Annotated in this window: 92 protein-coding genes, 5 tRNA genes and 1 pseudogene (1 of these 98 only partly in view); 35 read left to right on the plus strand and 63 right to left on the minus strand. The window is 42.9% G+C overall.

Annotated features, from left to right (window positions below; genetic code table 11):
• The 10 genes from infB to rlmE all read right to left on the minus strand — a co-directional run.
• Positions 1–1770 carry the 5' portion of a translation initiation factor IF-2 gene (gene infB, locus AC5JQI_RS17420; protein WP_493913085.1) on the minus strand. 1002 nt of this gene lie to the left of the window's left edge, so only the first 1770 of its 2772 coding nucleotides appear in the window; it begins with the start codon at positions 1768–1770; the stop codon falls past the left edge of the window.
• A gap of 25 nt (positions 1771–1795) precedes the next feature.
• Positions 1796–3304, minus strand: coding sequence for a transcription termination factor NusA (gene nusA / locus AC5JQI_RS17425; RefSeq protein ID WP_237387246.1), 1509 nt, complete (start codon positions 3302–3304; stop codon positions 1796–1798).
• Between the two features lie 21 nt (positions 3305–3325).
• Positions 3326–3778, minus strand: coding sequence for a ribosome maturation factor RimP (gene rimP, locus AC5JQI_RS17430; protein WP_493913086.1), 453 nt, complete (start codon positions 3776–3778; stop codon positions 3326–3328).
• Between the two features lie 224 nt (positions 3779–4002).
• A tRNA-Met gene (locus tag AC5JQI_RS17435) sits at positions 4003–4079 on the minus strand.
• A gap of 58 nt (positions 4080–4137) precedes the next feature.
• Positions 4138–4227, minus strand: a tRNA-Leu gene (locus AC5JQI_RS17440).
• A gap of 87 nt (positions 4228–4314) precedes the next feature.
• Positions 4315–4653, minus strand: a complete 339-nt coding sequence (secG, locus tag AC5JQI_RS17445; RefSeq protein ID WP_493913087.1) for a preprotein translocase subunit SecG — start codon at positions 4651–4653, stop codon at positions 4315–4317.
• A gap of 177 nt (positions 4654–4830) precedes the next feature.
• A complete protein-coding gene (gene glmM, locus AC5JQI_RS17450; RefSeq protein WP_493913088.1) occupies positions 4831–6168 on the minus strand; it encodes a phosphoglucosamine mutase in 1338 nt (445 codons plus the stop codon).
• A 58-nt stretch (positions 6169–6226) separates the two neighbouring features.
• A complete protein-coding gene (gene folP / locus AC5JQI_RS17455; RefSeq protein WP_493914726.1) occupies positions 6227–7060 on the minus strand; it encodes a dihydropteroate synthase in 834 nt (277 codons plus the stop codon).
• A 117-nt stretch (positions 7061–7177) separates the two neighbouring features.
• Positions 7178–9091, minus strand: a complete 1914-nt coding sequence (gene ftsH, locus AC5JQI_RS17460) for an ATP-dependent zinc metalloprotease FtsH (protein WP_493913089.1) — start codon at positions 9089–9091, stop codon at positions 7178–7180.
• Between the two features lie 48 nt (positions 9092–9139).
• On the minus strand, positions 9140–9769 hold the full coding sequence (gene rlmE / locus AC5JQI_RS17465; protein ID WP_323853645.1) for a 23S rRNA (uridine(2552)-2'-O)-methyltransferase RlmE: 630 nt from the start codon (positions 9767–9769) through the stop codon (positions 9140–9142).
• A gap of 133 nt (positions 9770–9902) precedes the next feature.
• Here rlmE and yhbY point away from each other — a divergent pair, with 133 nt between their 5' ends.
• Complete coding sequence (yhbY, locus tag AC5JQI_RS17470) at positions 9903–10196, plus strand: ribosome assembly RNA-binding protein YhbY (protein WP_493913090.1); 294 nt, start codon at positions 9903–9905, stop codon at positions 10194–10196.
• Between the two features lie 113 nt (positions 10197–10309).
• Here yhbY and greA read toward each other — a convergent pair whose 3' ends face one another.
• Complete coding sequence (greA, locus tag AC5JQI_RS17475) at positions 10310–10786, minus strand: transcription elongation factor GreA (RefSeq protein WP_237387253.1); 477 nt, start codon at positions 10784–10786, stop codon at positions 10310–10312.
• 274 nt (positions 10787–11060) lie between these two features.
• Here greA and dacB point away from each other — a divergent pair, with 274 nt between their 5' ends.
• Positions 11061–12509 (plus strand): serine-type D-Ala-D-Ala carboxypeptidase, encoded by a 1449-nt coding sequence (gene dacB, locus AC5JQI_RS17480; protein ID WP_493913091.1) that lies wholly within the window; start codon positions 11061–11063, stop codon positions 12507–12509.
• A 75-nt stretch (positions 12510–12584) separates the two neighbouring features.
• On the opposite strand, the gene cgtA is transcribed toward dacB, so the two are convergent.
• From cgtA to rplU, 3 genes are all read right to left on the minus strand, one after another.
• Entirely contained in the window at positions 12585–13760 is a 1176-nt protein-coding gene (cgtA, locus tag AC5JQI_RS17485) for an Obg family GTPase CgtA (protein ID WP_493913092.1), read from the minus strand.
• A gap of 131 nt (positions 13761–13891) precedes the next feature.
• On the minus strand, positions 13892–14149 hold the full coding sequence (gene rpmA / locus AC5JQI_RS17490; RefSeq protein WP_010845218.1) for a 50S ribosomal protein L27: 258 nt from the start codon (positions 14147–14149) through the stop codon (positions 13892–13894).
• A gap of 20 nt (positions 14150–14169) precedes the next feature.
• Positions 14170–14478 (minus strand): 50S ribosomal protein L21, encoded by a 309-nt coding sequence (gene rplU, locus AC5JQI_RS17495; protein WP_047766254.1) that lies wholly within the window; start codon positions 14476–14478, stop codon positions 14170–14172.
• A 249-nt stretch (positions 14479–14727) separates the two neighbouring features.
• On the opposite strand from rplU, the gene ispB reads away from it, so the two are divergent.
• Complete coding sequence (gene ispB / locus AC5JQI_RS17500) at positions 14728–15699, plus strand: octaprenyl diphosphate synthase (protein ID WP_493913093.1); 972 nt, start codon at positions 14728–14730, stop codon at positions 15697–15699.
• Between the two features lie 27 nt (positions 15700–15726).
• Here the strand turns inward: ispB and AC5JQI_RS17505 are convergent, their stop codons facing one another.
• Positions 15727–16113 carry a DNA-binding protein gene (locus AC5JQI_RS17505; protein ID WP_237388218.1) on the minus strand — a complete coding sequence of 129 codons (387 nt, stop codon included), beginning with the start codon at positions 16111–16113 and terminating at the stop codon, positions 15727–15729.
• A gap of 76 nt (positions 16114–16189) precedes the next feature.
• Positions 16190–16537: a DNA-binding protein gene (locus AC5JQI_RS17510; protein ID WP_493913094.1), complete on the minus strand. Its 348-nt coding sequence runs from the start codon at positions 16535–16537 to the stop codon at positions 16190–16192.
• Positions 16538–16724: 187 nt separating this feature from the next.
• On the opposite strand from AC5JQI_RS17510, the gene AC5JQI_RS17515 reads away from it, so the two are divergent.
• On the plus strand, positions 16725–16991 hold the full coding sequence (locus tag AC5JQI_RS17515) for a helix-turn-helix domain-containing protein (protein ID WP_237388220.1): 267 nt from the start codon (positions 16725–16727) through the stop codon (positions 16989–16991).
• A gap of 112 nt (positions 16992–17103) precedes the next feature.
• Here AC5JQI_RS17515 and mdh read toward each other — a convergent pair whose 3' ends face one another.
• The gene (gene mdh / locus AC5JQI_RS17520; RefSeq protein WP_493913095.1) at positions 17104–18042 is read right to left on the minus strand and encodes a malate dehydrogenase; all 939 of its coding nucleotides are present in this window, start codon (positions 18040–18042) and stop codon (positions 17104–17106) included.
• A 512-nt stretch (positions 18043–18554) separates the two neighbouring features.
• Between mdh and argR the strand changes: the two genes are divergently transcribed.
• Positions 18555–19025: a transcriptional regulator ArgR gene (gene argR / locus AC5JQI_RS17525; RefSeq protein ID WP_237388222.1), complete on the plus strand. Its 471-nt coding sequence runs from the start codon at positions 18555–18557 to the stop codon at positions 19023–19025.
• A gap of 121 nt (positions 19026–19146) precedes the next feature.
• Here the strand turns inward: argR and mpl are convergent, their stop codons facing one another.
• Entirely contained in the window at positions 19147–20517 is a 1371-nt protein-coding gene (gene mpl / locus AC5JQI_RS17530; protein WP_493913096.1) for a UDP-N-acetylmuramate:L-alanyl-gamma-D-glutamyl-meso-diaminopimelate ligase, read from the minus strand.
• Positions 20518–20689: 172 nt separating this feature from the next.
• Here mpl and fbp point away from each other — a divergent pair, with 172 nt between their 5' ends.
• From fbp to ppa, 4 genes are all read left to right on the plus strand, one after another.
• Entirely contained in the window at positions 20690–21694 is a 1005-nt protein-coding gene (fbp, locus tag AC5JQI_RS17535) for a class 1 fructose-bisphosphatase (protein ID WP_237388224.1), read from the plus strand.
• Between the two features lie 425 nt (positions 21695–22119).
• On the plus strand, positions 22120–25581 hold the full coding sequence (locus AC5JQI_RS17540; RefSeq protein ID WP_493913097.1) for an inverse autotransporter beta domain-containing protein: 3462 nt from the start codon (positions 22120–22122) through the stop codon (positions 25579–25581).
• Positions 25582–26161: 580 nt separating this feature from the next.
• The gene (locus tag AC5JQI_RS17545) at positions 26162–29533 is read left to right on the plus strand and encodes an inverse autotransporter beta domain-containing protein (RefSeq protein WP_493913098.1); all 3372 of its coding nucleotides are present in this window, start codon (positions 26162–26164) and stop codon (positions 29531–29533) included.
• Between the two features lie 241 nt (positions 29534–29774).
• Entirely contained in the window at positions 29775–30305 is a 531-nt protein-coding gene (gene ppa / locus AC5JQI_RS17550; RefSeq protein WP_493913099.1) for an inorganic diphosphatase, read from the plus strand.
• Between the two features lie 107 nt (positions 30306–30412).
• Here ppa and AC5JQI_RS17555 read toward each other — a convergent pair whose 3' ends face one another.
• Genes AC5JQI_RS17555 through tamA form a run of 3 tightly spaced genes read right to left on the minus strand, consistent with a single transcriptional unit; the run spans position 30413 to position 36278 of the window.
• Positions 30413–30760 (minus strand): gamma-glutamylcyclotransferase family protein, encoded by a 348-nt coding sequence (locus tag AC5JQI_RS17555; RefSeq protein ID WP_237385560.1) that lies wholly within the window; start codon positions 30758–30760, stop codon positions 30413–30415.
• A gap of 2 nt (positions 30761–30762) precedes the next feature.
• The gene (tamB, locus tag AC5JQI_RS17560) at positions 30763–34539 is read right to left on the minus strand and encodes an autotransporter assembly complex protein TamB (protein WP_493913100.1); all 3777 of its coding nucleotides are present in this window, start codon (positions 34537–34539) and stop codon (positions 30763–30765) included.
• Complete coding sequence (gene tamA / locus AC5JQI_RS17565) at positions 34536–36278, minus strand: autotransporter assembly complex protein TamA (RefSeq protein ID WP_493913101.1); 1743 nt, start codon at positions 36276–36278, stop codon at positions 34536–34538. The genes tamB and tamA overlap by 4 nt, the downstream gene beginning before the upstream one ends.
• Before the next feature lie 140 nt (positions 36279–36418).
• Between tamA and msrA the strand changes: the two genes are divergently transcribed.
• Positions 36419–37066 (plus strand): peptide-methionine (S)-S-oxide reductase MsrA, encoded by a 648-nt coding sequence (gene msrA / locus AC5JQI_RS17570; protein ID WP_493913102.1) that lies wholly within the window; start codon positions 36419–36421, stop codon positions 37064–37066.
• Between the two features lie 115 nt (positions 37067–37181).
• Entirely contained in the window at positions 37182–38513 is a 1332-nt protein-coding gene (paeA, locus tag AC5JQI_RS17575) for a polyamine export protein PaeA (RefSeq protein ID WP_237385564.1), read from the plus strand.
• A gap of 115 nt (positions 38514–38628) precedes the next feature.
• Here paeA and AC5JQI_RS17580 read toward each other — a convergent pair whose 3' ends face one another.
• Positions 38629–38835 carry a DUF1107 domain-containing protein gene (locus tag AC5JQI_RS17580; protein ID WP_086111906.1) on the minus strand — a complete coding sequence of 69 codons (207 nt, stop codon included), beginning with the start codon at positions 38833–38835 and terminating at the stop codon, positions 38629–38631.
• A gap of 324 nt (positions 38836–39159) precedes the next feature.
• On the opposite strand from AC5JQI_RS17580, the gene AC5JQI_RS17585 reads away from it, so the two are divergent.
• Positions 39160–39717: a YtfJ family protein gene (locus AC5JQI_RS17585; protein ID WP_493913103.1), complete on the plus strand. Its 558-nt coding sequence runs from the start codon at positions 39160–39162 to the stop codon at positions 39715–39717.
• Positions 39718–39810: 93 nt separating this feature from the next.
• On the opposite strand, the gene cysQ is transcribed toward AC5JQI_RS17585, so the two are convergent.
• Both cysQ and bamJ read right to left on the minus strand, forming a co-directional pair.
• Positions 39811–40554, minus strand: coding sequence for a 3'(2'),5'-bisphosphate nucleotidase CysQ (gene cysQ / locus AC5JQI_RS17590; protein WP_493914727.1), 744 nt, complete (start codon positions 40552–40554; stop codon positions 39811–39813).
• A gap of 264 nt (positions 40555–40818) precedes the next feature.
• Complete coding sequence (gene bamJ, locus AC5JQI_RS17595; RefSeq protein WP_092551994.1) at positions 40819–41439, minus strand: BamJ family beta-barrel-assembly machinery protein; 621 nt, start codon at positions 41437–41439, stop codon at positions 40819–40821.
• Between the two features lie 661 nt (positions 41440–42100).
• On the opposite strand from bamJ, the gene hemA reads away from it, so the two are divergent.
• From hemA to AC5JQI_RS17610, 3 genes are all read left to right on the plus strand, one after another.
• The gene (gene hemA, locus AC5JQI_RS17600) at positions 42101–43348 is read left to right on the plus strand and encodes a 5-aminolevulinate synthase (protein WP_493913104.1); all 1248 of its coding nucleotides are present in this window, start codon (positions 42101–42103) and stop codon (positions 43346–43348) included.
• 383 nt (positions 43349–43731) lie between these two features.
• On the plus strand, positions 43732–44223 hold the full coding sequence (locus tag AC5JQI_RS17605; protein ID WP_493913105.1) for a GNAT family N-acetyltransferase: 492 nt from the start codon (positions 43732–43734) through the stop codon (positions 44221–44223).
• Positions 44224–44232: 9 nt separating this feature from the next.
• Positions 44233–45303, plus strand: coding sequence for a Gfo/Idh/MocA family oxidoreductase (locus tag AC5JQI_RS17610; protein ID WP_493913106.1), 1071 nt, complete (start codon positions 44233–44235; stop codon positions 45301–45303).
• A 16-nt stretch (positions 45304–45319) separates the two neighbouring features.
• Here AC5JQI_RS17610 and AC5JQI_RS17615 read toward each other — a convergent pair whose 3' ends face one another.
• Complete coding sequence (locus AC5JQI_RS17615; RefSeq protein ID WP_493913107.1) at positions 45320–46177, minus strand: LysR family transcriptional regulator; 858 nt, start codon at positions 46175–46177, stop codon at positions 45320–45322.
• Between the two features lie 686 nt (positions 46178–46863).
• Here AC5JQI_RS17615 and AC5JQI_RS17620 point away from each other — a divergent pair.
• Positions 46864–48021 carry an MFS transporter gene (locus AC5JQI_RS17620; RefSeq protein ID WP_493913108.1) on the plus strand — a complete coding sequence of 386 codons (1158 nt, stop codon included), beginning with the start codon at positions 46864–46866 and terminating at the stop codon, positions 48019–48021.
• Positions 48022–48115: 94 nt separating this feature from the next.
• On the opposite strand, the gene rplI is transcribed toward AC5JQI_RS17620, so the two are convergent.
• From rplI to tsaE, 16 genes are all read right to left on the minus strand, one after another.
• Positions 48116–48568, minus strand: coding sequence for a 50S ribosomal protein L9 (gene rplI, locus AC5JQI_RS17625; RefSeq protein ID WP_237385567.1), 453 nt, complete (start codon positions 48566–48568; stop codon positions 48116–48118).
• Between the two features lie 38 nt (positions 48569–48606).
• Positions 48607–48834 carry a 30S ribosomal protein S18 gene (rpsR, locus tag AC5JQI_RS17630; RefSeq protein WP_000135199.1) on the minus strand — a complete coding sequence of 76 codons (228 nt, stop codon included), beginning with the start codon at positions 48832–48834 and terminating at the stop codon, positions 48607–48609.
• Positions 48835–48838: 4 nt separating this feature from the next.
• Entirely contained in the window at positions 48839–49156 is a 318-nt protein-coding gene (gene priB, locus AC5JQI_RS17635; RefSeq protein ID WP_493913109.1) for a primosomal replication protein N, read from the minus strand.
• Positions 49157–49161: 5 nt separating this feature from the next.
• Positions 49162–49560, minus strand: a complete 399-nt coding sequence (rpsF, locus tag AC5JQI_RS17640; protein ID WP_237385568.1) for a 30S ribosomal protein S6 — start codon at positions 49558–49560, stop codon at positions 49162–49164.
• 188 nt (positions 49561–49748) lie between these two features.
• Complete coding sequence (gene rlmB, locus AC5JQI_RS17645) at positions 49749–50486, minus strand: 23S rRNA (guanosine(2251)-2'-O)-methyltransferase RlmB (RefSeq protein WP_237385569.1); 738 nt, start codon at positions 50484–50486, stop codon at positions 49749–49751.
• Positions 50487–50544: 58 nt separating this feature from the next.
• Positions 50545–52989, minus strand: coding sequence for a ribonuclease R (gene rnr / locus AC5JQI_RS17650; protein ID WP_493913110.1), 2445 nt, complete (start codon positions 52987–52989; stop codon positions 50545–50547).
• Positions 52990–53020: 31 nt separating this feature from the next.
• Positions 53021–53452, minus strand: coding sequence for a nitric oxide-sensing transcriptional repressor NsrR (nsrR, locus tag AC5JQI_RS17655; RefSeq protein ID WP_323854964.1), 432 nt, complete (start codon positions 53450–53452; stop codon positions 53021–53023).
• Between the two features lie 204 nt (positions 53453–53656).
• On the minus strand, positions 53657–54955 hold the full coding sequence (locus AC5JQI_RS17660; RefSeq protein WP_493913111.1) for an adenylosuccinate synthase: 1299 nt from the start codon (positions 54953–54955) through the stop codon (positions 53657–53659).
• Positions 54956–55201: 246 nt separating this feature from the next.
• Positions 55202–56203 carry a protease modulator HflC gene (gene hflC / locus AC5JQI_RS17665; protein ID WP_493913112.1) on the minus strand — a complete coding sequence of 334 codons (1002 nt, stop codon included), beginning with the start codon at positions 56201–56203 and terminating at the stop codon, positions 55202–55204.
• Between the two features lie 2 nt (positions 56204–56205).
• Positions 56206–57453, minus strand: coding sequence for an FtsH protease activity modulator HflK (gene hflK, locus AC5JQI_RS17670; protein ID WP_493913113.1), 1248 nt, complete (start codon positions 57451–57453; stop codon positions 56206–56208).
• Positions 57454–57775: 322 nt separating this feature from the next.
• The gene (hflX, locus tag AC5JQI_RS17675; protein ID WP_323854960.1) at positions 57776–59056 is read right to left on the minus strand and encodes a ribosome rescue GTPase HflX; all 1281 of its coding nucleotides are present in this window, start codon (positions 59054–59056) and stop codon (positions 57776–57778) included.
• A 97-nt stretch (positions 59057–59153) separates the two neighbouring features.
• A complete protein-coding gene (gene hfq, locus AC5JQI_RS17680) occupies positions 59154–59456 on the minus strand; it encodes an RNA chaperone Hfq (protein ID WP_237385577.1) in 303 nt (100 codons plus the stop codon).
• A 107-nt stretch (positions 59457–59563) separates the two neighbouring features.
• The gene (gene miaA, locus AC5JQI_RS17685) at positions 59564–60505 is read right to left on the minus strand and encodes a tRNA (adenosine(37)-N6)-dimethylallyltransferase MiaA (protein ID WP_493913114.1); all 942 of its coding nucleotides are present in this window, start codon (positions 60503–60505) and stop codon (positions 59564–59566) included.
• A complete protein-coding gene (gene mutL, locus AC5JQI_RS17690; protein WP_493913115.1) occupies positions 60498–62495 on the minus strand; it encodes a DNA mismatch repair endonuclease MutL in 1998 nt (665 codons plus the stop codon). The genes miaA and mutL overlap by 8 nt, the downstream gene beginning before the upstream one ends.
• 50 nt (positions 62496–62545) lie before the next feature.
• On the minus strand, positions 62546–63889 hold the full coding sequence (gene amiB / locus AC5JQI_RS17695; RefSeq protein WP_493913116.1) for an N-acetylmuramoyl-L-alanine amidase AmiB: 1344 nt from the start codon (positions 63887–63889) through the stop codon (positions 62546–62548).
• 14 nt (positions 63890–63903) lie between these two features.
• The gene (gene tsaE, locus AC5JQI_RS17700) at positions 63904–64368 is read right to left on the minus strand and encodes a tRNA (adenosine(37)-N6)-threonylcarbamoyltransferase complex ATPase subunit type 1 TsaE (RefSeq protein ID WP_493913117.1); all 465 of its coding nucleotides are present in this window, start codon (positions 64366–64368) and stop codon (positions 63904–63906) included.
• Between the two features lie 200 nt (positions 64369–64568).
• Between tsaE and queG the strand changes: the two genes are divergently transcribed.
• Positions 64569–65726 carry a tRNA epoxyqueuosine(34) reductase QueG gene (gene queG / locus AC5JQI_RS17705; RefSeq protein ID WP_493913118.1) on the plus strand — a complete coding sequence of 386 codons (1158 nt, stop codon included), beginning with the start codon at positions 64569–64571 and terminating at the stop codon, positions 65724–65726.
• Positions 65727–66297: 571 nt separating this feature from the next.
• On the opposite strand, the gene AC5JQI_RS17710 is transcribed toward queG, so the two are convergent.
• The 6 genes from AC5JQI_RS17710 to AC5JQI_RS17735 form a co-directional block, all read right to left on the minus strand.
• Complete coding sequence (locus tag AC5JQI_RS17710) at positions 66298–67731, minus strand: 4-hydroxyphenylacetate 3-hydroxylase family protein (RefSeq protein ID WP_493913119.1); 1434 nt, start codon at positions 67729–67731, stop codon at positions 66298–66300.
• A gap of 488 nt (positions 67732–68219) precedes the next feature.
• Positions 68220–69653 carry a 4-hydroxyphenylacetate 3-hydroxylase family protein gene (locus AC5JQI_RS17715; RefSeq protein WP_493913120.1) on the minus strand — a complete coding sequence of 478 codons (1434 nt, stop codon included), beginning with the start codon at positions 69651–69653 and terminating at the stop codon, positions 68220–68222.
• Positions 69654–69685: 32 nt separating this feature from the next.
• On the minus strand, positions 69686–70915 hold the full coding sequence (locus tag AC5JQI_RS17720) for an acyl-CoA dehydrogenase family protein (RefSeq protein WP_493913121.1): 1230 nt from the start codon (positions 70913–70915) through the stop codon (positions 69686–69688).
• Between the two features lie 13 nt (positions 70916–70928).
• Entirely contained in the window at positions 70929–72329 is a 1401-nt protein-coding gene (locus AC5JQI_RS17725; RefSeq protein WP_493913122.1) for a tryptophanase, read from the minus strand.
• Positions 72330–72368: 39 nt separating this feature from the next.
• Entirely contained in the window at positions 72369–73073 is a 705-nt protein-coding gene (locus AC5JQI_RS17730; RefSeq protein WP_493913123.1) for a DUF6875 domain-containing protein, read from the minus strand.
• Positions 73074–73138: 65 nt separating this feature from the next.
• The gene (locus AC5JQI_RS17735) at positions 73139–74650 is read right to left on the minus strand and encodes an MFS transporter (protein WP_493913124.1); all 1512 of its coding nucleotides are present in this window, start codon (positions 74648–74650) and stop codon (positions 73139–73141) included.
• Positions 74651–74774: 124 nt separating this feature from the next.
• Here AC5JQI_RS17735 and AC5JQI_RS17740 point away from each other — a divergent pair, with 124 nt between their 5' ends.
• On the plus strand, positions 74775–75677 hold the full coding sequence (locus tag AC5JQI_RS17740) for a LysR family transcriptional regulator (protein ID WP_493913125.1): 903 nt from the start codon (positions 74775–74777) through the stop codon (positions 75675–75677).
• Between the two features lie 75 nt (positions 75678–75752).
• Here AC5JQI_RS17740 and AC5JQI_RS17745 read toward each other — a convergent pair.
• Positions 75753–75828: transfer RNA gene (locus AC5JQI_RS17745), tRNA-Gly, on the minus strand.
• A gap of 385 nt (positions 75829–76213) precedes the next feature.
• Here AC5JQI_RS17745 and AC5JQI_RS17750 point away from each other — a divergent pair.
• Positions 76214–79582 carry an indolepyruvate ferredoxin oxidoreductase family protein gene (locus tag AC5JQI_RS17750; RefSeq protein WP_493913126.1) on the plus strand — a complete coding sequence of 1123 codons (3369 nt, stop codon included), beginning with the start codon at positions 76214–76216 and terminating at the stop codon, positions 79580–79582.
• Between the two features lie 97 nt (positions 79583–79679).
• On the opposite strand, the gene AC5JQI_RS17755 is transcribed toward AC5JQI_RS17750, so the two are convergent.
• A tRNA-Gly gene (locus tag AC5JQI_RS17755) sits at positions 79680–79755 on the minus strand.
• Positions 79756–80144: 389 nt separating this feature from the next.
• Between AC5JQI_RS17755 and AC5JQI_RS17760 the strand changes: the two genes are divergently transcribed.
• The 3 genes from AC5JQI_RS17760 (at position 80145) to AC5JQI_RS17770 (ending at position 83730) form a co-directional block, all read left to right on the plus strand.
• On the plus strand, positions 80145–81584 hold the full coding sequence (locus tag AC5JQI_RS17760; protein ID WP_493913127.1) for an MFS transporter: 1440 nt from the start codon (positions 80145–80147) through the stop codon (positions 81582–81584).
• Complete coding sequence (locus AC5JQI_RS17765; protein ID WP_493913128.1) at positions 81577–81825, plus strand: hypothetical protein; 249 nt, start codon at positions 81577–81579, stop codon at positions 81823–81825. The genes AC5JQI_RS17760 and AC5JQI_RS17765 overlap by 8 nt, the downstream gene beginning before the upstream one ends.
• Positions 81826–82296: 471 nt before the next feature.
• Entirely contained in the window at positions 82297–83730 is a 1434-nt protein-coding gene (locus tag AC5JQI_RS17770) for an NAD(P)/FAD-dependent oxidoreductase (RefSeq protein WP_493913129.1), read from the plus strand.
• Positions 83731–83911: 181 nt separating this feature from the next.
• Here AC5JQI_RS17770 and AC5JQI_RS17775 read toward each other — a convergent pair.
• Both AC5JQI_RS17775 and orn read right to left on the minus strand, forming a co-directional pair.
• Positions 83912–83987, minus strand: a tRNA-Gly gene (locus AC5JQI_RS17775).
• Positions 83988–84183: 196 nt separating this feature from the next.
• A complete protein-coding gene (orn, locus tag AC5JQI_RS17780; RefSeq protein ID WP_493913130.1) occupies positions 84184–84729 on the minus strand; it encodes an oligoribonuclease in 546 nt (181 codons plus the stop codon).
• Positions 84730–84839: 110 nt separating this feature from the next.
• Between orn and rsgA the strand changes: the two genes are divergently transcribed.
• The 4 genes from rsgA (at position 84840) to AC5JQI_RS17800 (ending at position 90944) form a co-directional block, all read left to right on the plus strand.
• Positions 84840–85898: a small ribosomal subunit biogenesis GTPase RsgA gene (gene rsgA, locus AC5JQI_RS17785; protein WP_493913131.1), complete on the plus strand. Its 1059-nt coding sequence runs from the start codon at positions 84840–84842 to the stop codon at positions 85896–85898.
• Positions 85899–85992: 94 nt separating this feature from the next.
• Entirely contained in the window at positions 85993–86892 is a 900-nt protein-coding gene (gene asd, locus AC5JQI_RS17790; RefSeq protein ID WP_493913132.1) for an archaetidylserine decarboxylase, read from the plus strand.
• A gap of 46 nt (positions 86893–86938) precedes the next feature.
• Entirely contained in the window at positions 86939–90283 is a 3345-nt protein-coding gene (gene mscM / locus AC5JQI_RS17795; protein ID WP_493913133.1) for a miniconductance mechanosensitive channel MscM, read from the plus strand.
• Between the two features lie 28 nt (positions 90284–90311).
• Complete coding sequence (locus tag AC5JQI_RS17800) at positions 90312–90944, plus strand: MFS transporter (protein WP_493913134.1); 633 nt, start codon at positions 90312–90314, stop codon at positions 90942–90944.
• A gap of 206 nt (positions 90945–91150) precedes the next feature.
• On the opposite strand, the pseudogene AC5JQI_RS17805 reads toward AC5JQI_RS17800, so the two are convergent.
• Positions 91151–91582: pseudogene (locus AC5JQI_RS17805) on the minus strand (carboxymuconolactone decarboxylase family protein).
• A 725-nt stretch (positions 91583–92307) separates the two neighbouring features.
• Here AC5JQI_RS17805 and AC5JQI_RS17810 point away from each other — a divergent pair.
• Positions 92308–92694 carry an acyl-CoA thioesterase gene (locus AC5JQI_RS17810; RefSeq protein WP_493913135.1) on the plus strand — a complete coding sequence of 129 codons (387 nt, stop codon included), beginning with the start codon at positions 92308–92310 and terminating at the stop codon, positions 92692–92694.
• 357 nt (positions 92695–93051) lie between these two features.
• Here AC5JQI_RS17810 and yigL read toward each other — a convergent pair whose 3' ends face one another.
• From yigL to recQ, 3 genes are all read right to left on the minus strand, one after another.
• Positions 93052–93852 (minus strand): sugar/pyridoxal phosphate phosphatase YigL, encoded by an 801-nt coding sequence (gene yigL / locus AC5JQI_RS17815; RefSeq protein ID WP_493913136.1) that lies wholly within the window; start codon positions 93850–93852, stop codon positions 93052–93054.
• A 21-nt stretch (positions 93853–93873) separates the two neighbouring features.
• Positions 93874–94872, minus strand: coding sequence for a lysophospholipase L2 (gene pldB / locus AC5JQI_RS17820; RefSeq protein ID WP_493913137.1), 999 nt, complete (start codon positions 94870–94872; stop codon positions 93874–93876).
• A 148-nt stretch (positions 94873–95020) separates the two neighbouring features.
• Positions 95021–96847, minus strand: a complete 1827-nt coding sequence (gene recQ / locus AC5JQI_RS17825) for an ATP-dependent DNA helicase RecQ (RefSeq protein WP_493913138.1) — start codon at positions 96845–96847, stop codon at positions 95021–95023.
• A 352-nt stretch (positions 96848–97199) separates the two neighbouring features.
• Here recQ and AC5JQI_RS17830 point away from each other — a divergent pair, with 352 nt between their 5' ends.
• The 3 genes from AC5JQI_RS17830 to rarD all read left to right on the plus strand — a co-directional run bounded on the left by AC5JQI_RS17830 (position 97200) and on the right by rarD (position 100217).
• Positions 97200–97685 (plus strand): thioesterase family protein, encoded by a 486-nt coding sequence (locus AC5JQI_RS17830; RefSeq protein ID WP_493913139.1) that lies wholly within the window; start codon positions 97200–97202, stop codon positions 97683–97685.
• A 281-nt stretch (positions 97686–97966) separates the two neighbouring features.
• Positions 97967–98731 (plus strand): hypothetical protein, encoded by a 765-nt coding sequence (locus AC5JQI_RS17835; RefSeq protein WP_493913140.1) that lies wholly within the window; start codon positions 97967–97969, stop codon positions 98729–98731.
• Positions 98732–99326: 595 nt separating this feature from the next.
• Entirely contained in the window at positions 99327–100217 is an 891-nt protein-coding gene (gene rarD, locus AC5JQI_RS17840) for an EamA family transporter RarD (RefSeq protein WP_493913141.1), read from the plus strand.
• Between the two features lie 68 nt (positions 100218–100285).
• Here rarD and corA read toward each other — a convergent pair whose 3' ends face one another.
• The 7 genes from corA to lptM form a co-directional block, all read right to left on the minus strand.
• Complete coding sequence (corA, locus tag AC5JQI_RS17845) at positions 100286–101236, minus strand: magnesium/cobalt transporter CorA (protein ID WP_237385600.1); 951 nt, start codon at positions 101234–101236, stop codon at positions 100286–100288.
• 88 nt (positions 101237–101324) lie between these two features.
• Complete coding sequence (gene uvrD, locus AC5JQI_RS17850; protein ID WP_493913142.1) at positions 101325–103490, minus strand: DNA helicase II; 2166 nt, start codon at positions 103488–103490, stop codon at positions 101325–101327.
• 57 nt (positions 103491–103547) lie between these two features.
• Positions 103548–104264: a 5-amino-6-(5-phospho-D-ribitylamino)uracil phosphatase YigB gene (yigB, locus tag AC5JQI_RS17855; protein ID WP_493913143.1), complete on the minus strand. Its 717-nt coding sequence runs from the start codon at positions 104262–104264 to the stop codon at positions 103548–103550.
• Positions 104264–105178 (minus strand): tyrosine recombinase XerC, encoded by a 915-nt coding sequence (gene xerC, locus AC5JQI_RS17860; protein ID WP_493913144.1) that lies wholly within the window; start codon positions 105176–105178, stop codon positions 104264–104266. The genes yigB and xerC overlap by 1 nt, the downstream gene beginning before the upstream one ends.
• Positions 105175–105879, minus strand: coding sequence for a DUF484 domain-containing protein (locus AC5JQI_RS17865; protein ID WP_493913145.1), 705 nt, complete (start codon positions 105877–105879; stop codon positions 105175–105177). Before AC5JQI_RS17865 ends, xerC begins: the two co-directional genes overlap by 4 nt.
• A gap of 48 nt (positions 105880–105927) precedes the next feature.
• Entirely contained in the window at positions 105928–106752 is an 825-nt protein-coding gene (gene dapF, locus AC5JQI_RS17870) for a diaminopimelate epimerase (protein ID WP_493913146.1), read from the minus strand.
• 37 nt (positions 106753–106789) lie between these two features.
• Complete coding sequence (gene lptM, locus AC5JQI_RS17875) at positions 106790–106969, minus strand: LPS translocon maturation chaperone LptM (protein ID WP_493914728.1); 180 nt, start codon at positions 106967–106969, stop codon at positions 106790–106792.
• A gap of 78 nt (positions 106970–107047) precedes the next feature.
• Here lptM and cyaY point away from each other — a divergent pair, with 78 nt between their 5' ends.
• Positions 107048–107368, plus strand: a complete 321-nt coding sequence (gene cyaY, locus AC5JQI_RS17880) for an iron donor protein CyaY (RefSeq protein ID WP_237385607.1) — start codon at positions 107048–107050, stop codon at positions 107366–107368.
• A gap of 177 nt (positions 107369–107545) precedes the next feature.
• Here the strand turns inward: cyaY and AC5JQI_RS17885 are convergent, their stop codons facing one another.
• Positions 107546–110146 carry a class I adenylate cyclase gene (locus AC5JQI_RS17885; protein ID WP_493913147.1) on the minus strand — a complete coding sequence of 867 codons (2601 nt, stop codon included), beginning with the start codon at positions 110144–110146 and terminating at the stop codon, positions 107546–107548.
• A gap of 628 nt (positions 110147–110774) precedes the next feature.
• Here AC5JQI_RS17885 and hemC point away from each other — a divergent pair.
• From hemC to hemY, 4 genes are read left to right on the plus strand one after another with little or no spacing between them, the layout of a single operon-like run.
• On the plus strand, positions 110775–111716 hold the full coding sequence (gene hemC / locus AC5JQI_RS17890) for a hydroxymethylbilane synthase (protein ID WP_493913148.1): 942 nt from the start codon (positions 110775–110777) through the stop codon (positions 111714–111716).
• On the plus strand, positions 111713–112453 hold the full coding sequence (gene hemD / locus AC5JQI_RS17895) for a uroporphyrinogen-III synthase (RefSeq protein WP_493913149.1): 741 nt from the start codon (positions 111713–111715) through the stop codon (positions 112451–112453). The genes hemC and hemD overlap by 4 nt, the downstream gene beginning before the upstream one ends.
• Positions 112454–112473: 20 nt before the next feature.
• A complete protein-coding gene (gene hemX / locus AC5JQI_RS17900; protein ID WP_493913150.1) occupies positions 112474–113676 on the plus strand; it encodes a uroporphyrinogen-III C-methyltransferase in 1203 nt (400 codons plus the stop codon).
• Between the two features lie 2 nt (positions 113677–113678).
• On the plus strand, positions 113679–114884 hold the full coding sequence (hemY, locus tag AC5JQI_RS17905) for a protoheme IX biogenesis protein HemY (RefSeq protein WP_493913151.1): 1206 nt from the start codon (positions 113679–113681) through the stop codon (positions 114882–114884).
• Positions 114885–115343: the final 459 nt, after the last annotated feature.

Here is a 115343-nt window from a genome sequence, read left to right on the forward strand (position 1 = left end):
CAGTTCAAGAACCTCAGCCTGAAGCAGAATTGCTTCCAGCAGCTCATCAATGCCAATACCTGCCTTAGCAGAAACGTTGATGAACTGAGTTTCACCGCCCCATTCTTCAGAAATGATGCCGTACTGTGAAAGTTCATTCTTAACGCGATCAGGATCTGCCTCTGGCTTATCAATTTTGTTCACTGCAACAACAACAGGAACGCTGGCTGCTTTAGCATGCTGGATAGCTTCTATAGTCTGAGGCATCACGCCGTCATCCGCAGCCACCACCAGAACTACGATATCCGTTGCTTTCGCACCACGAGCACGCATAGAAGTAAAAGCAGCATGGCCTGGAGTGTCCAGGAAGGTGATCATGCCTTTTTCAGTTTTCACATGATACGCACCGATGTGCTGGGTAATGCCACCCGCTTCTCCGGAAGCCACTTTAGTGGAACGGATATAGTCCAGCAGGGAGGTTTTACCGTGGTCAACGTGACCCATGATGGTGACAACTGGCGCACGGGATTCTGCCTGTGTCTCGCCAGTATCACGATCACTCATCAGCGCTTCTTCCAGCTCGTTTTCACGGCGCAAGATAACCTTATGCCCCATTTCTTCGGCAACTACTTGCGCAGTCTCCTGATCAATGACTTGGTTGATGGTCACCATGGCACCCATCTTCATCATCGTTTTAATGACTTGGGAACCTTTAACCGCCATTTTGTTAGCCAGTTCAGCGACAGTGATTGTCTCACCAATCACTACATCACGGTTAACGGCTGCAACAGGTTTGGTGAAGCTTTGCTGTAAGGTACTCGGCTTACGCTGTTTGCCCTTATTACGGCCTACTGCGCGGGCTTCTTCGCGATCAGCTTTCGATTCAGAATGCTTATTATTTTTCTTCTGGCGGGCAGCTTTGCCACCACGAGTGCGGGAACGGCGATCGCCTTCAACTTTGGCGTCATTTTCATCTTCCGCGTCACGGGCGTAACGGGAAGTTGTTACATGGTAGTCGCTGCTGTCACTAGCTTCAGAGTCATTAGACCATTTGTCTTTATTTTCTTCTGCCATTCGACGTGCTTCTTCTGCAACACGTTTAGCTTCCTCTTCAACCTTACGGCGCACTTCTTCTTCAGCTTTGCGTTTTAAATCCGCTGCTTCAGCTTCACGACGCGCTTTTTCATTTTGCGCGGCAGATTCAGTCTGAACTGATTTTTGTTTATTTTCGGTATGTTGCTTAGTCACTTTTTCATTTTCCGCCGCCTCACGTTGAGGCAATTCAGCCTCTTCACGCTTGGCTTTTTCTTCTGCTTCACGTTGAGCGCTCTCTTTTGCTTCACGCTTCGCCTTTTCTTCTGCTTCACGTTTAGCTTGCTCTTCTGCGAATTCTTTCGCTTCAGCTTCAAGCCGCGCCTTCTCTTCTACCTCGCGCCGAGCTTGCTCTTCCGCTTCACGCTTCGCCTGTTCTTCCGCTGTAGCTTGTTCAACTGCATCGCGGTTTACATATGTGCGTTTTTTGCGGACTTCAATCGCTACCGATTTACTTTTGCCACCGGTGCCAGGAACGTTCAGTGTACTACGCGTTTTACGCTGTAGTGTTAATTTACCTGGCTGGCCGCCAGAACCACCTTGTTCGCGGTTCAAATGGGCCAGCAAAGATTCTTTTTCTTTCTGGGAAACAGAGTCAGTTGCGGTTTTCTGAATGCCAGCGTCAGAAAATTGCTGGATTAGACGCTCTACCGATGTCTGGATCTCTTCTGCCAGTAGTTTTACGGTTACCTCTGTCATTCTGTTCCTTCCTGCTACAGTTTATTTATGCATCATCGCCAAACCAACAGATATTACGGGCTGCCATAATGAGTTCTCCTGCTTTCTCATCATTCAGTCCTTCGATATCAAATAAGTCGTCGATACCCTGCTCGGCAAGATCTTCCAGAGTACAGATGCCACGGACAGCCAGGTTAAACGCCAAAGTACGATCCATGCCAGACAGATTCAATAAATCTTCGGCAGGTTGCTGATCACCAAGACTCTCTTTCTGAGCCAGTTCCAGCGTTGTCAAGGCCGCTTTTGCACGTTCACGAAGAACTTCAACGGTTTCTTCATCAAGACCTTCTACTGCCAGAAGTTCATTGATTGGTACGTAAGCCAATTCTTCCAGTGTAGAGAAACCTTCCTCGACCAATACGGTGGCGAAATCTTCATCAATGTCGAGATGCTTAGTAAATGTATCAATAGAAGCATGAGCTTCTGCCTGATGCTTCGCTTGTAGCTCTTCCGCAGTCATGACATTCAGTTCCCACTTGTCATCACCACGATGCTTTTTCAACAACTGAGCTGCCAGACGAACGTTTTGACCATTACGGCCGATCGCCTGAGCCAAATTGCTGTTTTCGACGGCAACATCCATTGTACAGTTGTCTTCATCAACAACAATAGATGCAACATCTGCCGGAGCCATTGCATTAATGACGAACTGTGCAGGGTTATCGTCCCACAACACAATGTCAATTCTTTCACCGCCCAGCTCGCTGGAAACGGCTTGTACCCTTGCACCACGCATACCTACGCAGGCACCAACTGGGTCAATGCGCTTGTCGTTGGTTTTTACTGCAATCTTCGCACGGGAACCCGGATCACGGGCAGCAGCTTTGATCTCAATGATCTCTTCACCAATTTCAGGTACTTCGATGCGGAACAGTTCAACCAACATCTCTGGACGAGAACGAGTGATGAAAAGCTGTGCACCGCGTGCTTCTGGACGAACATCATACAGAACACCGCGCACGCGGTCACCCGGACGGAAATTTTCCCGTGGTAACATGTCTTCACGTAAAATAACCGCTTCAGCATTATTACCCAAATCTAGGGTAATGTTTTCGCGATTCACTTTTTTGACCTGAGCAGTCACGATTTCACCTTGCTGCTCACGGAATTGATCAACTACCATCGCACGTTCAGCTTCACGTACTTTCTGTACGATAACCTGTTTTGCCGTCTGAGTTGTGATACGGTCAAAAGTTACTGATTCAATTTGATCTTCAATATAACCACCCAAATCAATTTCTGGGTCTTCATATTTTGCAGCGTCCAGCGTAATTTCACGAGTCGGCAGAGTGACTTCTTCAACAACTAACCAACGGCGGAAGGTATCAAAATCGCCAGATTTACGATCGATACAAACGCGAACATCAATTTCCTGCTCATACTTTTTCTTGGTGGCTGTCGCCAGTGCAATCTCTAATGCTTCGAAGATTTTTTCACGAGGGAGAGATTTTTCATTAGAAACCGCTTCCACAACAGCCAGAATTTCTTTATTCATCCTAGTTGCCTCATCCGAACTTTAAAAGTGGGGTACCAGGTTCGCTTTCTGGATGTTGCTCAGTGCGAACACGTCGTCTTTTCCATCCACCGTAACCGTTATCATTTCACCATCAACAGCCTTAATGATACCTTGCCATCTGCGGCGGTTCTGCATTGCCATGCGTAAAACCAAATTGACTTCTTCCCCTAAGAAACGCTGATAATGCTCAGCCTTAAATAGCGGACGCTCAAGCCCCGGTGAAGATATTTCCAGGTTATAAAGCACAGAGATCGGATCTTCAACATCAAGCACTGCACTGACCTGGTGGCTAACATCAGCACAATTATCAACAGTGATACCCTCTTCACTATCGATATAGACCCGCAGCGTTGATACTCGTGCGCGAATAAACTCCAGGCCCACTAATTCAAAACCCAAAGCTTCAACTGGTGCTAAAATCATCTCTGTTAATTTTTGCTCTAATGTGGACAAGCCCACCCCCAAGACATAAAAAAAGGGCTATATTAGCCCAGTAGTTCTGCTGTCAAATAACAAAAAACCCCGATACTCGGGGCTTTATGCAACTGGACCCTATTTACTGCCAACGGTCTCAACCAACTTCTTTTCATATCTTTCAAAGCAACCTTGCAAATTAGGATCGATATCTTAACGGCTGCTGAATGACTACTCTGGAAAAGATATATATTGTTAAGAAGTGGTTGCGGGAGCCGGATTTGAACCGACGACCTTCGGGTTATGAGCCCGACGAGCTACCATGCTGCTCCATCCCGCGTTCGAAAACGTGGCAAATCTTACGCTGATAATACTAAAAACGCAAGTTTCTAGATTAATGGTGCCGAGGACGGGACTTGAACCCGTACGCCCGTTGTTTAGGCACTACCACCTCAAGGTAGCGTGTATACCAATTTCACCACCTCGGCACTGATTTTTTATAGAACTGTTATTTTAATGGTTCTTTATACTAACTATTTAAATCAACAATCCTACTTCAATTCTGTTACTGAAATTTACTGAGGGATCTCACTATTTGACTTTACTGGCGCTGCCGGAATATCCGCTTGTTTCTCAACTTTCGTTGGTTCAGCCAAGTTATTCCATTTGCTGCTGGAGCCAGTTTTGTTGCTGGTCATGTTACCAAGAATCAAGCTGATAACAATAAACGACGTCGCCAGAATAGCTGTCATACGGGTCATAAAGTTACCAGAACCCGATGAACCAAACAGTGTATTAGATGCACCCGCACCGAAAGAAGCACCCATATCAGCACCTTTCCCCTGCTGTAGCAGAACCAGAGCAATTAGCCCGAGACCAACCAGCAAGAATATACCTAAAAGAGCTTCATACATATGTTGTACCCGTTTCCTCGTGGGATTTACCACAATTTCGTCGCGACCTTACAGTGCATCACCCGCTCAGAATTAGAAAAATTAACTTATTGAGCGGGTGTGAATACTAACCAAAGCCTTTCAGACAAGCAAGATTAATTTCAAATACTGATACTGATCGAAGAAAAAACCAACAAATTACCCCATTTTTTTCACGGCATCAGCAATACGATGCGCCAATGTTGTGACCTGTTCTTCATCTTCACCTTCTACCATTACCCGGATCAGTGGCTCTGTGCCCGATTTACGCAGCAGAACACGACCGCGACCATTCAATTCAATTTCTACTGATTTAACGGCTTCAAGTACAGACTCTGATTGCAGAGGATCGGTATTACCTGCAAAACGAACATTAACCAAAATTTGAGGTAACAGCTTCATTCCACTGCACAGATCATGCAGGCTCATATTGTTGCGCACCATTGCACTCAGGACTTGCAATCCAGCAACAATACCATCACCGGTCGTGGTTTTATCCAATAAAATCACATGTCCTGAATTTTCTGCCCCTAAGCGCCAGCCTTTTTCCTGCAACTTCTCCAATACATAGCGATCACCGACTTTTGCACGTTCAAACGGAATACCAAGCTGCTTCAGTGCCAGTTCAAGACCCATATTACTCATCAACGTACCCACAGCTCCACCACGCAACTGTCCGTGTCTTAGTGCTTCACGCGCAATGATATAAAGGATTTGATCACCATCAACTTTGTGACCCAGATGATCAACCATAATGATACGGTCGCCGTCACCATCAAATGCCAGACCAACATTTGCCTGTTCTTCCAGTACGCACTTCTGCAATAGACGAACGTCTGTTGCACCACACTCTTCGTTGATATTAATACCATTCGGCTCACAACCAATGGTAATAACTTCTGCGCCCAGCTCTCTGAGAACATTCGGAGCGATATGGTAAGTAGCGCCATTGGCACAATCCAGTACAATTTTTAATCCATTTAAGCTTTGTTCACTGGGGAATGTACCTTTGCAAAATTCAATGTAGCGGCCCGCCGCATCAACAATTCGATTTGCTCGACCTAATTCGGCAGATTCCACACAGGTCAGTGGCTTCTCCATTTCTGCTTCAATGGCTTCTTCAACATCATCAGGCAATTTAGTGCCATCAATGGAGAAGAATTTAATGCCATTATCGTAGTAAGGATTGTGAGAGGCTGAGATGACAATGCCAGCCTCTGCGCGGAAAGTACGTGTCAGATAGGCCACAGCAGGCGTCGGCATTGGGCCAGTAAAGGAAGCGGATAATCCTGCGGCAGCCAATCCGGCTTCGAGTGCAGATTCCAGCATATAACCAGAGATTCGGGTATCTTTACCAATGATAATTTTTCGAGAACCATGACGAGCCAGTACTTTTCCCGCAGCCCAACCCAATTTCAATACAAAGTCAGGAGTAATTGGGGTATTACCTACTCTGCCACGGATACCATCAGTACCAAAATATTTACGGTTACTCATAAATTTCTTTTCCTTTGCTGAACATATTCTTTGCTTACAGCGTGTTTCTTTTCGGATATCAGTTGATTGTAGATAGCGTTGTCTGAACAATTTTCATTGCCTGAACGGTTTCTTTTACATCATGCACACGGATAATCTGGGCACCCTTCATGGCCGCTATCACAGCACAAGCAACACTTCCTGTTACACGTTCTTCCGGAGATACATGAAGTAATTGGCCAATCATGGACTTACGTGACATACCCGCCAAAATCGGCAAGCCTAAATGATGGAGTTCCTGCAAGTGAGCCAATAACTGATAATTATGCGATAAGTTCTTACCAAAACCGAAACCAGGATCAAGGATCAGGTTATTTTTTGCGATACCTGCCGCAACACAAAGCTCAATTTGCCGTCTCAGGAATGATTTCACTTCTGATACGACATCTTCATAATGAGGCTCTGTTTGCATTGTACGAGGTTGTCCCTGCATGTGCATCAAACACACAGGCAACCCAGTTTGTACTGCTGCATCAAGTGCCCCTGGCTCCTGCAAGGCCCGAATGTCGTTGATAATATGGACTCCGGCCCTTGCTGATTCTCGCATTACTACAGCTTTTGAGGTATCCACAGAGATCCAAACATCAAAACGCTCAGTTAAAGCCTCAATCACGGGAATAACGCGATCCAACTCTTCCTGTTCACTTACCTCATCCGCGCCAGGACGTGTCGACTCTCCTCCCACATCAATAATAGTTGCACCTTCCTCGATCATCTTCGCGGCATGTTCCAATGCCATATCAAAAGTATCATGTGTTCCACCATCAGAGAAAGAATCGGGAGTAACATTCAGAATTCCCATTACTTGTGGGCAGGAAAGGTCGAGGACACAGCCTCTGGCTGTCAGTTTCATCACTAGGGAGCCTTAATGTCAAAACCCCAGGTGAACCTGGGGTTTAAGAAGTACAATCGACCAAATCCAAGGGCAATAATTCGTCATTACCTTTGGCTTGATAAACTCTTAACCACGTTATGCGGTAGGATTATCATCTGCAGGTTTCGCTGTTTGTTGTGGAGATGATGGAGTATGGCGGTTATTGCTACCATTTTTATCACCTTCCCAACCTGCTGGTGGACGTACATTTGTTCGATTCATCAGGTCATCAATCTGAAGTGCATCGATAGTTTCATATTTCATCAACGCATCTTTCATAGAATGAAGAATATCCAGATTATCCATCAGAATCTGACGTGCGCGTATATAATTACGATCAACGATAGCTTTCACTTCCTGATCAATTAAACGCGCGGTGTCTTCAGACATATGTTTCGCTTTAGCAACGGAACGACCGAGGAAAACTTCACCTTCTTCTTCCGCATACAGCAATGGACCCAGTTTTTCTGAGAAGCCCCACTGTGTCACCATGTTGCGTGCAATAGATGTTGCCACCTTAATATCATTGGACGCACCTGTAGAAACACTATCTACACCATAGATAATTTCTTCAGCTAAGCGTCCACCGTACAAAGTTGAAACCTGGCTTTCCAATTTCTGACGACTTGCACTGATCTGATCACCTTCAGGCAAGAAGAAAGTTACACCCAACGCACGACCGCGAGGAATAATAGTAACTTTATGAACAGGATCGTGTTCTGGCACCAGACGACCAATAATGGCATGCCCAGCTTCATGATACGCGGTGGCTTCTTTCTGTTCCTCCGTCATAACCATTGAACGACGTTCCGCACCCATCATGATCTTATCTTTGGCTTTTTCAAACTCAACCATAGAGACAACACGCTTGTTACCACGAGCTGCAAACAAAGCCGCTTCATTCACAAGGTTTGCCAAATCGGCACCAGAGAAACCAGGTGTACCACGGGCGATGATAGATGCATCAATGTCCGTATCCAGCGGAATACGGCGCATATGGACTTTCAGTATTTGCTCACGACCACGAACGTCAGGCAAACCAACCACAACTTGACGGTCAAAACGGCCAGGACGTAGCAATGCAGGGTCCAAAACATCAGGCCGGTTAGTTGCTGCGATAACGATAATACCTTCGTTACCTTCAAAGCCATCCATTTCAACCAGCATCTGGTTCAGTGTTTGTTCACGTTCATCGTGCCCACCACCCAGACCGGCACCACGCTGGCGACCTACCGCATCTATTTCGTCAATAAAGATGATACAAGGAGCTGCTTTTTTCGCCTGCTCAAACATGTCACGAACACGGGAAGCACCCACACCAACAAACATTTCAACGAAGTCAGAACCAGAAATAGTGAAGAAAGGCACTTTCGCTTCACCAGCGATGGCTTTCGCCAGCAGCGTTTTACCTGTACCTGGAGGACCAACCATCAAAATACCTTTCGGGATCTTACCGCCCAGTTTTTGGAAACGTCCTGGCTCACGCAGATACTCCACCAATTCACCGACTTCTTCTTTTGCTTCGTCACAACCAGCAACATCAGCAAAAGTGGTTTTGATCTGATCTTCTGTCAACATACGGGCTTTGCTTTTGCCAAAAGACATCGCCCCTTTACCGCCACCACCTTGCATTTGGCGCATAAAGAAGATCCAGACACCAATCAGCAGTAGCATTGGGAACCATGAAATAAAGAGGGTCGCCAACAGGCCTTGTTGTTCTGGTGGTTCACCAACAATTTTTACCTGTTTATTGAGTAGCGTATCCAGCAGCTTCTCATCCTGAATTGGCATATAAGTGCTGTATTTTCCACCGTTGTCTTTCTTAGTGAAATCAATGTCACGACCCGAAATACGTACTTCGCTTACTTGATTCTGTGATATCTCATTGATGAAGTTAGAGTAATCCACCCTACGACCGCTAGAATCGCTGGGACCAAAACTCTGGAACAATAACATCAAGACAACTGCGATGACTAACCAGAGAATCAGGTTTTTCGCCATGTCACTCAAGGGATTAACCTCATATTACAACTGTGTTAACAAATAGTAGTCAGGGTACTATACTTTCCGCCCTGTCGCTACAATGTATACTTCACGTGATCGTGCCCGCGAAGCTTCTGGCTTACGAATTTTTATCTTCGTAAAAAGGGAGCGTATTTCCCTCAGGTATTCATCAAAGCCCTCTCCCTGAAACACTTTGACAATAAAACTACCCCCAGGGGCCAGCACATCACGACACATATCCAATGCTAACTCAATCAGATACATGGATCGGGGAATATCGACCGCGGGGGTTCCACTCATATTGGGAGCCATATCCGACATGACGACCTGGACTTTATTATCACCAACTCTCTCAAGCAATGTTTTCAATACAAGTTCATCACGAAAATCTCCTTGAAGGAAATCGACCCCAACTATCGGATCCATCGGTAAAAGATCGCAAGCAATAACCCGCCCGCTATTACCAATCTGACTAACTACATATTGAGACCACCCTCCCGGGGCAGCGCCTAAATCAACAACGGTCATGCCCGGTTTAAAGATTTTGTCGCTTTGCTGTATCTCATCAAGTTTAAACCAAGCGCGAGAGCGAAGCCCCTTTTTCTGCGCCTGAAGAACATATTTATCACTAAAATGTTCCTGTAACCAGCGACTTGAGCTTGCTGAACGTTTTTTATTGGCCATTGTTCTTTCCAACTATACTAATAGAGAGCCTTATTTTTTGCGCTCTCTTATCAAACCACACCACACTTTTATGGTGATAGATATCAGATGGCGGTAGAATATGTCGTTTTCAATCCCAACTAAGCAAAAAACAATGACTCTTAACAAGAAACAAGTTCAATACCTGAAAAGCCTTGCTCATTCATTAAAGCCTGTCGTTATGATTGGCAACAACGGACTGACTGAAGGCGTATTGGCTGAAATCGAACAAACTCTTTCGCATCACGAGCTTATCAAAGTCAAAGTTGCAGGCGAAGACCGTGAAATCAAAACTTTGATCGCTGAAGCGATTGTTCGTGAAACTGGTGCATATAATGTGCAAATCATTGGAAAAATATTAATTCTCTACCGCCCATCAAAAGAGCGCAAGATTAGTCTACCTAAATAATCACGGCATATTTATATAAAAGTGCCATATGTATCTACCATGAGAGAAAAAAGGCCAGATCTGGCCTTTTTTCTCTATCAGCATCTTATATCTTAGCCAATCCATGGTATTTATCAGAGATAATCCACGTTCAAAACTTCGTATTCAACTTGGCCGCCTGGCGTAGTGATCACAACAACATCATCCACTTCTTTACCAATCAGGCCACGGGCAATCGGTGAATTCACAGAAAGAAGATTTTCTTTGATATTCGCCTCATCATCACCCACTATACGATAGGTTTGCTCTTCATCAGAGTCCACATTTAATACCGTTACCGTTGCCCCAAAAATCACACGACCGTTATTGGTTATCTTCGTAACATCAATCACTTGTGCATTAGAAAGTTTGGCCTCAATTTCCTGAATACGGCCTTCACAGAAGCCCTGCTGCTCACGAGCGGCATGATATTCTGCATTCTCTTTCAAATCACCGTGCTCACGCGCATCAGCGATTGCGGCAATAATTTGAGGGCGACGTACATTTTTCAAATATTCTAATTCTTCGCGCAATTTATCCGCGCCACGTACCGTCATCGGAATTTGTTTCATTTATCAAACCTCTAAATCAATCCTAAGCCCAAACAACATCTTCCTGATTTTTGCAAATAACAGCACAATGAGCACACCCTATCAGGCGGGCCTCCAGAAAATAAAAGGAATGTAAAACCAGCATAATCTGGAATTCACATACATATTTTACCTGCTAATCTATCATTCTAACGTAGAGTTGATGATGGATCATCGTTTACTTTTCTCTGAATTGCACCTTAGTATTATTAATATAAACCTTGTTGAAACAAACCTACCTTCATATGCGAGATCTATGGCTCTTTTAAAAATTACCAGCAGAATAGCTTGTATACTCAGTCTAAGCCTGAGTATTTTCAGTGCAAATGCCTCTGCAATTGAGGAAGGCACCCAATATTTGCCTGCGGGAACTCATTTTTCATTTATTGCCCAAAAAGTCGGCTCAAAAAACCCTTTAATTGATTATCACGGACAACAACTGGCATTACCTGCCAGTACACAGAAAATTGTAACGGCATTAGCCGCCTTACTACAGCTTGGTAAGGATTACCGTTTTGTAACAACACTGGAAAGTGATGCTGATATCTCAGATGGCATATTAAAAGGTAATCTGACAGCGCGTTTTGTCGGTAACCCGATGCTAACGCGTTCACAATTGCGTAGTATGATTGAAGCATTAAAACAGTCTGGCATAAAACAGATCGATGGCGATCTCATCATAGATATTTCTATTTTCGCCAGCCACGATAAAGCTCCAGGATGGGTATGGAATGACATGACTCAATGTTTCAGTTCCCCTCCGGCCGCTGCAATCATAGATAAAAACTGCTTTTCGGTTTCACTTTACAGCTCAGGGCAATCCGGCGAACTGGCATCTGTTCAGGTTCCCTCTTTTTACCCTGTCAGTGTACTGAGTGAAGTAAAAACATTACCCAAAGGCTCACCAGAAGCAAAATACTGTGAACTTGATGTCACGGCAGGTGAATTGAATCGATATATCTTAACGGGTTGCCTGACTAAGCGTGATGAGCCGCTACCACTGGCTTTTGCCATCCAAAATGGAGCTAGTTATGCGGGCAATCTACTGAAAAATGAGTTGAATATTGCAGGCATTGAATTAAAAGGTTATATGCGGCGCCAATCGACCCCTCAGCACCCAGAAAAAATCCTCGCCCTGAATCAATCAGCACCGCTGCATGATATGCTAAAAATTATGTTGAAAAAGTCAGATAACATGATTGCAGATACAATCTTTCGTACTCTGGGCCATCGGTATTTTAATGTTCCCGGAACATGGCATGCAGGTTCTGATGCGGTTCGTCAGATTTTGAAACAAAAAACAGGCATTAATTTAGGTAATACCGTCATGGCAGATGGTTCCGGCCTTTCGCGCCACAATTTGATCTCACCCGCAACCATGATGGAAATATTACAGTTTATTGCCCTGCACGATAATGAATTAGACTTTATCTCAATGCTACCTAAAGCGGGATATGATGGTACTCTGGCTTATCGTCCCGGACTGCATGAAGCAGGTGTTGATGGTAAGGTATTTGCCAAAACGGGATCATTACAAGGGGTTTATAATCTGGCAGGTTTTTTAACTGCTGCCAGCGGACAGCAAATCGCTTTCATCCAATTTATCTCTTCGTATTCAGTTTCTCCTGAAGATCAACGAACCCGCCGTGTTCCCCTGGCGCGTTTCGAAAATTACTTATATAAATCGCTATATAAGAATCATTAATTAAAAACGATTTAACGAAAAAAGAGGCGCTAAAAAATAGCGCCCCTTTATTATGTTGGATTTCTTATATACCGACTAGTGTTTATAAATAAACTCAATGCCTTCATCGTCTTCTTCATCCCAGTCATCATCATCCAAATCATCATCAGACGAGGATGATTTCTGCAACTGTTCCTGATGATAGTCATCCCACATGAACTCAACTTTTTCAGGTTTGACTTCTTCCGTCGCTTCCATACTACGGGGCTGCATATTCATGAACTCCATAATGTCCCAGCAAAGCTCTTTCACACCCTGACGGTTCACTGCTGAAATCATGTAATAGTCGCCTTCCCAACCAAGCTCATCAGCAATAGTTTTGGCTAGCTGTTTAGCTTCTTCTGGATCGGTCAGATCAACTTTATTGAATACCAACCAACGCGGTTTTTCTGCCAGTTTTTCACTGTATTTGTGTAGCTCTTTGATGATAATTCGGGCATTTTCAACCGGATCAGATTCATCGATCGGGCAGAGATCAATCAAATGCAACAATACACGACAGCGCTCCAGGTGCTTCAGGAAGCGAATGCCTAAACCAGCACCGTCTGATGCTCCTTCAATCAAACCAGGGATATCTGCGACCACAAAGCTTTGCTCATTATCCATGCGCACAACACCAAGGCTTGGCACCAATGTTGTAAATGGATAATCGGCTACTTTAGGTTTTGCTGCTGAAACGGCCCGGATAAAGGTGGATTTCCCCGCATTTGGCATTCCCAGCATACCTACATCTGCCAGCAACATCAGCTCCAGCATCAGCTCTCGGCTTTCTCCCGGTGTCCCCATTGTTCTTTGGCGAGGAGCACGATTCACAGAAGATTTAAATCGGGTGTTACCAAGGCCGTGGAACCCCCCTTTTGCAACCATAAAACGTTGTTCATGGCGCAACATATCTCCGAGAACTTCACCTGTGGCAACGTCACGTACACGCGTTCCGACCGGAACCTTGATGGTAATATCCTGACCGCGTTTACCAGTGCAATCGCGGCTTTGTCCATTTTGACCACGCTCAGCGCGGAAGGATTTTTCAAAACGGTAGTCAATCAGCGTATTGAGGTTTTCATCAGCCAGTAGATAGACATCTCCGCCGTCACCCCCATCTCCGCCGTCCGGCCCACCTTTTGGAATATATTTCTCACGACGGAAGCTGACGCAACCATTGCCACCATCTCCCGCTACAACCAGTATTCTGGCCTCATCTACAAATTTCATAATCTTTCTCCGTAGGATAGCCACTGTAAAGCTGGATGGCAGCTAGTACCCAGAGATGGCGTAATCCAGAATAATAAAAAGCCCCGCAACACACATTGCAGGGCTTCCGATTCGATTAAAATTCAAAAAACTTATTCAGCTTCGATGCTGATGAATTTACGGTTTTTTGGACCTTTAACTTCGAATTTAATTTTTCCGTCAGCTAATGCGAACAGGGTGTGATCACGGCCACAACCTACGTTGTTGCCTGCGTGGAATTTAGTACCACGTTGACGAACGATGATGCTGCCTGCCAAAACAGACTCACCACCAAAACGTTTTACACCCAGACGTTTGCTTTCAGAATCGCGACCGTTACGAGTCGAACCGCCAGCCTTTTTGTGTGCCATTTATCTGCTCTCCTAAAATCTTAAGCGATGCCAGTGATTTTAACATCAGTGAACCACTGACGGTGGCCCTGCTGCTTACGGCTGTGTTTACGACGGCGAAACTTAACGATTTTAACTTTCTCGCCACGGCCATGTGCAACAACTTCAGCTTTAATTTTAACGCCTTCAACTACTGGAGCGCCGATTTTGATGTCTTCACCATTAGCGACCATCAGCACCTGGTCAAACTCAACAGTTTCACCTGTTGCGATGTCCAGCTTTTCCAAGCGAATAGTCTGACCTTCGCTTACTCGGTGTTGTTTACCACCACTTTGGAAAACCGCGTACATATAAACTCCGCTTTCCGCGCACCCTCTAAAATTCTTTCCGAGCGCGCTATAAAATATTCACAATAGGGCGCGAATTCTACGCAAAAACCGCTTGGAAGACAAGTGCAGAATTAGAACAGAGGATAAAAAAACGGACTTTTTCGATTGCCATTTATTTGAGCTGTTTTACAAGTGCGGCCGATACATCGTAATATCTGTTAATACGCTAATTAATGAGCACAGCTCTGAATCAGAGTCCAAAGCCAAAACATGAATTTAGAATCGATAATAAAACTTACTACAGATGATATGGCAGCGGTCAATGACACCATTCTTGACCAATTAAATTCTGATGTTGCGCTGATCAACCAACTTGGTTACTACATTATCAGCGGCGGAGGCAAACGTATTCGCCCAATGATTGCAGTACTGACTGGTAAAGCGCTTCATTGCGAAGGTGAAAAACACATCAAAGTTGCGGCCCTGATTGAGTTTATTCATACCGCGACATTGCTGCATGATGATGTCGTTGATGAATCTGATATGCGACGCGGCAAGGCAACGGCCAACGCCATTTATGGCAACGCAGCCAGTGTCCTCGTAGGAGATTTTATCTATACGCGCTCATTTCAGATGATGACCGACCTTGATTCCATGCGTGTATTGAAATTGATGTCTAATGCTACCAATGTCATTGCTGAAGGCGAGGTGATGCAGTTAATGAACTGTAATAATCCTGATATCTCAGAAGATGACTATATGCGCGTTATTTATAGTAAAACCGCCCGTCTGTTTGAAGTTTCTGCGCATTCCGCCGCCATTCTGGCTAACGCAACGCCTGAGCAAGAAATGGCGCTACGTGATTATGGCCGCTATCTTGGCACCGCATTCCAATTAATCGATGACCTGCTGGATTACGATTCAGATAACAGCACGCTCGGTAAGAATACGGGAGACGACCTGAATGAAGGCAAACCAACATTGCCCCTCCTGCACGCCATGAATCATGGAACACCAGAGCAATCTGTAATGATACGTAATGCTATTAAACAAGGAAATGGCCGCCATTTGCTGGATACTGTACTCGCAACCATGAAACAGTGTGGTTCACTCAAATATACCCGCCAACGGGCTGAGGAAGAAGCAGATAAGGCTATTTCAGTATTACAAGTACTCAATGATTCTCCGTATAAGGCGGCCCTTGTGGGATTAGCCCATGTCGCCGTACAGCGACTTTCTTGAGCCGATTCAATCAGTATCCCTGATTGTTCAATCTGGGATACTGTCTTTATCTTTACTATCAATCTCTTGAATGCCGACAAATTGAACAAGGCCAGCCAACCCTTTTCTCAAAATAAACTTAACTATCCGTTCTCTTTCAGACTTGGTCAGCTGATAATAAGCTTCCACCCAAATCATAAACGGATCCTGTCGCTTGTTCCGATAATACTCGACCGAGTTTTCACTGACAGTCAGTATATTTAAAACTTCTTCGGGCAAACTGTTGACATTATATTCGAGAGCTTTTCCCTGCACTCCACGCTTACGGCGTTGTTCCCAGCCCTCGCGTCTTGCCATCAGATTCACTCCCTGAGGAGACGATGGCAGCCCTGCGAGGCCGATGAGTTCCTTTGCAGAATACCATTCTTTTTTCATCTCTTTTTCCTCGCGTTGTACCAGGGCAGTGAAGATAAAGCCAAATTTTAAACATTTGGCTTTTTCAAAAGCAGCCTCAGGTAGCTATAATTTTTTCCAAAAAACTTCTTATGCCGTCTCGTAATATCACGTCGGTAATTACCTCCTTTTCTTCTTCAGTGAGTAAATTAAATGCGCTTACCCAAATGGATAAAGGATCTTGTTTCTGAACCTGATATTCTGGTGATGTTTCATTAAGTTCGAGAGCAGACAATGTTGATTCAGGAAAACAAGAATAGTGATATTCAATTGCCCTGCCTTGAACACCTGTTCGTTTTTGCCTCAACCATTCTTCACGTTTTGCTCTGGCATTAACTCCTTGTGGTGATCTAGGTAACTCGCCTACACCGGTCAACTCCATTGCCGTATACCACTCTTTTTTCATAATGTTTCTCTATTTTTGTAACCAAGTTCAAAAAAGAAGTTATTAAGAAAAAATTAGAAATATTTTTAGAAAAAATAATGTTATTTTATTTTCTTAATAACAGATTCGTGTTCGTTATTAATTTCACACTAACGCTTTAGTTATACCACTAATGTGGCTTCAAATTTAATAGGAAAGGATTAAAAAAATGATTTCTATGAAATCGGATTGGCATCCTGCTGATATTATTGCCGCTTTACGTAAACGTGGAACGACTCTGGCAGCCGTTTCTCGTGAAGCGGGGCTAAGCTCATCAACTTTGGCGAATACACTTTCTCGCCCATGGCCCAAGGGAGAATGGATAATAGCGAATTACTTAGAATTGCATCCGTCTGAAATATGGCCAAGCCGTTATTTTGATCGCAATACAGGAGAACTATTAGAAAGAAAAATTCGAGATAAAAAGAATAATTAACTATTAATTTAATTATTCATAGAAAAACCGCTAGTTATTTTTAAACTAGCGGTTTTAGTTAACTAATATATTTAAATTAATTTGTATATTAATAAATTACAAATTAAATAAATTAATCATTAATAAATTTTTCGCCTAATTCAATATCTGTATTCAAAACATCCAGCATGTTATCTAGTGATTTTTGTTCAAAATCGCTCAGTTTGCCAATATCTAAATGTTCTTCAATACCATTTTTACCCAAGCGAACTGGTTGAGCGAAGAAACGCGCATATTTGCCATCACCCTCAACATAACTGCATTCGATAACATTGCTTTCGCCTTGCAGGGCACGGATCATAGACAACCCCATGCGTGCAGCAGCCTGCCCCATAGACAGAGTTGCAGATCCGCCACCTGCTTTTGCTTCAACCACTTCAGTTCCCGCATTCTGGATACGTTTGGTCAATGCTTCAATTTCTTCGTCAGTGAAACTAACATCAGGAATTTGAGACAGCAGAGGCAAAATAGTCACACCTGAGTGCCCACCGATAACTGGAACTTCCAGCTCTTCTGGTTTTTTGCCTTTCAATTCAGCAATAAAAGTGTTGGAACGGATAATATCCAGAGTTGTTACACCGAACAGACGGTTTTTATCGTAAACACCTTCTTTTTTCAGAACCTCAGCCGCAATCGCCACAGTAGTGTTGACAGGGTTAGTAATAATTCCGATTAATGCCTTTGGACAAGTTTTAGCAATCTGATGTACCAGATTACGAATGATCCCCGCGTTGATATTAAATAGGTCGGAACGATCCATACCAGGCTTACGGGCGACACCCGCAGAAATCAATACCACATCTGCACCTGCCAGTGCAGGGGTTGCATCTTCACCAGCAAAACCAGTGACTTTAACTTCCGTTGGGATATGACTCAGATCGGCTGCCACACCCGGGGTCACCGGAGCAATGTCATACAAGGAAAGTTCTGAACCTGAAGGAAGTTGGGTCTTGAGTAGAAGGGCAAGTGCCTGACCAATACCACCGGCTGCACCGAGAACTGCAACTTTCATCCTGATACTCCTTAAATAAGTGCTGTAAAAAAACTTAAACTTGTCTGGTTAAGAGAGTGCTTTCATTTTTCCCATCATTACAACAATGATAAGGAAGACTCTCCTCCACTCATCGCTACGTATTAAAACAATCTGTTAACAGCTAAATTATCCACCCAATGACCTGCGGATGGAACATAATAGTTGTTTTATTCTAGACAAAAGGCTTATCTGTTAATGAGATAACGGGCACTTTTTTGATAATTATTCTAATTATCCTATTAATTAATAGGCCGATCACCTTACACTCTCCTTCCGCATCAAACAACACCATTTAATTAACAATATATTTACTATGCCTACTCTATGAAAATAAGCAAAAATAAAATGTTCAATACCCTGATTATAAATAAGGTAATATGGGAAAGAATATACAATTATGCTCTGTATCTTGGTTTTCCCTTCTATTTCTTGAATAAAAATTCACTCTTTTGCATAATGTCACCTTATAACGGATTTAACGATGGTGAAATATGCGTGTTCCTTCGAAACAGGACGATTTGGTAAAAGCTTTCAAAGCATTATTGAAAGAAGAAAAATTCAGCTCTCAAGGTGAAATTGTTTCAGCGCTTCAGGAAGAGGGGTTCGAAAATATCAACCAATCTAAAGTTTCCCGGATGCTGACAAAATTTGGTGCTGTGCGAACCCGTAATGCAAAAATGGAAATGGTCTACTGTCTGCCAGCAGAATTGGGCGTACCCACAGCCACCAGTCCGCTAAAGAATCTGGTATTAGATGTCGATTATAATCACAGTGTTGTGGTCATACGCACAAGCCCGGGTGCAGCACAACTAATTGCACGCCTGTTGGATTCATTGGGTAAAGCTGAAGGAATTCTTGGCAGCATTGCAGGTGATGACACTATTTTTACCACGCCAGCCCAAAACCTTACGACAAAGCAGCTCTATGAGGCGATCCTCAATCTATTTGAGCAGGAACTTTAATCTATATCTGCCGTATACCAAGAAAGCTAATTAATGTATGCGGCAGGCACACACTGAATATATTTAGATGAAGAGAGGATCGCCCAATCAGTGCGCCCCCCTTACTCCGAAGATCTTTCAATTAAACTGTATCGGCTTTCTTAGCCAACTCAGCCAGTAATTTCTCGTGGATACCATCAAATCCGCCGTTGCTCATAATAAGGATATGATCCTCCGGTTGTGCCGTTTCGACAATCATCCGAACCAAAGTATCAATATCCGCACTCCAGCGAGCGGGCTGAATACACTGTTCCGCAATTTCAATAACCTGCCACGGCATATTGGCTGGCTGATAGAGGAAAACTTCATCAGCACGCCCCATTGAAGGTGCAATGTCATTTTTGCTCATTCCCATTTTCATGGTATTAGAACGCGGCTCCAGCACGGCCAGAATACGCGTCATTCCACCAACTTTACTTCGCAACGCTTCCAGAGTCGCTAAAATAGCTGTTGGGTGATGAGCAAAATCGTCATAAACCGAGATACCATTGACTTTACCACGCAATTCAAGACGACGACGGGCATTGATAAAGCGATCCAATGCCTGACAGGCATCCGCAGGTTGAACCCCGATATGATGAGCTGCGGCAATTGCACTCAAACCATTATGCATATTGTGTTCACCGACTAATGACCAGCCCACTTCACCTACCAGTTCACCATGATGGAATACTTGGTAGTTGCTACTATCCTGACTGACTTTTTTCGCCTGCCAGCTTCCGGTTTCTCCGAGATGTTCCAGCTCACTCCAGCACCCCATAGAAAGGACATTTTTTAAATTCATGTCATTATCGGGAACAATGACTTTACCTGAGCTTGGCACAACTCTGACAAGGTGATGGAATTGTTTTTGAATGGCGGCCAGATTTTCGAAAATATCTGCGTGATCAAACTCAAGGTTGTTCATGATCAGTGTACGTGGGCTGTAATGAACAAATTTAGAACGCTTATCAAAAAAAGCACTGTCATATTCATCCGCTTCAATCACAAAAAACGGGCTTTCACCGATTTGTGCTGAAACAGTAAAATTTCCCGGAACACCACCAATCAAGAATCCCGGTTTATAATCACAGGCTTCCAGAATCCATGTAAGCATACCCGCCGTTGTTGTTTTCCCGTGAGTGCCGGCCACTGCTAATACCCAACGCTCCGGCAATACGTGATCATGCAGCCACTGTGGGCCAGAGGTGTAAGGAATTCCACGCTCCAACACTGCTTCCACACAGGGATTGCCGCGGGTCATGGCATTGCCGATAACTACCATATCTGGTGCAGGATCGAGTTGTACAGGATCGTACCCTTGAATCAACTCGATGCCTTGTTTCTCCAGCAGGGTACTCATTGGTGGATACACATTGGCATCAGCGCCAGTAACTTCATGACCCAGTGAACGAGCGAGGATCGCTAACCCTCCCATGAAAGTACCGCAAATGCCAAGAATATGAATACGCATTTATTTCTATCCGATATCATGAACTGTATCACTATTCTAACCATCAAATCAGATATTAGAAATGCAATAACCTATGAATCATTTGATTCTTTAGCTAAACTGCCCGCGCATGAGTGCAACACGAAAGTGAAGCACGCTTCCTAAAACCACAATCAAATTCAAGGCCTTTGTCATGAAAACATTAGGCGAATTCATCGTCGAAAAACAGCAAGATTTTCCTCATGCTACGGGTGAACTAACCGCACTGCTGTCTGCCATCAAATTAGGGGCCAAAATTATTCATCGAGACATCAACAAAGCTGGCTTGGTTGATATTTTAGGTACAAGTGGCGTATCCAATGTCCAAGGTGAAGTTCAGATGAAACTGGACCTGTACGCCAATGAAAAACTCAAAGCAGCGCTGAAAGCACGCGGTGAAGTTGCTGGTATTGCTTCCGAGGAAGAAGATGAGATCGTTATTTTCGATGGCGATCGTGCAGAAAATGCAAAATATGTTGTTTTGATGGATCCACTGGATGGTTCTTCGAATATTGATGTAAACGTTTCCGTTGGGACTATTTTCTCTATTTACCGCCGAATTACCCCAATCGGGCAACCTGTAACCGAAGAAGATTTTCTGCAACCGGGGGAGCGTCAGGTTGCAGCCGGTTATGTGGTTTATGGTTCATCCACTATGCTGGTGTACACCACAGGCTGCGGTGTTCACACTTTCACTTACGATCCTTCTCTTGGCGTTTTCTGCCTGACTCATGAAAAAGTCCAATTCCCAGAAAAAGGCAATATGTACTCTATCAACGAAGGGAACTACATCAAATTCCCGTTGGGTGTGAAAAAGTACATCAAATATTGTCAGGAACAGGATGAAGAGACTCAACGCCCTTACACTACCCGCTACATCGGTTCTCTGGTTGCTGATTTCCATCGCAATTTGCTGAAAGGGGGTATCTATATATATCCAAGCACAGCAAGCCATCCAACAGGTAAACTACGTCTACTATACGAATGCAACCCAATTGCATTCTTGGCTGAACAGGCAGGTGGAAAAGCCAGTGATGGCACAAACCGCATTCTGGATATCGTACCCAGCGAACTGCACCAGCGTGTCCCTTTCTTTGTAGGTACAAGATCAATGGTGGAAAAAGCAGAAAGTTTCATGGCTGAGTTTCCAGACGAATAAGCGATTTTATTAAGCGACAAATTAAAAGAGGCGATATTTTGCCTCTTTAATTTTCCCTTGAATATTAATGCCCATTTTAACTTCCTCGTTATTTTCTGCATTTATGCCACAACACCTCATAGTCAACATCTCATTCTAAGTAGAGAGCATACTTAGTACTTTTACGGGCTTCACCGTAATATCGTAAATACTATTTTCTGCTGAAAATAACCATCATCAATTTTAATCAACCGAACACTCTGGGTTATCAGCTGATAACAATTATTCATTACGCATAACAATAAAAACTTTCCTAATGTATGTAGGTATGGGGAATATGATTCTCTTTATATTCATGGATATTTCCCTATATCCAGTAACTTTAAACATCAAAGGTATCACTCTGAAGCGCTGGCAACAGCCCATATTGTATGAGGTATTCATATATGGACTCGTATTTTAATCATAAAGTTTTCCGGCTATCTGTTCTCACATATGTTCTCTTTTTACCTTTTACGCCGATGAATGCTTTTTCGGTGAGTGAAGAAATTGACGGAAATAAAACAGAAAGAACATGGTTACAACAAGCGGGGAATGAAAATAGCACCAAGAATGTGCACGATGATAACGCCGGGGTCATTGCCCAAAATGTGATGCGGGTCAGCAACCTGCTCTCATCCTCCCCTACCCAGTTGGCTGAACAGGCTAAATCCTACGCTCTGGGGAAAGTTAATAATACAATAGCCACAGAAACCCAAAAATGGCTGGCCCAGTTCGGCACCGCCAGAATTAATTTTGCTTTCGACAGAAAGGGAAAACTCGATAACGGGGCCTTAGACCTGCTGCTGCCCCTCTACGACAATAAAGCAGACTGGCTGTTTTTCTCCCAATTGGGCTATCGCAATAAAGACAGCCGTCACACGGTCAACCTCGGGTTTGGCGGCCGTTATTTTACCCCCGGCTGGATGTATGGCCTGAACACATTCTTTGACCATGATGTCACCGGGAATAATAAACGGTTGGGGCTGGGCGGAGAAGCCTGGACGGATTACGTCAAGCTGTCGGCCAATACCTATTGGCGCTTAAGCAAATGGCATGATGCACTCCACGACAAGGACTACGAAGAACGCCCGGCCAACGGCTTTGATCTCAACAGTGAGTTTTTCTTGCCCGCCTATCCGAATCTGGGCGGTAAATTAAGTTATGAGCAGTACTTCGGTGATAACGTCGCCCTGTTCAATCGGGATTCCACTCAGAAAAATCCCAGCCTGGCCAGACTGGGGCTGAATTATACTCCCATTCCGCTGGTGACCATGGGCGTCGATTATAAGTTCGGGGGAAGCGGACACAGCGAAACCCTTTTTCAGGCTAACCTGAACTACCGTTTCGGCACCCCTTTCAGCGTCCAGATGGCCCCTGACAGCGTGGCATCCATGCGCACACTGGCCGGCAGCCGTTATGATCTGGTGGAAAGAAATAACAATATCGTACTGGATTATCGGCAAAAATCAGACCTGACCGTGAACCTGCCAAATACCCTAAGCGGGTACGGTGCTCAGAACGTTCCGCTCACCGCGATGATCACTTCCTCAAAGCCCGTGAAAAATATTCGCTGGTCATTCAGCCAACAGTTCAAGGCCAATGGCGGGGCCATTGCTGATGAAACCGTGAAGGAAACCTCAATCTTACTGCCCGTCTACCAGTATGCCAAAGACGGATCCGCCGGACTCAACAACTATGATCTGGCTGTCACTGTAGCAGGAGAGCACGGTAAACCGAAAACCGCGCACATGAAAGTGATTGTTGAACCTTTTGTCATCAAAGAGAAAAGCATCAAGGCTCGTGGAAAAGGCGCTGCTGTAGCGGATGGTGGCCCGGCTTATGATCTGTTGGCAACAGTCACTTACGGCGATAAAAATAATAAACCTCTCAAGAAGGATACGATGATCCCAGATGTAAAATGGACCATTGATCCACCAAATAATGATGCCAGATTACTTTGGAATGACAGCCAACCGCTCAATGAGCAAGGTCAATTAACTGCCACTCTGGGGAGTACAACACCACTTGATCCAAAGACAAAAGTCTATCTGTCTATCGCCGGTATGCCGAAAGAGTTGATAAACGATACCGACTCCCTCCTCAATTTTGTCAATATGTACGATGAATATCAGATTACTGATACTCAGGTTAAACCAGATGGCACGCTTACCACTAATGACGTTAATAATGTGTATATCTTTACGGCCAAAATATTAGATAAAAACGGGAACCCTTTGCAGGATCAGAAAATCAACGCCAAATGGCAGGCGATTTCCCTGCAAGATAATAGCAATAAAGAGGTGGAAATAAAGTCGATTGATAATTACAAGACAAATTCCGAAGGCGTGCTTACGGCAACCCTGCGCAGTAACATCCCTCAGAAGATCAGGGTTACACTTTCCCTTGAGAAGGGAGCTAAAGCATCATTTAATGAGGTCGAGTTTGTCAAAAGTGACATTGATGCCACATTTACCATTGATGGTACGGATGAAAAAAATCATTTAACCGCCATATCAGATAAAGAATATAAAGTGACTGTCCACCTAACTCAGGGAGGAAAAGCTCTCAATAATAACAAGCCATTGAAGTTGAAATGGTCATTGGAACCTAAATTGGCAGAATTTACTATCAAAGAAACTGATAATACCCCAGACACGGGAGGTAAAGCTCATGCACTTATTTCCAGTACGCGAAGTATCAAAGGTGCGCAAATCATCTTATCAGTTGATGATGGGCCTTTGTTTGAATCTGAAGAATTCAATTTTGTTGCACCTAATTCACAGGATTTAGGGGCTGTATTAGAAGGAAAAGTTGAGCCTTTATCATCCGATCCGATACGGGGAAATGAAAAAGATGAGTTCATCTATCAAGTAAAAGTTATTCAAAAAGAATCCGGCAATGCATTGAAAAACCAAAGCATTTCCGACATAAAATGGAAAGTGAATAAGCCAGAAAAAGCGCTGGGCGACTTTACACTCCATATGCCTGATAATTCAACTACCGATAATGAAGGTTATTTGACCGCTAAACTGAAAAGTAAAGAGGGATATGATAACGTTACAGTATCTGTATCCTTAGGAGATACTGAGAAACAATCAGAACCTGTTGTGCAATTCCTACCTGAAGCAAAAAAATCAGTAGGGCTTTTCTTAAAAGCTGATTATAACAGTGGAGTACAAAAAGTTATTCCAAGTTCACAACCAGAAGGAATTCGCTATGTGCATGAAGATGCTTATCTTGAGTTGATGCAAACGATAGACGGTAAAAACGAATATCTGGGGTATTCGCAGGGTGGTAAGTATCCAACAAGCAGTCAGGACGATTGGCTAACAACAGTTAGTCCTAGCAATAAAGAACGTGTAATATATAGGGATGCGTTCGATAATATGCGCTTCAACACTAGGCGTTTTATGCCAGGGCCTATAACATTCTCAAAAACTTACACAGATAAGGAAACAGGTAGAAAAGAACTATATTCTTATACACTCAACCCTCAAAGATATGTCTATCCTCCAGAAACCCCTGATAAGGCTCTGAGGTACGTTAAACTTAAGGACGATATGACATGCGAAGACCTTCCTGCCGACGACACTTTCTCTTTCAAGGTCAAAACGCTGGTCTTAGGGACAGATATTACAGAATCTGGATCCGCAGTTCCGAATACCTCATATAATTACGATTTTAACAGTGACTTCAAGAACCTTGGAATTGCCTCTCTTAGGAAAGACACAACACGTAAAATTAAAATCAAAACTGCAGACGGTTTTGCTTTTTATGATATTGACAAAAGACAAGTTGTTTCTTCCAACGATGATGATGAAGGCGTGTTGTTATGTTACAGGGATGGAGAATATAATTGGGGCTAAATAGCAAGTCAAAATTGTAGATCACTTCCTTACTCCTCGCGTAGCGAGGAGTAAGAATCTTCATAAATTGAGTGTATCACTATTATGAATAGACTATTTAGAGAAATAAAGGATATTAAGGGGCTGTGAAACGGTAAGAAAACTATTATCAAACCTAAATTAAAAGAGGCTAAATATCGCCTCTTTTAATTTTTACGAGAACATTAAATAGAGAACCCCTATATTTTGTCAGGATCCACTGCATTATCATAAATACTATTTTCTGCTGAAAATAACCATCATCAATTTTAATCAACCGAACACTCTGGGTTATCAGCTGATAACAATTATTCATTACGCAGAACAATAAAAACTTTCCTAATGTATGTAGGTGTAGGGAATATAATTCTCTTTATATTCATGGACATTTTTCTATATCCAGTAACTTTAAACATCAAAGGTATCACTCTGAAGCGCTGGCAACAGCCCATATTGTATGAGGTATTCATATATGGACTCGTATTTTAATCATAAAATTCTCCGGCTATCTGTTCTCACATATGTTCTCTTTTTACCTTTTACGCCGATGAGTGCTTTTTCGGTGAGTGAAAAAATTGACGGAAATAAAACAGAAAGAACATGGTCACAGCAAACGGGGAATGAAAATAGCACCAAGAATGTGCACGATGATAATGCCGGGGTCATTGCCCAAAATGTGATGCGGGTCAGCAGCCTGCTCTCATCCTCCCCTACCCAGTTGGCTGAACAGGCTAAATCCTACGCTCTGGGGAAAGTCAATAATACAATAGCCACAGAAACCCAAAAATGGCTGGCCCAGTTCGGCACCGCCAGAATTAATTTTGCTTTCGACAGAAAGGGAAAACTCGATAACGGGGCCTTAGACCTGCTGCTCCCCCTCTACGACAATAAAGCAGACTGGCTGTTTTTCTCCCAATTGGGTTATCGCAATAAAGACAGCCGTCACACGGCTAACCTCGGGTTTGGCGGCCGTTATTTTACCCCCGGCTGGATGTATGGCCTGAACACATTCTTTGACCATGATATCACCAGGAATAATAAACGGTTGGGGCTGGGCGGAGAAGCCTGGACGGATTACGTCAAGCTGTCGGCCAATACCTATTGGCGCTTAAGCAAATGGCATGATGCACTCCACGACAAGGACTACGAAGAACGCCCGGCCAACGGCTTTGATCTCAACAGTGAGTTTTTCTTGCCCGCCTATCCGAATCTGGGCGGTAAATTAAGTTATGAGCAGTACTTCGGTGATAACGTCGCCCTGTTCAATCGGGATTCCACTCAGAAAAATCCCAGCCTGGCCAGACTAGGGCTGAATTATACTCCCATTCCGCTGGTGACCATGGGCGTCGATTATAAGTTCGGGGGAAGCGGACACAGCGAAACCCTCTTTCAGGCTAACCTGAACTACCGTTTCGGCACCCCTTTCAGCGTCCAGATGGCCCCTGACAGCGTGGCATCCATGCGCACACTGGCCGGCAGCCGTTATGATCTGGTGGAAAGAAATAACAACATCGTACTGGACTACAAGAAAAAGCCGGAGTTAGCCATTACTCTGCCAGATACCTTAAGCGGGTATAGTAGCCAAACCGTTATAACTAGCGCCAAAATTATCTCCAGCAAACCACTGAAGAAGGTTAATTGGCAAGCCAATAAAAGATTCTATGAAAACAAAGGAATTATCTTAGACCGTGGTAACCAAGATGCACAAGCTGAATTGGTATTGCCAAAATATGTTAACAACGGAATAAACAGATATACCTTGTCTGCTACCGCTGAAGAAGAAGGTGGTAAATCCAAGACCGCTCAAATGAATATTGACGTTGAACCTTTTGTCATTAAAGCCCATAGCATTACATCAGATGGAACAGACCCCGTGCTTGCTGATGGCAAGTCTCCTTATCATCTGGCTGCAACCATCACCCATGGCAATAAGAATAACGATGCTATCAGCGCCAGGGCTATACCGGACGTAAAATGGAGCATTGAACCAGAAAACCCCAAGGCAGAATTAAGCTGGGATAAATCAGGAACAACCAATGACCAAGGTCAATTAACCGCAACGTTAGTCAGTACAGAGCCGCTCTCAAATAATACCAAAGTTTATCTGGAAATGGATGGTATGCCCAAAATGGAAATAACAGGCGACAAACGACCCACTTTTACGAGTGTACATTCCAAATACCAGATCACCACGCAGTTAGTTGAACCTACAGGCCCACTCTCAATCCGTCACACAGAAGATATTTATACCTTTAAGGCTACGATATTGGACCAAAAAGGGAATCCACTGCGGAAAGAAAAGATTCAAGCCTCTTGGACTACAACTCCCAACGATGGTGTGACACTAAAAAATATCACCAACGACACCACCAACGAGCAGGGGCAATTGATTGCGAGCTTGCACAGTACCAAAGCCCAGGAGATCACCGTAACACTTTCTATTAAGGATGGCCCGAGTCATGAGTTTACAAAAGTCAGTTTTGAGGATGATTCCAATCAACCAATTAAGATCAAAGATATTACGTTTGATCCGCCCCAACAACCTTACGTAGCAACGGCAAGTTACAAGATCACCGTATATGCGCAATTAACCGACGAAAATGATAATGATCTTAGGCAAGGGAAAAAAGTGAGCGTACAGTGGTTCACAATGCCTGAAAAACTGGCGGGGTTCAAGATTGATCCAGTAGAAGGAACTTTCACAACAGACCAGAATGGCAAGATAAAAGCTACTTTAACCAGCACCCGAGCGATAGAAAACGCTAAAGTCGGATTGTCTGTTAATGGAGGAGATCAGGTCGAATCTGATCCTTTCACATTTATCGCCCCCAGCAATCTGGACGCTTCACTCGACGGAAATGTTATTCCACCGATCGGGACAATGATAGGTGATGGAAAAACAGAGTATCCCTTTAAGGTGCAACTAATTGATAATACTAACAATGGTAGTGCCATGCCAAACCAAAGTATTTCAAGAGTAACATGGGGTATAAAAGATAATAAATTTCCTAACGATGTTAAGCTCCGCGTTCCTGAGGATCAAACCACAGATGAACAAGGTTATTTGACTGCCTTTTTGACAAGTACAAAAGGGGTTAAGAACGTGATTGTCACGGCAACTTTAAATGCAGACAAGGAGAAATCCGTTTCTGTGGAGATTGAACCTGAACCACAATTAGCACATATACGAATGAATACAAAAGGCACCTCCTCTACGAAGGACATCCAGCAACAGGAGAAACCTTACAACGTCCATAAGAACCTAATAGTGACCCTGCTAACACCGGATGACAACAAGGCAATTTCGGGTAAGGATAACTCGCATAAAGTCGAATTTAAGTCTTCTAATGAAAATATAGTGAAAGTAAATGACGAAGGTCAGATCACATTTCCTGTTGAAACCTTCAACATACGAGAAAAAGGAACGACAACCGTTACAGCTCGGGTAACAAATGAAGAAACAGGCGAAAAGTCAGCCTACGTTTATACTTTCAACCCCCAACAGTATATATTTACCCCAACACTTACTGGTGAATCCGACATTATCGGCAGTCCATTTTGCTTCACTCTTAGGTCTGAGTACATTTATGGTCATTCAAATATTACGGTGATGAGTGTGTCGACATCAGACATTGGCGCGACTGACGCTCTTCTTACCGAAAATTCATTCGATCGTGAGTATGACAAAGAACATTTCCCAGACTTTGTTATTTTCCCCGATACACTTAGCAGTGACCATACGCTCCTTAAGCTCTGGGACTCAGCCTCTAATAGTTATAAGGCATTTGACTATAGCAGAAGGGAATTATACACCTTGGATATAGATGAAGAAAAGAAACGAGCCACTCAGGGAAGATTAATATGTAAACTTTCTAAATCAAGAGGATCTTCCTATTTTGGTAAGGATGAAGAAAGAGACGCACAGTCTCAATAATTATTGGGTCTGTGTTTTTTTATGGTATTTTTCTCCTTATTGTTTTTAATCTCTCAGGGTTGAATTCCCCGTCGCTTGCGGCGGGGATATTTATTAAAAGGTATCGCGACTTTCAATGGTGACTTACATCTTGAACTAACCGGAAGTACCGACAAGTCGGTCAAAAATCCAAGGACTTTAAACCTGTTTTGGCTATAATACCCCGCACTCCATTTTGGTTTGAAATTGAAGGAAACCTTTTATGAGCCTGAACAACGTACCAGCAGGTAAAGAACTGCCTGAAGATATCTATGTCATCATTGAGATCCCAGCTAACGCTGATCCGATCAAGTACGAAGTAGACAAAGAATCCGGCGCCCTGTTTGTAGACCGTTTCATGTCCACAGCAATGTTCTACCCATGTAACTACGGCTATATCAACAACACCCTGTCCCTTGACGGTGACCCTGTTGATGTATTGGTTCCAACACCATATCCATTGCAACCAGGTTCAGTTATTCGCTGCCGTCCAGTTGGCGTTCTGAAAATGACCGATGAATCTGGCGAAGACGCAAAATTGGTTGCTGTTCCTCATACCAAGCTGAGCAAAGAGTACGATCACATCAAAGATGTGAACGATCTGCCAGAACTGCTGCGCGCTCAAATTACTCACTTCTTCGAGCATTATAAAGACTTGGAAAAAGGCAAGTGGGTTAAAGTTGACGGTTGGGACAATGCCGCAGCAGCTAAAGCTGAAATTATGTCCTCTTTCGAACGCGCTGCAAAAAAATAATCCTGATGGATAACAGCGGGTTTTAAATCAAAAAACCTCTGTCCTTTATAAGAGCAGAGGTTTTTGTTTGATACTTGATTTTATTGGCAAACAACAAATCGCTGATTTTATTCTTCTCCGTGGCGTTTAAGCCAATCGCCACTTGTTATCCGACACAGACCTTCGACAGACAATTTATATAGATAAATCCATGCCTTACCATAAGGTGTTTCAATGAGTTCCCTTCGATATTCCTGAGCATTTTTTTTCAAATCATCCAGCTCAGTCAGAATAGATGGCGTAATGCGATATACTTCACATTCAATTATCCCTTCGCCACGGATCACCGCCGGATAATGCCCAAGGTCATAAATTTCATAACCTTCTAAACTGTGTTCTCCTAACAGTTGAGCATCTGTCATCCAGTGATGATTAGCTTGTTTGCGCCTCAGGCTGCCATAAACAATAACTCGCATTTTTAAAACTCAAACTCATAGAGCAAATCTAAAGCTTGATCAATACCAGATACTGCCTCCAGATACAATCTTGGCATAACTCGGTAACGCAAAGTCAGTGTTGCCAAAGAATCAAAAATACCTACACCATACTTCACTTGTAAGTCTTTGGTTATTCGACCACTAACAACAACCTGAGATTTATCACCAACACCTTGAGTATCTAAAGCCAAATCAGAGACACCAAAAGTTTCCCCGATTTTACCCACCAGCTGACCACTCTGGGCCACTCCTAAGCCTATCAGCATAGCTGCCATCTGAGAGTTGTCAGCGTCCCCCTTTTCTAAACCTTGCCCACGCAGAAGATAAGACAATGCTTCCTGCTGTGATTTAGCGGGATCAGAGAAAACTTCTACTTTGGGTTTATCCGCCAATCCTGTCACTCTGACACCCGCGATAACACCATTCGCTGTTGATTCTGGATTACGGATAGCTTCAATGTTCAACAGTGGCTGATCTGGCGGGCCGGAGAATATAATTGTTCCTCTGCGTACCTGCAAATCTTGCCCGTAAGCATTAAAACGTCCTTCTGGAATGTCAATTTGACCATTCAGCCCTAATCCTTGTTGATCCTGAAGAACTTTCAAAACTCCTTTTAGCTGCGCCGTCAAACCGAAAGCTCTCAAATGGACATCATCACCAATATGAATATTTAAGTTACTTTGGATCTGAATAGATGATTTTTTCTTCTCTATAGGGTGCAAATTTTTATTCAGCATAACTTCATCAGAAGAAACACCTATTGCTGACTTTGGCAATTCCTGCACCGTAATGCGTGCCCACGGGATATCCACATTACCGTCGAGTTTCAGTAAATTCGGGGTCGCTTCCAGCACCAACTCAGGGCTGACATCGATTTTTACCATTGGCGGGACAGTGATACGTAATTTATCGCCATTAGCTGCTATTCTGGCATACCACGCATCCAAATTACGCCAATCAGCACGACCATTAAGATTTAATTGCCCTTTGGGGGTTTTAATCATCCCATTCAAATCAGACTGAACCCCATCAAAACGAGCAACCAACTGACCTTGAGAGATATCAAATGGCAGCCAATGGCTGCTTATTTTCAAGTTATCTGCTTTCAGTAAACCAAATAACAGTGGATTTTTGGCGTTACCTCCGAGGCGAAAATTTGCATTCATTTCCCCTTCCACTTTTTCACCTTTCCCCAAAATAGGTTTAATCAAATTCAAGGAAAGATTTTGGAGATCTACATTACCTGACAATTTACGGCTATTTTCTAAATCAGCTACCTGAACATTACCATTTACCTGACCATTCCCAGCCAATTTGAATAACCATGCCAGGTTTGCTTTGCCATTTTCCAGCCCTGCATTCAAAGTGAGCGTTTCAAAATCAATCGGTAATGCAATGCCTTCTACAACCTGACGGATTCGCACGCCACTCCCCTGTAATGCAATTTTTGCTTGTGGCAAACGTTGGTCTGCTGTCCATTTGACATCAGCGTTACCACTGAATATGCCCTTAAGTTGAGTACTTTTATCAATGAATGGCTGGAACATAGCTAAATCAAATCGTTCAAGAGCAATTTGTGCATGACCATGACTTCCCGCTTCAATCGGTTTTACGATACAAAGCCGGGCATTCGGGTTGAGCCAGCAGTGAGTTCCGAGTGTAACTTTCTGTTGTAAGTTGAAATAATCGATGGATATCGCCTTGCTTAAACGCCACTCTCCGACAGGTGTATCAAAGTAAGTATTGTTGATACTGCCTTTCCAGCGTTCCTGTTGACGATCAAAACTGCCATTGAGCACCAATTGGCCTGATACCGGATTCCCCTCAATTTTCAATTGCAAATCATGCTGCTTTTCTGTGCCTTTAGCATCAAGCACCAAATTATTGATGGTTGAATTCGCTTGTTTTAATTGGCGAACAACAACTGATAGCTGCCCTTGAATTTGTTCCGCTGAGCGTATATTTCCCTTAATCTTAGCGCTATCCACCCGTAGCTCGTCCTGCCAGCGTACCCCACGAGCGTTCAAATCCACCACGATTTGCGGAACTTTCATATTGCCGCGTAGTTTGACATTACCAGTAATCAGTCCAGCCAATCCCGGTAATAACCCATTCAACTGAGGCGCATTAATTTCTCCATCCAGTTTCCAGACTTCATTTGTAAGTTGCCCCTGAACATTTAGCGTATTGCGGCCAAACACTAAATCGAATTGCGGAATATCCCACTGCCCAGCCGCATTACCCGATGCCTTTCCATGCGCTTTCACCACATTCTGTTTCACATTACCATCAAGGGTAATTTCAGGTATCCGGATCTGCCAGCTTCCACCATACAGGCTACCGCGTATTGCTATTTTACCGTCCATTTTGGCGGGCCATTCCGGCCACTGTTTGGCTGTATTAATGCCATCCAGAACTAACTTGGCATTCCAGCTAATAGCTTTACTCCAATCAACAACACCTGTGATATCCGCTTTACCCTGTAGTGCAACCAGACGCAAGCGGGTTAGTCTGAGCAATTCTTCATTCCCTTTTGCATCCAACATCAGCGATGCAGGAGGGATATCATTACCCTTAATATCAGAACGGAGAGAAAGATCATAACGGCTGGCTTCACCATTCAGGCGTAATTTCACACCATTAAACTGGTATTCCGGTTTGCCTTTCAATGGCCATTGAAGTTGTTTACTTTGCAAAGTCAGACGAATAGGCAAACCTGCTTTTGCTAATCCGACCTGAGCATCTAAACTGGCGGTAAGTGGCCCGGAAAGATGTAATGCGAGATCAAGCTGCTGCAACAAAGACCCATTCAGTGTTAAATCAATCTCCTGCCCTTTCAGCTTATCCAGATTTACATTATTTAAATTATCAACATTACCTTTCATTACCAGTTTGACTGGCCACTGTTCGGCGAGTTTTACTGTTCCCTGTATTGCCAGTAAACCTTCCTGCGCTTGTACACTCAAGGTTTTTACATCAACTTGCTGCCCTTTATTATGAGCTTGCAACCGAAAATCATGAATAGTGACATCAGTATCACCAGTCAGACGAAGCTGATTACCATGAATCCCTTCTACAGTGATATCAAGGGGAATAGGGATATGAGGCAATTCAGACAAAAGAGGCTTAGCAAACAACGCTTTCAACGTTTCACCCAATGATTGATCAGGGTCGGCCTGAGCAGTGGTTTTCTGCTCAGGCTCAGGTGGCGTCTTTGGTAATGCAACCAACAAATGACGGATTTCCGTTGGTTTTAATATCAACTGTTTTTCCCGCCATTGGGCAGCAGATTTAAATTCATCTAAACCAATGACGATATCATCTATTTTGACGTGGATATTTTTTAAAGAAAGCAAATTCAGTGAGATAGGATACGGTGTTTTTAATTCGGTCAGTGGTTCTGATTGAGGAGAAGGTTCTGAAGGTGGAAGTTCAGCCGTATTCACTGAAACAGAAACTCCTTCAGTCGTCAGTGCATTGACACACACATGACTATGCTTCAAGCAAGAAAGTTGTAATGAGAGATGTAAATTATCAGCACTGACATTGACTCCCGGCATCTGATATTTCACGACTTTTAGCGTTAAATCGCGCCAGTCTCCACTAACACTGGCAATATCCAACCCAGGAACCCAACGTGCCGCACTGTTAATCATAAAATGCAGACCCGTTTGCGTACAAACTAATCCCACAATTGTCATCAGTACCAAGCTAACAATCAACAGGAAAACAATACTGATCCTTTTTACCCACCTCATAGTTCAGCTCCTAAGCCGATATAAAATTCAATATTATGACTATTTCGATCCCTGACTGGAGTCGCTAAATCAAATTTTATCGGCCCGACAGGTGAAGCCCAACGTACACCAATACCCGCACCTGATTTAAAATTACTCCTTTTAATATCGTCCACCGCTTCACCCGAATCTACAAACAAGGCACTCCACCAATTTCCATAAATATTATATTGATATTCCAACGAACCAACTGCTAGCTTTGATGCCCCGACTAATTTACCTTTACTGTCTTTTGGTGAAACAGTCTGGTACTTATAACCCCGAATGCTGCGATCGCCCCCAGCAAAGAAACGAAGATCAGGTGGTACCTGATTAAAATCATTAGTTTCTATCCAGCCTAAATCCGCACGCACCACAAAACGGTGGTTCTCCTGATAAGTTCTGACCCAGACATGATGAGCCTGCAATACGAGAAAATCCACATTGGATCGCCACGTCGTATCCGAAATATCAATCGAATAACGTTGGCTATCTCCCCAATAAGGCATGGTGCCACCACGCTGGCGAATACGGCTGACATTTGCCCCCGGATAAAGCAGCATTGTGGTGTTTGTCGTATTAGCCTGTGTAAAATGGCTGAATTTCCATCGAAGATTGACACCATATTGCCAACCAGTAGAAAGATCCCAATTACGAACAAGGTTCAGTGTTGCTGTATCTAAGATAGTATCGTTAATATCTTTTCGCTTATAACCCGTTTGCAGCTCGTAATATTCCTCGAGTGGATTGACTTTAAGCGGCATTTTGTAAGAAGCATCAATGAATTGCTCTCGTGAAGAGATATTAATACTGGAACTCAGACTATGCCCACGGGAATTGAGCCATGGCTTTTTCCATTTGACCTGAACTCGGGGACCGATATCTGTTGCATAGCCGCCACCCAATTCAACATAGTTAGCAGAACGAGGAACTAAAGAAGCATTCAGTGGTAGCAACTTATCCTTATTCTCACGCCCTACTTTGAAATCAGGTACGACAACCGCAGAATTAAACCATCCGGTATCTACCAAACGCCGATTAAATTCGGCCAATTGTTCTGAAGAGTAATATTCCCCTGATTTAAAGGGAACAAGGTTATCCAAATAGGATTCTAGAATTTGCGAACCGTGGAATTTCACAGAGCCGAAACGATAACGTTGCCCGCTGTCAAAATCAAAATCCCAAATGGACTCATGCAGCTCTTTTGATACCCCCAATTCGCTTTTTTTCATCGCCGCGTCAAAATATCCCTTTTTAACGGCCAGATTCGTCAATGCACCCTTAAAATTTTCATACTCGCCATGATTAAGAATTTCTTTTTCTTTCGGAATATTTTTTTTAATCAGAGCAGCATAATCTTTATCTGTTTTTGCGCCGCCTTCCAAATCAACATTCACTTTAACGACACGCACAGGATCACCGAGTGTTACCTTTGCAGTCAAAACAGGACGGGCTGGCGGCGTATTCTCTTGATAGGTAAATTCAACAGTGGGATCATAATATCCTAATGGACGAAGCCCCTGCTGTATTGCTTTTTCTACGCGAGCACGAAAACGACCATCAGGGGAAACTTCATCGGTACTAATATTTGAAAGTTGTACTCTGGCATTTTTTTCCAATTCGCCAGAAAGCCCTTCTACTTTCAACCGTAAATTTGCACTATAAGCCGATGGAATTGCGATAGATACAAAAAGAGCACATATGAGGGGATATCGTGACACTCGAACTCCTAATATTTATCTATATCGGTAAGATAAATTCTAACGATATAAAAATGCTGCAATAAATTAATTCTGGTAAAGTTTTAAAGATATACAAGCAACACATAATCATAAAATTCGTGAATAACAAGGAGAGAATCTTGCCCAACTCAACTAATGACAGCCAACATGTTTCCCCGCAAGATACCTTATCTGGCAGGGCTACCGCATTAACTGTATCACCCTATCATGTCATCACACAGCATTCGATAGATAACATTCCAGAAAATATGGAGATCGCCTATGTCGGAATGGGATGTTTCTGGGGTGTTGAGCGCCTTTTCTGGCAACAAGAAGGCATCTATACCACCTCTGTGGGTTACAGTGGCGGCACGACGCCAAATCCAAACTATGAAGAAGTTTGTACTGGCTTAACCGGACATGCCGAAGTGGTCAGGATCGTGTTTGATCCGACAAAAATCACTTATACTCAATTATTGGCGCTGTTCTGGGAAAATCATGATCCTGCCCAAGGCATGCGTCAGCATGGTGATATCGGTACACAATACCGTTCCACCCTTTACACCATTTCACCACAACAAAATGAACAGGCACTGGTTAGCCGCGACCAGTTTCAGCAAGCGATGGCGCAAAATGGTGATGAACGGGCTATCACGACAGAAATCCGCGAAGCAGGGCCATTCTACTTTGCAGAAGATTATCATCAGCAGTATCTCTACAAAAACCCAGAGGGATATTGCGTATTAGGTGGTATTGGGATCTGTTTCCCTCCAACGCACAAAGATTAGTCGATTTAGTTAGCCTAATGTTATAATCATTGGGCTAACTAATAATTTTTTATCTCTCTTCAGTGTTATTCAAACAAAACACCTACCTTTTTCAGAGATAAAACACGGACACTTTATGTTAAACAGTTTATTAATCATAGTCTTGCTTTGTACCATTAGCGCATTTTTTTCGTTATCAGAAATTTCTTTGGCAGCGTCAAGAAGAATTAAATTAAAACTCATGGCAGATGAAGGAAATCTCAATGCTGCCCATGTACTTAAGCTACAAGAAACTCCCGGCATGTTCTTTACGGTTGTCCAGATTGGTCTGAATGCCGTAGCTATCCTTGCTGGAGTTGTGGGGGAATCTGCCTTTTCCCCCGCGCTGAAAACTTTATTCGTGCAATTCATGCGCCCAGAATGGGCAGATCAACTCGGCTTTATCTGCTCTTTTGCTATTGTCACTAGTGTCTTTATACTGCTTGCTGATCTAACCCCCAAACGCATTGGAATGATTAAACCCGAAGCCGTTGCCGTCAGAATTGTCAATCCCATGCGTTTCTGCCTGACAATTTGCCGGCCACTGGTCTGGTTATTCAATGGCCTCGCTGACTATATATTCAAAATCTTTAAGATCCCGATGGAACGTAATGAAGACATTACATCTGACGATATTTATGCTGTCGTTGAGGCAGGAGCCATTGCAGGAGTATTACGCAAGCAAGAGCATGAATTAATCGAAAACGTTTTTGAACTGGAATCCCGTACCGTCCCTTCTGCCATGACCTCCCGTGAAAGCGTGGTGTACTTTGACAAAAGTGAAGACGAAAACAATATCAAAGAAAAAATTTCAACTCACCCACACTCAAAATTTCTTGTTTGTGATGGCGATATTGATCATGTTATCGGTTATGTAGATTCGAAAGATCTACTCAATCGTGTCCTGAGTGGGCAAAGCCTCAATCTGAAAGATGGCGTACAGATACGCAATGCCTTGATGATCCCTGATACTCTTTCATTGTCTGATACATTGGAAAGTTTCAAAGCTGCGGGTGAAGATTTCGCAATTATTCTCAACGAATACGCCTTAGTCATGGGTGTTATTACACTTAATGATGTCATGACCACCTTAATGGGTGATTTAATTGGTCAGGGGCAAGAAGAACAAATTGTTGTCCGTGACGAAAATTCATGGCTGGTTGAAGGTGGTACACCGATTGAAGATGTACTGCGGGTATTGGATATCGACGATTTTCCCGACTCCAGCAATTATGAAACCATCGCTGGCTTTATGATGTTCCGCCTGCGGAAAATTCCAAAACGCACAGATTTTGTGAAATTCAGTGGTTATAAATTTGAAGTTGTGGATATCGATAATTACAAAATCGATCAATTACTGGTAACGAAAATAGTCGATACTACTGGTCAAATCAATCAATCCAGCATTGAGCAGTCGTATGAAGCGTAAAGAAGCGTAACAACAGAGAGTTAAACTAAAAACGGCCAATAGGCCGTTTATTATACTAATAATGTGCTATCGATAATGGCACATATCTATCAGTAAATAAGTCATTGTAGAAAAGCTATCCCATTTCGGTTTGTAAGCGCAATACTTGCTGATTGACTTCGCTCATTACATGGAAATGACGTTTATCTTTTATCTTCGGTGGTAAGATTTTCCCATAGTTAAATTCAAAAGCGCCCATATCCTTGATATATAAACGCCCACGAAATAGAGTTTTTACGTAGAGAGCAATTTTCAGTGGGTTATAATGGTGAAAGATTTTCATCTCTGTTTTTTTCCTCCCATGCTTCTTACGGTATCATTCTACTGCCTCACTACTCAGTGAATCAGAAGACATATCACTATCATGTCAGATGTATAGACTACATATATGGAAATTTGTTCCCCGATCCCTAAGATTCAATCACTAATCTCACATAACATGTTGAAATAAAATATAATTAATGATTATCACTCCCTGATTTGCTTATATTTCACGCTAAATGTTACCAAATTGTTGCTTTTAATGAGGACAGACCAGTCAACAAGCGCTATGCTGAATATGACGTTCCCTGATAACATGCCACACTATGCCAAATGAGGAATAAATATGATAAAAAACATTGCGTTATATGCAATATTGAGTTTGATGCCAATATTTGCTTTCGCCCATAACATCACACCAGAACAACAAGTTCCTGCGGTCAGTGTGACCGATAAAGGTGAGCTGTTATTCAACGATGGCAAGTTCAGCTACCAAAATTGGGACAGTACTGAACTTCCGGGAAAAGTAAGAACTATCCAGCACATTGCTGGCCGTAGTTCCGCAAAAGAGATGAATGACCCTCTGATTCAAGCATTAAAAAATGCCGGCTTACCAAAAGATAAATATCAAACAACCAGTATCGTAAATACCGACGATGCTATTTTTGGCACCAGCGTCTTCGTTCGTAATAACCTTGAAGACAGCAAAAAACAGTTTCCATGGTCACAATTTATTGTCGACAGCAATGGACTGGCCAAGAAAGCATGGGGACTGGAACCAAAGAGTTCAGCAATTATTGTGCTGGATAAAAATGGTAACGTGAAATTTGTCAAAGACGGCAAGTTGAGTAATGAAGAGATCACGCACGTTATCAGCCTTATTGAAGAAGAACTGAAAAAATAACTTTCATCCCAACCGGATTCTAAATAACGATAATCTTTTCATAATAGTTCAGCGATAATGGTTCCACGGCAGTGGGCCATTATCACCTGAGCATTAAAAGATGCTGACTCTAAAGCCCGGGTTCAGGAAAGACTCACGCGGGGAGTAATTCAATGTTTTTCCTTCCCAATCGGTAACATGTGCACCTGCGGCAATTGCAACAGCATGTCCGGCACCCGTATCCCAGATATTCGTTGGCCCAAAGCGTGGATAAAGCTGAGCTTTTCCTTCCGCAACCATGCAAAACTTAAGTGAAGACCCAACCGATAGTATGTCGTGAACCCCTAATTGAGCAAGATAATCATTTAATTCTTCATCATTTCGGTGAGAACGGCTAACTACCACAATTGGCAGTGTTGCAGGCACAACTTTAATCGGAAGTGTCTGTCCATTGGCTTCCTTCCACGCCTGACGTCCCTGCCCCGAATACAGAATATTCTGTGCAGGGACATAAACGACACCCATAACAGGTATGCCATCCTCAATTAATGCGATATTGACAGTAAACTCACCATTCCGGCGAATAAACTCTTTTGTGCCATCCAGTGGATCAACCAACCAGTAACGCTGCCAGTTTTTCCGTTCTTCCCATATAGGAGGATCTTCTTCTGATAACAAGGGGATATCAGGGGCAATCCGCAACAATCCAGCTTTGATAATTTTATGTGCTGCAATATCCGCAGCTGTAACAGGTGAATTGTCCGTCTTGTGCTCTACTTGCAACGGTTGTTCAGACAGATAGATCTCCATGATCGCTGCACCCGCTTCCCGTGCCAATTGGCAGACTTGTTGTAGCATCATACACCTCTGCATTCTTTGTTCAGCTATCCCCTTATGCTTTCAAATTGCTACTTGAGTGGCTGTTATCTATGTCGAGGATTCATTTCCTTATCGCCATGCAGCAACCCGAAATCTCTTGGGTATATATCACTTGAAAGAAACTACATTTTTAGCGCACTTTTTACTGTAATGGCGAATACTTTATTTACCGATCACAGCTAAATCACAGCTAAATTCACGCAAAAAAATAGCCGGTTAACCGGCTATTCCATTGAAATAGAATTATAAAATTTCCAGTAATTCTACTTCAAAGATAAGTGTGCTGTAAGGAGGGATGGATGCTCCCGCACCACGCTCACCATAAGCCAGATTGTGAGGAATATAAAGTTCCCACTTAGAACCTACTGGCATCAGAGTCAGCGCTTCAATCCAGCCTGGGATCACGCCACTTACAGGAAATTCTGCTGGTGTACCACGCTGTACTGAGCTATCAAATACAGTGCCATCAATCAGGCGACCAGTATAGTGAACACTAACACGATCAGTACGAGCCGGGATTGCACCTTCACCTTGTGTCAGGACAGAAAATTGCAGCCCGGATTCAGTGCTGTTTACCCCTTCACGCTGGGCATTTTCTGTCAGGAATTTGTTGCCTTCTTCTGCCATCGTCTGCTGGCGTTCACGGCGAACGCTGTCAGCACGTTCATGTATTTCGCGCAGAGCACGATGCAGTTCTTCTACAGGAATAGCAGGAGTGCGGCTTTCCAGCGCGTCACACAATCCCGCCAAAAGCGCTTCTGGCTCCAAACCCTGCAAACCAGATTCCTGTAATTGTTGACCAACTTGCAAGCCAATACCATAACTTGCGCGTGCTTCAATAGAGTCAAAAGAAGGTTTTGTCATGAAAATACCTGTTATTAAATGAGTGAAGACTCAAGCATAACAGCACTGTACAGATGGGTAAACGCGTGAATATATTTAATCGTAACCGTAAAGAGAAAAATGATTGAGGTGACTTGTTGCAACTTCATTCTCTCAGGGGAAAAGAAAGCAGTAAAAACACCAATGGATTGATCAGACAATACTTCCCAAAAGAAATTGATTTTAATAAAGTGACTCAATAGGAGATAATTTTTGTGGAGAACTGATTAAATAACTGCCCCAAAAAACTCAGTGTAGAAAAACCCTAATTAATTACTTTAAAACTCAAAGAATTAAAATTAATTCCCTGTCTTACATGACAATTTAAGAGAAAGTTCTTTCGAAAAACAATTATAACATAACAAAATCAGTTAAATATATAATAACAAATTAAATGATTCAAATTAGAAAACTATTATTTGAATATATCTCTTGTTTTTTATTATGGGATTTATATAATAGAAAATATTCCTAAATAGAGATTAAAAACTCTGAAACACATTGTCGGCGTTCTTTGCTATATAAAGGAGTTTCACAATGTATCTCACTATTTTTATAAAACCCCTTAGTTAATCTACGTAAGTTATATTTATTATTGTTAGTATATTTCTCAGTTAGTCAACATACGACAAGAGGTCAATATATGTACAATGAAATGCTTAATAGAAAATTAGTGGAATTAAAAGAAAGTGGACAATATCGTGAATTTGTTACATTAAATCGCATTCGTGGGCAATATCCTTTAGCAAGGTTAAATAACCCAGAGAATGAAAAACCTATCGTAGTTTGGTGCAGTAACGATTACTTAGGAATGTCTCAACACCCAGTTGTAATTGAAGCTATGCATCACGCGATTGATTTATTTGGTGCTGGTTCAGGTGGCTCTCGAAATATTGGAGGTAGTCATTTCCATTATGAAGCATTAGAATCTTCATTGGCTGAATGGCACCACAAGGAGTCTGCATTAGTATTTCCAACAGGTTATGGTTCAAATGATGCAACACTACAATGTTTGTTGCGTTTATTTGAAAATTGTGTTGTTTTTTCTGATGAGCTAAATCATGCTTCTATTATTAATGGCATACGTAGCACAAAAGTTGAACGTATAAAATTCAAGCATAACAATACGAAACATTTGGAAGAATTACTTTCACAACAACCTTATGAGCGCCCCAAAATAATAGTTTTTGAATCAGTCTACTCCATGGATGGTGATATTGCACCAATTAAAGAAATTATAAATCTTGCTAAAAAATACAATGCACTAACATATCTTGATGAAGTACATGCCATTGGTATGTATGGACCTAGAGGTGAAGGAATCGCTGCTGACCTAGGTGTTGCGAATTCAATTGATATTATTCAGGGAACTATGGCTAAAGGAATTGGTGTTATTGGCGGATATATCTCCTCTTCTGATTCAATCGTTGATGCAGTACGTTCTTTCGCCTCTGGGTTTATATTTACTACTTCTCTACCACCATCTATAGTAGCAGCATGCTATGCAAGCGTTGAATATTTAAAACACTCTGATATAGAAAGAAAAAATCTACATAAGAAAACTGAAATTCTAAGAGCATATTTCAATCATGCAGGAATTCCAATCATGAGTTCTAGTGAGACACATATATTACCAGTATTAATTGGGGATGCAAAAAAATGCAAATCCGCAGCACACATGTTGCTTGAAAAACACAATATTTATTTACAACCAATTAATTCACCAACTGTGCCAATTGGAACTGAGAGATTTAGAGTAAATATTACACCTAATCATACTGAGGAACAAATTATACAACTAACGAATGCATTGACTGAAGTATTCTTATTATTCAACATTCCTTTTTCAAAAGTAGAAAAGACTATGGATATAGTTTCCAGTGAAAGTTAATTAAAATTTTATCTTCCAATAGAGTTATCATCAGAAAATATTATTCCTGTAATTTATAAATGTAATGGAAAATGAATTATAAATGTACCACATAAGAATAAAAAATGATTTTAATTTTAACTATATATTATTATCATAATAGAAAATAATTAATCATGAGATAAAATCATTGAACACTTAAATATAGAATTATTTTTTCGAAAGATATATTCAGGCACAAGGAAACTTTAACAGTTTTTATAGCATAAATACACGATAATATTCAATAAATAACATCATAGCTGTCGTTTAAACAATAAATTAGTATAAAACTTTATACTTAATTTATTTGTAATGTCAAAAACATATACTCACCGAAAAACAATTAATAGAGGTCTAATTTAATGAAAGAAAAGTTATTTATTCGTAAAGCAACGACAAAAGATATTGAAGATTTAATCGAATTAAGAAAAGTCTTATTATCTAATGGAAGCACTCATTATGCAGCAAAAAATGAAGAAGATAATTTGGCTTGGCAAAATACATATAAACTTTGGATTAAACAAAATATTTCAAATGAAAATGTACTAATCTTAGTTGGACAATATGGTAAAGACACAAACATTTGCTCATGTGTTATTGGTATAATCGATCTACGTGCACCTATCGCAGGTGCACTTAATGGTAGAGTCGGTTGGGGACAATCTCTTGTGGTACGTAACGATAGACGAAGATTAGGAATTGCTGAAGCTATGATGGACAACTTTCACCGCTGGTTTAAAGATAAAAACGTTCATAAAATAGTTATTCAATCTAGCAAAATGGCAGAAGAGTTCAATAGGAAAAGAGGTTACCTACAAACTGGAGAACAATTATTGTTTAAAATAATTGAATAGGAGAATTATGTGATGAAAGTCTTAATCATCGGCATGGGTTTTTCAGGAAAGATGTTTGTTGAGTCATTTAATAGTATTTCGTGTCTCTATGAAAGAAAAATCAATATTGCTTACACTTCTAGAACACAAAAAAATATTGACTTGTTATATTACCCCACTGTTAAATCTGCGTTAAATTTATTTAGCCCAGACATATTAGTAATATCTGTTAATGATGAAATTCATGGAGAAATTTTATCATTAATCAAAAACTTCGGGGGATTTATCATATGTGAAAAACCTTTTGTAGATCCGAATTTTGATCTAGATATAGCCGAAAATTTATTGGAGAACGCATCAGGATTCTGTTTAAATATGGTTGCAAGATATTCAAAAGCAGCTCGGCTATTAAAAGAATATGTAAAAAAGAATAAATTAAAATTGATAAGAGCAAATTTTTTATGGGGAAAGAATAGAATTAATGACTATAGACCAACCACAGGAATTATTAATGAAATCATTCATTCCTTGGATCTTATTCAATGGATCAATTTTGATAATCCATTATATTTAAGAAAAATTCAAGGAGTAAAATCTGATTACTCAATATCTGGAGAAGAAATTGTAGACAGTGTTTCTATTATAGGACAAATAGATGAAGCTATAGTCACAGGATACAGTAGCTTTGTAAATTTATTCAGAAGAAGAGAATTGGATTTTACTTTTAAAAATTATTATGGACAATTAATTTTTTCCAAATTATCTTTTGATACCCCAAATTGGTATGAAGATTCAGTAAAAATTTGGTCAGAGAAAAGTGGTCAATTTGACGAAATTTTATCTTTTAACTCTCTGGACCATAAATATAATGGTGATAGAAAAATAGAGAGGATTACTAATCTTGTCAAAGACATTACTGAATTAATCCTACTAGAAAAAAAACCTTACTTTGATTTTCCTACGTTGAAAGATGCTATACGTCTTCAAAAAATCCTTAATAAAATTAATGCTGAAAAACCCTCATTTCATAAAGTTAAATATAATTCATCAAAAGAAAGAATTTTATTAAACGAACAAAGTGGATTCGATAGGTTAGGATAAAAAATTAGCAAGGAACCTAAACAACGTTCCTTGCTATATTTATAAATTCTTGGATAAAATATTTTTTATTATTTAAGTTGATACCTTTCCTATAAGAAATATAAATATTTCTATGGAGAACAACAGGAAGATCATATAGTTTTATATTATCAAATTCCTTAAAGAATAATTTCGGGCCTATAGAAATTCCAATTCCTAAGCTAATCATTTTTACAATTGTATTACAATCAGTTATGTACGAATGAATATTAGGCACTATATTAGTTTTATTAAAAAAAATTTCAATTTGATGTTTATATGGTGCGGTAGGCATAATAATTTTATTTTTTTTAAAAAAAATATCTATATTATCTGGGCAAAACTTTAAATTATTAGGTGTTGCTATAACTAACTTATCCTCTAAAAATGGAATTGATTCACAACCAAAATCACAACTAATTGTAAAACCAAAATCTATTACTTTATTCAGAACCCAATCTTGTATTTCATCATATGTTCCTTCAAACATTATAATTTCAATAGAAGGATATAATCCATTAAATTCCTTTATAATCAGAGGTAAAATATTTTTTTGCACGCTAGTAAAAACTCCAATTTTTAAAAAATCAGGGTGTAATTCATCAAAAAAATTTAATTTCATTAGTTCTCTATTAATTTCTAATATCTTACAAATATATGTATAAACTTTTATCCCATAAGGAGTTAAACTAATTTTCCTGCCATCCCTCACAAATAAAGGCACTCCTAACTCCTTTTCCAGACTAGAAATTGCATGACTTATCGCAGATTGCGTTCGGTTTGATTTTTCAGCAGCCTTGGTAAAACTACCAGTTTTAATAACTGATTCAAAAATTTCATATTTGATAATACTCATGATTTTTTTTCATATCCCAACATTAAAATTATTCATTTTATTTAATCAATATCACATTATACACTGATATTATACACTGATATTATACACTGATATTATACACTGATATTATACAGTAAGTTTACATAAGAAATTATCATTACAACATATAATTCTATATGAAATATTTTCTAATATAATATTTATAGCCATGCATAACAGTAGCATGCAGCAATACAATTTATCAATCAACTACTATTGCATAAACTATAGTTGGTATTGATATTATGACGTGCTATTTTTTCGATAAAATACTATTAGTCTAATCTAATAGATTAGGTTCAGCATTCCGCTCCTATTTTGGGAAAGTTTCTTTCACCGAAGTTGCCCATAGAATCGTAACAATTTGTGGTTGTTAGCTTCCTTGGTAGACGCGGAAGTTTCTGATAAGGAATTATTCATGGTACCAAAGAAACTATAGTTTCCTCTACAATGAGAGCATGTTGATTCCCTGTGTAAGATAAGAAATAGTTTATTTGAGCAATAGTACCATAAACTCACTACAACTACTAAAAGGTTCAATAATTTAATGAATAACTGTGTGTTTTTTATCAAAATAATTATTTTGTTAATTAGTTATGAGATGACGATTATATAACGCTGAGTATTTATTATTTTTTAATTATATAAAGTAAAGGTCATTTGCTATGAAAAGAGTTATTTTTTTAGCTATAGGTATGTTTGCACTAGGATTTGATGCATATATCATCGCAGGGCTTGTACCGGGAATTAGTGCAACTTATCAAAAAAGTGCTTCTCAAATTGGACAAGCTGTAAGTATATTTACTTTATGCTATGCAATATCAGCTCCACTGTTTGCTTCTCTTTTAGTAGGCAAACCAATAAAAAAAGTTCTATTAGCCTCTATGGCAATCTTTGGTTTTGCAAACGCATTAACAGCACTCTCTCCTAATTTTTCTATATTCCTGATATCAAGAGCGATTGCTGGCGTTGGTGCTGGTTTATTTTCACCATTAGCGGTGGCAGGCTCGACTATGTTAGTTCCTATAGAAAAAAAAGGACGAGCACTTGGTTTAACAATAGGTGGAATGAGCATGGGAACAGTATTAGGTGTTCCTGTAGGTCTTTATATTGCTAGCCAATTTGATTGGCAATCTGCAATGTGGTTTGTCGTTATTTTAAGTTTTATCGCTGCATTAAGTATTCTGAAATTTTTACCGCATGTTCCAATCACAGCATCCCCCGCTATAAAAGAAAGAATCGCAATGTTTTTAGACAAAAGAGTGACAATTACCGTGCTAATAACATTTTTCGCGAGTGTTGCAAGTTTAGGTTTATACACCTATTTATCCCCATTATTACAAAGTATCAATGGTTCAGATAATTTAACAATATACCTATGGGCTTGGGGTTTGGGCGGATTATTTGGCAGTTTATCAATTGGATATTTAATTGATTATTTTAAAAGGCCTAAAACTTTAATGGCTTTTATATTAATCATCTTAACATGCTCTGTCATATGTATTCCAATAATGATTAATCTATCATTTATAAAATATTTGCCATTCTTCTTATGGGGAGCAATGGGATGGGCATCAGGAGCACCTCAGCAACATATTCTATTATCATACCAGCCTAAACATGGTACTGCTGCTATCGCGCTCAACAGTTCGATTAATTATCTAGGAAGCTCGGTAGGAGCACTATTAGGCGGAGTAGTTATCTCTCTGGGAATGGGAGAGATGATTTTAATCTATTTTGCAATATTTTCTATGGTTATTTCATTGGGTCTTCAGTTATATAGTATGAAAAGTAATGCATTTAAAATAATAGCTGAAAAATAACATTCTCTTTTTAAAGAAAGGATAAACAACACCGAGGGATGAAGCTTCACCACCTCATCCCTCAATGTCACATGTTCGTAAGCCTAATCAAAAATTAAGCTTCTGAAACGATGTTAACGTTCAACTGTGCGAATACATCGCTGTGTACTTGGAAGTGAACTTCATGCTCACCAACAGTACGCAGAACGCCGTTAGACAGGCGAACTTCGCTCTTAGATACTTCAACACCAGCAGCAGTTACTGCATCAGCGATGTCACGAGTACCGATAGAACCGAACAGTTTGCCTTCGTCACCCGCTTTAGAAGCGATGGTAACAGAACCCAGTGCGTTGATTTTCTCTGCACGAGCTTGCGCTGCTGTCAGAACGTCAGCCAGTTTGGCTTCCAGTTCAACACGGCGAGCTTCGAAGAATTCGATGTTTTTCTTAGTTGCAGGAACAGCTTTGCCCTGTGGCACTAAGAAGTTACGGGCATAACCCGATTTAACGTTAACTTGGTCACCCAGGCTACCCAGGTTCGCTACTTTATCAAGCAGAATAACTTGCATTACCTTATCCTCTCAAAGTCGTTAATGGACTGAGCCTATTACTGATGACGATCAGTATAAGGCAACAGAGACAGGTAGCGCGCACGCTTGATAGCACGAGCGAGTTGGCGCTGGTATTTTGCACGAGTGCCGGTAATACGGCTTGGTACAATTTTACCGCTTTCGGTAATGTAGTTTTTCAGCGTAGCAATGTCTTTATAATCGATCTCTTGTACGCCTTCCGCTGTGAAGCGGCAGAACTTGCGACGACGGAAATAACGTGCCATTTGGCTAGTCTCCAGAATCTATCAATTCAATCTGCTCGGCATGAAGAACCAGTTTACTCAGACCATTGCGCCCATAATGGGAGTTAATGAATCCTGAAACAGTTATTCGACTGCCGACCGTTATACTGTGAGTATATTCCTGTAACAACTGTCCGCTGGCAATAACGGGCATTCTGCACCATGACTGCCTGCTGAAACCGGCTTCCTTTTGCTGTGAACGATGTTCAAGCACAAACTGACAATGTGGAATACCGGATGGACTGACTTTTCGTATCGGTGCCTTGCACACTGTGCCAGAAAGCACCAAACGATTGGTTGTCACGGTAATTACTCTTCAGAATCCCCAGCTTCATCAGCATCATCAACCAGGTCTTCTTCCAGAGCCAGATCACGGCTACGACGTTCGTCTTTAGCCTTAACCATTGGTGATGCTTCAGTTACTGCGTGCTTAACGCGCATAACCATGCTGCGGATAACGGCGTCGTTGAAGCGGAAGTTAGTTTCCAGTTCATCAATCGCTTCTTGTGGCGCTTCAACGTTCAGCAGAACGTAGTGAGCCTTGTGCAGTTTGTTGATTGGGTAAGCCAATTGACGACGACCCCAGTCTTCCAAACGGTGGATCTGACCTTGCGCGTTAGTGATAGTCGCACTGTAACGCTCGATCATGCCCGGAACCTGTTCGCTTTGATCAGGATGGACCATAAAAACGATTTCGTAATGACGCATTAGCATTGCTCCTTACGGATTATTCAGCCTCCTGTCAGGGTCAGCCGTGGCCCATGGAGGCAAGGAACGTGTTTAGTACGGCTGAAAAATCGACGCGTCACTATACCCGTACAATATAAAAAACTCAAGGTACGCGTAGGAGAAAAACGCGTTTATTCTTCTTTCAAACGATTTGAAATAGGTAAAAATTACTGGGCGCTTCTCTGACGTACGATTTCAAACAAGCATACCCCTGTTGCAACCGATACATTCAGGGAAGAAACTGAGCCTGCCATTGGAATACTGATCAGTTCATCGCAATGTTCACGGGTCAGCCGACGCATTCCTTCGCCTTCCGCCCCCATAACTAAGGCCATCGGGCCAGTTAATTTGCTCTCGTATAACGCATGAGTGGCTTCACCCGCCGTCCCGACAATCCAGATATTGTGTTCTTGCAGCAAACGTAAAGTACGGGCAAGGTTGGTCACACGGATCAGTGGTACGCTTTCTGCGGCACCACAGGCAACTTTTTTAGCTGTCGCATTCAATTGTGCTGAGCGATCACGGGGAACGATAACCGCATCAACTCCCGCAGCATCAGCAGTACGCAGACAAGCCCCCAAATTATGGGGATCAGTAACACCGTCCAGTATCAACAGAAATGGGCGATCCATCCGGGATAACAAATCCGGCAAATCATTTTCTTGATACTGACGACTCGGTTTGACCCGGGCAATGATTCCTTGGTGTACGCCACTTTCTGTCTGGGCATCCAACCATTGGCGATTGGCCAGTTGCACCGCAATGCCGATACTTTCCAGTTCCTGCAACAATGGAGTCAAACGACGATCTTCACGCCCTTTTAATACATAAACTTCCATGAATCGCTGTGGATCACGTTCCAACAGGGCTTTAACGGCATGGATACCGTAGATAATTTCACTCATGACTGGCTGATACCTAACTCACTGATTGACTATTTTTACTGACTGTTTTTATGGGCAATTAATTCATGCTTTTCTTTGCACGTTTTGCTTTCAGTTTTGCCGTAATTTTTTTGGTTGTGTCTGATTGTTTTTTCTTTTTGCTTTGCTTAGGCGATTTAGGTTTTTCCGTACTTTTCTTTTTACGAAATTCGCTATCTGGCTCAAAATTGGCTGTTTTTTTATAATCCCGACCTTTTTTACCATTCTTACGCTCTGAATTTGAATTGCCTTTTTTCGCCTTATCACGCGCTGTTTTACCTTGGTTACGCGCTTTACGTGTCGAGGAAAGCAAGGTGAAATTAATATTACGCTCATCCATGTGTACGGCTTCCACACGGATCTCAACTTCATCACCAAGGCGATATGTTTGCCCGGAAGACTCACCAATCAAGCGCTGGCCGACATTATCGTATCTGTAATAATCATTATCCAGAGTCGAAACATGGACCAAACCATCAATGAACAGATCATTCAAGCGGACAAAAAAACCGAAACCAGTCACACTGGTAATAAGTCCGGTGAAAACATTACCCACCTGATCTTGCATGAAATCACATTTCAGCCAGTCAGCTACATCTCTTGTCGCTTCATCTGCACGACGTTCGCTCATGGAACAGTGGTCGCCCAATTGCAGCATGTGTTCCATATCGTTGTGCCAGCCACCTGTTGGCGTCTCGCGATGCTCAACAACACCGTTTTCTTGCGCCAATAAATATTTGATAGCACGGTGCAATGCCAAATCAGGATAGCGGCGGATCGGTGAAGTAAAATGAGAATAAGCACGCAACGCCAGACCAAAGTGCCCCCGATTTTCCGGCTCATAAATTGCCTGTTTCATGGAGCGCAGCAGCATTGTTTGCAGCAATTCGTGATCTGGTCGCTCTGCGACATCTTTCATCAATTGCGCATAATCTTTCGACTCTGGCTTCAGGCCACCCAATAAACTCAACCCCAGTTCATTGAAGACCGAACGAAGATTCAGGATGCTCTCTTCTCTCGGGCGATCATGAATACGGTATAACGCTGGCTCATTATGTTTTTCAACAAAGCGGGCAGCCGCAATGTTAGCCAGAATCATACATTCTTCGATAAGTTTATGAGCATCGTTGCGTACAACTGGCTCAATACTCTCAATACGGCGTTCCGCGTTAAAAATAAATTTGGCTTCTTCAGATTCAAACGAAATCGCCCCACGATCTTCGCGCGCATGTTCCAGAGCCTGATAAAGTTCATGCAGGTGCTCAATATGAGTCACCAGCGGCTTGTAATGTTCACGCAGTTCTTGATCACCCTGCAAAATCTTCCAAACTTTCGTATAGGTCAAACGCGCATGTGAATTCATCACCGCTTCGTAAAACTTATAGGAAGATAATTTACCTTGGGCAGAAATGGTCATTTCACACACCATACACAGGCGATCAACGTCTGGATTGAGGGAGCACAATCCATTCGACAGCACTTCTGGCAGCATTGGTACAACTTGGGACGGAAAATAGACCGAATTACCACGGCTGCGTGCTTCTGTATCCAAAGCTGTTTGTGGACGAACGTAGTAACTCACATCAGCAATCGCAACCCACAAACGCCAACCACCACCGCGTTTTCTTTCGCAATATACCGCGTCATCAAAGTCACGGGCATCTTCGCCATCGATTGTTACCAACGGCAATTCACGTAAATCAACACGGCCTTGTTTAGCGAATTCAGGAACATTCTCATCTAAATCAGCCACCTGTTTTTCAACCATGGGTGGCCAACTATGTGGGATTTCATGGGTACGAAGCGCAATTTCAACCGCCATACTCGTTCCCATCGTTTCACCCAATACTTCAACAATTTTGCCTATGGCTTTGGTACGGCGAGTCGAGCGATTTGTTAATTCAATCACCACGACGTTTCCCATTCTTGCTCCGCAAGTATCTTCTTTCGGGATCAAGATATCAAAACACAGGCGGCTATCATCAGGAACGACAAACCCCATGCCTGCATCTATGAAATATCGGCCAACTATTTGGCTGTTTTTCGGCTCCAGTACTCGTACGATACGGACTTCAATGCGGCCTTTTCTGTCTGGTCGCAAAGGTTGTGCCAGTACAACATCACCGTGGATAGCCATTTTCATCTGTTCGGCAGATAGATAAAAATCTTCTTTGTGGCCTTCTACCCGCAGGAAACCATAGCCATCACGGTGACCGATCACCATTCCTTTCAATAAATCTAAACGCTCTGGCAGCGCGTAACATTGACGACGGGTAAAAACTAACTGTCCATCACGTTCCATTGCCCGCAAACGGCGGCGCAATGCTTCCTGTGCATCTGCACTGGTTAATTGAAGTTCTTGTGCTAATTCCTGACGGCTTACCGGAGCGGTGTGTTTAGAAATGATATCCAAGATGTATTCACGGCTTGGAATTGGAGATTCGTATTTTTCAGCCTCTCGTTCCTGAAAAGGATCTTTTGACATCGTCATTCCTCTGTTGTCATCAGCAAGCTGTTTATCCCCTTACTTCACTAGCCAGAAGCAACTGATAAAGGGGACGATTGTCTTTAACCATATCGGCCAAAGTATGTTTATCCAACTCTTCCAAAAAATTCTCTACTGCTTGATTCAAGACTGATTTTAAGCGACATGCAGGCGTGATTTGACAAGCACTACAGTTAACCAATGCAAGTGGCTCTAATGAGCGAACCACATCACCAATTTTGATCTCGCTGGCAGGTTTACCCAGACTAATGCCACCATTTTTTCCTCTGACAGCCTTCACCAACCCTAAATGACTAAGTTGGTTGATGATCTTTACCATATGGTTACGTGAGACACCATAAACTTCGGTTACCTCTGTAATGCTCGTCATTTGACCTGCTGGTAAAGAAGCCATATAAATCAAAGCACGTAATCCATAATCGGTAAAACTGGTTAACTGCACACTCACCTCTGGGAGACTGAATATAACGGGGGTTTATTTGGAACCAAAAATGTCTGTTCTGTATATTGGTTTTCGTTAGTTGTTCATCATTATGTGGGTATTTTTAAAATTAAGCAAAACAGAGCGGCTTGCTTCTTGATTTCTTAAAAAACAAAAACCGGGCATTAAGCCCGGTTATGTATGCCTAAAAGATTAAACTATCAATTAAGCATCAAATGGATCACGCAGGATCATCGTTTCTGCACGATCTGGGCCTGTAGAAATAATATCAACAGGAACACCAGTCAGCTCTTCTACACGTTTGATGTAGTTCAATGCTGCTTGTGGCAACTGGCTGTGATCTTTCACACCGAAGGTACTTTCATCCCAACCTGGCAGCGTTTCATAAACGGCTTCCAGACCTTCCCAGTTTTCTGCCGCTAATGGCGTAATGTCAATTACGGAGCCATCAGGCCGGCGATAGCCAACACAGATTTTCACTTCTTTCAAGCCATCCAGCACATCCAGTTTGGTCATGCAGAAGCCTGACAAGGAGTTGATTTGGATCGCACGACGAATAGCAATGATATCCAGCCAGCCGGTACGACGACTACGACCTGTAGTAGCACCAAATTCCTGACCTTTCTGACGCAGGTATTCACCAGTTTCATCAAACAGTTCGGTTGGGAATGGGCCTGCACCAACACGGGTAGAGTAAGCCTTGATGATACCCAGAACATAGTCAACATAACGTGGACCCAGACCGGAACCAGTTGCAACACCACCCGCAGTGGTATTGGAAGAAGTCACATAAGGGTAAGTACCGTGGTCAATATCCAACAGTGTTCCTTGTGCACCCTCGAACATCACCAGTTCACCTTTCTGAGTTGCTTTGTAAAGCAGATCAGAAACGTCAACTACCATGCCAGTCAGGATATCAGCAACAGCCAGAATGTCGTCCAACGTCTTCTGATAATCAACAGCCGGTTCTTTGTAGTAGTTAACCAGTTGGAAATTGTGATAATCAATGATTTCTTTCAGTTTGGCAGCGAAGGCTTCTTTATCAAACAGATCACCAACACGAAGACCACGACGTGCAACTTTATCTTCGTATGCCGGGCCGATGCCACGACCAGTAGTGCCAATCGCTTTAGCGCCACGTGCTTTTTCGCGGGCATTATCCAATGCAACATGATAAGGCAGGATCAGCGGACAGGCTTCAGAAACCAGTAAGCGTTCACGTACAGGAATCCCACGTGATTCAAGCTCTCTCATCTCTTTCATCAAAGCATCTGGTGCTAAAACGACCCCATTTGCGATAATGCTAATGACATTTTCACGTAAGATCCCAGATGGGATTAAGTGGAGAACGGTTTTTTCACCGTTGATGACTAGTGTATGGCCCGCATTGTGGCCCCCTTGATAACGAACTACATACTTAGCTCGTTCAGTCAGCAAGTCGACGATTTTACCCTTGCCCTCGTCACCCCATTGGGTGCCCAATACGACAACGTTCTTACCCATTTCAAAATTTCACTCGGTTGCTTAAAAATGGATTCTACCATCTCATTTAGCACCTTTCAGTATTTTTTGTCACTTCTGTTATTTCGTTTCGTCATATAAATGGGATAATAAGTAAACATTGGGAATGATGACCGTATACAAAAAAGCCACTGTACGTTTTTTTACAGTGGCTTAGGAAGCGGCCAAACATGTCAGCCGTATTTTTTCAATGAAAGTGATTTAAGGTAATCAACCTGTCAACACCACTCAATCATTCGAACTATGGCGCTGCCTAGATGGCTCTTTCATATAACGGAAGAAATCGTTATCTGGGCTGAGAACCATAATGTTACCGTCATTATTGAAGCTCTTTTCGTAAGCACGCAGGCTACGGATGAATGCATAGAATTCAGGATCTTCACTGAATGCGTCAGCAAACAGTTTGGTCGCTTGTGCATCACCTTCACCACGTAAAACCAATGCCTGGCTGTTTGCCTCAGCTTTGATTTCAGTCGCTTGTTTATCAGCAGTTGCACGGACTTTCTCCGCTTCTTCCAAACCTTGTGAACGATGACGACGAGCCACAGCTTCACGTTCCGCACGCATACGCTGATAAATTGCACCGGAGACTTCATCTGGCAAGTTTATTTGCTTGATACGAACATCCACAACTTCAATCCCCAGAGCCGCCATACTGTTCGGATTCAGGACGGATTGTTTAACTTTCGTTTCTTTCTCTACACGTGCCGCAGCTGAAGCAATATCACTATCTGCGCTTGAGTCACTTTCATCTGTTCCCAAGTTCAACGCATTACGGACATCTGTCGTCAAACGACCACGAGAATCGGTTACGATCCCGCGCACATCCAGACGACCAATTTCAGAACGCAGACGGTCACTGAATTTGCGTTTCAACAACAGTTCAGCCTGAGAAATTTCTCCATTACCTGTTGCCAGATAATAGCGACTGAAATCTTCAATGCGCCACTTCAGATAAGAGTCAACAATCAGGTCCTTATTTTCACTTGTCAGAAAACGGTCAGCCTTGATATCCATAGTCTGGATTCGGGCATCAAGTGTTTTAACTGTTTCAATAAATGGAATTTTGAAATGCGGGCCGGGCTGATAAACCAAAGGTTTATTTTCAGAGTCACGCATCACTTTACCAAAACGCAGCATAATGCCACGCTGACCTTCATACACGATAAATATCGACGAATACAACACGACCAATACGACAGCAATAACAAAGACGAATGACTTACGCATGATTATGGTCTCCCTTGTCTTTGCGTATCACCACGCAGATTGTTTGAATTTCCGTAGCCAGAGCTGTCATAACCAGAATTATAACTTGAGTGCCTTTGCGTCGATGTTGAGTGCGTCGTGTGGCCCTGCTCCGAAGTTACCTTGCTTCCTGACTGAAGTTTTGGTGCTTCAGCCTGATGACGCAGGATTTGCTCCAACGGCAATACCAACATGTTATTGCTATTTTCGTTCGCAATAATTTTGCGGGTATGGCTCAGAACACGCTCCATTGTTTCAATGTAAAGGCGCTCACGAGTAATTTCTGGTGCGGCTTTATACTCAGGCAGGATTTTGGCGAAACTTGCCACTTCACCCTGAGCATTCAATATCGCACTCACCTTATAGGCTTTAGCTTCTTCAATAATGCGTTGAGCATCACCCTTAGCGATTGGCAGAACAGAGTTTTTGTAGGCTTCTGCTTCACGAATCGTTTTTTGCTCTTCTTCACGGGCGGCGATAACATCGTCGAATGCAGCTTTCACCTCTTCCGGTGGACGCGCAGCCTGGAAGTTAACGTCCAGCAGCGTAATACCCATCTTGTACGGACGAATAGTTTCTTCCAGTACTTTCTGAGTGTCATTACGTACAATTGTACGATCTGCCGTCAGGATTTTTTCCATTGTGTATTTGCCAACTACCCCACGCACTGCGCTGTCTGTTGCTTGACGCAGACTATTGTCAGGATTGGTGACATTGAAAAGATAGGCCGCAGGGTCAGTTACACGGTACTGAACGTTCATTTCAGCACGCACAACGTTTTCATCTGATGTCAGCATGATACCGGTTGTCGCCAGTTCACGAACAGATTCAACGTTAACGGCACGAACCCGATCGATAAACGTCATTTTCCAGTTCAAGCCAGGCTGAACAATATGGGCAAATTTACCCAACCGAGTAACCACACCACGCTCTGTTTCTTTAATCGTATAGAAACCACTTACAACCCAGACAACAACTACAGCAGCAACGGCAAGGCCAATCAGACGCCCACCAAATTTAGGGGTCTGTTCAGAACCATTTCCACCTTTGTTTCTACCGAAACCACCAAGTTTTTCGCTCAGTTTACGGAACAGATCGTCGAGATCAGTTGCCCCACGATTTCGACTACCTTTATTGTTGCTATTGTTGCCGCCGGAGTTGCCGCCATTATTATTGCTGCTTCCCCACGGGTCGCGGTCCTGTCCGTTATTACCGGGCTGATTCCACGCCATGTTTTAGCTCCACTTTTTAGTTTTTCACTGGTTTTTCAGAGGTGACTGCTCTCCACCCAAACGGGTGAGGCTTCCCACTTCCCAGGCCGTTGCCTATCCCGGATAGGTCTGACAACGGCCTCCATGGGCAGAAACGACAAACTTCATCGTTTTTGTAAGCAACCAATATTATTGGGTGATACTTTTGACAGTGCTGATCCTATTACTGCAATTCTGGCACAATCATTTCACCACCGCCATTCCATCACCGCTACTCCATGACTATAAGCACCTTGAAATGGCAGATAAAATAATACCTTGTTTGTTGCTCTGAGCCAATCAATCAGACAATATAGTCAGTTAAATTTGGCTCTTGTTTGCACAGTCGGCACCAATCTACCATCGGCATCCTGACTTCTATACCCACTTGACCGTCTTCTTCCATCCATTCACGTTCAATAGATTGAAGCTGGTAGAAACGGCTACGCAAGCGGCCCGCTTCTGGTGGAAGATGCAATTCATAGTGTGCGATTTCACCTGAAAGGCGTTCAGTCAATGCTTGCAGTAATAATGGAACACCTTCGCCTGTCTGTGCAGATAACCAGACTCTGATAGGCCGATTTTCCTCATCACGGTCAATGCGAGGAACAAAATCTTCCAACATATCGATTTTATTCATCACCAGCAGAGAAGGAATTTCATTTGATTCTATCTCTTCCAGGACACTGTCAACAGCGATAATGTTTTCATCCAGACGATTATCAGCCGCATCAACAACATGCAGTAACAATTTTGCCTGTCGAGTTTCTTGCAAGGTAGCCTTAAAAGCTGCCACCAAATCATGGGGTAAATGACGGATAAAACCTACTGTATCCGCCAAGACAACGGTGCCGACATCATTGACATCTATGCGGCGCAGCGTCGGATCGAGGGTGGCAAAAAGCTGATCAGCAGCATAAACTTCGGCTGACGTTATTTTATTGAATAAACTTGATTTTCCCGCGTTGGTATAGCCGACAAGGGAAACCGTTGGAATATCGGCTTTATTACGTGCCTGACGCCCCTGTTCACGCTGTTTTTCAACTTTGCTGAGGCGCCCTAAAATCTGTTTGATTTTATCACGCAACATACGACGATCACTTTCCAGCTGGGTTTCTCCGGGACCGCGCAGACCAATTCCACCTTTTTGGCGTTCAAGGTGAGTCCAGCCCCGTATCAAGCGGGTAGACAGGTGACGTAACTGTGCCAGTTCAACTTGCAGTTTGCCTTCGTGTGTTCTTGCCCGCTGAGCAAAAATATCCAAGATCACCCCAGTGCGATCAACAACACGACATTGGCACAAGCGTTCAAGATTGCGTTCTTGAGCAGGGCTGAGGGTATGGTTAAACAGCACCACATCTGCGCCACTGCTTTTGACAGCATCGGCAATTTCCTCTGCCTTGCCCTCACCGACAAAATATTTCGGATGAGGCGCCTTCCGGCTTCCCGTTACAATCTGCACAGGAGAAACACCTGCGGAAGTCACCAATGATTCGAATTCACTGAGATTTTCCGTATCTTTTTCCTGTGAGAAGAAAACATGCACCAGAACGGCTAATTCTCCGCCTTCATAACGATCAAACAACGGTGCAACCCCTCAGGCTGAGTAAAAATCCATAGGAAAAAACATAGGTAAAGTCTCCCTACCTATGTTTTTATTTACGTCAGTTGCAGCCACTGATTTACTCAGTGACATCACTTTCCTGTTGTGCTGCCGGGTTAGTGCCAGCATGATAATTCCCAACACCAGTTGTCGCATTCTGGTTGCTACCATGATGAGACACAGGACGGGAAGGTACAACAGTAGAGATGGCGTGTTTATAAACCATCTGACTGACCGTATTTTTCAGTAAAATGACAAATTGATCAAAAGATTCAATCTGCCCCTGTAATTTGATGCCGTTGACCAAATAAATAGAAACCGGGACCCTTTCACGCCGCAAAGCATTCAGGAATGGATCTTGCAAAGATTGCCCCTTAGCCATTCTATGTTTTCCTTATTTTGTTGTTTTAACTAAGAACCGTTCGGTTCGAAAAAGTAACTACTCAAAAATGACACTTTGTACTGATCAATTGTACACAATCAATGAATTTATGTACTAGTAACCTGTATGACCGTATTTAGTGCTTGTTTAGGTTGATCACTATTCAACCAAGTCACATTGTCCCAGCTCCTGAGCCACGTGATCTGACGTTTCGCCAGTTGGCGTGTCGCACAGATACCACGATAAACCATCTCATCATGAGATATTTCGCCTGCGAGGTAAGACCACATCTGACGATAACCAACACAACGAATGCAGGGTAAATCTGTATGCAAATCGCTACGAGCATAAAGTGCTTTCACTTCATCTTCAAACCCTGATTTGATCATTTGTTCAAAACGGGCGGCAATACGCTGATGCAAAATTTCACGACTTGCAGGAGCGATCGCAAATTGATGAACGCGATAAGGCAATATTTCTCCAGACGTTTCAGTCAATTCAGTTAGAGTTTTACCCGAAATTCGAAAAACTTCCAGTGCACGAGTAAGACGTTGTGGATCATTGGGATGAATCCTTGCCGCTGCAACCGGATCAATCTCCCGTAATTGCTGATGCAAAGCCTCCCATCCCAGTTCCTCGGCCTGCTGCTCTATCTGCGCTCTGATTTCAGGATTTGCAGAAGGTAATGGAGATAATCCTTCCAGTAATGCTTTGAAATATAGCATGGTTCCGCCCACCAGGAGTGGAATTCTCCCCGCCGCCGTAATAGCTGCCATTTCTTTCAAGGCATCACGGCGAAAATCGGCAGCGGAATAAGTCTCAGCAGGATCGAGAATATCAATCAAATGATGAGGAGCCAGTGCTTGTTCTTCTGCGGAAGGTTTGGCTGTCCCAATATCCATGCCACGATAAATCAACGCAGAATCGACACTGACTAATTCAACCGGAAGATGTTGACGCAAAGCGATCGATAACGCTGTTTTTCCTGAAGCCGTTGGTCCCATAACGAAAATGGCTGTCGGCAAATGTTGAGTTTTTAAATCACTCATGATTAAGAAGTGCCACCACTGCTTGTAAATCAATTAACTGTAATAATCCTGCTGGCGGCGATCCCACCAGCTGAGGACAAAGACGCTCGACATCAGCCAAAAGCTGGACAGCTTGTGCGATGTTCCACATTTCATGTTCGCTACCCACATGACGGGAGAGCCAACTTGCAACCTGCCCGGCAGAAGCTGCTGGCTGTTCCCCGAGATAGCCCAACAGTTCCGGCAAAAGTTTCGGCAGGTTCTGTTGACGCAAAGGCAACGATACCGCATGAATGGTTACTTTTCCATGCGCGACTGTAGATTCAATGCCAAAAGTCTTTAATAGCTCACTATTCTGCTTCAAGACGCTCATTTCTGCCTGATTGAGAGCAAGCTTCAACGGAATCAGCAATGGCTGGGATTTAAGCCCCTGTTCCCCCGGTGTCAATTGCGCCTGCTTCAACCAGCGTTCTGCAACCGACAGAGAGAGCAACCCAATTCCCAGCGTAGATTCAAGAAAAGCATAACAGCCGGCATAGATACTCAGTACCTTTCCAAAGCTATAGTGACACCCCAAACTGGCACCGCTGTTTTTTCCCTGACTCATGTGCACTGATTTGGCAGGAACCGTTGTTTTATCAAATATTGATGAACTCGGTGCCGGAGCAATTTTTTCTGATGCAACAGGGATCGTTTTGCCCGATGCAGCTCCTCTTTCGGGAAACAAAGGGCGCCTTTCTTCCGGTGCACACTGAATCAATTTCTGGTACAGCTCTCCCTGTTTTTTCTGATAGGTTTCCCCATAATGCAATTGCTGTGTCTCACGACCAGATGACGGCTGTTTTTCTGATCCCCGCGGCTTGATATTGTCATTAGCATGAGGTGTAGAGGAGGCCGAATCTGCTGGCGCAATACTCTTCCTGAGAAAATGATTTTCTCCGGCAGAAAGGCGATTCTCCGGCACCCAGTTTTCAGCCGCCTCCTGACAACCAAGAGCCAATTCATCTCCCTTGCTTCGCTGTTTCAATACCGCAGCCACACCTTGATAAATAAAATCGTGCACCAAACGGGCCTGATGGAAACGTACTTCATGTTTCGCAGGATGCACATTCACATCGACCTGATGCGGATCTATCTCAAGATACAGAACATAAGCGGGATGTTGCTCACCCTGAATCAAGTCTTGATAAGCTTGACGAATCGCATGGTTAATAAGCCGATCCCGCATCATGCGCCCATTGACATAGCAATATTGGATATCACTCCCCGTTGCGGCACTCATGGGATCAACAACCCAGCCCTTAATAGACAAAGAATCATGTTGCCATGACAACGCCAAAGCCTGCTGTACAAACGCCGTACCACAAATTGCAGCCAAGCGCCGTTCATGCTGGGATTCTTCTTTCGCTGGACGATACTGACGCACTAACTTTCCGTTGTGATTTAGGCTGATGGCGATATCCAACCGCGCCAGTGCAATTCGACGCACCACTTCATCGATATGGCCGAACTCCGTTTTTTCCGTTCTGAGGAATTTCCGACGGGCAGGCGTGTTATAAAACAGATCCAACACTTCAACCGTTGTTCCCACAGGATGGGCAGCAGGTTTAACCGTGACTTCCATATCCCGGCCTTCCGCATAAGATTGCCATGCTTCTGTCTGGCTTTCAGGACGGGAAGTTAACGTCAGCCGAGAGACAGAACTGATACTGGCTAGCGCCTCCCCTCGAAATCCCATACTAACAATTGCTTCCAAATCATCCAATGAAGCAATCTTACTGGTGGCATGGCGTGCCAGTGCCAATGTGAGATCCTGCTGACTAATACCACAACCGTTATCGCGGATTCGGATCAACTTTGCACCACCGCGTTCAATATCAATATCAATGCGGGTAGCACCAGCATCAAGGCTATTTTCCACCAATTCTTTCACTACAGATGCAGGGCGTTCAACCACTTCACCAGCAGCAATCTGGTTTGCCAATTGTGGGGGTAATATCTTGATAGCCATATTCGACCTTCATTTACGATTTATTGCCTGCTTAGATAGGCATATATGAGTTACTTCGGCGCTGTCTGTAACGGATTGGCCAGAAAATAGTGATGCAATCCCAAATGAATCGCTTGTGCCAATTTTTCCTGATACTGATCGGAACCCAACAATTTTTCTTCAGACAGATTACTGATAAAGCCTGTTTCCACTAAAATAGACGGAATATCCGGTGAACGCAAAACACCAAGGCTTGCATGTTCAGGCATTCGTTTATGCAGAGAACCCATTCTGGTTAGCTGAGTTAATACCTGTACAGCAACATCATAACCGACCCGCTGGGAATGACCGAATTGCAAATCCAGCACCGCCTGACTCAGAAAAGGATCTGTCCCATTGGCAAGGACATTTCCCGCGCCACCCAGCAATTCCGATTGTTTTTCATGTTTCTCCAGCCAACTTCCCAATTCACTGTTTGCACGACGATTAGATAGCACCCACACAGAAGCACCTTTCGCACTGTGATTAGGGGCAGCATCAGCATGAATCGATACCAGCATATTGGCCTTATGCTTACGCGCAACTTCGGAACGTCCGGCTACTGAAATAAAATAATCACCGTTCCGGGTCAATACAGGCTTAAACATAGGATCATTGCGTAAAAGAGTCTCCAGTTTACGTGCAACACTAATAGTTACATTTTTTTCCTTCAACCCTTTTTGCCCAATCGCACCGGGATCTTGCCCTCCATGTCCGGCATCAATGGCAATAACAATCGGGCGTATACCTTTTCCTTGCTTAGTTTTGGCGACCTGTTTTTTCAACCCCTGACTATGATGATTCGATACTGGCTTGGTATCTGGTTTCGTTAATTTAGCACCGAAAGTTAGCGATTGCTTACTTTCATCCTGAGCTGCATTATTACTGAATACAGCGGTTTTATTCACTGCGCCATTAGATTTCAGGGTAATCACCACCTGATATTGACCAGACATGTTTTTCACCACTGAGGTAGACGCAGATTTATCCGCCAGCTCCAGTACCAATCTCTGATGATGAGCATCAGGGGGCTGGCTGGAACGTACCAGTTTTACCAAATTCTGACCGGACAAACGCATCGGCAATCCAGTAATTTTACTAGTTTGACGAATATCCACTACCAACCGCTCAGGAGAATACAGGGAAAAAAATCGATAGTCAGGGTTCCCACCAGAGAATTTCAACGTTACTGTCGCTTCAGATGGGCTATTAACCACATGAATATCAGATAACGTTGCTGCTGCGGCTGTCGTCATGGCTAATTGGTTCAACATGACAAACAAGGCACAAACCATCACCCAATGGGCACGCCATTTTTTGCTTATATTCACGCTTATATTCACAAAAAGGGCATTCACGAAAAAGGCATTCAGCATGGTCGGGTATTCCTTCAACAGGACTTCAAATTATCCAACAAACTTTCACCATAATCAGATAATGCGACAAAACGCGCCTGTCGCCCTTCACTGTCATAACTTAAATACAATTCAATATCGGCATCAGGTAAAACACCCATGCCTTGTTGAGGCCATTCCACCAAGCAAATAGAATCCTGATGAAAATAGTCACGAATCCCCATAAACTCTAATTCTTCGGGGTCAGCCAGACGGTAAAGGTCAAAATGATAAACAGGCCGTGGTTGCAAGGCGTAAGGCTCGACCAACGTATATGTCGGGCTTTTTACATGTCCTTGATGACCAAGAGCCTGTAGGAAACCACGACTGAATGTAGTTTTTCCGGCACCAAGATCGCCATATAAATAAATAACATAGCCGCGATTGCTGATTGCTGCCACTGCATTGCCTAATGCAACCGTGGCATTTTCATTTGGAAGTGATAAAACGAGTTCTTTCATCGAAAAATATCTATTTTATTTATTGAGTAAGAGTCAAAATAATAGGCTTATCAGTTAAATATCCAGCCAATCACCATAACATAACCCGGATACAGGTATTTAACATCTTCTGCCCTGCTATAACGCTACATGCCGCATTTTTGTATTCAATCCACACTGTGTTAAGCTACATTTCCTCTTGCGGCAGTAAATTGTATTCCATGGCAATCCCTCTCGATCTGAATCTTCTGGCAGTAAATATCAAACAATGGGGACTCTCCCTTGGTTTCCAGCAAGTCGGTATCTGTGACACTGATTTATCGACAGAAGAACCAAAACTACAGGAATGGCTTGATAAACAATACCACGGCGAAATGGACTGGATGGCCCGTCACGGCATGATGCGCGCCCGCCCTCATGAATTGTTGCCCGGGACTTTACGAGTTATCAGCGTACGCATGAATTATCTGCCCGCTAAAGCGGCTTTTGCCAGCACACTTAATAATCCACAAATGGGTTATGTTAGCCGATATTCGCTGGGCAGAGATTATCATAAACTGCTGCGCCAACGCCTAAAAAAACTGGGTGATCAGATTCAAAGCTATTGTAGCGCTCATGAATATCAGGGGACTCTGAATTTTCGCCCCTTTGTCGATTCTGCCCCGATTATGGAGCGACCACTGGCGGCTAAAGCCGGGCTAGGATGGGTTGGTAAACACTCACTTATATTAAATCGGGAATCGGGTTCTTGGTTTTTCCTTGGGGAACTGCTGATTAACCTTCCCCTGCCTGTCGATGCTCCCCAAGAAGAACAGTGTGGGCGTTGTGTAGCCTGCATGACCACCTGCCCGACGGGCGCTATTGTTGAACCCTACACCATTGATGCCCGACGCTGCATTTCTTACCTGACCATTGAACTAGAAGGTGTGATACCGGAAGAATTCCGTCCACTAATGGGCAACCGGATTTATGGCTGTGATGATTGCCAGCTGATTTGTCCCTGGAACCGTTTTTCACAGCTAACTGATGAAGCTGACTTTAGCCCTCGCACAGTCCTGCATACTCCTGAATTACTCGATCTGTTTAATTGGAGTGAAGAGAAGTTCCTGCGTATTACGGAAGGTTCGGCAATCCGCCGGATTGGTTATTTACGCTGGTTACGCAATATTTCCGTTGCTTTAGGTAACTCACCTTATCAAGATGACATTGTGTTAGCGTTGGGAAAAAGAATCGGCTTGAGTGATGTTTTGGATGAACATATCCACTGGGCTATCGACCAACAAATGGCCCGCCGCAATGCTAACGTAATTGAAGTTCAAACTTCACAACAAAAACGTCTGATACGGGCAATTACCAAAGGCCTTCCTCGGGATGCTTAACAATTAATCATCCTAATATCTTATTAAAAAAAGCATCTATTTCCTTGTGAATAAAATAAAAATGCTTTTCTGTTCAACAGACAAAATGTGAATAAATATTAATCAATATATTTTTAAGTCAGGTTAATTATTTTAAATAATCAAGAAGTTAAGAAAAGACTATTACTTAGAATAATAAAGCAAAAAATTCAAATATAGAAAGACGCCCTGTGGATAACTCTGTGTAACAAGTTAAGCATCATCAGGTAACCCAATACGGCAATAATCTTCAATACTGTGGATAAAAAACAAGAATTGAATTCTAGTAGAAAAAACCAGAAATCAGCAGGAAAATAAAAAATATACATCCACTTCAGGAAGTAGTGGAGAAATTTTCCTCTGCCTCTTCAAAAATGAGGCGGCATTATGGACTTGTTGCGGAAGGATAGCAAGGGCTTTATCGACAATTTATTTTGGATTATTTGGGGTGGATTCTTTTGGGTAAGACGTGCGGGTAAAAAGTGCCAACGTCAGCATACTGGCACTCTTCCGCTACCGGGACAACTGCAATGATAGTGAGATAAAAACCCGCTTAGAACGTTTTAATCTTTTCAACCAACTCTTTAGATGCCCCCCAGTCATATTGATTGTAAAGACGTCCCAGTGTCTGATACTCAGCACCCGCATAAAACAGTTCATATTGATGATGCCTTGAAGCAAACTCAGATCCTATTACATCCCATACCAATTTCATCATCCTGACCCTTTCGATTGGGGAAACAACTGAAGAATACTGAGCTTTCTCAATGATGCCTAAAATCTCATTATTTTCTAAATCTGCTTCGCTTGATGGCAGCATCAAAACACCTCCACCAGCTAATTTCCTTATCGTTTCCAGTACCTTTGGATATATTGATTGCGAGATAACACGATACGCATCAAGCTGCATTTTATCCGGCAAATAGAACCCGTTATGCACTGTTGGGCAATGGAGTACACTATTGAACAGCGCCTCAACATTCATTGCATAACAGGCCAACTGTGCAAGGGATTCTTTAACTGCGGGGAGCTGTGCAACGCCGTTTACCTCAACCATGGATTGAGCCAAGCCCGCCAGAAAATGTAATTTCACCGCATAACGAGCCAAGCTTTGGATATCCATCATCGCTTCTGACGCCGTTAAACCCAGCTGGTTAACAACCATCTCAATGTCTTCGAAGACAAAAACTCTTTCCCAAGGCACCAGTACATCATCAAAATAGATCATGGAATCAGTTTCATCGAATTGAGACGATATCGGATAATCCTTGGGATTTACCCCGAATTCGTAAGATTTCCTTGAAATGATTTTGATACCTTTCGTATTGAGCGGCAGAGCAAACGAGAGCGCATATCGTTCATCAATACCCTGCTTAAGTGGCCTGTGTGAACCAACCAAAACTTCATCTGCCAGAACAGCCCCTGTTGCCAGCATTTTGGTGCCTCTGACAATCATGCCCCTGGCACTCTTTTCCACCACACCAAGCGTGTGATAAATATTCTTCGTGTGCTCACCAGGTGTTTTTGAACGATCGCCTTGTGGATTAATCAGTGCATAAGCTAAATAAAGATCGTTTTCACTCACATAGGAAAAATAATTTCGCAAAGCATCAGCACGTTCTTGGGAGTAAGATTCAAACAGCTCAATATGCGTTATCATTCCTGTCAGTGCCGAAGCGACATAATCGGGGCTTCTTCCCAGCCATCCCATTGTCTGCTTAGCCCATTCATAGGCGGCATGACCACGGGCAATTAACTTTTCCGGTGCAGACGGCAATTGCCAGTACAGACTAAGTTGATTACCTGTTTCTGTCTCAAAAGTCATACTATCGGCATGGGAAATTTTATAATCATATAAACTTGCAACCGACCTGATAGCGTTCTTAAACGCAGGATGATCCACATGATTTGTGATTTTCTCTCCATTAATAAAAATGGTTCGTCCGTCACGCAGATCATCCAAATATTTTTCTCCGGTTCTTATCATCTTTTCCTTACTCCTGTCGCCAGTTACGATTTTTAAAGGCCAAGAAAAGAGGCCTTTTAATCAGCACTATTGATTAATATACAAAGATAATTGCCCTTATTTAGAACGGGTATAACAACAATACTTATGTTGAATATGACAAAGAGTGAGAACCGATTAATTAGACTGTCATTATTCTACAGACGCAGATTCTCAGTGAAGTTCATGGAGAACATTATCTTCCCAGTGCTAACAAAAATTTTATTTTTCAAAGCACTGAAATATATTCCTGTGGATCTACCTGAAAAGCGATATCAAATTTCTGTGCTATCGTGATAGCTAATAACAAGTCAGTTAGTTTAATCGAAGGAAGTGATAGTTTAAATCCGATTTATTACAATTCAAAATGCTCCAATGTAATTCCAAGCACAATAATATAGGAAAAGTGCCAACATCACCCGCCAGCACTTTTATCCTCACAAATAAAGTGAAAAAAACAAAAAATAAGACTAGGGTTCCTTGATACTTTTAATTAATGCTTTCGAAAATTTCCAATCATAACGATCATAAAAACGATTAAGAGTGGCAAAATGCGAACCAGAATAAAACATTTCATATTGCAGGTGTCTTGACGCAAACTCTGAACCAACCGAATCCCAAACCAGTTTCATCAGCCTGACTTTTTCCACCGGGGAAAGAATAGATGAATACTGCGTTTTCTCAACCACACTTAAGATTTCATCATTCAGCAAATCCTCTTCACTGGATGGCAACATAATGACGCCACCGCCGGCCAAATCTCGTATAGTATTAATCACTTTGGGGTAAATAGATTGCGCAATAACCTGACTGGCATAAAGCTGAGTTTGATCAGGAAGATAAAATCCGTTATGCACATTTGGATTATGAATCAGACTCCTAAAAAGCCCTTCAATATTCATTGCATAGCAAGCAAGTTCAGCAAGAGATCCTCTCACGGCAGGATATTTATCGACTCCATTGGCTTCAGTCATCGCTTGAGCTAATCCCGCAAGAAAATGCAATTTCACTGCGTACCGGGCCATGCTTTGGGTATCCATCAGCATTTCTGCGCCCGTTGAATGAAATTGCCTGCGGCACATCTCAATATTTTCAAGGAGAAAGACTCGCTCCCAAGGCACAAATACATCATCAAAATAGAGAACCGAATCATTCTCATCGAACTGACACGATAACGGATAATCTTTAGGGTTTACACCCAGCCCATAAGATCGCCGTGAAATGATCTTGATGCCTTTTGTATTTAACGGCATAGCAAAAGACAAAGCATAGCGCTCATCAACGCCAGGTTTGAGAGGATTATGCACACCAATCAGGACTTCATCAGCCAATGGCGCTCCTGTTGCAAGCATTTTTGAGCCTCTGACAATAATTCCCTGTGCATTCTTTTCCACCAACCCCAGAGTATGATAGATATTTTGGGAATGTTCACCGGGTGTCTTTGAACGATCACCCTGTGGATTCACTAGAGCATGAGTCAGGTATAAATCTTTCTCACTCACATGGGCAAAGTAATTTCTCAAAGCATCCGCACGCTCTTGTGAATAGGATTCAAATACATCAATGTGAGTCATCATCCCAACCAACGCAGACGAAACATGATCAGGACTCCTGCCTATCCAGCCAGCTCCCTGCATAGCCCAATCATAGGCAATTTGGCCTCGCTCTATTAGCTTCTGGGCTGTTGTCGGAAACTCCCAATACCGCCCTATTCGATTACCCGATTCTGTTAGGAAAGTCATTTCCTCAAAATTATCTTTCTGGTAATCGTATAGACCAGCAACCGTTCTAATCGCATTTTTAAATGCAGGGTGATCCACATGATGAGTAATCTTTTCTCCGTTTATAAAAATAGTGCGTCCATCACGAAGATCCTCAATATATTGCTCTCCAGTTCTTATCATCTTTTCTACACTCCTTCAGCCATATGACTCATTTAAAGATCAAGAAAAGAAATTTTTCTATTTAGTACTGAACGCCCAACATACAAAGATAATTGTTCCCACTGAGACCCGACATGACCACGATACATTTGTGCATCATTAAAATATTGAAGAAGGTGAGATCCTTTTAATGCTGCCGATGAGCCAGCACTCCGGAAAAGCGTTTCAATACTTTCACTGGCTAAACGACCAGCTTGTTGCAATTGCCCCCACAAACGTAAGTTCTCATCTACCGTCATAGGCAATCGATGCTGTTCCCAACGCTGGCAAAATAAAGCGTACTTATCGAATACATTAAATAAGATAGCCTCTGCTGAATCCGAAAGTAATGTTGCCAAGCCTAATGCACGAACAAAAAATATTTCATTGATATCGCCCGGTTTTTCATATTTTCTGAACTCTTCAAGTGCCGCTTTACTCGCCCCGATAATAGGAACAAGCAGATTAGCGTGGTAAGGGGCCATCAAATAACCCAGGTACATAGGGTTATGGTGTATTTTTGTTCCTTCAGTACCATTACCAACATTTTGATCTGCATAAAATGCCCGAAAAGGAGCAGTCATTCTCTCTGGTACAAACACTGAATTCAGCCTAATACTATTGGAGCCACTTGCCCACATACCTAATGTCCTGTGTTCTCCCCAATCATTCAATATTTCAAAATCCCGCTTAGGAATAATGCAATTCATCGAATATTGATTAGATTGTTTCGAGCCACAAATAACAGTGAGAATTGCGTGGGTTGCATAAGTGATACCACTACAGTAGGGAAAAACACCATCAACAATATATCCTTGATTTGCCCTTTTGCATGTCCCTGCCGGAAATGCCTTATGCGCCGCAATAAACTGCTCATTGCCATTAAAAAGTTCATCCTGAACAGATTCAGGCCAATGTGACGCAATTAAGAAAACGTGTGAAGCCCCGAGAGCCAAATTCCAACCAAGGGAAGGATGGCCTTCTGATATTGCCAGCATGATTCGATAATATTCAGAAAAAGAAAATTCAAAGCCACCATATTTTTTAGGTTGTAATAAACGGTAAAAACCCTGTTTCAGGAACAACTCATGCAGTTCCTGAGAATATGTCCCTAATTTATTATGTTCGTCTTGTTTTTCTCTCAGTAATTCCCGCATATTTAAAGCTATTTGATGAAAATGGAGAGCAGATGTTGGTATAACATCACTGTTTTCTCTCAATGCAGCATACATTGTATTTTGCATTTTTGGCTCCTCATCAACGTTCAATTTCCCTGAAACGGGCGGTAAATTGTCTCAATATTTGAGGTTCATATTCAAATTCAAGAGGTTTTAACATGTCAGCTTTTTTAACGACATCAATCAGTGAATCCGCAACATAACTCATATGATTATCAGTATAAGTCCGGCGTGGAATGGTTAATCTCATTAATTCAAATAATGAAGGTTCCTGTTGTCCGGTAATGGGATCTCTTCCCATCATTAATGAACCTATTTCGGTTGCTCTGACTCCGCTTTCTAAATACAGGGCATTACAAAGAACCTGAGCAGGAAAATTTTCCGATTTAATATCAGGAAATATTTTACGTGCATCAACAAATACAGCATGTCCTCCAACAGGGGTTTGGATAGGAACCCCCGCTTGTTGTAATTTATGACCCAGATATTCAACCTGAGCTATTCGGCTGCGTAAATGATCTTCATCCAATGCTTCTTGCAACCCAATAGCCATTGCTGCCATATCCCGTCCCGCTAACCCTCCGTATGTTACGAATCCTTCCATCGGGACACACCTTAGCTGCGCTTGCCTAAACAAAGATTCATTATTACGAAAACAACATAATCCACCAATATTCACCATACCATCTTTCTTTGCAGACATAGTAAATATATCTGCCTCACTAAATATTAGTTTAACTATATTGGATATGGTTTCGTGAAAAAACTCACTATCTCTTTGCTTAATGAAATAGGCATTTTCTGCAAATCTTGCAGCATCAATAATAACAGGAATTCCAGAATCACGAGCTATTCTTGCAGCCGATCGAATATTTTCCATAGAAACTGGTTGCCCACCCACACTATTACATGTAATTGTAATAATAATGGCGGCAATATTCTTCTGGTTATATTTAATTTCATTGGATAATTCATTTAAATCAAAATTACCTTTCCAGTCATCCACAATTTCTGTTTTTAAAGCAGAAGCACAAATGAAATTATTAGCCCTGGCTCCTGCCATCTCTATGTGAGCTTTTGTCGTATCAAAATGGTGATTGGATAAAAATACAGGCTCAGAAGCCCCTTTTTCTTTTGCTAATTCCACAAGTAATGGAAATAATATTTGTTCTGCTCCCCTGCCTTGATGTACAGGGATTGTATATTGGAAACCAAATATCTCTTCAACGGCCTGTGATAACTGGTAATAACTCTTACTACCTGCATAAGATTCATCACCTAAAAACATACCTGCCCATTGTCTATCACTCATAGCCCCTGTGCCACTATCGGTGATAAGATCAATAAATACCTCTTCCGATTTTAAAATAAATGGATTTAACCCTGCTGCTATCAGTGCGTTTTTACGTTGAGCTTTAGTTATCATTTTTATTGGCTCAACCATTTTAATACGCCAAGGCTCTGGCACAGATCTCGACATAACTGTTGCCCTCAAATAATAATTATTGTTGTTAAAATACTATTGATGCATTAAGTATGATTTCAGAACTGCAATTTGTTCATCATTAAGACCGATTCTTTTATTGTTATTCAACATATTTTTTATAGTATTCAAACCACGATCACCATATTTATGGATATATTCTTTGATATACTCTATTGAGTCTGAAAGAAATGCTATATCAAATTCTAACATTTCTCTGACAACTAATAATGGTACCGGTGAACGTAAAGGATAAAAGTTTGAATTCCGTAACCCTCTTTTTTCGCAAGAACTAAAAAACTCGCCCAGCATTAATCCCTCATGTAAAAACATGGGTTTCATTTCATAATGCAAACGAGCAATATCTTCTTCCGAATAAATATCATCCCATATGCTAACAATAGTCTTAAATTGAGTCTCTTCACCAGTACGAGGTTCTTGCTCATGGAATAGATAAGAAAGACTAATAATATCCTGCTTGATTTCTTCTTCTGTTCTACCTTTAGTTTTTATTTCAGTAAGCCAAAATGTTTCTTTTTTCATAGAGGTAGGAGAATAAGGGCAAACAACGCCAGATCTTCCTAATTCAGGATGTGGATTACATAAATAATCAACACACCATTGAGCTATCACCTTCAATGCACTTGTATTTAATTCATAAGACGATAACACATCTGATAACGGAATAAGTTTTGGAGCACAATATGGTTTATTTACTAATAGAGTTGGATTTGTATTCATGATAACACCCCCAGCCAAATTTTTATCAAACGTTTTATTTTTATAAAAATTTTGTTACATCCACACTAATTAGAATGTACAGCTATTCGATCATTTCTCAAAGTCACAAAACAAATAGCAGCTGCAAATAATGTTATTCCCATCAGAGTATAAATTAGGATACTGAAAGAACCACTATAAATGCTCATTAGCTCCTGTGTTGATAAACTACTGAATAATCCTTTGGCACTCTCAAAGTTCCCTGTTGTCAGATTATTCGCCGCAGTCGAAATTACGCTTGAAGATTGTTGGGAAACCTGTCCCAACCCCATATGCAGAAGGAAATTCAACATTGCCAATCCTCCCGCTACACATATCGCTTCACCACAAGCCCGCATGGTAGTGAAAATACCCGTCGCCATTCCCGCCCGTTCAATCGGAACGACCCGGATTGACAGATCATCCATTAATCCCCAAGGAAAACCCGTACCAACACCAATGAGAAGCAATGGGAGCATTAACATTGTCGGTTCGGTTCCAACGGGCATATTTGCTAACCATGCCAGACCAATCGCTGCGCATAATAAGCCCATGCAAGAAAGTATCGGTGATGAAATCCAACGGGTCAGTAATGCCGCCAGAAAAGGAACAAAAAGCATTGGGGCCGATAGAGCAATCATCATCTCACCTGCCTCAATTGCGCTGTAACCTTCAATCCCAATCAGACGAATCGGAAACAATATCAGTAATACAATAAAGCAAACTGCGGTTGCCAAAGGTAAAAACTGCACTCCAACAAATTTTTTGAACCGGAAAAGGGAGATATCCAACATTGGGCGCGCATGGGTTAGCTCACATACAATGAAAATAGCCAACATAATTACTGCGGTACTGAGCAGTAATATAACAGGGAGACTACCTATGCCACTCTGTGGAATCTGCATGATGCCAAATGTTAGCAATACCAGAAATGCCGTAAAACTCAGTAGCCCTTTAATATCAAGTTTAGCTGCATCGGGATCACGCGAGTCCCGCATATAAAGACCACCGATTATCAGTGCAACTCCACCAAATACAGCCCCCAATAGAAAAACAGAACGCCAGCCCAAAGTCTCGACTAAAACTCCTGAGATTACAGGCCCGAATGCCAATCCGGCACCGAAGGCCGTTCCCAGCAAACCAAACGCCTTGGTTCTTGCCCTTCCTTCAAACTCTTGCGCCAGAGAAGCATTTCCTCCCGCCATAGTTAAAGCTGCAAAAAACCCTTGAACACCACGCACTAGATCAAGAAAGACCACATTGTTAGCGATACTGACGACGACAGAGAATAGAGTAAAGCCTGCTATGCCGATCACAAACATCTTCTTGCGCCCATACTGATCAGCCAACGCCCCGGCCGCCATCACGGCACTACCAAAACTTAAGGCAAAAGCATTAATGACCCAGGACAACGCAATTCCGCTACCTCCCAGTTCAGCTTGGATCGCAGGTAAAGCGACGGCGGGGCCTGTATATTCCAAAGGTAAGATCAGCCCTGCCATGCAAACAGCCGCTAAAACCCAATAGCGACTCCATGATTTCTTCTCCACCATCTGCATGCCATGTTCTCCGCAATATGTCTCAGGCAACCTTTTAAAGAAATGCCTCTAGATAGTATGATTTTACTTATGTAATATCGGCAATAATATTGCTAGATACTCAAATATAAATTGCGGAAATAGCATGAATTATGATCTGACACTCTGGCATCTCTTTTTTCGTATTGTCGAGAGAGGAAGCCTGACAAAAGCAGCAAAAGACTTGCGATTAGACCCATCTGTTGCCAGTCGACGTTTGGCAGCCCTTGAACATCAGCTAAAAGTTCAATTGATTAACCGTTCAACTCGAAAACTCAGCCTAACGACGGCCGGAACTATGGCATATGAGCAGATGCGCCCCTTATTGAATGAAATGGATGGCATATTGAGTGATATCAGCAATAAATCATTAGCTGGTAAAATCAAAATAACGGCGCCAGTCAATTTAGGGGAACGCTATGTCACGCAGTGGCTGACGCTTTTTCAGCATCAACATCCCGATATTATATTTGACTTAGTGCTTTCAGATAAATGTATGGATCTCCGGCATGAAGGTATTGATCTTGCTATACGTATCGGAAAATTACCCTCTTCTTCTTTGGTTGCCAAAAAATTAGGTGATATGGTCGGAGTATTATGCGCCAGCCCTGAATACCTGCAAAAACACGGTACTCCGGCGCATCCACAAGACCTGAGCCATCATAAGTCGATTATTTATTCGCTCTATCAAAATTCCCATCCTACCCGCCTGCTATTTCACCGCGATCATGTGACAGAACAGGTGGAGTTATCCGGCAATTTTTACCTGAATAATGCTGGAGCCATTTATCAAGCTGTCTGCCTCGGAGCGGGAATTAACGCAGGCCCTGCCTGGCTGTTCAAGGAAGACATTCTCAGCGGAAAATTAGTCAGACTGTTACCTGACTGGCAATTTCCAGAATTACCTGTCCACTTGGTAAGAATAAAAAGCCACTATGTTCCTAGCAAGATATCGGCATTAATGGATTGGCTCGTGCTGTGTTGGAAAGAAATAGAGGAACAGGTATGACGCTGGTTTAAGTCTTGAAGAAAATGAGTCTTGAAGGAAATTTCTGAAGTAAATGGAGTTTTGGATTTCATGAACTGGAGCGGGAAACGAGACTCGAACTCGCGACCCCAACCTTGGCAAGGTTGTGCTCTACCAACTGAGCTATTCCCGCGTCGCTGACGGCTAATCTTAGCCTGAGATATTCTGAATGTTGATTACAAAATGCTTGTTAACCGCATGAATAACAAGACAATTATTTTAGCCTACATATCAGGAATGCGCGCTATTATGAACATGTTCAGATAAGATGGCAAGCCCTTTACTTGCATCTCCGCACTAAACGCTCAAAAGATATTCTCTCCATACTGATACAAAAAACACACACGTGCTTCCAACAGCAATCTAGAATAGACCGACATCACAAAAAACAACATTAAGTAAACAAATAACTAACATCTAATAAGATTTATGCTTGTCGTAAGTATTTTAGGGAAATAGATTAGCATCAATTTTGATTAAAAATTAGATAATTATTCTCTTCAGAGAGGGTCAAAAACATGGCTCGATATTATCAATCTAAATTTGTCACAGGCACTGAAGCTCTGGCTGACCTTCTGCTCACTCAAGCTGAGCTGGATGAACTTAACAATCTCAACACAGCAGGTTTTGTTTCAGGCTATCGAGGCTCTCCTCTGGCCCGTTTAGACCAAGTATTATGGCAACACAGTAAAGAACTTATTCGGGCCAATATTCGCTTTCAACCTGCGATCAACGAAGATCTCGCGGCAGATGCACTGGTAGGCACGCAAAAAGTAGAATCCGACCCCGACAGACAAGTTAATGGTGTCTTCGGAATGTGGTATGGCAAAGGGCCGGGGGTCGATCGTTCTGGTGATGCCCTAAGACATGGCAATGCCTATGGTTCCTCACCACACGGCGGGGTATTGGTGATTCTCGGGGATGACCACGGTTGTGTCTCCTCCTCGATGTCCCACCAGTCTGACCTCAGTTTAATGGCGTGGAGTATGCCTATACTGCATCCGGCATCGGTTGCCGATTACCTTGATGTCGGCTTATGGGGCTGGGCTGCATCACGCATAAGTGGTGCATGGATAGGATTTAAGGCAATCAGTGAAGTCGTAGAAAGTGGTGCAGTCAGAGAAAGCAAGCCACTCCCTGATTATAAAATTCCCCAAGTCGATCCCGGCCCTGATGGGCTACACTGGCGTTGGCCTGATCTCCCCGGCCTACAACTAGAGAAACGCTTGGCCTACAAACTTAAAGCTATTGAAGATTTTGCCAAACTTAACCCTATCGACTTCCTTCTTGCCCCCTGCGAACGCCCGCAAGCCCTATTGGTCACGGTTGGCAAAGCCCACCAAGATGTCATGGAAGTTTTGCGGGTCGGAGGCCTAACTCCTTCCGAACTGGCACAACAAGGCATTGCTTTGCTTCATGTCCGTCTGGTTTATCCTTTATCCCCGCTTCTCATTGAGCTAGCGGCACAAACCACCGATATTTTTGTCATTGAAGAAAAAATGGCTGTCGTCGAAATGTTGCTCGCCCATCATTTGGTTAATTTACAAAAAAATGTCAGATTAATAGGTAAGTATAACCATTTTGGCCAAAAACTGTTGCCCGCAGATGTTGAATTACGCCCTTCCCGAGTAGCGGCTCCGTTGGCCGGATGGTTACAGCAGTTTAATCTATTTCTCTCCATTCCTCTGGAATGGTCGTCTGCCATCACTCCGCACGATATGTCTTTACCAAAACGCACGCCTTATTTCTGCGCAGGGTGTCCCCATAGCACTTCAACCCGCTTGCCAGAAGGAAGCCAAGCCCAAATTGGTATTGGGTGTCATGTCATGGCAGCCTGGATGGATCGTAATACGGGAAGCGGTCTCCTGCCGATGGGGGGAGAAGGTATTGACTGGATGGGGCATTCTCCTTTTGTTAACCGTTCGCATGTATTTCAGAATATAGGCGATGGCACCTATTTTCATTCCGGTCATTTAGCCATTCGCCAATCAGTAGCCGCCGGCATCCACATTACTTATAAATTACTGTTTAATGATGCCGTGGCAATGACGGGTGGACAACCTCTGGATGGAAGCATCAGCATACCGCAAATTGTTTCCTTGATGCTTGCTGAAGGAGTGAAGGAAGTCGCAGTCGTAACAAATGAGCTTAATAAATATAAAGGAAAAAATATCTTTCCTGCCCAAGTGAAACTTTATGGGCGGGATTATCTTGAAGATGTGCAGAAGCGCTTTAGAGAGATCATTGGCGTAACAGTGATTATCTATGATCAAACCTGTGCTACAGAACTGCGCCGCAAAAGAAAACGTGGTCTGGAACCAAAAGCAGTACGCCGTGCCGTCATTAACGAATTGGTTTGTGAGGGATGTGGTGACTGCCAGATACAATCGAATTGCCTTGCCGTCATTCCAGTCAAAACATCTTTAGGGACTAAGCGCGAGATAGATCAGCATATTTGCAACTCAGACTTGTCTTGTCTGAAAGGGTTTTGTCCCAGTTTTATCACTGTCGAAAATGCTAATCCACGCTCTGACCTCAGCAAAATCATTTCACAGGCAGATTTAGATAAAATTATTCCCACATTACCACTGCCGACACTCGCTAGTGCGGAAAAACCTTATGAAATTCTGCTGGTTGGTATCGGTGGTACAGGAATCGTTACCGCCGGGCATCTACTTGCAAACGCCGCTCAGTTAGATAATTGTGCCGTCAGTTTACTGAATTTTACCGGCTTTGCTCAAAAAGGAGGAGAAGCCATCACTCATGTCCGATTGAGTCGTGATGCGAATAAACTACACCAGGTCAGAATTGATCGGGGACGCGCCAATTTGGTTATTGCGGCTGATTTAGTTGCCGCAACAGGGCAGAACTCACTGGAAGTAATGTCAAGAGGTTCAACAAAATGCATACTGAATACTCATGAAACTCAAATCGGTACAATGCTTCGGACTCCTATGTTGGATTTGGATCAGCCCAAAATGCTAAATACCCTTAACCAACACATCCAAACATTACGTTCCATTGATGCGGAGATGATGGCAACCCACCTAGTGGGAGACAGGGATCAAATAAATATCATCTTAATCGGTTATGCCTGGCAGCTAGGCAAACTCCCATTCGCGTTATCTTCTATCGACAGAGCGATTCAAGAATTGGGGCACTTAGCTAATAATGCCCGGCGGGCTTTCCATATAGGCCGCATCGCTGCGGAAAATCCAGATATCTTGTTGAATAATATTAATATTTATCCTTCAGAAAACATACCAAGTCTAGACGACCTCATTATGAACCGATATCAATTGCTGGTTGATTATCAAAATGAACGCTATGCCATGCGTTATCTCAGCCGCATAGCTCAGGTTCAAATGGTCGCCCAGCAGATTAATGCAGAAGAGATTACTAAATCCATTGCTGAAAACTTATTCAAGCTGATGGCATATAAGGATGAGTATGAAGTTGCCCGCCTCTATGTCAAAACAGGTTTTTTCGATAAACTCCGCTCAAAGTTTGATAATGTAGACAATATTCGTTTTCACCTCAGCCTTCCTCTTTTAAGCCGTAAAGATCCGCGAACAGGGCAACGTGGAAAACGAGAGTATGGCTCATGGATCATTCCTTTATTCCGCTTTTTAGCCGCATGTAAACCACTTCGCGGTACTGTTTTCGATCTTTTTGGCTATCAAGAAGAGCGTAAGCAGGAAAGGAATTTACTGCTTGAATATGAACGACTGATTGATTTTCTGATTGAAAAAATGGATCGCAATAATTTGGCAATCTGTCAGCAGCTCGCGGAACTCCCCAATCAGGTGCGGGGTTTTGGTCATGTGAAGCAAAAAGCGATACAACGCATGTTGGTAAGTAAAGAAGAGTTGCTGAAAGCATTATAAAAACGACTGATAATCTATTGGTTGATAACGAAAAAAGCGCCTTTCGGCGCTTTTTTCTATGACTTGCAGACTTCAATAAAATCTACCGTCCTGAATTTGGAGCGGGAAACGAGACTCGAACTCGCGACCCCAACCTTGGCAAGGTTGTGCTCTACCAACTGAGCTATTCCCGCATCATTGATGGCTGCTACCAGCCTTAACTGTCCCTATATCAGAAATTTTATTATAATCACTTTAACCCGTTGATTAACAATATTTTTATATAACAGGACTTCAAGATGGGCGCTATTATGGCTTTGTTTGGTAACCATGGCAAGTACTTTGCGTACAATCAAATTCCAAACGCTCAAAATACACTCTAACTAACACAATAGATATCCTTTCTTCCCCGAATGCAGCTCCATTTCTGTACGTTATTTATACACGAAATAGCCTTGGTTACTAGTCATTGACGAAAAAGCAAAGTCATATTAATCTGTCATTCAATCATTAAATTGAATGTGTTATTTTGGTGAAGTCATCGTGTTTTATACTGCGTCTTTGTCAATCAGGAGTTTGCATAATGTCGCCAAATAATTTGCCATCCAGAAACAACGATCAATCGCAACCAACAATACCCAAAAATAGTACTCAGCGTCCGGCATTCACGATCCTGGCGATCGTTCAAACCACGTTGATCTTCACAATTGCATTGATCACCGTTCCACTTCCAAAAATCGCGATAGAATTCAATATCACATCTGCCGATTTACTTCTTGTACTCGCTGCCTACGGACTCCCATTCAGTGGCTTGCTACTTTTTGGTGGGCGGTTGGCAGATAGATTTCAGGGCCGACGGATGTTAGCTATTGGTTTATTTATCTTCGGTATATCCTCCGTTATTGCCGGCATTGCCCCAAATTTCAAAGTGCTTGTCGCCATGCGCTTTGCCCAAGGAGTGGGTGGTGCCCTGATAGCACCAGCAGCAATGGCAGTACTGCGGGCGTTGTTCCCAGAACCCAGAGCTTTTGGCCGGGCAATGGCGACGTGGGGGGGCGTTTCTGTTCTCGGTGCCGTCTCAGGATTTATTCTTTCAGGGGTAGTAACAACCTGGATTTCCTGGCGATGGATGTTTGCTGTTCCGGTTATCGTTTCAATCATTGGCTTAATAAGCATTCGCATACTTCCAGCCGGAATTGATGAGTCTCAACAACATCGGCCTAAACTGGATCTGATTGGTGCGATACTTGCCACATTCGGCATTTCCTTAAGTAGCTATGGACTGATATTAACAGGCGATCACCCATGGACATCATCAGTCGTGCTGACCCCTCTGCTGACTGGTCTTGGCTTATTAATTGCCTTTGCTTTGATCGAACGTCTTGTCCGTGATCCGCTTCTTCCACCGGGATTTGTTTTTGAACGATACCGTCTCACCGGATTGTTTGGCATGTTCCTTGCTGCCGTTGGATCGGGCGTTATCAACTTTATTTTATCACTCTATCTCCAGCAAGAGTTGGGATGGACACCATTGATGACCGCCACCGCATTCCTGCCGTTCGCAATCGCACTCATCGCGACAGGAAAAATGGCAGCGCCTCTGGTTGGTCGCATCGGAGCAGCACGAATGACGAGTGCTGGTCTACTAATCTCTGCGCTCGGTTTTGGATTGTTGGTTGGTATTGATAGAAATACGACTTATATTGCTGGATTACTGCCAAGTCTAATTTTGGTAGCAATCGGTATGTCACTTGCTTTTGCAGGCGCTGCCGTACTTTCTACAATGAATGTGCCACAGCATCAGGCAGGACTTGCCGGCGGGGTCATGAATACAGCCATGGAACTCGGCCCAACCGTTGGTCTTTCAGCATTAATGGCTGTGGCCGCAACACAAATAGATACCGTTGATGGCTACATATGGGCATTCGGAACTGCTGCTGCGGCTTATGCTATTGCAGCGTTGATAGCGCTTTTGCTCACAAGACGAAGTTCTGTCGTACTAGGCAAACCTCGCCATGAATAAAGTTCAAGCAGAGGGAGAAAACGGAAAATCCGCTTCGGTGAATATGTCATCACCACCGAAGCAACACGATATACCTATCTCCATTTATCTGCCTGAACTGACGATATTCATACTCACGGCCTCTGAATTTATGGTCGTGGGTATGATGCCATCGTTGATGGAGGTGTTTGGCGTCACTGTTGCAGATATTGGCTATTTGATCTCATGTGATAACACCTTCTTGAAATCATTGCGTAAATAAAAAAATTCCGCACTTTAAGCTAATTCAGTACTGGCTGCCCCAAAACGGTTTCATCATATTAAAAAATTTACTCTTAAATTTGTTCTCTATCCTGATGTACTGGAGAATGTCCCCTTCCTCCCTCCTTAATTATAAAATTCAATTTATTTATTGAATTATAAAACTGTATAACACCCACTACTTTACCAATCACAAAGCAATAATAAAACAGAAAAAAACAACAATAAACACTTTAAATTCAATTATATATAATTAAACAATTCACGTACCACATAGATGAAAACATCAAGTTGACAGACTCAAACATGCCCACATATTATTTAATCAAAATTTTGAATATTTATATGTTAAAGGTAAAAAAACAGTTCTAGAGAATCGTACTTGAGAATGCCTTGTTGCCATTGCTACGCAGGAAATGTGTACAAATGGCTGTTTCAAAACCCGCGACGGGAATTTATAAGGAGCAATATCATGAAATACGATGTAATTGTTGTAGGCTCAGGTGCAATCTCCAGTTCGATTTCCTATGAACTCGCCAGCAGAAAGTATTCAGTCTGCCGCGTCAGTAGTCTGGATAGAAGTAATGCCGCTTCCAACGCGGCAGGGGCCATGAATGGCTGTTTTGGTGAAGTCACGACAGGTCTAATAGCAAGCCAGCATGGAAAGCTGAAAGTCAGTATGGATTTCAACGCCAAAAAACGATGGCCACAATGGGCTAAAAGACTCGCAGACTCATCCGGCAATCATCAATCACTTTTTACTGCACAAGGAACACATGTCATTCTTAATACTGCCGGAACAGACGAAATAGATACTGATAATTTTCATGCAATCGAAGATGTTCTGACCACTTATAACGAACCTTATGAAACGATTGCCCCTAAACAAATTACTTGGCTAAAACCCAACGAACTTGTTCGGCCGTTAGTGAGTCTTTACATCCCCGATGAACACGCCGTAAATTCCCATCTGCTGCTCGATGTGCTGGATTCTGCTTTTGTAGCCGAAGGGGGAACTATCATCGCAAAAAATGCCAAGCGTGTTCTATCAAAAGATAAAATTATTACTGGCGTTGAACTTGAGGATGGCGAAACGATTCTGGCCGATAAAGTCGTTATAGCGGCAGGTGTGCACTCACTCGATATCCTTGCTGATATGCCAGACATCACAAAACGAATTCCACCGCTATTCTCAGGCAATGGCATTTCCATATTACTTAAACTTCCAGAAGGCATGGAATTGCCATCATCCGTCATTCGGACACCTAATCGTGCGTTCGCATGTGGTTTGCATTGCGTACCAAGAAATGACGGTATTTTATATATCGGCGCAACCAATATCTTAAAAAATAATCCCCGGACTCAAGCAGCCGTATCAGATGTACAGTTCCTGCTTGAGTGTGCGGTTGAACAGCTCCATACAGATTTGTACTATTCTGAGATAGTCTCAATCCAAGTAGGCAACAGACCAATATCGGCAGATGGTTTTCCGCTTATTGGAGAATGTGGAATAGATGGACTCTGGCTTGTGACCGGCACTTATCGGGATGGACTGCACCAATCCCCCTTACTGGCTGACTATATCGCCAATGCAATATATGGGGAAAGCAATACGGATATCGATCTCAGTGATTTTACCCCTATACGGGCGCCATTAGCCGGCCTTTCCCGAGACGTGGTAGCAAAAGAAACTACGTCGCAAATGCTGGGCATGGGTTATGAATGCCTTTGGGATATCAAACCGAATTGGGAACCGGTGATTCAGGAAGGACTGTTACAACGTTATGAGAATTTGGTGAATTCTCTCCACCCCCACTTTACACCACCTCCGGAGGTTATCGCTTTCTCTCACTACGATGACAAGATTAAAAAACGCTTGCTAGAGTACTATGACGTTTGGTCATAAATAATAAGCAATGCCTATTTAGATGCATTAAATAGCATAACCGGAGGTAGCGTGCGTAATCTACCGTGCACGCTATCTTTTCCTCGAATCGATATGCATTCACAGTTATTTCAGGGAATTTGCTTAAGGCTTTGGTGGCTGTGGCTAAGGAAGAGATAAAATAATAAATCGAGATAAGATTTGGAGCGGGAAACGAGACTCGAACTCGCGACCCCAACCTTGGCAAGGTTGTGCTCTACCAACTGAGCTATTCCCGCTTAAATTTTGGTGTGCTGTACTTTCGAAATTTTCTCCGGTACGGGGAGCGCATTATACGAGGAATTATTCTTCTGGCAAGCCCTAAAACACAAAAAATCATTTTTTCTCTCTGGCTGATGATTAAATCAGCAAATTATCAGCTTAATCATCAACACAGAGACGACTTAGATACAAATTTGTACCACACCCGACCTTTTATTTCTGGATAAAATGCTCTCGGTAATACACTAACTCAGCAATAGACTCCCGAATGTCATCCAATGCCTGATGGGTGTTTTTCTTGCTGAAACCAGATAGCATCTCAGGCTTCCAGCGACGACCCAATTCTTTAAGCGTACTGACATCCAAGTAGCGATAGTGAAAATATTTTTCCAATTCAGGCATATAACGGAACAAGAAACGACGATCCTGCCCCACACTATTGCCACAAATCGGGGATTTTCCTGCCGGCACCCATTGTTCCAGAAAAGCAATGGTGGCTTTTTCTGCTTTCTCATCACCACACTGGCTCTGCTTTACTCGTTCCACCAACCCACTGGCTGTGTGTGTCCGTACGTTCCAGTCATCCATCAATGCCAGTTGCTCATCGGACTGGTGTACCGCGATAACAGGGCCTTCCGCGAGGATATTCAATTCCGGGTCGGTAACAATGGTCGCAATTTCAATTATGCGATCACGCTCTGGATCTAGCCCAGTCATCTCTAAATCTATCCAGATAAGATTGTTCTCACTTTTTGACATGATATATCCTAGTTTCCTTCAAAACAGGTAGTCTGTATCCGTGATGTATCATAACGTTTTTGATCACTCACAGCGATAATCAGCAAGATAGATGAAATAAGTGAGGTTCGGTGGCTAAAAATAAACTCTCCAAAGGGCAGCAACGCCGTGTACAAGCCAACCATCAGCGTAGGCTGAACAAGGCTGAGACCAATAAACCAGAAATGGATGACAGCCAGTTTGGTGAGCCGCAGGAAGGCCTGGTAATCAGCCGATTTGGGCAACATGCCGATATCGAAGCTGATGATGCTTCCATACAGCGTTGCAATATCAGAAGAACAATCCGTTCATTGGTCACAGGCGATCGCGTTGTATGGCGCCCTGCGCTACAACTCCAATCTGATGTCAAAGTTAATGGGATAGTCGAAGCAGTTCATGAACGTACCTCTGTTCTTACACGCCCCGATTACTACGATGGCATCAAACCCATTGCGTCAAATATCAACCAAATCGTGATTGTTTCCGCTATCTTGCCGGAACTCTCCCTGAATATTATCGATCGTTATTTAGTTGCTTGTGAAACACTCAATATCGAGCCTTTGATCGTCCTCAACAAAATTGATTTACTGGATGCAGAAAGTCGTGACTGGGTTAACAGCGTCATGGATATTTACCGTCATATCGGCTATCGCGTATTGGAAGTTTCCAGCTATACCGGAGAAGGTATCCCTGAACTCATCTCACTGCTGGCTGATAAAATCAGTATCTTTGCGGGGCAATCAGGTGTTGGGAAATCAAGCCTGCTCAATACATTATTGCCGGATAATGCAGAAAATATTCTGGTCAATGAAGTCTCGGACAATTCGGGTCTCGGTCAGCATACCACCACCACCGCACGCCTTTACCATTTCCCTCTGGGCGGAGATGTGATTGATTCTCCAGGTGTTCGTGAATTTGGTTTATGGCATTTAACACCAGAACAAGTTACACAAGGCTTTATTGAGTTCCATCAATATCTTGGCAGATGTAAATTCCGCGATTGCAAGCATCAAGATGATCCAGGCTGCGCCTTGAGAGAAGCATTGGATCAAGGTGATATTGCAGAAGAACGTTTCGAGAATTATCAGCGGATCTTAGAAAGTATGGCACAGGTTAAACCACGCCGAAATTTCACAGATAGTCAGAAATAAGACAATAATTAACGATACACTGACATTCAAAACAATGGCAGGTACAATGGTAGACTTTTGTCCAATTTGCCAAGAAAAAATCCAAGAGGTTGACGTGCTGGATAATATTAAAATCAGGTTACAATATTTACTGCCAAAACAATGTATTACACATTTAGCAGGCTGGTTTGCCAATAAAAAGGCGGGCTGGATGACACAGCTCGCCATCAAAGCTTTTGCCAAAGTCTATAAAGTAGACATGAATGAAGCAAAAAATCCTTCATTCACCGCTTACTCAACATTCAATGAGTTTTTTGTCCGTCCTTTAAAAGAGGACATACGCCCTATCGTCAATGAGACCTCTCAATTGGCTCTGCCCGCAGACGGAACCGTCAGCCAGCTTGGGGCTATCCGTGAAGATCAAATTATTCAGGCCAAGGGCCACTATTACACTGTGGAAACACTGCTGGCAGGGCAGTATCAACTGGCAGAGCAGTTCCACAACGGTCAGTTCATCACGACTTACTTATCACCAAAAGATTATCACCGTGTCCATATGCCATGCGATGGTGTGCTAAAAGAGATGATCTATGTCCCGGGCGATCTGTTCTCAGTCAATCCATTGACAGCAGCTAATGTTCCAAATTTGTTTGCACGTAATGAGCGTGTCATCTGTTTATTTGATACAGACTTTGGACCGATGGTGCAAATTCTGGTTGGTGCGACAATTGTCGGCAGTATAGAAACCGTCTGGAGTGGTTGTGTCACACCACCGCGTGAGGGCATCATCAAACGCTGGACTTACCCAACAGAGGGGCAGGAAAATGCGGTTTCCCTGAAAAAAGGAGAGGAAATGGGGCGTTTCAAACTCGGTTCAACTGTCATTAACCTGTTTGCCTCCGATCAGATTCATTTTGCCAATAATTTATACAGTGGTTCACAAACCCGCATGGGAGGCTTAATGGCTCAGGCAGTGGCAACAGAAGAACCTACTGTGAATACAGAGAATCAGTGAATTAAAAATATCGTCAGCGAATTTTAAAGCCAAGGAGCCCCTTATTGTGCACCTGATTATCAGTTTATTTCTCAGCTTGCTGATTGCAAATCCAGCTTTTGCCGCTATAACACAGTTGGATGATACCCAACTGAAAAAAGAGCTGAAGCAAGTTGGAGGCAATAAAAATCCTCATGATTCTGAAATCGCGCAATCACTTCAAGGGGCTATAAATTGGGTTAATGATACAAAATCTGCCAACGAGCGTACTCAGGAATATCAACAGTCGATTGATAATTTTCCTTCTATCATCAAAGCACTTCGCCAGAAAATTATTGCTGAAAGTGATACTGTTCCCCCTATTCCTGCCAATCAATCTATCAGTAATCTAGAACAACAGATTATTCAGACCAGTAGCGAATTGTTGGAACACGGGCGCCAATTACAGCAAGAACAAGACAAAATCCGGGATATCAGTGATTCCATTAATCAGTTGCCTCAACAACAAGTTGAGGCAAAACGTCTGCTGACTGAGGCGATTTCCCGTCTCCAATCTTTGGGTTCTCCTTCTACTCCATTGGCGGAAGCACAATTGACTCTGGCTCAGGCAGAGATCAATGCCCGTAAGGCAGCAACCAATGAACTGGAAATAGCCCAGCTTTCTGCCAATAATCGACAAGAAATTGCCCGTGTTCGCGCTGACTTATTCAAAAAACGCTACCAACGACTGGATCTTAAACTCCAGCAACTGCGCAGTCAGTTAAATAGCCAACGCCAGCAGAAAGCAGAATCAGCACTTGAACATACCGAAATGTTGGCGGAACAAAGTGGCGGGCAACTCCCTCAGTTTTTGCAAGATAAACTTCAGCAAAACCGCCAGCTCTCACAAATGCTCAATCAGCAAACTCAAAGTATGGATGCCATTAGCTCACAGCAACGCAAAGCCGCCAGTGATATTTTGACTGTTCGCCAGACGCTTAATACCATCCGCGAGCAGGCACAATGGCTGAGTGATTCCACTGCACTAGGAGAAGTGTTAAGAGCCCAAGTCACCCGTGTTCCTGATATGCCGAAATCCCAGCAACTTGACAGAAGTATTGTCGAATTGCGAGTCGAAAGGCTGAAACATGAAGAAATGCTGGAACATTCACAACGGGATACCAACCAAAATTCACCAACGTACAGCTCACTGACACCGGCACAAAAGCAAGTCTATGACTCACTAATCCGTACAAGAAAAGAGCTGTTAAGTTCCCTGCTTTCAGGATATGACAACGAAATACTGGAGCTAACAAAGCTCAAAGTCTCCACCAGCCAGTTAAATGATGCCCTAAAAGAAGTACAGGATGCGACCCACCGTTATCTGTTCTGGGTTGCAGATGTCAATCCCATTTCACTGAAATACCCGTTGCAGGTAGTACAAGATCTGACACGCCTGCTATCCCTGGATACATTTTCGCAACTGGGTGGTGCAATCCACAGTATGCTGACCACACAGGATACCCTGCTCTATTTGGTGGGTACTTTACTTCTGGTGATTTTCAGTATTAGCTCCCATCGCCAATACCATGCCTTTCTTGAGCGCTCCAGCAACCGTATCGGCAAAGTAACACAAGACCATTTCACCCTGACCTTACGTACCGTTTTTTGGTCTATCGTCGCGGCATTACCACTGCCAATGCTCTGGTCAGCCATTGGTTATGGCCTGCAAAATGCTTGGCAGTATCCGATGGCTAATGCAATCGGTAATGGTGTACGTGAAACAACGCCGGTTCTGTGGGTCTTTATGCTGAGTGCAGCGTTTGCCCATCCCAATGGCTTATTTATCGCCCATTTTCGGTGGCCGGAAGAACGCATAAAACGGGCAATGCGTTTTTATCGTCTTTCCATTTTCCTGATCGTGCCTCTCATGATGGCACTGATCACCTTTAATCATTACAGCGACCGGGAATTTACCACAACCCTCGGCAGACTCTGTTTCATCATGCTCTGTATTTCCCTGAGTCTGGTAACCAGCAGCCTAAAACGCGCCGGTATCCCGCTTTACATGGATAAACATGGTTCAGGCGAAAATATCGTTAGCTCCGTTTTATGGTGGATACTGCTTTCCGCTCCAATATTGGCAGCACTTGCTGCGATCCTCGGCTATCTGCAAACCTCACAAGCTCTGCTGGGACGTTTGGAAACGTCTGTCGCCATTTGGTTCTTCTTACTGGTCATTTACCACATTGTTCGTCGATGGATGCTGATCCAAAGGCGTAAAATTGCCTTTGAGCGTGCCAAACAGCGCCGCGCTGAGATATTGGCCCAACGTGCTAAAAGTGAAGAAGACTCAGCCAATATCAATAGCAGTGTAGAAGGCTCAATCGAAGTTGAAGAACCCGTCATCGATCTGGATGCAATCAGTGCCCAGTCGTTGGGATTGGTCCGTTCGATCCTGACGATGATTGCCCTCGTTTCACTTATTCTATTGTGGTCTGAATTGCATTCCGCCTTCTCTTTTCTTGAGAATATTCGGCTTTGGGACGTTAGCACAACCATCAACGGTGTCGATAGTGTCCAGCCAATTACCATGGGTTCAGTGTTAATTGCGATCTTAGTTATCATCATTACTACGCAGCTTGTCCGTAATCTTCCCGCACTATTAGAACTCGCTCTATTACAGCATTTGGAGCTGGCACCGGGTACGGGTTATGCCATTACGACACTGACTAAATACAGTATCACTCTCGTTGGTGGTCTGGTTGGTTTCTCGCTGGTAGGCATTGAGTGGTCGAAACTCCAGTGGCTGATTGCAGCAATGGGGGTCGGGCTTGGTTTTGGTTTACAAGAGATCTTCGCCAACATCATTTCCGGCCTGATCATCTTATTTGAAAAACCGATCCGGATTGGTGATACCGTGACTATCCGGGGTCTCACAGGCAGCATCACGAAGATTAATACACGGGCAACTACTCTGTCTGACTGGGACAGAAAAGAAATTATCGTTCCCAACAGGGCATTCATTACAGAACAATTTATTAACTGGTCACTGTCTGACACGATCACTCGTATCGTCCTGACCATTCCTGTTCCGGTAGATATTGAATCAGCAAATGCCACTGATATATTGATGGCCGCAGCCAAAAGCTCACCGCTGATTCTGGATAATCCGATGCCGGAGGTTTATTTAGTGGATCTACAGCAAGGCATTCAAGTTTATGAATTGCGCGCTTACGCCGCAGAAATGGGGCATCGTATGCCTGCACGCCATGAAGTGCATCAACACATTTTGCAGGAATTCCACAAACACAATATTACTTTGCCATTCCCACCATTTCAGGCGCGTGTCGATATTTTTGGGCAAGAAATCCGCAGTTCTACAAGCAACATTTCGGGCCGCAATTCCCCACGTAAGCCAGGAGAACTATAGGCTATTTAAACATTATGGCTATTTAAACATGACCAGACGCATACCTTTTCAAGTAAACGGATTACTGGCATTAAATGGCGTTTCCATCTTAGGGAATGCCATTACTGAAATTGCTATTCCGTGGTTGATTCTTGAAATATCAGGTAGCCCGCTTCTGGTCGCCACCGTGATGTCTGCCAAAATCCTGCCATTAATCTTCTCTATTTTCTTTAGTGCACAATTGGTTGATAAATATGGGGCATTTCGCATCTCATTATTATCTGATCTGGTGAATTTTCTGAGTGTTCTGCTGATACCCGTATTTTATACAATGGATATCCTGCACTTTTACCTGCTGACTATTTTGCTAATCTTTTCCACTATCTTGGATTCTCCGGGACGCCTGGCAAAAGATGTCATGCTGGCGAAGGAGATCAAACAGAATAAAAGCGAACATGAGCTGATCAATGGAATCAACAGTACTATTGAAAATATTTGCGATCTGATTGGCCCTGCCGTTGGTACATTGATTATTGCCATGATTGTTTCACCACAGCTTCCCAATATATCCCCACCTCTTGCAGCACAAACACCTTCTGCCCCAGATGATACAGATTTATCACTGTTCGATTCGGCTTCATTAGCACAGCCACTGATTTGCATGAAGATGATGTCGCTTTAGCTCAACATGCCAGACAGCATGGATTTGGTGTTGTCGCATTATCCTCACGGGGACTGAGCGCCAATTGTGGCAAGGGGCTTCTGTTTGGTTTTGCGAATGAGACAACGCCAGAAACCGCCTTGGATCATGCCAAAAAACTGCGAAAGTGCCTTTCACACATTTGATTGATCAAGCGTTTATTGATCAAGCAGTTGTTGATTACACATTTACTGACGCGTTCCTATTGCAAGCCGATTCATTCCATTCATCAGAGAAATAGCAAAAGTCAGATCGGAAATTTCCTGAACCGAAAAATACTCTTTCAAAGGTAAGTAAACAGCGTCATCAGCATGGCTCGTAGTCACATAAGTTAATGCCTCAGCCCATTCCAATGCCACTTTTTCACGGGCAGTAAATTGGCGACTAACCCTCCATCCCGCCAATTCAGCCAATCTTCGTCCGGTTTCCTGATTCTCCCTCAAGGATTGGGAATGTTTGTTCAAACAAAAAGCGCATCCATTGATTTGAGAAACACGAAGATAAATCAGTTCAACCAGTGGCAAACCCAACGGACTTTTTTCCAATCCTTCTTTTACAGAATGGAAACCTTACAGCAATTCAGGGGATAAATCGTAATGAGCAAGACGTAACTCGCTCATATACAGCACTCCTTATCTTTGTAGCTCAATAATTACCACTGACTCTTGACGACGTGCACGCCCCGAGAATTAGGCATAATTCTTTAATACACTAAGATACCAATTCATAATATCACTTTGTTTAAATTAGATTACATCAAGGAAAAGCAAACTATAAAGGATGACGGATTCTATACTTATTTATTTTTAAAGTCTATTTTCTATTACCATCAGGATAACACACGCCTATTCATGTCATTGTTAGATAAAGAATTAAAAATCACTTACAAATATCAAATTATAAACAGAAACAGCACGAATATTTCTAGTTCATATCAAAGTGACACATAAATCCATCAGGAAAATAAAACACATTAATTTATGATTAATTCTCGTTAGATAGCTGATTAGTTTTAAACTTTATAATTAACTGAGTTATTTATATAAAATAACTAATTTACAGATAAAAATACCCGTTTATATTTCTCAAGAATGAGATAATCAAAAATTGCTGAACTAACAGTCGTTATATGGGATGATGCTTTAAAAAATGACTCAAATAATTCCATAGATAAATAAAGAATAAATAACAATATATTTCATAGCGTTAGCTTTATTTATGGACTGACCGACAATATAAGTATGGCTATAAATATATGCACAGGGGAAGAAACCACGAAAAAGGACTTTGAAAGTCTCATCCTTCCTATGCGGTTTGCCTTATTAAACTATTTTAAGGATTTGTAATGTTTTACAAAGAATATTTTGTTGATGATCAACATTTTGATTTTCAATATATTGTTGATGGGCTTTATTATCCGTTCTATTTAGAATGGGCACGGCATGCTTTCATGAAAGAAGCATTAGGCTTAGATTTGGAAGAAGAGTTCAAAGCCGGACGTATGCATATGATTCTTGAATATAGTTTGCGTTTTAGAAGAAGCCTACAAAAAGGAAATAAAATGCAAGTAACATGCAAGGTCACCAAGAACGAAAAGCGTAATCGGGTTAATTTTGAGCAACAAATATTGGTTGATGGTAATATATATGCAGATGCGACATTTGTGGCTACTTGCTTAGTCAATGGGCGCCCAACAGTACCTGAAATTGTTATGAATGCTATCGTTGATTAATTGTTTTCAAACGGAAGACAACAGATATACAGAGATAATTTCTTGATCGCCTGCCGCTATTTGCGGCAGTGTTTTTTTAGTTTACACCTGCATAGCGAAGCAGTACTGTCACTATCACCGAAACCAGAATCACGACAATTAGGCTATGTATTAAATGTTAGTTGTTGTGGTATGCCTCCGGCTTTTTAAGGGTGAAACATGGCCAAAGTTGACGTCTGTTGCCGTTATTGTCACAAATAAAAGAAACAGCATCCTGTCGGATACTGTTTTCAATCGATTATTCCCTTAATTTTTCAAGCTATTGCGTTGTGTTCTCACTGATGCTGAAATTTATTGGGTAAATTCAATTTATCAACATCAAACTTGGTACATTTTCCGCAGATAACGAGAAACTGCATCATCAGCATTGGAACCAATAACTTCCATATCCGGTAAAATATCTTTCAGCCGCTGATGAGCGCCCTGCATAATGCACCCCTTGCCTGCCACACTTAGCATTTCTTTATCATTCATACCATCACCAAAAGCAATGCAGTCGGTTAATTGATATCCGAGAGATAGACAAACCTGTTCCAGAGCATGGCCTTTGGAAACACTACCCGCCATGACTTCCAGACAATTTCTCAATGAAAAACTGACATTTACCCTTTCCCCCCAACGTGCTTTGATTCTCTCTTCCAAGTCCACTAAATAATCATGGTCGTCACTGGTGTAATAAACCTTGCATACCCCATCTGTCGTGAAGTTATCACGTTGGAACAGTTGGTAATGGAAAACTGATTCCTGAAAAAACTCTTCTTGCTCAGGCTCTTCACGATTCATCAGCCAATCATCATTGTTAAAGTAGTTAGTCAGAACATCAGGATTATCAAATTCCAATAGGCATAAATCATGAGCTATCTCAGGATCTAAATTGTGGCTGAATACTAGTTCATCCTGAGTATTATGAACCCTTGCTCCATTGGAGGTGATCATATAAGCATTAATACCCAACCCATCTCGGATTTGCCCCACATCAACATGATGGCGCCCTGTCGCAAAAATAAAATGAACCCCTTGTTTTGTCAGCAAGTTCAGCGTTTCCTTGGTATATGGCGTTAATTTATGGTCGGGAGACAACAAAGTGCCATCTAAATCTGAAGCAACAACATGATACATAGTTATAGTTCCTAAACTAAATCAGTTTTGATCAAAAAAATCACAAATTGCATTGAGAGCCTTCGCCCGCAACATATCTTTTTCGAACAGGATTTCGTGATGAGCCCCTTGGATAACCAGAAACTTTTGTTTTTCTTTTCCCATTCCCACTTTTTGGCGTGATCTGCAAAAAGCCAGTAACTCCCGATTACTAACTACCTTATCTTCACTCGCTTCCAACACGATGAGTGGAAGTTGAATTTTCTCCGCATTCTCAACCAAATAATCGCCCATCAACATACTTTCACGCATCCAATGGTAGGTCGGCCCGCCAAGGCGCAATTCAGGATAATCAGCATAATAGCGTAAGTATCGCTGATAACGCGCATAACTGTGGGTTAATATATTGATCAAATAAGGTAATGGCCGCCATTGCCCGGTTGATAATGCATATGCATTGCGTGTTTTAACATTAGGTTCAGCTTGATTAACCAGAAAATTAGCCAGCCAGCGGGGCATCGGTAAATTGATTCCAAACATGGGAGCACATAATGCCACTGCACGAAAAATGGGTTCTTTATGACGCAACAGGAAACGGCTCAGGATCGCCCCTCCCATCGAATGGGCAAGAGCATAACAGCGATGAGGTAGACGAGATATCACTTCCAGTTCAACAAATTTGGCAAAATCATCCACATAATGATCAAACGCTTCGACATGGCCTTTTTGTCTATCATCCAACAGACGCCCTGAACGCCCCTGACCACGATGGTCAATAATGAAAACGTCATAACCCAGATGGTAAAAATCATAGGCCACTTCAGGGTATTTTACGTAGCTTTCGCTGCGACCAGGTAAGATCACCAATGTTTTGTCATGATGAGGGGAACAAAAGGAGACATAATGGATCGGTACATCATCAACACCCATAAATTGGCGTTCTTTCCTTGTTTGCCAGAAATCCAGCAATAATCCATTTGTAAAAGCAGAGAACTGAGGCTCGCGGTTTAACCAGCTTTCTTTCAATATCTCAGGTGCCATTCATCTTCCTTTGCTATCTCCTTCATCTTTCAAGTTGCCTCTTTGGCGGCACTCATTCATCCCAACCACATAGTTAGCTGTGTGGATGGGATTATTTCCCTTGCCGCCGCAAGCGACTCAAAATCTATTGGATATCAGTACCCTTCGGTTATTCAAATTCTTCAAAATGATCACGTATAAGTGCCATAAATGCATCCCCAAAACGCTCCAGCTTACGTTGCCCAACACCATTAATCAGCAAAAGTTCATCCGGAGTTATCGGGCACTGCTCTGCCATCTCAATCAATGTAACGTCATTGAAAACAACAAAAGGTGGAATGTTGTTTTCATCAGCAATGGATTTACGCAATTTCCGCAATTTGGCGAATAATTTGCGATCATAGTTCCCGCTGTAAGATTTGTTTTGCTGATTGCGGCTTTTCAAGTTTTGGATGCGGGGCACCGCAAGCTGCAATTGAACGGCTCCCCGCAACACTGGCCGCGAAGCCTCTGTCAGTTGCAATGCAGAATAATTGGCAATGTTTTGGCTAATCAACCCCAGATGAATAAGCTGACGCAAGACACTCATCCAATGTTCTTGACTCTGCTCTTTGCCAATACCATACACAGGCAGTTTGTCGTGCCCGAAGTCTCTAATGCGTTGATTATTCGCACCGCGAAGTACTTCTACAATATAGCCAATCCCAAAACGTTGTCCAACGCGATAAATACAAGATAGCGCTTTTTGCGCCTCGACCAGACCATCGTAACGCTTGGGAGGATCAAGGCAGATATCACAGTTACCACAAGCTGTCTGGTGACTTTCCCCGAAATAATTCAGCAGTACCAGACGCCGGCAAGTCTGCGCCTCCGCAAATGCGCCCATGGCGTTGAGTTTATGCCGTTCGATATCTTGTTGCTCACCAGCCTGCTTTTCTTCCAGACAGCGACGCAACCAAGCTATATCAGCAGGATCGTAAAACAACACTGCTTCAGCGGGTAAACCATCCCGTCCGGCCCGGCCGGTTTCCTGATAATAGGATTCGATATTACGGGGAATATCAAAATGCACGACAAAACGCACATTGGGTTTATTAATTCCCATACCAAATGCAACGGTCGCCACAACTACCTGTAAATCGTCCCGTTGAAACGCATCTTGTACCCATGCACGTTGGTTGTTCTCCAACCCCGCATGGTAAGATGCAACGCTAAGCCCCCGCTTTTGCAGGCGCTCCGCTGTTTCTTCTACTTTAGTGCGGCTGTTGCAGTAAATAATCCCACTTTTTCCTTGCTGACCACGAACAAATGACCAAAGCTGATCGAGCGGTTTATATTTCTCCACTAACGTATAGCGAATATTGGGACGGTCAAAGCTGCTGATATGGATAATTGGCTCATGCAGTTCCAGTAAACGCACAATATCCTGACGGGTAGTTTTATCCGCCGTAGCTGTCAATGCAATCACGGGAAGATTGGTGAATCGGCGACGAAGCTGCCCTAGCGCCCGGTATTCTGGGCGGAAATCATGTCCCCACTGGGAAATACAGTGAGCTTCATCGACAGCCAGTAAAACAGGCTGCCAATCGTGAAGATGTTCAAGGAAGTTATCTGTCACCAGCCGTTCAGGGGCAATATAGAGCAGTTTAATGCTCCCCTGACGACAACGCTGAATAATATCAAATTGCTGTTCGCGGCTTTGAGTTGAATTCAGGCATTCTGCTTCCACTCCATTCGCCCGTAACTGATCAACCTGATCTTTCATCAGTGAAATCAAGGGGGAAACAACCAGCGTCAGCCCATTTTTAACCAGTGCGGGAATTTGGTAGCACAGCGATTTGCCGCCTCCCGTTGGCATAACTACCAGACAGTCACGCCCGTCAAGAACGGCGTCGATAACCTGCTGCTGTCCCGGGCGGAATTGCTGGTATCCGAATGTTTTTCTTAATGTTTGTTCAGCCATCGATGCCGTGCTGATGAGTTCTGCGGTAGACACGCCTTTCCCCAATCTTTAGAAAAAACCTTTAAAAAGGCCGTAAAAAATACAGACACGATCTAAACGCCTGTACATTGCGATATCTCACTACCATGTTATACCAACCCATGTTATACCACCCCATGCTATCTCACCGATGGAGCAATTCTTATAGTTATAAAGTAAAAATTATCGCTTATTTTACACACTATATGGTTATTTTTTGTAGTCTGTTTTTTTTCAATGAGCTGTTTTTCGGAATGCTTCACAGACTGGTAAGGCTGATAATAAAAGCATAGACTTAACAAGTTATTAACTATAAAGATTCATTAAACATCAGAATATTTACTTTTTATTATCAGGAAACACACTCATGGAAAATATATCGCGAGCAGATAAAGCATTAACACCGGAGGAAGCCCGTAAACTCATTGGTGAAATTTTTATCTATCAGATGCCATTTAACCAGCTTCTGGGGCTTGAACTGCTTCGTTTCGAACAAGACTACGCAGAACTGCAATTTCGCAAGGAAGAAAAGCTGGTCGGTAATATGGCTCAGAAGATCCTACACGGTGGAGCAATCGCCTCTATACTGGATGTTGCTGGAGGATTGATTTGTGCAAGCCATGCTCTGACAACGTTGGAAACTCTCACAATCCCAGAGATACAAAAGCGACTGTCGACACTGGGTACTATTGATTTGCGAGTCGATTACCTGCGCCCCGGACGCGGTGAGGTATTTACAGCAAGCAGTAATATAATCCGAGCTGGCAATAAAGTATCAGTTACCAGAATCGAACTACACAATGAACAACGGATACATATTGCCAGCGCGACGGGCACTTATTTAGTTGGCTAAATTTTTTGGCCTTATATATTGAAGGTGTTGATGAAAACGCAAAATTTCATTTTTCGTTTCTTACACACCTTCATAATTATTCACATCCCGCCAATTTGCGTATATGCTGCACAATAACAACAAGCAAATTTCCAGCAGTAAATACACTCACCTATTTTCCTTTTTTGGAAATTTTTCTTAGCAAACAATTAAAAATCTCATAGAGTTTTATTTCCAAGATGATTTATTTTCAAAACGCTTTGCTTTCAAAATTAATTAGCCAATCAACATGAGAACAGGTTATGAACAAAAGAACCAAAGCAGAGTCCGAAATCTTAGCTGGCAAGCCCGTCGACGCCACGGTATATATTTGGTATCCCTGCCAGAAATTCCGTATAGGACATTCCTCGGTTTATATTGGCGGCGTCCCCCAATTTCCTTGGCCGGATTTCCGCTCATTAGACGATTTACCCACCCCAGCCCATGATACATCTCAGCCTCCAGACACATCCCTTCGTCTCTCTTCGAGCGAGTCAGGTACCTCTGCCTTCCCTGCCGCACCAAGTGAAGTAAGAACCCGCTCAACATTACCCAATAATCGAATACGTCCAAAAGATGATAATTATGTGAGTTTTTTGGCTGATAGCAGCATCTTCCGGGGAAATTTATCTTTTGCTGGTGTTTTTAGCCATCTTTACGATGATTTCGTCCAGTCACCCCATTTGGAATATTACCTGTTGGACTTAGATGTTCCAGCAATGCAAAGAAAGAAGAATGAAATGTATAATGGAAAAATGTATGGAAACTTACGTTTTGCCCCCACTTATAATGGTATTTATAAAAATTGCTCAACAATGGTTGCGAGAATACTGAAAGCTGGTGGTGTGGAAAATTTGCTAAACCTAGTTCAAAGAATAGGTTATGCAAAAAATATATATTGGACACCTAAAGATATAGCTCAGCTATGTAATGAGTTAAGAAATAATGATAAAGCGGTAAAAGTAAAGAGTACGGATTGTCCTGATAAACTGGAATCATCGTTTAAGACATTGATAGGCCTTCGATAAATATAAAATTATCTATATTCTCTGGGATTCATCCCAAGACATAAGCGCTGTATATTGAAATTCCTTGAGTATAAATCCTTATGAAAAAAGGAATTTAATAGTATGTTTTCTTAAAAAAAGATAAGGTATGGAAAAACTTATGTAAGTGAACCGTTAATATATAAAAGGACTTTAACAACAGCATTTCGTTGGGATACCCCAACCCAAATTACCATTTGCAGATAAAGAGCATGCACTTCCAGCTATTCATTCCATAATGTATTGTATTAATTATATTAACTGTATCGCCAGCAGGAATCATGAAATTCAAATGCCTGGGCCAGTTCACCCAGACAAGATCATGTTTAGGGAGCGACGCGCTACTGACGGAACAGGAAAATATGAAGCATAGGTAGATTATATAAACATAGATAACTCTTTCTTTCCTGAGCATAACAATTTAGCAAAAAATGCTATTTAGATACGTGGGATAATTTAATTTATTACTCATGCTATTAACTACTTGTAAATCATGCTAGCCGATGCCAAATTGTATAGGTTCATGGGCCTAATACCCCTGCATCTCTTCTTAACTATCTAAACATTCAAGGATATTATGAGTAACCAACAGACTGTCAAAGGTATCCTGTATGCCTTGGGCGCCTATATTATTTGGGGGTTGGCTCCCATCTACTTCAAGGAAATACGGCACGTGCCACCCGATGAAATCGTGTCGCATCGTGTTATATGGTCAGTTTTCTTTATGGTGCTGATGCTGACGGCAACCCGTCACTGGCGTCAGGTTTTGACTGCCATCAAACAGCCGAAGATCCTGTTACTGTTAGGTATCACGGCCTTTACGATTGCCAGTAACTGGCTGACTTATATTTGGGCAGTTAATAATAATCATATGCTGGAAGCAAGCCTTGGGTATTTCATCAATCCGTTGGTCAGTGTGCTGTTCGCCATGATATTCCTTGGTGAACGATTCCGTCGTATGCAGTGGATCGCCGTGGGGTTGGCATTTACGGGAGTATTTATCCAGATATGGCAGTTTGGCTCTATACCGGTGATAGGTCTGTATTTAGCAACAACTTTTGCGCTTTATGGATTGATCCGTAAAAAACTGGGAGTAGATGCACAAACCGGTATGTTGATTGAAACAATCTGGGTGTTTCCTGTTGCGTTGGTTTACCTCCTGTTTTTCACACATACACCAACCAGCAATATGCTGAATAATCCCCTATCCCTGAATCTGTTATTGATTGCTGCGGGTATCATTACTACAGTGCCGTTGTTATTTTTTACCGTTGCCGCTGGTCATCTGCGTTTGTCCACACTCGGATTTTTCCAATATCTTGCCCCTACTCTGATGTTCTTGCTGGCAACATTGGTTTATGGAGAAAAGATCGGTCCAGATCGTTTGGTAACGTTTGGGTTTATCTGGGCGGCATTGATCCTGTTTACACTGGATGCGCTTTATACTCAGCGCCGCTTGCGGAAATAAGTAAAGCTAATACGCCCTTCTATGGGCGTATGTATCTATACCGTTCTATACTGGAATTGAGGGGTTTATTACAGCCAATTTTTACGTTTGAAATAGAGATAAGGCGCCAGTCCCGCAGCTATCATCAACCCGATGGCCGCAGGGTAGCCGAATGTCCAGTTTAGTTCCGGCATAAATTCGAAGTTCATCCCATAGCTGGATGCCACCAGCGTAGGAGGCAGGAATACCACGGAAACAACGGAGAAAATTTTGATAATGCGGCTCTGTTCGATGTTGATAAAGCCCATCGCCGCTTGCATCAGAAAGTTAACTTTCTGGAACAAGGATTCATTGTGCGGCAGCAGGGATTCGATATCTCGCAGGATTTCACGGGCCTGTTCAAGCTGATTTGCAGGCAAACGGGCACGGCGTACAAGGAAGTTCAAAGCACGCTGACTATCCATCAGACACAAGCGAACTTTCCAGCCGATGTCTTCCTGCTCTGCCAGATTAGAGAGAGCGGAGTCGAATTCATCCCCTTGCTTACCTTCCATAATGACCCGGCTCAGGGATTCAAGTACGCTGTAAATGTTTTCAATAACGTCAGCTAACTGTTCGATTTTGGTTTCGAACAAGTCCATCAGCAATTCATAGGCATTCCCGTCAACCATGGTCTGGTTACGGGCGCGCATTCGGTATAATCGAAATGCAGGGAGTTCACGCTCTCGCAATGTGTAGAGACGACCGTCACGAATGGTAAACGCGACTGTCGAGTTACCAGCATGGTCTTCGGCATCTTCAAAGTAGAAGAAAGAGTGGACGTGCATGCCATCTTCATCTTCAAAAAAACGTGCCGATGCTTCGATGTCATCCAATTCAGTGCGGGTTGCCAGAACTTGCCCAAGTTCATTTTGGACACGGAGACGATCATCATCCCCCAATCCAACCAAATCTACCCACATGGAGTCGGATAACTTATCACCTTCTTCAAATTCAAGGCGGAGCAGGCGATTATTCTCTAATTTAAATGCGTTCAGCATGTACCATAAGTCTCCTGAAACTCCCTACGTTTATCGTAAGGCGCGAATGTTACGCTTAGAAGAAAAAGCCTGTCAACATTCGACCGGATTATTGGCCGGTTTCAAGTCTGGCATAGGCGGCTACCAGCCATTTGATGCCTTCTCCCTGAAACGCGATTTGTAAGCGGCAATGTTCCTTATCGCCTTCTATATTGATAATCGTCCCTTCACCAAATTTGGGGTGACGTACACGTTGCCCAAGTGCATAACCACTATCATTGGCGCTGATGGGTGTACCAAGCCGCTTGTGGCTGACAGGGCGGGACACTGTTGCCCGCAGACGAACCTCTGTCACACATTCTGTCGGCAGCTCCCCAATAAAACGAGATGGACGATGATACACTTCCTTTCCGTATAAGCGACGACTTTCAGCATAGGTGAGTGTCAATTTTTCCATCGCCCTTGTGACACCTACATAGGCCAGTCGACGCTCTTCTTCCAATCTTCCACCTTCTTCAATGGACATTTGGCTCGGGAACATTCCTTCTTCCACTCCCACAATGAAAACTTGTGGGAATTCCAGACCTTTTGCTGAGTGCAACGTCATCAATTGAACGGCATCCTGATAGGCATCTGCCTGACCTTCCCCGGATTCAAGCGCTGCATGAGACAAAAACGCCTGCAATGGCAGTAGATTTTCATCTTCATCCTGATAACTGAATTGACGGGTCGCCGTGACTAATTCTTCAAGGTTTTCGATACGCGCCTGCGCCTTTTCGCCTTTTTCCTGCTGATACATCGCCCACAGGCCAGAATCGCGGATAATGCGATCGGTCTGCGCATGCAGCGGCATTTCCTGAGTTTCTGTCTCCAGCGCTTCAATTAATTCAATAAAACGTTGTAATGCCGATGCTGCCCGCCCTGCCAGCACTTTCTCCTGAATCAGTAACAGACTACTTTCCCATAAAGTTTTTTGCTGATCACGTGCCATTTGACGCACAACATCAAGCGTTCTGTCGCCGATGCCGCGTGTCGGTGTATTCACCACGCGTTCAAAAGCGGTATCATCATGACGGTTTGCCACTAATCGCAGGTAGGATAAAGCATCTTTGATTTCCTGACGTTCGAAGAAGCGTTGACCACCATAAATGCGGTAAGGCATGGAAGCCTGTAACAAGGCTTCTTCCAGAACACGGGACTGAGCATTGCTGCGGTACAGGATAGCGCACTCTTTCAAAGCCCCGCCATTATCCAACCAATGCTTGATACGACCAACAACATAGCGGGATTCGTCCAATTCATTGAAAGCGCAGTACAGTGAAATAGGCTCGCCTTCACTCCCTTCTGTCCACAAATTTTTGCCCAGGCGATCACTGTTATGGGAGATTAGGGCGTTGGCTGCCTTGAGGATATTGCTGGTGGAACGGTAATTCTGCTCCAAACGGATGGTTTCCGCCCCAGGGAAATCGTTGAGGAACCGCTGGATATTTTCTACCTGAGCACCACGCCAGCCATAAATGGACTGGTCATCATCTCCGACAATCATCACTTTACCGCTATCACCCGCTAACAGGCGGATCCACGCATATTGGATGCTGTTGGTATCCTGAAACTCATCTACCAGAATATTGGTAAAACGTTCGCGGTAGTGTTGTAAAATCTGCGGCTTATTCAACCATAGTTCATGTGCGCGAAGCAGCAGCTCAGCAAAATCCACCAACCCTGCGCGATCACACGCTTCTTGATAGGCCTGATAGATTTTCAGCCATGTCGCTTCCACTGGGTTGCCATAACTTTCGATATGCTGCGGACGCAAACCTTCATCTTTTTTACCATTGATGTACCACATGCCCTGACGGGCTGGCCACTGTTTGTCATCCAAATTCATGGCCTTGATAATGCGTTTGATCAGGCGGTGCTGATCTTCACTATCAAGGATCTGAAAATCCTGCGGCAGGTTCGCATCAAGGTGGTGTGCACGCAGTAAACGGTGAGCAAGACTATGGAACGTACCAATCCACATGCCCCCCTGACTGGTACCAATCAGGTTTTCAATTCGATGACGCATCTCTGCGGCAGCTTTATTAGTAAACGTGACTGCCATGATGGAAAACGGGGAAGCATTTTCAACTGACAGTAACCAAGCGATCCTGTGAACCAATACGCGCGTTTTACCGCTGCCAGCCCCGGCCAGCACCAGCATATTAATACGGGATGCCGCGACCGCTTCGCGTTGTTTATCATTCAGGCTTTCGAGCAGATAAGAAACGTCCATAATTACCATCAGTTGTGTAAGTGGCACTGTTTTTTTTATACAGATTACAATCTGAAATTATAACAGTGCTATCAAAGAAGCCAAATCAGAAATCTCTATATATGGAACTAAACGCCCCTCAGGCTTCTGCATCAGATTTTTATTTCCAATGTTGAGCCAGCAAGCCTGCATTCCGCTGTAAAGCGCACCTTCTACATCCGTTTTCAGATTATCTCCTATATGCAGGATCTGATTAATGGGCAGATTCAGCCGTTCTGCCGCCAGATGGTACATGTCCGGACAAGGTTTGGAACGCCCATCCACTCCCGCCTTCAATACAAATTCGAAATAAGGGGAGAGACCACATGCTGCGGGTTCTGCATTTCCATTGGTGATCGCAACCAACGGCATTTTTTTCGCCAGTGCAGACAAGGTGTCGTGGGTCGATTCCGGCACGGCAATTTGATTACGCCAGTACATAAAACACGCCATAATCTCATCCGTGCCCCGGATCGTTTCTTGATGATCGAAACCATGATGACTGAACATGAGTTCCGCAGATTGTCTGCGCCATGATGTGACGTCATGGTAAATATCAGGTTCCCGTTCAAGAACCGCCTGACGATATATATGCAAATCTTCGCGCTCAAAGTGACGGAACTTGGTATTGTACTGCTGGATAAAACACAACACTTCTTTTTCGGTTTTATCGATTACAGGATGATTATCGTAAAGTGTATCATCCAAATCGAATGTTATCGCAAAAAACGGCGCGAGAGGCCGATAAAAACGCATTATGGTTTCCCTCGTTTGGCTCTGGGGTGCGCCACATCATAAACTTTGGTTAAATGCTGAAAATCCAGATGCGTATAGATCTGTGTCGTTGACAGGTTAGCATGACCAAGCAATTCCTGTACCGCACGCAGATCGCCACTGGACTCCAGAATATGCGTGGCAAAAGAGTGACGCAATTTATGGGGATTGATATGGCTGTTAACACCTTGCCGGATACCCCACTGTTCAAATCGTTTCTGTACATTACGGGCAGAGATCCGTTTCCCGCTCTTGCTGGAAATGAAAACCGCGTCACTTTCCGGTTCAAACAGCTCACGCATTTCCAACCAACGCTGAAGCCATTCCTGCGCCACACGACCGAAAGGCACTTTACGTTCTTTACTGCCCTTGCCGTGTACCCAGACTTCCCCGCTTTCCAAATCTAAATGGTAACAATCAAGACCAACCAGCTCAGACAAACGTAACCCCGCACCATACATTACTTCAAGCATAGTTCTGTCACGGACTGATAAAGGATCATTAAAATTGATGTTCAGGAGTTGGTTTACTTCATCCACGTCCATATTTTTAGGCAAGTGGCGTTTCTTACGGGGTGCACTGACCGCTTTAGCGGGATTGGCACCCAGTTTTCCCTGCATAACCATCCAATCAAGGAAGCTACGCAAAGCAGAAAGACGCAAGGCAAGACTGGCAGATTCCAATCCTGCCCGACGACTGCGGGAAGCAAATATCCGGACTTTAGCAGGATCAAGCCCCTGCCATTCACGTATCCCCATTTCTAATGACATTTCCGCCATAACCGCCAAGTGGTGACGATAATTGGTGATCGTCAAGGGACTTAAGCGCCGCTCAACCCGCAAGTAGTGTAAGAAAGCATCCACTGGCTCTAACAGAAGATCGATTAGCTGAGTCATGTGCGTTCAATCCATCGGGACAATAATCCTGGCAACAGCTTCGCCAATTGATCGAGAAGGTCAGTTCCCATGCCATCGTGATAATGTTGTTTATCATGGCTATTGAAAATTACCATGCCCAAATCCCCTTGTGATCCTAAAAGGGAAATCGCCACCGAGCCAACATGACGCGCCTGTGGCATCAACAACAAAATTTCTGGGCCGTGCAATGACCCAAGATAATGATTACTATCCCCGAATCGCTTAATGCGTACAGGTTCAAAAGCATAGCGGGAAATTGCCAATTCTGGAGAGTTCAGTGGTGCGCCGAGATACCATCTATCACTGAACAGCCGAATGTAACTATTACTTAACCCCAATGTTTTTGACCATGAACTCAGACAGGAAAGAAAACCCTGCAAACTCTTGGCACCAGAGAGGTCTGACAGTAATTGCAATAGATGACTAAACAGCACTTCATTCTGTTTAGCCTGCTCCACCAAATGAATAAGATCGTCTTCCAGATAACGGATACGTTTCCTCTGACGATTCATATGCCATTCCATCAAAGAGATGGACTCCCGCACTGGATGGGGAACGCGTATCCTCTCGACCATATTGGCATTGCGGATGAAAAAATCGGGATTACTCAGCAAATAATCCACTACTGTTTGATCATTCACCCTGTTTTCAATATGCAATGGATCGTTTTTTTCACCCATTTTCCAATGCCCCATATTTCAAGAATGACTCAATAAATATTGAATCAATCACAAATGAATCATACCGTCATAAACGTGGGTTGCAGGCCCTGTCATAAAGAGCGGTTTACCCAGCCCATCCCAGTGAATTTGCAGGGAACCGCCCGGAAGATCAACCCGTACCTGATTATCCAGCAGGTCTTGCTGGATACCTACAGCCACTGCCGCACATGCACCACTGCCACAGGCCTGAGTCTCACCAGCACCACGTTCGAAAACACGTAATCGAATATGGCCACGGCTCATTATCTGCATGAAACCAACATTCGTCCGCTCAGGAAAACGTTCATGGCTTTCCAACACCGGTCCCAAAACGTCCACTTCGGCTGTGTCCACATCTTCAACCTGTATGACGCAGTGGGGATTTCCCATTGTCACTACACCACAAAGCACCGTACGTTCAGCTACACGAATAATATAAGTTTTCTCAGCCTTATTGGCACGAAAGGGAACGCGCTGCGGTTCAAAATTTGGTTCTCCCATGTTGACACAGATTTGATCATCATTTGTGATGCTCAATACCATCTGACCGGCTTGCGTACTAACCTTGATATCGCGTTTATTCGTCAGCCCCTTAAGACGAACAAAACGAGCAAAACAACGCGCCCCATTGCCACATTGGGAAACTTCAGTGCCATCAGCATTAAAAATGCGATAGTGGAAGTCTAAGTCAGGATCATAGGGAGCTTCAACAACCAAAAGCTGATCAAAGCCTATCCCCGTATTCCTATCGGCCAGACGGCAGATTAACTCTGGAGAAAAATAAACATTCTGGGTTACTGCATCAACGACCATAAAGTCATTGCCAAGACCATGCATTTTGGAGAACTGCATATACGACCCCAAGCTCAATCACATTACTGACTCATTATTATTGGGCACCTATAATAGGTTGCTTCGCATCTGCTGGTTGTACTGTATCCACCTTTTTGACAGAGGAGTGTGCATCTGATGTCTCAACAGGTGGAAAATATAGGGGGCCTTTCAAGCCACAACCAACCAGAGAGAGTAATGTTATGATGGCCAGTGACCAACGGAGTTGTTTTTTCATCATATTAATGCCTGTGATTCATGCGCCAATACTCTCTATAATCGCAGCTAGGCCCTGAAAAGCAAATAGGAAATAAACATGAACGATAGCGAATTTCATCAATTGGCCGATCAATTGATGTTTCATATTGAAGAACAACTGGATAATTACGATGGGGATGCAGATATTGACTGTGAAACCAACGGTGGCGTGATGACTCTCAGTTTTGAAAACGGTAGCAAAATCATCATTAACCGCCAAGAACCTTTCCATCAGATTTGGCTGGCAACCAAGAATGGTGGTTATCATTTTGACTATCGGGATAACCAGTGGGTGTGTGACCGCAGCAGTAATGGCTTTATCTCTGTGCTGGCTCAAGCCATTACAGAACAAAGTGGCGAGTCATTCCAGTTTTCGTGATTACCTTTTATTTTCACAAAACAAGCGCCTGAAAAATAAGGCGCTTAATCCCTTACTCTGGAAGAGCCGTATCACGTTATACCCAATGAATTTCGGGATGAAACGCGAGAGCAAGGAAGCAACAACTTGAAAGACGACGGGTATATATCACTTTATGTTTATTAACTATTCTTAATATCAATAGTGATACAAAGAACGGTAAGGATCATGTGCCCCACAAGCCTCTTCCAGGTGCCCATCAATATTGAACCTTGTATCCTTGGCTTCCGAATCATCCAATGGGAACGTACCATCCACGAATGGAGTTACATGGGTACGCTCGCCCTTCTTAAGAATTTGATAGAACTGCGGTAAGTTGAAATTGATAAAGCTGGAACCATAAGTAAAGCGATCGTGCGAAGAGGAATAAAAACGGCTGATATCACGCACCAACTCTTCTTTGCTGCCTTCACAATGCGAGTAAATTTCCACCCGGTTTGACTCATCAAGAATATAAATATTGAACCCTTGTTTCTGTTCAATGTCTTCGAAAAAAAACTGGATAATACCTTCACAAGCAAATCCGTCTATCACAGGCGGCAAGTGTTTTTCCTTGGTATCAATCTTTACAGGCAAACCATGTAGCTTGGTATTGGAAATTGCACCATAGAACTCCACTGCATTTTCCAATTTTTGTACCGAAACGTTTAACCGCTCGAAGAATAAACCCCATGTTTGGCCTGAAATACGCAACGCCTTAAAACGATTGGGATCTTGGCGATTACTGGACAGGCGTAACTCGATACATTCTGATACTAATTGCTGGATACGGGTACAGATAAGCCCGCGCAAATGTCTGCTATAACAGAAAACTTCGACACCAGACGGAGGCGCAGCATCCCGATGCATTTTGCCCAATATTGTCTTCAGTGCTTCCAATACCGATTGCTCACCACTGAAATGCAGAGTTCTCACCTCATTCCATGAATTGCGATACAATAAGTCAATACTACCCACCAAACATTGCTGTGATTCACCAAAACTGAAAACATTCAGCTTCCTTAAATCAAAATGAACGACTTGGTTGGAAAATTCGACTGTTGGATCTTTTTCTAAATTAACGATGATCGCCAAATGGCGAATTTCACAAGGACTGTATAACGCTTTTGGCGTAGGTGCAGGTAAACGGATCGGAAAATGGGTAGCAATATCATTCACCAAATCACACAGTTTATACCTGTCACACTGAGTTTCCCCGTGATGCATATAAATCTGGGTTTCTTTAGTTAATAGACCATTAAAATATGTCCAGGACACTAACTTATTCAGATAACGGTTATATTCCAGCGGTTGATGACCGGTGATCGATTCTATCGTGGGGGCATGATTGTAAAGATACCAGCCACTGCGGTTTACACGCCCCGGAGGAACATAAATGAAAGTCAGATCTTGTTCTGACAAATCCGGGGATATTTGAGGATTCACCAGCGTCACTTTACCGGGCAAGGCTTCAAAAGCCGCATACAATTTGCGGGTCAATACACCAATATCCTGTGGGCTGGCACTGACGCTTAAATTGTTACGGCGGGCAAAACGGATCAGGTTGCGATAACTTTGCATCATGGTATCGAGCAATTCATTATGGGCTTCACGCACCCGCTCAATTTTCCATGAATTACGGTTATCCAGCATAGCCAATTTACTGTCATCCCAACCCCAATCACTTACTAACTGAAATATAATCTGACGACGCCATCCTGTACAACCTTTGTCATCACTGCTTTCCAGCAATTTTTCACACACTTTCAGGTAAAAACAGCGGCGCGCCAAATCCAAGCGGGTGAGATCATTCGTAGCAGTAAGGTAACGTGTGACACGCTCCAGCATCATGCTATAAGCATCAAGACCAAAGGAAACAATCGCGCCATCATGGAAATATTGTTTCATTTCCATTGCCAACAGTTTGCCGTTAGGGTATTCCCATGAATAGGCTTCCAACAACAGGCTTTTCAATACCGCTTTATAAGGCGAGTCTACGCTTTTATAAAGCTGCCAAAGACTCGCCCCAAAATATTCTTCTGCTGACAGTTCACCCAAGCCCCCCAGATCCAGCCACTCATTTGGTGTCAGAACACCTTGGGCATAGAGGGAAAGAACATATTCATCATAGTGTGCTTCTTCTTCCACTGGAACCATCGCCCACAGCAAACGTTTACCAGCCATACAGACCGCTGTGCGATAAAATTCATCAAGTAAAAGGATATGTTGGGTGGAACCACAATCTTCACCATTAAGGCTGCCACTGGCATTATGGCGAAAGCGGTTTTCATCAATCAGAAAAAAAGTGACTTCAATACCGAGCGAAGCGGCCCACTGTTCTATCAAAGAGCATTTTTGTTCCAATAGTACTTTTTCATCATGATCCAGCCAAGATTGGTGACAAACCCAAACATCAATATCAGAGGAACAACTTTGCCCGATTGAGGAGGTGCTGCCCATTGAATAAATTCCCGTAATCGGCAATTCACCATTGGAAGCATATGATAAGACACCAGAAAGCGGGCCTTCCAGATCATTAATCCAAAACTGTTGTGATTCATCAGGCGTAAAAAAACAAACTCCATGAGGAACGTTGTTTTTGATATATCCTGGCATCATTTGATGATGATAATGTAATAATACTGGAATTAAACTATAAACTTGCTTAAAAGCAGCACTCATTGAGTTAGTAGAGCGCTCTAGCCTAAGTTGGTTAATTGCATCCAGTCGCTGTTTCAGCGTTTCAATATAGAGATACAAGAGTTTCGCCTGATATCTGTTCCAGTGCCCACAGTGGTCCCCTGTTTCCAATAACTTGTCAAAGCAAGATTATTTAAAATTATTTTTACAAACTTATTGTCGGAAACGTGATCAATTTAACACCTTGCAGTCGAAGCGTAAAGTACGCAATACCATCTTTTCGCCTCCGCTGCAATAGCCGGAATACAATTAACTCATTGTAAAATATTAAGTTAATCACGAAATAGATACAGTAATTTGTTTTTTTAGAATAGGCATTATAGTTGATGGTTTTTCATATAAAGGATGCAAGGCTTTGTAAATCATCAGGCTTCTATAAATATCCCCTCAAATAATATTTTTTATTGTTAAATATTATCCGCAGTTCTTTATCATCAAGCTAAACTCTAAATAATGATTTGCTTTTAAATCAATCTGTTTGTTTATTTTCTCTATTTAAATAAAATATTATTTTAATATTTAAAATTCTTTTTATCTTATAAACTGTATATCCGTATACTATTTAGCTTTTTTCTGCCGTTCGCATCACTGGAAAAAAAGTCATTGAAATGTTAAAACTGACACTATTTTCTCACTTATTAGTGGCTAACTGGCGGCTAAAAATCCGCCATGCTTAATATACTTATCCATGACAATGAAAACCATTCGCATCGCTACTCGCCAAAGCCCATTGGCTATGTGGCAAGCCCACTATGTTCAAAAGCAACTGGAACATTTTCATCCCGAACTGAAAGTCGAGCTAATACCGATGGTCACCCGCGGTGACATTATCCTCGATACACCATTAGCAAAAGTAGGTGGCAAGGGTCTGTTTGTTAAAGAACTGGAACTGGCACTGCTTGAAAAACGGGCTGATATTGCCGTCCACTCCATGAAAGATGTCCCTGTCGAATTTCCCGACGGTTTGGGGTTGGTCACAATCTGCGAACGGGATGATCCACGGGATGCTTTTGTTTCAGTAGAATACGCCTCTCTCGATGACCTGCCCGCAGGCAGTATTGTTGGTACATCCAGTTTACGCCGCCAGTGCCAGATCCGTCAGTTACGCCCAGATCTTGTAATCCACGACTTGCGCGGTAATGTCGGTACTCGTATGGGTAAACTCGATAACGGCGATTATGATGCCATTATCCTTGCAACTGCTGGTCTGAAAAGGCTGGGGCTGGAAGAACGAATCCGCATGCCATTGGCGCCGGAATTATTGCTGCCGGCTGTTGGTCAGGGTGCGATAGGCATTGAGTGTCGGCTTGATGATCAGCAAACCCGCGAGCTACTGGAACCTTTGAATCACGCCAGAACGGAAATCTGTGTTCTGGCTGAACGAGCCATGAATACCCGCCTTGAAGGAGGCTGTCAGGTCCCGATTGGCAGTTATGCCATCTGGCAGGAAGATAAAATCTGGCTGCGTGCGCTAGTTGGTGCACCTGATGGCTCAGTGACAGTACGTGGTGAAAGAGTAGTATCACCAGAAGAGTCCCGTCAGGCTGGAGTGGAATTGGCAGAGGAATTATTGGAAAAAGGCGCGCGTCAGATTCTGACCTGCGTATATCAGAGGAATTTACCTGAATGAGTATTCTGATCACCCGCCCTGCCCCCTCAGGAGATGAGTTGGTCAAACGATTGCAAACTGTGGGGAAAACAGCCTTCAGTGTGCCGCTCATTGAAATTTATCCGGGGGTGGATTTGCCATCGCTGTCACAAAAAATGCAATGGCTATTGGCGGGAGATCTGGTTTTCCTGTTATCAAAAAATGCCGTTCATTATGCCAATGAGCAGCTTATCCAAGAAGACCAGTCATGGCCCGATAAGCTATCTTATTATGGTATCGGCAAATCAACTTCCCTGCTGTTTCAGCGACAAACCGGACTGGAAATTTGTTGGTCTGAGAAAGGTGAAACCAGCGAAGATTTACTGCAACTCCCCTCATTGCAGCAAATGAGTAATAAAAAGGTGCTATTGCTCCGAGGCAATGGTGGCCGCGAAGTGATTGCCTCTACATTAAGAATGCGGGGGGGAGACGTGGATTACTGTGAATGTTATTCACGACAACCAGTCAAATACCATGCTGCCAATTTCAGTCGTCACTGGCAGCAATATGGTATAAAAACCATCGTCGTAACAAGTGGCGAAATGCTGCAACTGTTATATAACTTAGTAACTGATAGCGATGGAAAAGCGTGGTTATTGGGTTGCTGCCTGATTGTGGTCAGCGAACGCCTTGCCGGTATCGCCCGCTCATTGGGCTGGCAAGTGATAAAAATAGCCAAAAGTGCAGATAATGACGCCTTAATGCAGGCGCTGGAATAAACCAAGATGGGATGTCCATTATGACGGAACAAAAGCAATCCACCGATGCGGTTGAGACAAAACACCCTCAGCAGCCTGAAACGGCTCCCCATAAACCCAAACGCTATGGATGGGTGGGTCATACTCTCTCAATCGCTATTTCTTTGGCAATCGGTGTTGGTGGTTTTTATATTTATTATCACAATAAACAACAGAATGTGGCCTTGAGCACAGAAAATGCCGCTTTGCAGCAGCAATTAACCTCTCTGGCACAGCAGCAATCTGCCGATAAACAAAATTTTGACACTGATCTAGAAGAGTTAAAAACTTCCTTACAACAAGCCAAAGATAAAAACCAGCAGCTAGATAACCATATAGCCACGCTTCAAACCCGTGTTTCGGCAATTTCAAATACAGATATCGAAAACTGGCGACTGGCTCAAGCAAGTGCTCTGGTTAAAATGGCGGGTCGAAAAATATGGAGTGAACAAGATGTCCCTACAGCCATTGCCTTGCTGAAAGATGCTGACCAGAATCTTGCTGAAATGAATGATCCCAGCCTAAATTACGCCCGCGCAGCGATCAGAGTTGATATTGATGATCTGACCAAAATCAAACAGCTTGATCTGGATGGTATCATCCTGACTCTGAATCAATTATCCAACCAAGTTGATCACTTACGTCTGGCTGATGAAGTGAAAAAAACCGGGCCAGAGGTGGGTAACAACCGTGATGTCACATCTTCACTTTCTGACTGGCGTGAAAATCTGACGAATAGCTGGCACAGCTTTATGGATAACTTCATTACTATCGCGCCTCGTGATAACAGTAAAGAACCGTTGCTGGCACCTAATCAGAATATTTATCTGCGTGAAAACATCCGTTCTAAGCTGCTAATTGCAGCACAATCAGTTCCCCGTCATCAGAGTAAAATTTATAAGGACGCATTAGAACACGTTGGAGAATGGGTAACGGCTTATTTTGATACCTCAACTCCAGATGCAATAGTTTTCTTAAAAAATGTTAATTTACTGGTACAACGACCACTTTCTATTGAGGTGCCTGAGCAACTGAGCAGCCAGCCGATACTGGCGGATTTAGTGCGTAAGCGTATCTATAATTTACCGCATTCTGTACAGAAAAAATCAGAAGATAAACCTCACGCTAAACCAGAAATGCCGCCGCAACAGCCGACCACCATAGAAAAATCTGGTCAGGCAGAAATATCCGTTGAGGAGAGTTGATCATGCTGAAAGTATTATTACTTTTCATTATCCTCATTGTGGGTATCGTTCTTGGTCCTGTAATGTCCGGGCATCAAGGATATGTTTTGATCCAGACGGACAGTCGCAATATCACCACCAGCATTACTGCTCTGGTAATTATGTTCCTCCTGTTACAGTTCCTGCTGATTTTCATCGGTTGGAGCTATCGTCGATTAAAACGTACCAGCTCATCCACGCATAGTTGGATCTTTGGTGGATATAAACGTAATCGGGCTCGTTCACAAACCAGACAAGCATTGCTGAAATTCGCTGAAGGTGACTTCAAGCAGGCTGAACATCTGATGACACGCAATATTGACCATTCCGAATATCCTGTCGTGAACTATTTACTGGCAGCAGAAGCCGCCCAGCAGCGCGGGGATTATTTCCGTACCAACCAATATATTGAACGAGCCGCAGAAGTTGCTGCAAAAGATCAGCTTCCTGTCGATATTTCCCGTGTACGTATCCAATTGGCACAAGGTGACGTTCATGCGGCACGCAATGGTGTGGATAAACTACTGAATCAGGCTCCCCGTCATCCTGAAGTATTGAGATTAGCTGAGCAGGCTTATTCACTTTCAGGGGCTTATCAATCTCTGATTGATATCTTGCCTTCAATGATGAAGGCCAAACTGCATAATGAAGACAAAATTCATGAAATACGGCAGCAGGCCTATGTTGGATTAATGAATAAAACCATCGCCGAAAAAGGCTGCGCAGGACTGAAAGTCTGGTGGAAAGACCAAAGTCGGAAAATCCGACATGATATCGTGCTGCAAGTCTCTATGGCAGAACATTTAATTGAATGCAATGAGCACGATACTGCCCAACAAATCATTCTGGATGGATTAAAGCAGCAATATGACGAGCGCCTCTTGCTATTAATTCCACATCTTAAGGCGAATGATACCGAAGCCGTGCAAAAAACCCTCGTTCACCTGTTCAAACAACATGGTACAACACCTTTGCTCAACAGTACTATGGGGCAAGTTGCACTACATCATGGTGAATGGGTCAGTGCTGAAACAGCGTTTAAGGCAGCCCTTGCTCAGCGGCCAGATGCCCATGATTACGCATGGCTTGCCGATGCACTCGATAAATTGCAGAAACGCGAAGAAGCCACCCAAACACGTAGTAAAGGCTTTATGCTGACCCTGAAACGCGATAGCAACGCAGAAGCATAAGACGTGTTATTTATCCTTCAGCTAACGATAAATATTCAGATTCGCATTGAATCGTTAGCTGAGGTTTCACCACCATAATCTGGTTGAAAATCAATCTCCACTTTCCTGTAGGCAAAAAAAACACCTATCAAAAAGACAGGTGTATAAATACAATCAGGTCTACAGACGGATAGTGCCTCACTCAACGTTGTGTCCGGTTTGTGATGAAAAGACAGTGATATTTACTCATCTATAACGTGGACCATAGGCACCGATAATCAGCTCTACATCATCCCGAGGTTTATGAAGTGAATACTATCATAAGGAGTGGGATGAGCATCTACAAGTTTTAGTAATGCATTTAACATGCCAACTTTTTCACTCAAAATAAATCCTTCCTATCCAGGCAGTAACTGACTTTCCATTATCAACATTTTGCTTTCACTAGGGCGTATCAAAAATACCGTCTCTCATTTGAGA

The sequence above is a fragment of the Xenorhabdus sp. XBWT genome, from assembly GCF_059072735.1.

Coding starts and splice junctions, on each gene's coding strand:
- AC5JQI_RS17865 (WP_493913145.1), bottom strand. CDS start 105,879: ATGGGTGAAAAAAACGATCCATTGCATATTGAAAACAGGGTGAATGAT.
- AC5JQI_RS17620 (WP_493913108.1), top strand. CDS start 46,864: ATGAAAAGAGTTATTTTTTTAGCTATAGGTATGTTTGCACTAGGATTT.
- rpmA (WP_010845218.1), bottom strand. CDS start 14,149: ATGGCACACAAAAAGGCTGGCGGTTCGACTCGTAACGGTCGCGATTCT.
- hflC (WP_493913112.1), bottom strand. CDS start 56,203: ATGCGTAAGTCATTCGTCTTTGTTATTGCTGTCGTATTGGTCGTGTTG.
- glmM (WP_493913088.1), bottom strand. CDS start 6,168: ATGAGTAACCGTAAATATTTTGGTACTGATGGTATCCGTGGCAGAGTA.
- greA (WP_237387253.1), bottom strand. CDS start 10,786: ATGAAACAAATTCCGATGACGGTACGTGGCGCGGATAAATTGCGCGAA.
- hfq (WP_237385577.1), bottom strand. CDS start 59,456: ATGGCTAAGGGGCAATCTTTGCAAGATCCATTCCTGAATGCTTTGCGG.
- mdh (WP_493913095.1), bottom strand. CDS start 18,042: ATGAAAGTTGCAGTTCTCGGTGCAGCCGGTGGTATTGGTCAGGCACTT.
- rlmE (WP_323853645.1), bottom strand. CDS start 9,769: ATGGCCAATAAAAAACGTTCAGCAAGCTCAAGTCGCTGGTTACAGGAA.
- rpsF (WP_237385568.1), bottom strand. CDS start 49,560: ATGCGTCATTACGAAATCGTTTTTATGGTCCATCCTGATCAAAGCGAA.
- AC5JQI_RS17765 (WP_493913128.1), top strand. CDS start 81,577: ATGAATAAAGTTCAAGCAGAGGGAGAAAACGGAAAATCCGCTTCGGTG.
- AC5JQI_RS17585 (WP_493913103.1), top strand. CDS start 39,160: ATGATAAAAAACATTGCGTTATATGCAATATTGAGTTTGATGCCAATA.
- AC5JQI_RS17580 (WP_086111906.1), bottom strand. CDS start 38,835: ATGAAAATCTTTCACCATTATAACCCACTGAAAATTGCTCTCTACGTA.
- AC5JQI_RS17730 (WP_493913123.1), bottom strand. CDS start 73,073: ATGAATACAAATCCAACTCTATTAGTAAATAAACCATATTGTGCTCCA.
- AC5JQI_RS17515 (WP_237388220.1), top strand. CDS start 16,725: ATGATTTCTATGAAATCGGATTGGCATCCTGCTGATATTATTGCCGCT.
- pldB (WP_493913137.1), bottom strand. CDS start 94,872: ATGGCACCTGAGATATTGAAAGAAAGCTGGTTAAACCGCGAGCCTCAG.
- yhbY (WP_493913090.1), top strand. CDS start 9,903: ATGACTCTTAACAAGAAACAAGTTCAATACCTGAAAAGCCTTGCTCAT.
- tsaE (WP_493913117.1), bottom strand. CDS start 64,368: ATGAAAGAACTCGTTTTATCACTTCCAAATGAAAATGCCACGGTTGCA.
- AC5JQI_RS17720 (WP_493913121.1), bottom strand. CDS start 70,915: ATGCAAAATACAATGTATGCTGCATTGAGAGAAAACAGTGATGTTATA.
- hemA (WP_493913104.1), top strand. CDS start 42,101: ATGTACAATGAAATGCTTAATAGAAAATTAGTGGAATTAAAAGAAAGT.
- corA (WP_237385600.1), bottom strand. CDS start 101,236: ATGCTGAACGCATTTAAATTAGAGAATAATCGCCTGCTCCGCCTTGAA.
- secG (WP_493913087.1), bottom strand. CDS start 4,653: ATGTATGAAGCTCTTTTAGGTATATTCTTGCTGGTTGGTCTCGGGCTA.
- orn (WP_493913130.1), bottom strand. CDS start 84,729: ATGTCAAAAAGTGAGAACAATCTTATCTGGATAGATTTAGAGATGACT.
- AC5JQI_RS17770 (WP_493913129.1), top strand. CDS start 82,297: ATGAAATACGATGTAATTGTTGTAGGCTCAGGTGCAATCTCCAGTTCG.
- rnr (WP_493913110.1), bottom strand. CDS start 52,989: ATGTCAAAAGATCCTTTTCAGGAACGAGAGGCTGAAAAATACGAATCT.
- miaA (WP_493913114.1), bottom strand. CDS start 60,505: ATGAGTGATTTAAAAACTCAACATTTGCCGACAGCCATTTTCGTTATG.
- mutL (WP_493913115.1), bottom strand. CDS start 62,495: ATGGCTATCAAGATATTACCCCCACAATTGGCAAACCAGATTGCTGCT.
- paeA (WP_237385564.1), top strand. CDS start 37,182: ATGTTAAACAGTTTATTAATCATAGTCTTGCTTTGTACCATTAGCGCA.
- AC5JQI_RS17505 (WP_237388218.1), bottom strand. CDS start 16,113: ATGAAAAAAGAATGGTATTCTGCAAAGGAACTCATCGGCCTCGCAGGG.
- uvrD (WP_493913142.1), bottom strand. CDS start 103,490: ATGGACGTTTCTTATCTGCTCGAAAGCCTGAATGATAAACAACGCGAA.
- hemC (WP_493913148.1), top strand. CDS start 110,775: ATGACAATGAAAACCATTCGCATCGCTACTCGCCAAAGCCCATTGGCT.
- lptM (WP_493914728.1), bottom strand. CDS start 106,969: ATGAAAAAACAACTCCGTTGGTCACTGGCCATCATAACATTACTCTCT.
- dacB (WP_493913091.1), top strand. CDS start 11,061: ATGGCTCTTTTAAAAATTACCAGCAGAATAGCTTGTATACTCAGTCTA.
- AC5JQI_RS17835 (WP_493913140.1), top strand. CDS start 97,967: ATGAACAAAAGAACCAAAGCAGAGTCCGAAATCTTAGCTGGCAAGCCC.
- argR (WP_237388222.1), top strand. CDS start 18,555: ATGCGTGTTCCTTCGAAACAGGACGATTTGGTAAAAGCTTTCAAAGCA.
- yigL (WP_493913136.1), bottom strand. CDS start 93,852: ATGTATCATGTTGTTGCTTCAGATTTAGATGGCACTTTGTTGTCTCCC.
- queG (WP_493913118.1), top strand. CDS start 64,569: ATGGCAATCCCTCTCGATCTGAATCTTCTGGCAGTAAATATCAAACAA.
- cysQ (WP_493914727.1), bottom strand. CDS start 40,554: ATGCTACAACAAGTCTGCCAATTGGCACGGGAAGCGGGTGCAGCGATC.
- AC5JQI_RS17750 (WP_493913126.1), top strand. CDS start 76,214: ATGGCTCGATATTATCAATCTAAATTTGTCACAGGCACTGAAGCTCTG.
- AC5JQI_RS17660 (WP_493913111.1), bottom strand. CDS start 54,955: ATGGGTAAGAACGTTGTCGTATTGGGCACCCAATGGGGTGACGAGGGC.
- ppa (WP_493913099.1), top strand. CDS start 29,775: ATGAGCCTGAACAACGTACCAGCAGGTAAAGAACTGCCTGAAGATATC.
- rplU (WP_047766254.1), bottom strand. CDS start 14,478: ATGTACGCGGTTTTCCAAAGTGGTGGTAAACAACACCGAGTAAGCGAA.
- AC5JQI_RS17810 (WP_493913135.1), top strand. CDS start 92,308: ATGTTTTACAAAGAATATTTTGTTGATGATCAACATTTTGATTTTCAA.
- tamB (WP_493913100.1), bottom strand. CDS start 34,539: ATGAGGTGGGTAAAAAGGATCAGTATTGTTTTCCTGTTGATTGTTAGC.
- AC5JQI_RS17710 (WP_493913119.1), bottom strand. CDS start 67,731: ATGATAAGAACCGGAGAAAAATATTTGGATGATCTGCGTGACGGACGA.
- hflK (WP_493913113.1), bottom strand. CDS start 57,453: ATGGCGTGGAATCAGCCCGGTAATAACGGACAGGACCGCGACCCGTGG.
- rarD (WP_493913141.1), top strand. CDS start 99,327: ATGAGTAACCAACAGACTGTCAAAGGTATCCTGTATGCCTTGGGCGCC.
- AC5JQI_RS17760 (WP_493913127.1), top strand. CDS start 80,145: ATGTCGCCAAATAATTTGCCATCCAGAAACAACGATCAATCGCAACCA.
- rlmB (WP_237385569.1), bottom strand. CDS start 50,486: ATGAGTGAAATTATCTACGGTATCCATGCCGTTAAAGCCCTGTTGGAA.
- AC5JQI_RS17605 (WP_493913105.1), top strand. CDS start 43,732: ATGAAAGAAAAGTTATTTATTCGTAAAGCAACGACAAAAGATATTGAA.
- AC5JQI_RS17555 (WP_237385560.1), bottom strand. CDS start 30,760: ATGCGAGTTATTGTTTATGGCAGCCTGAGGCGCAAACAAGCTAATCAT.
- AC5JQI_RS17740 (WP_493913125.1), top strand. CDS start 74,775: ATGAATTATGATCTGACACTCTGGCATCTCTTTTTTCGTATTGTCGAG.
- cgtA (WP_493913092.1), bottom strand. CDS start 13,760: ATGAAATTTGTAGATGAGGCCAGAATACTGGTTGTAGCGGGAGATGGT.
- AC5JQI_RS17725 (WP_493913122.1), bottom strand. CDS start 72,329: ATGTCGAGATCTGTGCCAGAGCCTTGGCGTATTAAAATGGTTGAGCCA.
- hemX (WP_493913150.1), top strand. CDS start 112,474: ATGACGGAACAAAAGCAATCCACCGATGCGGTTGAGACAAAACACCCT.
- hemD (WP_493913149.1), top strand. CDS start 111,713: ATGAGTATTCTGATCACCCGCCCTGCCCCCTCAGGAGATGAGTTGGTC.
- rpsR (WP_000135199.1), bottom strand. CDS start 48,834: ATGGCACGTTATTTCCGTCGTCGCAAGTTCTGCCGCTTCACAGCGGAA.
- hemY (WP_493913151.1), top strand. CDS start 113,679: ATGCTGAAAGTATTATTACTTTTCATTATCCTCATTGTGGGTATCGTT.
- AC5JQI_RS17735 (WP_493913124.1), bottom strand. CDS start 74,650: ATGCAGATGGTGGAGAAGAAATCATGGAGTCGCTATTGGGTTTTAGCG.
- AC5JQI_RS17800 (WP_493913134.1), top strand. CDS start 90,312: ATGACCAGACGCATACCTTTTCAAGTAAACGGATTACTGGCATTAAAT.
- nusA (WP_237387246.1), bottom strand. CDS start 3,304: ATGAATAAAGAAATTCTGGCTGTTGTGGAAGCGGTTTCTAATGAAAAA.
- AC5JQI_RS17830 (WP_493913139.1), top strand. CDS start 97,200: ATGGAAAATATATCGCGAGCAGATAAAGCATTAACACCGGAGGAAGCC.
- fbp (WP_237388224.1), top strand. CDS start 20,690: ATGAAAACATTAGGCGAATTCATCGTCGAAAAACAGCAAGATTTTCCT.
- yigB (WP_493913143.1), bottom strand. CDS start 104,264: ATGCGTTTTTATCGGCCTCTCGCGCCGTTTTTTGCGATAACATTCGAT.
- dapF (WP_493913146.1), bottom strand. CDS start 106,752: ATGCAGTTCTCCAAAATGCATGGTCTTGGCAATGACTTTATGGTCGTT.
- amiB (WP_493913116.1), bottom strand. CDS start 63,889: ATGCTGAATGCCTTTTTCGTGAATGCCCTTTTTGTGAATATAAGCGTG.
- rplI (WP_237385567.1), bottom strand. CDS start 48,568: ATGCAAGTTATTCTGCTTGATAAAGTAGCGAACCTGGGTAGCCTGGGT.
- bamJ (WP_092551994.1), bottom strand. CDS start 41,439: ATGACAAAACCTTCTTTTGACTCTATTGAAGCACGCGCAAGTTATGGT.
- cyaY (WP_237385607.1), top strand. CDS start 107,048: ATGAACGATAGCGAATTTCATCAATTGGCCGATCAATTGATGTTTCAT.
- mpl (WP_493913096.1), bottom strand. CDS start 20,517: ATGCGTATTCATATTCTTGGCATTTGCGGTACTTTCATGGGAGGGTTA.
- ispB (WP_493913093.1), top strand. CDS start 14,728: ATGAATTTAGAATCGATAATAAAACTTACTACAGATGATATGGCAGCG.
- AC5JQI_RS17540 (WP_493913097.1), top strand. CDS start 22,120: ATGGACTCGTATTTTAATCATAAAGTTTTCCGGCTATCTGTTCTCACA.
- xerC (WP_493913144.1), bottom strand. CDS start 105,178: ATGACTCAGCTAATCGATCTTCTGTTAGAGCCAGTGGATGCTTTCTTA.
- AC5JQI_RS17615 (WP_493913107.1), bottom strand. CDS start 46,177: ATGAGTATTATCAAATATGAAATTTTTGAATCAGTTATTAAAACTGGT.
- AC5JQI_RS17715 (WP_493913120.1), bottom strand. CDS start 69,653: ATGATAAGAACTGGAGAGCAATATATTGAGGATCTTCGTGATGGACGC.
- folP (WP_493914726.1), bottom strand. CDS start 7,060: ATGAAACTGACAGCCAGAGGCTGTGTCCTCGACCTTTCCTGCCCACAA.
- AC5JQI_RS17510 (WP_493913094.1), bottom strand. CDS start 16,537: ATGAAAAAAGAGTGGTATACGGCAATGGAGTTGACCGGTGTAGGCGAG.